We start from the raw sequence: 108,412 nt of genomic DNA, 5'->3' as shown, positions 1-108,412 counted from the left end.
CCCCGCTGTCGGCGATACGTTCGGGCATACTGGTGCTCCGTTCTCTGGTCGCACTTAGAACGGTACGCCGTCCGGCCCCCGCTTGCGGGGGCCGTACTGCTTTGGGCTCCGAGCGCAACTTGCACCTCTGGAGGAACCATGTCGATCGCCGTCACCGCCGCAGACCTCAGGCAGCTCCTCGACTCGCCCGCCGAGTCCCCCGTCCTCTACCTCAAGCATGGCCCCGACGACGAGGGGGGGGAATGGATGCTCGACGTGTGGGCCGGCGCCTACGTCCACGACAGCCGCGTCGTCATCACCCGCAGCGACCTCATCGACGACGTCACCGGCGACAGCCCTGACGACGACGAGATCCGCGACGCCGTCGACACAGTCCAGGGATACGCCGACGAAACCGCCGAGAGCCTGACCTAAGCCGCAGCCCCGGAAACACGAAACCGCCCCCTCCCGAAGGAGGGGGGCAACGCCTACCCGTACAGCCGCCGCAGCGGGTCCAGCCCGACCGCCCGCGGACTCCCGCCCGGATCCCCGCCCGGCGACGGCGCACCATCCCGGCGGCACACCAGCACATCCGGATCGGACGCGGGCGCCTGGAGGGAATACCCGTCCGGGCACGCTGGCCCGGCCGGACCCCGCTCACCCTGAGGGCCCGTCGCACCCTGCTCCCCGCGCTCACCCTGAACACCCTGCGGACCGGCGGGCCCCGTAGCGCCCGCCGCGCCCGGCGTGCCCTCGATCCCCGACACCCCGTCGTCGCCGTCACGGCCGGCCGCACCCGGAGACCCCGACGGACCCGGCGGCCCGGTCGGCCCAGCAACACCCGCCGGACCCTGCACACCCTGCTCGCCCGGCGGTCCCGTCACCGAGGCGCCCGGCTCGCCGCGGCTCCCCGCCGGGCCCGCCACCGGAGTCTCGCCCAACTCCTCCACCTGGCGGGCGAGCGCATCCCGGTCTTCGACTGCGGTATGCAGATCGCGGGACAGCCCCTGCACCCAGAAAGCGATCAGCGCGATCGCGACCAGGCCGGCGCACAGCAGGCCCGCGAACACGAGATCCTTGCGTCGCTGCTGCTGGCGCCAACTCGCGTGCCCGGCCGCCGTCATGACCCCGCCCCCTGGCTCGTCAGGTAGAGCGTCAACAACAGCATGATGACCGGCGCGACGAGCGCCGAGAAGATGAGCCGCCGGTCCGCCGCCCGACGGTCCGCGTCCCTCTGCTCCCGCTCCCGCTTCTCCTGCGCCTCCCGCTCGCGCGCCTCCTCGATCGCCTTCACCCGCTCGCCCATCAGGCGCTCGCGGTCGAGGGCCGCGTCCTTCTCGTACTGGAAGCGCTCGATCGACACCTTGCCGTCGAGCCGCCCGGCCACGTCACGGAAGTCCTCCTTGAGGTCCTGGTGCACGGCCTCCAGGCGGCGGACCACCTCGCCGAGGGTCGGCTCATCCGGCATACGTGCCCCCGATCAGACGCCCTTGACCGGGCTGGACTGCTCCACCCGCAGCACCGGCACCGGGGCCGTCACCTCCCGCCGGATCACCAGCGCGACCGCCGCCTCGACCGCGCCCATCCACAGGGCCTGCTGGTCGGCCGACAGGTGCAGGCCGAACGCGAGGAACAGTGCGAGGACACCCTGCGCGAGGTTCACGATCGCCGCCGCCACCGCCCCCGTCTTCAGGACGATTGCGGTGGTCAACGCGACGAGCAGGGACAGGACCGCCATCACGGCGCCCTGCTGCTCCGCCGACACGTCCAGCCCGTACGCCGACGCCAGCTTCAGCGCGATCGCGACGAACGCCAGGATGTACACGGGCTCTCTGCCGAAGATCTTCATGGGGGTCCTCACTTCTTCCGGAGGCCGTTGGCGACCTCGTACGCGTACTGCCAGGTCTTCGGTCCGGTCAGCCCGTCGGCGGGCCCGAGCGCGGACAGGTAGTGCCGCTGCAACGCCTTGACCTTGTCGAGGTCGAGCTGCGTCATCGTCCGCGACGGCCCGACCTTGTACGCCGGACCCCACCCGCCCTTCGCCAGCCACTTCTGGAGCTGGAGCGCGAAGTCGTTGTGCGCGCCCAGGACGAAGTGCGACCGGCCGGGGAACGGCGGCGCTGCGGGCGTCGATGGCGGCTGGACGGTACCGCCCGGCCGGGGAGCGCCGCGCTGCACCCACGCGTACAGGGGACCGCCGGGGCAGTCGGTGGCGTAGCCGTCGCGGTGCCCCTTGATCTCGGTCCCGGCGCCATGCTCGCGGAGGAGTTCGATGCCGTCGCGTATCGCCCCCAGCATCGCGTCCGTCGGCTCGGTCAGGCCCTCGTCTCCGACCAGGCCGACGATCGCGTAGTGCGCGCGGTTCAGGTCCTGGTCCCCGTTGGCCCCCGTCCGCTTCCCGATCCCCCGCCCCTCCAGCAGGTAGCCGTGAGGGCAGGCCGCGTAGTTGTAGGCGACGTCGGAGTAGTTCTCCTTCTTGTTGTTGAGGTGGCTGACCCGTATCGCCTTCCACTCGGCGATGCACGCGTCGTGGTCGGTGAGCAGGCGCGGGCTCACGTCGGTTCCCTCGTAGTGGACCTTGACGCCCTTCGTGGACGTCTGGGTCGGCGCGGCCGAAGCGGGCCAACCCAGCTGGGCGCGCGTGACGAGCTTCATCGGACTCCTCGGGGCACAGAAAAACCCCGGACCGGACGGTGCGGGGCAGACGGGGTGGGTCAGGTGCAGGAGAGGGAGACCGGCGGGACCCAGACACGGCCGTCACCCGGGGAGCCGGCGCGCGGCGTGTAGTCCAGCGGCGTCACCAGCGTCGGCGCGGCCGTCTCGTTACGGGTGCCGAGCCAGAGGTCGATGATCTGGTACGGGCGGCCGTCCAGGACCGTCACGGTCCTCGGCTGGCCCCCACAGCTGTTGCCGTTGAAGATCCTGCGGCCGTAACTCGGCGCCCCCCAGCCGACGTTACCCGGCGCCGACCAGCCCGAGTACAGCGACGACGAGACCGCGTAGCCGATCGGGGTACCCGAGCAGTAGCCGCACCCCTGATCGGAGTAGGTGAGGACGTAGCGCTCGTGCTCGGCATCCCACCAGCCGCCCGGGCCCTCCGCGAGCGTCACGCCCGCCACGTGGACGACACCCACCCCCGCGTTGCCGCCGCTGCCGCTCCAGTTCAGCTCCTGGATATCCAGCCCCGTACGACCCGGCTCCGTGCACACGATCGCCGGACGGCCGCCGCTGCCGCTCTCGATCATCCCGAAGTCCCCGTTGCCGGGACACCGGTTGAGCGCCGGCTTGTTGAACGAGCCGGACGGCGCACCCGCCGTCGGACCACACGGACCCGTCGGCGAGTTGCAGCCCATCACGTTGTACGCGTTCGCCGCGCCATCGTCCGTGTGCCTGGGCGCGTTGAACCAGAGGATGAACACCCCGTCGTCGTAACCCCAGCCCGTCCGCTGGATCATGCGCGGGTTGAAGCAGCCCCGGCCCGTCCCGCCACAGGTCTGCGCCCACGTACGGCCGGTCGACGGGTCGACGGACGACGGGGAGAACAGGAGGGTCGGCGTGGACCACGGCCCGGCGAGCGACGGCGCCGTGCTCACCCCGAACCCGCACCACGGGGTGTTTGCCACACCCCACTGGAAACCGCACGCGTACATCGACCCGTACATGTAGTACGTGCCGCCGAACTTGCGGATCGTCGTGTCGTGCAGATCCACGCCCTCAATCAGGACCGGGCCGGACGGGGGGTCGTCCGCAGGAGCCGGAGACGCGCTGGCGAGGAGGACGGCGAGAGTGAGGGCGAGCGCGGCCAGAGCGGCACGGAGTCTCGGCACGCCTGACCTCCTTTCGGTCAGGCGGGGTTGACGGTCAGCCGACCTGCGGGGGCTGGGGTTCGGGGGGCGGGGTGGGGATTACGCCGAGGTCGACGAGGGTGTCGACGTCAGCGGCGTGCTCGTCGACACGCGGTTGAGCCGGGCGCACCGGCGGGACTTCGTCAGGCGTAGACACGGGACCCCTCAGAGTTGACGCAGGCGCAGGGACCGGTAGCGGAGGTTCCCGGTGTTGGCGACGGTCCGATGCTGGAGGGCCACGGTCACGGTCTCCCCGACCGCACACGAGATCTCCTGCGTGATCGTCAGCGGGCCCACCGACAGCATGTTCGCCCACACAGTGGCCGCCGCGTCGTTCGGACTGTAGATCGTGCCCGTGACGGTCCCGGACGCCGTGAACGACGAAAGGACGGTGCTGCCGCCGGAGTTGTCGCAGCGCGTCTTGAACTCGACCTCGACCGCTCCCGACTTCGGGCCGACGATCTGGGCGGACAGGAGTCCCGAGCCGTTGACGTACGTGGTTGAGGTGACGGTTCGGTTAGTCGTGTCTTCGACGAACGTCCGCGTGAGCGCGCGCCCGAGGACGACCCACGCCGACCCGTCGTACACCGTGAGCTGGTCGACGTCCGCCAGCCACGCAGTCATCCCCTCAACCGGGGCCGCGAGCGTGGCCGCGCGCGCGGACGCCGACGCGAACCGCATGACGCTGCGGCCGACGAGGGCGTCGATGGACGAGCCGACGGTGGAGATGTTCGGAGCGTCGGCAAGCGCGGGGATGACGATCGTCTGTCCGTAGCTGTCTGTCGCCATGGGTACGTGCCTCTCAGCTCAGCCAGAAGGACATAGGGGAAAGGAAGACGAGGGTGCTGACGCTGGGGCCGCGGTACTCGATGGTGCCGTTGGTCCGGATGATGCCGCGGCACGCGCCAAAGTTCGTGCCGTTGGTGCCGTGGGTCATGCCCATCACGATGTCCATGTCCGTCGTCGGCCGGACCCCGACCGGGAGCGTCGCCCACACATCACCCGACACCAGCGTCGTGCTCTTGGTGGCGCTTCCGCGAAGCTGAACCTCGCGGCCGATCACCCGGTACACGGGAGCGAAGTAGCCGGCCGCCGCCGAGAATCCGCCGGCGAGCGGGAGCGCCGTCCACTCCCCGACCGATGTCGCGAGCCGGTCGAGCGCGAGCCAGTTCCCGCTGGCCGACTGGGAGATGACGATCGTGTCCCCGACCACCGGGTCGATGAACCGAGCGACCCGCCGGATACCGGAGATCCCGGCCGCCGTGAGCGTCCCGTCCGTCGCCACCGCCGACACGACGGCAAGCTGCCAGTTGGATCCCCGTACGGCCGGCGTCCCAGCGCCAGCGTCGACAGCCGACTGCCGCATCGCGTCCGCGAGGTCAACCTGGATGGAGGTCGTGTTCACGTACCCTCCTTCGCCGAGATCGTCTGGATGGTGAAGGAGCCCCCGAGGTCGAGCGGAACCGTGAAGCCGGCGACCTGGTGCAGTTCCTTGGAACCGTCCGGGTAGACGACGCGGAGCACGTCCCCCACCTCCAACGCAGGGTTCGGCAGGGAGCTGATGTCGGCGGACGCGTTCGGTGCCTGAGCGGAGCGGAGCAGCAGCGTGGCCGCGGCCGTGCACGCGCCGACCGTGGTCAGCGTGCTGGACGAGTAGAAGGTGGGACGCCTACCGAACGGCCCAGACCAGTAAGTCGGGCTCCCCGAGTCGTTGTCGACGATCAGCGCGGACACCGGGGCGACGTTGGACTCCGTGTTCTCCCCGCGCGCGAGCACCCCGTTGTTGACCTTGTCGGCGGTCATGCCGCGCGCGGCGGACACGTACGCGCCGCCGTCGCCTGCGGCGATCGTCCACACCGGGGTCGCCGTCGTCAGGTCCGGCAGCTCGGCGACCGTGAACACCCCGTCGGGGTCGCAGAACACCATGGCACCGATCGCCCGCCCCAACTCCACGACAGCCGCCCACGGGTCCGCCTCGACGTCCCACGTGCGCGGGCCGATCGCCGCGTCCGTCGCCGAGTTGATGACGATCGCGTCCGGAATGGACCGCTGGATCAGGGACGTGATCGCGCCCACCGCCGTACCGCTGGCCCGGTACGGCGAGGTGAACTTGTCGTCGGCAATCACGCACTCCAGCGACTTCCCGGCGATCGTGACCGGGCCCTCGTCGACGTCGCCCGACACCTCGTCGACACGGAACACCCCGAGCGGTACCAGCTCGGTGGTGCCGTCGGAGTACTGCACCCCCCGCGAGATCCGCAGGCGCGAGCCGTAGACGCTGATCTTGTCGGCCGGGGTGCGCGGGATCAGGGACGTGTCCGGCGAGGTCACCGAACACGTCCGCCTAACCGCGCTCTTCAGGTCCACCGGCACCGAGCCGCCCGTGTGATCCAGCCGGACGGTACTGCCGTCCGTCCGGAAGAGGACGACCTCGGTGATCGGAGAGTGGGACTCCGTGATCGTCTGGAGGAAGCGAGCCGACACCGAGTACACGCCAGCCTCCTTGCTACTTCGGCTGGTTGAGGAGGACTTTCTCCCACGTCACGAACGCGGACAGCACGTCGGCCCAGGTGTTGTTCTCGGTGAGGATGTCCTGCCAGGTCCGGCCCGCCGACGAGGCGACGCCCACCGACACCGGCTGATCGGCCTGCTTCAGCGGCAGCGTCCACTCCCGCCACAGTTCCGGGGCATATGGCGTCGTCCGAGCCTCCGTGACCGCGCCGACGTTGACGTACGTGTCGTCCACGCCCATCCCCGGCGCCGCCTGCCACAGCAGTACGTTGCCCGAGTCGAGGAGCCAGTGGAGCGCGGCCCGCTCCTCGTCCGATCGCGTCCACACCGCGAGGTCCCCGGCCAGCCCCCCGCGCACATCCGACAGGACCACCGAGTTCCGGCGCCTGCGGACCCGGTATTCGGACTGGGCGATCTCCCGCTGCCAGTCCGGCGCCCGCCGCACCATCACCATCATGTTCCGCTGCGGGTTGCCGGGGTCGCGCAGCCAGGCCACGTTGGGGTCGTCGTGCGGGACTGTGACGGGCCCGGCGAGACGCGTCTGCGTCACCGCCCCGCCCGAGCGGACCTCCGCGTAGTACGACACCGGGATCGTCAGCGGCACCTCGTAGTCCTCGACCACCAGCGTCTCCGCCGTCCACGCCAGCCCGTCGATCAGCCCCGTCGACCCGCGTACGAGCGTCCGCGTCCCGTCCGGGGTGATCCGCCACACCGTGATCGACCCCGCCGTCAGCTCCCGAAACGTCACCAGGACCGACGCCGTCACCGGATTGACCGTGGCCTCCGACAGCGGCACCGACTGCCACAGACCGACCCGGTCCAACCGAAGCACCGACGACGTCGCCGTCGCCGTCAGAATCAGCTCGACCGCCGCCTGAGTCGCACCCGCCGGAGCCGTGAACTGGCTGGCCAGCCACCACCAGCCCGGCGTCGGCGCCACGATCGCGTTCGCCGCCGTACGCCCCAAGTCGGTGTTCGCGGCGTCGTACCAGCGGATCGCCCGGCTGAAATTCCAGGACCCCGCCGAGACCTTCAGCCCGGTCTGTACCGTCCACGACTGCCCGGCCGCCGCCCCGACCGGATACCGGCCGGACTGGATCGTGGTCGTCGTCGCGGTCGCCGACGACACCGACATGCTGTACGAGCCGTCAACGGCGTCCGTACCCCACGGCTCCACCCGCGCCAAAGTCCCTACCCCGGACAAGACCGTCCAGCCAGAGACGGACTGCTCGAAACTCGCGTCCCGGTAGGGGACGACGGACCCCGCGTACACCACCGGGGACGCGAGAATCACCGCGCCGTCCGTGCGCAGCACCTGCCCCGCCGTCGCCGTGCTCAGCCCGAACGCGACCGTCGCGTACACAGCGCCTGCGGGCGCGTAGTCCGACACGCGCTGCCGGTACCAGCCCGTTCCCGGCGCGTTCAGGACGCCCCGAGTCGCCTGGACCTGGGCGAACGCGGCGTTGTAGAACCGCAGCTCGATCCACGCCGCGCTCCCGGACGCGGGCGGGTTGAGGTAGGCGTACGCCAGATACTGCTGGCCCGGCGTCACCGACGGCCAGTCCGTACTGCGGAAATCCGCCGCCCCGTTGGCCGTGACGGTCATCGTCGCAACGTGACCGCCGCCCGAGTAGGCGGCCGCCGCCCAGTTCACCGGAGGCACAGTCCGGCTGACCGAACAGTTTGTTACCGCCAGGTACTCCCAGCTTGCCGCCCGCTCAGACGTCTCCGCATTCGCCGACAGCAGGTTGCCCGTGGTGCGCTGCGGGAGCCCGAAGTAGACGTTGTCGTAGTAGCTGAGCACGGCGCCCGCGGCCGGGGCCGACGACAGGAGCACCTGCGCCTGCGTCGCCCCGTCCGGAGCCCAGTCCGCCACCGCGATCCGATGCCACGTCGCCGACGCCGACGACGTCGTCAGCGACCACGTGACGCCGATCTCCGCCGATGACGCGTTCAGCCAGCGGATGCCGATCCGCTCCGGGACCGTCGCCCCGCTGGCGTCCGCGAACGCCTCGTACTCGGCGCCCTGGATCACCGGGTACGAGGCGACCGTCCGCGCCTGCATCTCCCCCGACGCCACGGAGCGGACGGCCAGACAGCCGTCCGTCACCGTCCCGCCAGTGCCCCTGCTGAGCGTGCAGTTGAGCTTGACCGCCCAGCCCGACGTGTTCGGATCGACCGTCGACGTCGTGTCCGACAGGAAATTCCCGGAGATCCCCACTCAGGTCACCCCTTCCGGCCGGCGCGCAGGGTCGACACGAGCTGACGGTCCCGCTGATCCATCACGCCCCGGACCACGCCGAGGAGTTCACCGCTGTCGAGGTACAGGTCGCCCTCGAACTGCGCGGGGCCAGCGTCCGCGCGCGCGGCAAGCGAGGTGAGCGCGTTGGCCTGAGCCGTCGTGAACACCGGCTCCGGGCGGCCCGTGCCGTTGTAGGCCAGGTTGAGGCCGGGCTGGAGGTAGCCGCCGGCGTCGTACGACCCCGGCTTGAACCCGTACCACGAGGCGAACAGCTTGTCGTTGTAGCCGCGGGCCCTGTTGCCGACGACCACGCCGTCACCACCGCGGCTCTCCACCTTGGTGCCGCCGAGCGTGCCCGCCGTGTGCCCGACCCCGGCCGCCGTGATCCCGACCCGGAACGGGCTGTTGCCGTGATACACCCAGCCGGGAGGCGCCGTCTTCCCGGAGAAGGCGTGCGTGCTCCATCGCCGGTGCGGCTTCTCTCCGCGGAGTACGGACTCGATCGCCGACATGAACCCTGAGCAGTCCCACGACGGGTTCCCGTTACCGCCCCACTGGTACGGCAACCCGTTCTGGGTTTTCGCCCAGCGCAGCGCGGCCTGGATCTTCGGGCCGCCGAGACCGCCCCCGCCCTGCTTGTCCGCCTCCTTGCTGTAGCCGAACAAGGCGTCGATCATCCTGGTCGGGATGCGGCGCGTCATCTGCCCGAGGCCCGTGTCCGCGCCCGGGAAGTTCCGCAGCAGCGGGTCGACGAGGTTCTTCACGCCCGCCCGCGCGGACGATTCGAGCAGGTCGGTCAGCCAGCTCGCGCTCTCCTTGACCTTGTTCCAGGCCGCCGAGCCCGCGCCGAGCACCGCCGACCCGGCCGACTTGATCCAGCCGAAGATCCCGCCGTCCGCGAACCGCAGGGTCCGGTCGACGCCCGTGCGGGGGTTGCCGCCGAGCAGCGGGGCGAGCTGGCGTCGCACACTGTCCGCGCCACCCGACTTCGCCAGCTGGTTGAAGTAGGACACGAAGCCGGGGCCGACCGCGCGCGTGAACTCGGGCCGCATGATGGCCTCGCCGCCGGACATCTCCAGCGCCCCGCCGGTCGGACTGTAGAACTTGTGCGGGTCCCGGCCGGGCGTGTAGCCGGGCAGGACGCCGCCCTGGGCGAACTTGAACGTGTGCAGCTTGGGCGCCCCGAACGCGCCGGCGATCTGGTTCCAGACGCCGACGATGCCCTTGTTGTAGACGGTGTCGACGATGAACTGGACCGGTTCCCGCGCGATCTGCTTGATCTTGTCCCAGGCGGTCTTGATCCCTGCCCGTGCGGCATCCCATGCGGCGACCGTCTTGCTCCGCAGGGTGTCCGCCCAGCCCGGGATGGTCTTGGTGAAGAACGTCCCGATCGGGGAGAACACGTTCGTCTTGATCCACGTCCACGCGTTCCCGATGCCGTTCTTGATACCGGTCCACGCGGTGATGATCTTGTCGCGTAGGTTGGTCATCGCCGGAGCGAGCCGGGACACCACCCACGTGATCAGGCCGGAGATCGCGGTGACGAGACCCGTCACCCAGCCGATCACCGTCGTGAGTGCCTTCGCCATCCCGCCGATCAGGAACTTCGCCAGGGACAGCAGAGGCGGAAGCAGGAAGTTCAGAACGCGGACCGCCAGTTCCACCACCAGGCCCACCAGTTGGGCGATCGGGGGCAGCAGCGGCACCACCGCCACCAGCAGTTCCACACACGCCTGTACCAGCTCCACCAGCGACGGCAGCAGCTGCACGATCAGCCCGACCGACACTTTCAGGACCAGGCCGATCAGGTTGCCGAGCATCGGCAGGATCGGCACAACCGTGAGCACGAGCTTCAGGAACGCGTCCGCCAGCGGCGGGATCGCCGCAGCCAACGCGCCCGCGAGGACGCCCGCGAGATCGGCGATGACAGGCAGGAGATCCGTCACGACGGGCAGGAGCTGCCGGGCCAGCCCGGCGTACGCCTGCCCGAGGGGACCGAGCATCGACATGAACGCCTTCACGATCACGCCGATCGCGTCACCCAGCATGGGCAGGATCGGCGCGAGCGCGGCGAACACCTCGTTGACCAGCCGCATCCCGATCGGGATGAGCGGCTTCAGTGCAGTCATGAGCTGCCCGAGTGCGGCGGCGAACACCTTGGCGATCAGTCCGGCGAGCTGCCCGACCAAGCTGATCAGCGGGGTGAGGACCGGCATCAGCGCCTGGAACGCCTGCGCAATGATCTGCCCGATCTGCACCAGCGCGGGCGTGAGCGTCTTGACGATCTGAGCGAGCGGCCCCACCAGGACACCGACAAGCTGCTGAACGACCGCGATGATTGGCGTCAGCGCGGGGGCGAGCGCAAGGACGACCCCGGCGATCAGGTCCGCAATCGGCTGCAAGAGCGGCACGATCGCGCGCACGATCTCCACGATTGCCGTGCCGACCTGCACCAGCACCGGCATCACCGCCCGGATGACCGGCATCAGGGCGGCGCCCAGGACGGTGACGAGCTGAGTGAGAACCGGGCCGAGGACGACGGCGAGCTCGGCGATCGGCTGCACCAACGCGGCGATGAGCGGCACGACGGCCTGAACGATCGCCCCGATGACGGGCACGAGCGCGCCGACGACCTGGGCGACCGACGCGAACAACTGCCGCAACGTGGCCTGCATCTCCGGCGCCGCAAGGATTTTCTTGATCTCGCCGAAGACGTTCCCGAGCACGCCGACGATCTGGCCGCCCGCGTCGCCGGCGGCCTTGAAGATCTGCGAGACGACGCCGAGGACGTTCCCGAGGAGCGTCCCGAACCCGGAAAGGATCTTGAAAGCGGTGTCGATCGCCTGCTGGAGGCCGCCCGACGCGAAGCTCTTCGCGATCCCGTCCGTGAAGCTCTTGATGGCTCCGGCGAACTGGGTGAGAAGCCGGTTGAACGCGGGCTGCGCCGCCACCGAAAGCTGACCGAACGCACCGATGATCTGCTTCGGGGTGTCCTTGAAGACCGCGAGGTTCTGCTTCGCCCCGGCGAGGATCTTGTCGAGGATGCCCGAGCCGGCCATCTCCTGCACACCGGACGCGGCGCTCTTCGCGATCTCGTTCCAGACGCCCGAGATCCCGGTGAGGCCCCGCTTCAGGATCGGGATCGTCGTACGGCCGAGCTGCGTGACCGTGGAGTCCAGGCCCGCGAAGAGCGCGTTCTGCACCGACAGGCGCATGTCGGTCCAGGCGGGAGCCAGCCCCTTCACCGCAGAAACGAAGGACCGCGCGTTGGGGGCGAGTTTCGACATCGCATCGTCGAGCTTCGACGTCTGCGCCGCCGCAGCAGCCTGAGCGTCCGCGACCGCCGCCGCGGCGTCCGACACGGCACGCTGGGCGTCGGCGATCTGCCGGGCGCCGTCCGCGCGCGCTTCAGTCACGCCCCGCTGGGCGTCCGCGAGTGCGCGCTCCTTGTCGGCGACCGTCGCGTTCGCGTCGGAGATCTTCTTCTTCGCGGCGACGACCTGCGTACTGCCGTCGACGCCGGCCTTGTCCGCGGCCTTCGTGTCGTCGGCGAGCCGCTTCGTCTCGGTGCGCTGCTCCCGCAGGTTCAGCGACGCCTTGTCGTAGGCGAGCTGAAGCTTGGCGAGCTGCTCGGGCGTCACGCCCGGGTTCGCGCGCGCGGCGTCGAGTTCCTTCTGAGCTTCGGTCAGCCGCAGCACGGCGTCCCGCTCATCGAGCCGGGACTGCTCCAGGCGGAGGTTCATGTCCTCCAGCGCCCGGGCCGCCTCCTTGCGGGCGGAGTTGAGGTCCGCCTGGACGTCACGCGCTTCACGCTGGGCGTCGGCGAGGTCCCGCTCGGCGTCCACGACACCGCGCTGAGCGTCCTGCACGCGCTTCGCCGCCTGCACGCGCGCGTCCGCGAGAGCGCGTTGCGCGTTCGCCAGCCCGCGCTGCGCGCCCTCGACAGCCTTCGTCGCCGACGCCGCGGCGTTCGCGTCAGCCGACCCGTCCGCGAACGCCGCCTTGAATGCATCCCCCACCCCGGACAAGCCGAGCTTGAGGGCGCCCGCCGCAGCGCCGGCCGTAGCCAGGGCCGGGGCGAGCACTGCGGCACCTGCGGCGGCAGCGTTCAGATTGGCGGCGATCGCCACGCCCGCGAGCGCGCCGATCCCCTTGAGGCCGGCGCTGACGCCGGCGCCGAACGCCTTCGAGAAGGCGCCCGCCCCGCTGCGGCCCGCGTTGGAGGCGCGGGCGTTGACGGAGCGGGACCAGTCCCCCTCGAACTCCGGACGGATCGAGACGTATCCGCGTCCGACGAGAACACCACCGGGACCGGCCACCGCGCACCCCCTGTTACTGGTTCGCGGCGGGCCTTCCGAAGACCTGCGCCAGGTGTGCTGCTCCGGAGCCGTGGCGGCCACCGAAACGGATCACGTTGCTCTTCTTGCTCTCCACGCCGGGGCGCGGGATAGGGTCCGGCGGCCTCAGGCGTCTGGTCGCCTTCGGGTCGCCCCCGAGCTTGACCGTGATGAACGTGTTCTCGCGGATCGCATCAACCGCCGACGCGAGGAGCTGCCGGTCGAGCGTCCACGCCTCTTCCTCCGGCGTGCCCCCGCGCACCGCACGCGCGGTCGCGGAGTCGGGCGGGAGATACCTCAGGAAGACGCGCAGCTCACGCCACGACATCTCCCCCCGGTACAACTCCAGCAGGGACCGGCCAGGCCAGTACCGGGCCACATCCCACTCGACGGCCTCCCCGTACTCCGTCAGGAATCGGCGGAGGCCGGAGATTCCCCCGGCCCGACCCCGGAATGCTTCTGCCACTCCTCGCCGATCACCTCGATGTCCAGGAACGTGAACCCGGCGTCGTACATTCGCTGCACGGTGTCGGCGCCGAGGACGTCCTTCAGGACACCGGGGATGTCGTCGAGGTTGCCGACGCGCTCCTGCAACTCGAACGGCAGCGCACGCATCGGCGGGAGCGTGAACTCCACGCCGTGCAGCTCGAAGGTGGTCGGCTCCGGAAGCGCGTCCTTCTTCTGGCCGACGAGCGCGTCCAGGGAAACGACCGGCCGTCCGGCCGGCTTCTTGGTAGGCATTGGTTCTCCTCGCGGGTTCAGCGGGTTGAACCCCGGCAGGCGCGACCCGCATCGCACACCTGCCGGGGAGTGAGGGGGTTAGGCCGCGGCCCAGGCGGGGTCGCTGGACAGCCACACGGCGATCTCCGGCGCAGTGTCCGCGTACGCGGACACCGTCATCGGCAGGCCGACCGCGTCCGAGCGGGCCAGGGTGATGCTGTCGCGGTTGGTGACCTCGCCACGGGCGATGACCAGCCGGTTCTTGATCGTGCCGTCCAGCCACTCCAGGCCGATCGCCCGCTCGTCCGGTGACGGTGCCGCCGGGATCGCCAGCTTGTGCACGCCCGGCGAGACGTCCGTCATCGTCGACGACGGGAAGTACAGCGTGATCGTGGTGGTCTTCAGCTCGATGCAGGTGAACTCCAGCGTCATGTCGACGCCCGTCAGCACCTTCCGCACCGGGGACAGGGACTGCCAGGCGTTGATGTCCTGCGTGTCCGTCGAGTACGACATCACGACCCCGTCATCGGACAGGTAGCCGAGGTCCACCCAGCCCACCCCCCACGCCGTGTCCAGATCGGTCGGGGCGGTCGTGCCCTTCGGGGCGATGTACACGGAGCCGTTGAGGCCCACTCGCACGTTGTCGGCGTCGTTCGCCATCGGGTTGCCTCCAGGCATAGCGAGGACCCGCACGGCCAGACGCCGACGGGTGAAATGGTCAGTTGGGGTGCGGGTTGGTCGGGCTACGCGGGGCGGACCACCATGCTCATCACGAGCACATACCGTGGGATCGGGTCCGTCTCGGCGGACGGCTCGTAGGGCAGCCAGATCACGGACGTCTCGCTGACGTCGTAGATGCGCGCCCCGGACTGCGCCGTCCCGGCCGTAGCGATGAGCCGCGCCGAGACCTCTGCGGCCAGATCCCGGGCCTGCTTCTTCGTCGCGGCCAGCACGTCGACGTCGATCGTCCGGTCTGCGGTGATGCCGCGCTGACGCGACCCTCCGCCGCCTAGCGTCGCCGAGACGACCCCTGTCGCGAGACGGGCATCCAGATCGGCCGGCCACTCGGTGCCCACCGTCGTAGCGACCGCCAGCACGCCTCGCAGGTAGTCGACGACGACCTGCTCCACGTCGGGCATAGCCGCCATCGGCAGCGGGCTCACCGCCGCCTGCGCGCCGGCTCAGGAGAAACCGCCGCCTGCCTCTCGGGCTCGGCGGGCGGCGCGGCAGGCTGATCCGCGAGAACCCCCGCGACCAAACCGTCCCGCGTCAACGCCTTCACGGTCGCCTCGTCGACGTCGAGGACCTCGCCGGGCGCGCGGTCGCCGTACCAGGCCGCCAGTCTGATGCGCATCAGGTACTCCTCAAGCTGTCCAGGGCACGCCCGAGCGTGCGCGTCTTCGGCGAGTGACCGCCCTGCGGGCGTTGCCGGACAGACCGGAAACGACCCCGCCGGTCACGTCTGCGCTCCCGAGTGAAGCCAGTTCCGAACTCGACCTGGAGCGTCCATGGCGCGGTCGCGCCGAACTCGGCCCGCCAGCCGTTCGGCCGCAGCGTTACCGCCGAGTAGACGCTCGCCGCATACTCCCCGTGCCGCTGAACCGACGGGTCGTATGTCGGACCCGAGTACCGAGGCGCCGTCGACCGGGTAACTGCGGCACCCCGCTCGGCGGGCTGCGCAAGGAGATCTCTCACTCCCGGACTGCGGGCCATCTCGCGGAACAGGTTCGGGTTCGGGACATACCGGAACGAGGCGCTCGCCATCAGGCCACCTCCCGAAGGTCCGCCTCGATGTGGTGTACTCCGCCGCCTGGGGCGGGCCAGCGGGCCACCTTTCCGGCGACCTGCATCGTCGTCCCCCACGCCTCGACCCTGTCGGTCTCCCGCAGGTCGAGGTCCATCCCGCGGGGGGTGTACAGGCGCCAGCCTGTGACCGTGACCTGCTTGTCGTCGGTGTCCTCCGTCGCCCCGCCGTTCGGCTGGACGTTCACCCCGGACACTGGCATGCGGGCCGCGCCGGCGCCCCAGTCCGGCTTCTCGTTGCCGTACTCGTCGACCGCCGTCCCCGGGCGGACGATCAGGATGTCCTGGAGGTACAGCATCAGCCGCCCCTCAACCGCACCGAGCCCGCCGTACGCCGGTATCGGTCCAGCACCCTCTGCTCCGTACGGGACAGCAGGACGCCCAGGTACTCGCCGACCGCCGGGATCAGATAGGTGACCGACTCTCCCCCGACCGTCTCCGAGCGAATCCCGCTGGGGTTGACGATCACCCGGTTCGCGGCCTGCGCCACGATCGCCTGGATGTCCCCGGGGACCGGGTCCCAGCCGTGCGTGTACGTGACCGTCACCTGGGGCGGGCGGTGCGCGGCGGGCGGCTGGTTCCACGACCACGCCCGCAGCAGCAGGTCGTTGCCGTCCTGCCACCAGTCCGCCGTCGCCACACCGTCGACCGCCACCGCCTCGACCGACTCCACGGGCCGCTGCGGCAACGTCACCACCCCCGCGCACCCGTGCCGGAGCGGGTCCGAGCGACGCATCGTGAACACGTTCGTCGTCGTCGCCCGGGTGATGTCCTGCCGAACGTACGCCCGGACGATGCTCGACGCCTGATCCAGCAGCGCCTGAGCCTGCAACTCCTGCTCCGGCGTGAACGACCTGCCGAGCAGAACGGCGAGATCGGCCACCGTCGCCAGCGAAGGAAGCACAGCCACGGTAGCCTCCCCGCCTATTCGTCGCCGGTCTCGGCCTGCGTCCGCTTCAGGACCCCGGCGACGGTGTACGACTCGTCGTCCGCGTCGTCGACGCGGTCCCCGACGTAGCCGACCGCCCAGCCGCCCCGCTCGTGGACCTCGTCGACGAACGCCGGAACCTCGCCGACCTGTTCACCCTCGACCGGTTCGGGCTTCTTCGCCGCCGCCTTGCGTGCGGTCGCCATGTCAGCCCCTCGCCCTCTGCTCGACCCGCGTGAACGTGTTCGTGATCCGGTCCGGCGTGGCCGTACCGGCATTCGCCGCGGCCACGGTGTACGTCTCGGACTCCGCGTCCGTCTCCGGCGACCAGCCGGTGAACCCGTACGCCTGCGGCTGCGCCCGCCCCAGCACCACCGACGGGGAGCCCGACGCCGTGGCCGCTGCGGACAGCGTCGCCGCGGTGTCCGACGCGACCGACGCGATCGTCGCCCCCGCCGGAATCCCAGTTCCCGTGATGGCCCGGCCGGCGTCCTCCTCCTGGAAGGTGCCGGCCGCCGCGGTGAGAGCGGTCGTCGAGTTGGTGGTGACGGTGACCGTGCGCGCCTCGTTCGTACGCCCAACTGCCATGACGGCTCCTTACGGCAGGTCGAGGCGGGCCACGGGGTACCGGGACGCCTCGGTCGGCTGGTCGTTGTTGATGGTGTTCGCGACCTGCCAGCCCACCCGGAACGTGAGCCGCACCGCGGTCATGTCCTGCTGGGCGAGGTTGTAGATGATCGCGCCGGTGTTGTCCTGGATGACGGCCTCGGTCAGCACCTTCATCGTGATGTCCTGTCGGACACCGACGACGAACTGCGACCAGTCACCCATGAAGAGCTGCGGGGAACCGGACGCGGTCGGCCACAGGCCCCGCATCGGGTAGGAGATCGGCAGGCCGTCGAGCGACAGCAGGTTCCCGGCGACCCGGGACTCGTCGAGCTTGCGCCCCTGGCTGTCCCTGCTCTTGCGGAGCTTCGACTTGACCGAGGTCGCCGCAACGAACCCGGACACCTCGTAGCCGTCGGCCTCGACGAGCCCGTAACCGTTGTCGATGTCGCCGAAGAACGCGCCCGCCGTCGCCGCCGAGTTCGCGGTCACAGAGTTGCCTGCGGCGGTCGCGGCAGCGGCGATGTTCGTCGGCCACGAGCCCGGGGCGTTCGTGCCGAAGTACACGGCGGTGTCCAGGGTGCGCCCCATGGCCTCCGTCATGAGCGGCATGGCCTCGTCCCAGACGTTCGCGTCAACGTCGGCCAGGACGTTGTCCGGGACCGGCATGATGACGGCGATCTCCTCGATGTTGAGGAACTTGTTCGTCCAGTTGACCTCGGTCGTCTGCTTCAGACCGGTGTCGCCCGTGACGAAGTACGCCGTCGGCAGCGCCGACAGGACCGGGAACCGGACCTGGTTGCGACCCACCGGAACCCGCTTGAACAGGCTCAGCACGGCGGACTGCTCGATCGCCTTCCCGAGCATCTCGTTCGAGACTTCCTCGGGGATGAGGGCCTGCGCGTCGGTGCGCGACGTGATGTTGTTGTACGGCACGGCTCAGTGCCTCCGTTTCGGATGGGTCCGGCCGGAACGAGCCGCGCCGGGGGTGGATCAGCCCAGGCCCGCCTGTCGGCGGATCAGGGCGTTCATGTCGGTAGGGGCGGCAGCCGACTTCCGGACGCCGCCGTCGTAACTCGGCGCCTGCCGCTGCTGCTGCGCACCGAGTGCTTCCAGGAGCTGGTCGGCGTCCGCTTCCAACTCCTCGACGGTCGCGCCCTGGAGGCGGGCCGCCCACTCGGCGGGGAGCTTCTTCTTTGCGGCGACCTCGTACCGCAACAACTTCGCCGTCGCCGATGCCGCCGTCGTTTCTGCGGCGGTGGCCCGATCGGTCAGCTTGTCGAGGTCGGTCTTCTTCGCGTCCTCGTACTGCTGGAGCTTCGTGTTGAGATCGTCGATCTGCTTCTGCTGCGTCCTCGTGGCGCGCTCGGCAGCGACAGCCCGCTTCCGTTCGGCGGCGAGCGCCTTCTGCCCGGCCTCGCCGAGACCGGGGATGTCGTCGTGCTGTCCGGTGTCCGTCGCGGACCCCGTGTCGTCGACGTTGTCGGTCGTGCTGGTGTTGTCGTCAGCCATCGCGGCCGACTCCTTCCGTACGCCCCGCCCTCGCGGCAGGGACACTCAAAATCGGCTACACGATGTAGCCGTACCGGCGCAGCAACCGCAGCTCTTCAGCGCGATCGTCCGCAATCCGGAAAATCTCCTCCGGCATCAGCCGAGGGGTCGTCGCACGCGCGTAACGCTGGCCGGGAACCCGGGCGAACTCGCCGCCCGCACGCCGCAGTCGACGCCCGTAGACGCCGCGCCGCGTCGTCCCCTCCGTAGTGGCCTGCACGTCCCGACCGAAGACGTGAGCCGTCGACATGCCCCGCCGCGCATTCACGACCTGGCCCACATCCGCGCCGTCGCCGATCGCACGAGCCCCCGCCACCGTGAACACCCGACGCTGCTCACGCTCCGACATCCGGCCGACCAACTGCCGCGGCGTCGGAACCCCAGGCCACTCACGCTCGCGCAGAGGCAGCGTCTGGCAGTCGCAGTTCGGATGCCGAAGGAAACCCTCGCTCCGGCTGTACATCTGGCCGGACAGGACGATGCATCGCGCGCAGGCGGGTAGCTGCACCACCCGCACGTAGGCCACACACGACGGATTCGCGGCCATCGCGACCTGATCCGCAGACCGGGCCGCATCCGCGACCGCTGTCGACGCGTACCGGGCCATGTCGGCGAGACCGCCGAGCATCGCCTCATCCGGCGTCAGACCGGCCGCCAGACGCTGCCGTACGCCGATCGCGGGCAGGTACAGCAGTGTCTCCAGCGGGCCGCCGTCCGGGGCGATCCCCGCGAACGCGGCGGCGACCAGCGATGCCTCCGCGAACGCCGAACCGCCCTGAGCGGCCATCTGTGCGGCGATGTACGCCTGCGCCGCAGCCGCCACCGTGAGCTGACCCTCAGCGACCGCGGTCACGATCCCCGCGCCCGCGTCACCGAGCAGGTCCTCCTCGACACCCGCCGCCGAGAGGCCCCGCCAGATCTGCTGAATCCGCTCGACGATCGCCCGGATCGTGGAGGTGACCTGGCTGTAGCGGGCGCGCCCCAGCTCAGTCGGCGTTGCCACCGGCCGCACCCGTCACGTCCGGCTTCGGGCCGAACAGGCTCGCAGGGTCCCCGCCTAGGACGCGAGCGGCCTGCTGATCCGCCCACTCACGCCACTGCGCGATTTCCGTCTGCGAGGCTCCCCAGCGCTCCCACAGTGCCTCCCGCGGCACGCCCAGTGTGCTCATCTTCACGAGCGCGTCCACGAGTTCGCCTTCGGTGCGGAACTCCGGGTTGTGCCAGATCGTCTCGATCCGGGACCTGTCCCGGGTGTCGCCCGCCGCGCGCAGCGCCAGCCGGGCGACCTCCTCCTGCCCCTCGCCGAGTGGTCGCTGCCTCTGTCGGATCTTCGCCACGAGCCCCGACTCGGTCGCCTTCAGCGTCTCCCCGTTGACGTTCGACAGCTTGCCCAGCAGGTACTGCGCCGGCGTCCTGCTCCGCGCGGCCATGTGCTGCACGTCGGCCTCCACGGAATCGAGGTACGGCCGCAGGTCGGTCGCCTGGAACTCGCCGATCTTGACGTTCTCGTCCTCGATCACCCACAGTCGGTCCACCGCCGCCTTGAACGGCTCGATCGGCTGCCCGTTCTCGTCCGTGGGGACCTCGTAGCCGGTCATCCACCGCTGCCGGAACGCCGAAAACTCCTGCGCCATCAGCCGGTCGATCAGCGTCTTGTTGATCCGGTCCTGAATGTCGAGGAGGTCCTCGATCTCCGAATGCGCCTCGCCCAGCAGGTCGGGCCGGTTCGGAATCTCCACCAGCGGCACCACCTGCAACGGATTCGGCGCCGGCCACGCCTCGCCCGCCGCCTCGCGCGGCACCCAACGGGGCGGACCGGTCATCCCGGACTTAGAGGCGGGGGCCCGGTACTTGTAGAGCAGGCCGTCAACGAACAACGTCGCCATCAGGTCGCCGGTCCAGTCGTCGGTGAACGTCTTCAGCCCCGCCCGCCGCTGACGGCGACTCCCTGACTCGTAGGCAACAACCGCCTGCGTCGCATCCTCCGCCGTGATCAGCGGCGTGGCCGCATCCCCCGGGTTCGGTGCCACCAGCGCGAACGCCCGACCCACCTTCACCGCCTCGGCGAGCTGGAGATCGGAGTCGGCGTCCATGTTGTTGGCCTGCCAGATCCGCCAGATCTCCGAGTCCCCGACCTCGGCGTCCCCCATCCGGAACCCGTCGATCTGAAGGCGCTCCGCGGTGGCGTCGACGACCAGCCCGGCGTAGTTCGAGCGGGCCTGCTTCAACAGCCGCTGGAACGCCGGACGGGCCTTGTCCTGGATCATCGGCAGAGGATGGTCGCCCGAGTAGTACTGGCGCATCGTGTCGGCGTACTTCCGCCGCTCAACGAGCTCCTTCCACAACCGGTCCACCCACCACAACGGCTCACCCGGCTGGGGGGTCTGCGCGAGGGCCACGAGCACCCCCTCGTCAGAATCCGACCGCCACCCGGCTCTTCGCCTTCGGCCGCCGCAGGTATCCGTCCAGGCCCATCACCGTCGCCGCAACCCCGTCGATCCGGGCCTGCGACTTCTTCCGGTCCGGCTTCGTGGGCCGGTAGTTGTCGTTGCCGTCCGCGATCGTCTCCACGCAGCCCGCCATCCAGCGGAGCACCGGGTGCCCGCCGTGCAGGAACCCGCGCTCCAGCAGCAGCCGATCCAGTTCCTTCGAAGCAGGACTAAGCCCGAGGAAGGTCTGTGCGATCGGGGTGACCTTGACGCCACGTTTCGTCTCCCGGTCCACGTTCTGCACGAGCTGCCCGGCGAACATGCGGTCGTAGCCGATCCACTGCACGTCATAGCGCTTACAGTCGGCGAGAACCTGCTTCTCGATCGTGTCGTAGTCGATCGCATCGCCCTCGGTCAGCCTCAGGAAACCCTCACTGACCCACTGCTCCAGCGGCACCTGAAGCTGACGCTGCAAGTCCTCCAGCCGATCCGCTGGCAGCCAGAACCGGGACACCAACTCCAGCTCGACGCCAGGCTGTTTCGACTCCACCGCCAGCACCCACGCGCTGAGGTCGGAAACCGCCGACAGGTCGAGACCGCCCCACGCCCGACGGCCCTTCAGCGCCTGCTCGTCGACCATGCCGGCCACCCGGTCCCACGAGCGGATGTCGATCCATCGCGTGGATGCCTTCTCCCGGATGTTCAGCGACAGCCGCAGGAACGTCGGGAAGTACGACGGCGTGGCCTGTGCCTTGTTCGCCTCGCGCCGCAGGTACGTCAGCGTCGGAGACGTGCCCAGGCCCGGGTTCGCGCGGCGCCACGTTGTCTCGGCGAACGGGTCATCCCTCTCGTCAGCGGCCCAGATCACCCCGTAGTGCGCGGGGTCCTGCACGATGTTCTCGGCGACCTTGCGCGTGTACGAGTGTTTCTCGTCGTAGATCGAGCCCTCTTGCGCGTCGTCCGCCGTCGTGATGAACACGATCAGCGGCTGATCGCGCGCGCCTGTACCCGTCTCGATCGCGTCGATCAGATCCCGGCTCTTGTGGACGTGGACCTCGTCGACCACCGCGCCGGACACGTTCAGGCCGTGCGCCGTCTCCGCGATCCGTGACAGCGCGCGGAAGACGCCTCCCGTACGCGGCACCCGGATCACCGAGGTCAGCACCTCGGCGCGGCCCTTCACAGCCTTCGACGTCTGCGCCATGCGCTTCGCGTCGTCGAACACGCGCTTCGCCTGCTCCAGCGAGCCGGCCGCCGCGTACACCTCGGCGCCGATCTCCCGGTCCGCCAACAGCAGTGCCAGGCCGATCCCCGAGGAGAGCGTCGACTTGCCGTTCTTGCGAGGCACCTCAATCCACACCGCGCGGACCACGCGGACGTCCCGCTCCAGCTCCGGGTCATGCCACAGCCAGCCGAAGACCGGCAGGATCACCCACAGCTTCTGCCACGGCGCCAGCCGCAGGAACGTCCCGCCCCACCGGCCCTTGGTGTGCTTGAACGACTCGATCGCCCTCAACGCCCGCCGGGCCGCCTCCACATCGAACCAGGCGCCATCCTGCTCCGGCATCTGGAACGCGCACACCAACGGCCGGGACAGGACCGCGTCCGCGATCTCCTCGTCGTCCATACCCAGCTCGTGCAACGCCGCCCGCGGAACCGGCAGACCCTCCGAGCAGTCCTCCAGCGAGAGCTGTTCAGTCGAAGGGATCGTCGTCGTCGCCATCGTCGCCACCCTCCGGCGGCGTCAACCGGCCCCGCGCACTCGGCGACAACCCCAACTCCCCGATGTACGCCTTCAACTGCGTCCGGTACTGGGTCGCGACCGTCGTCAACGGATTCCGGCACGGCCCACGCTGCCCCATCGTCACCAGACCCTCGATGCTGAGCTGCCGCTCACACCACTCCAGTCGGGCCACGCACACGCAGTAGTCCACCACCGTCGACCGGTCCACCGACGTCAGCCCGGCCATCATCTGAAGCACCGGAACGACCCCCGACCACTCCCGGCCGGCGACCCCACGACCGAACTCGGCAGCCTCAATCGCCAACTTCAGCCGCTGCCAGATCGCGACCTCGTGCCGGTACTCCTTCAGCTCCTCGTCATCCGCACCCCGCGGCGCGCGCGGTTTCTCCGGCAGGCACTGACCTGGGAAGAACGTTTCCCAATCCGGCTCGACGAGGTCGGCTGGCGGAAGCTTCACGCCCTCCCGGACCGGCCGGCGGCCCGGGTTCCCCTCGCGTACCACCTGGAGCGGGGGCTTCGGCTTGCGGCCGGGTACGGCCATGCAAGATCACCCCCAAGATCAAAAGGCTCCGGATTGCGCCACCACAGAAATGCCTCCCCGGCGGTCTCCCGTGCGCGGGCGCGGGGGTGCGCCCCCACCCGCCCCGGGGGCGCGGGCTCGGGCCGGCCGCCCGGAGCGGCCTCCGGCGAGATCGTCCGGGCGGCCTGGCGCCGGGTCTGCGGCTCGCGTTGCCGGTTCTGCCGTTCGCCGAGGCCCTGATCGGGCCGTCTTCGTATCGGTTAGGCGCCCGACGTTGCTCTGGTGAGCCGTTGCGGATGCTGTTGTCGGTGCCTGGAGCGTTGATCAGCTGTCTACTGCTGCTGTTCGGCTGCCCATCCGCCTGGTTGATGTTGCGCGGTCTCGCTGCTGTGGCATGGCCTGCACAGTCCGCGTCCGTATTGCGGATCGTCGGCGTCGAGCCCTTGGCGTTCGAGCTGTTGGCGCGAGCGTGGCCAGTGGTCGGCTTCTGTCGCTGGTGATCGACGGCAGAGGACGCATACGGGTTGGGCATCGAGTACGCCGCGCCTGAAGCGGTCGCGATGTCGCGCGCCGTATCCGCGTTGGTTGGGGTTGCCTCGGGTGCGGGTGTCGCGGCCGTGCTCGGTGCACGGCTTGGTCTGGTCGCATCCGGGTCGTGAGCATGGAGGCGGGAGCCGTGAGGGCATGGCTGGAACCTCCCGTGCTGGGGTAGCGTCCACCCCTTCAGGAGCCAGGGGGGTTCCAGGAAGAGGGGGGTCTGAAAATGGCGGGTGGGTGTCGTGATTGCACGACGTGTACGAAGCCGGGTCTGGTTCGGATGATGCAGAACTGGGCTGCTGGGTTCTTGCACTTCTGCACGGCGGGGATCAGCTTCGTGGTGAAGCGGGGCGGGATGAGGCACTGTCCGCAGTGCAAGCACCTGCTGTCGAATCACCAGCGCCGCCGCGACGGCTCGTTTCGGGACTAGGTCTGCGTCTCGGCGTTGGGGTCGTCTTTCTGGCCGGGGCGCCAGTCCTTGAGGAGTTCGAGGGTGAGCGTGCAGTCGGCGGTGTCGTATCCGGTGATGCGGTAGACGACTTGGTCGGCGATGACGATGTCCCCGTTTTCAACCCGCAGGTACATGCCTGACGCGAGGGCGTCGACGTGCATCTTGGCCCGCTGCGCGGCGGCCTCGACCTTGAGCCCGATGCCCAGGTGTCGACTGATCTGGATGTCGCCGCACTCGGAGTCGGCCATCAGGGGGTCGCCTCAACTTCGACGCGTACCACGCTGAGGACGTTGAGCCTGGGGACGAGCGCGACGTGTTGGCCCCGGCCATCGCTGAAGATGTACTGCTCGCCGTCGGCGTCGTAGAAGCAGTCGACTGCGGCGATGCGCTGTTCGTGGCTGCTGTCGAAGGTGATGGCGTAGCTGGCCATGCGGGTTCCTCTGCGGGTTGAGGCGGCGTCAGATGCGGATGACTTGCACGGTCAGTTCGGCGTTGTCGGCGTTGACGGCGAGGCTGGTGCCGTAGTCGGTGGGCGGGAACGGCCCGAAGACCTGCGTCTCTCCGGCGGGGATGGTCTCGGCGCGGGAGGTGACGGCCTGTCCGTCGACGGTCTTCGTGAACGCGAACGTGACCGTGCGCGCGACCGCAGAGGCGTTGGTGTTCTTCACGATGAGGATGACGCGTCCGTCGTTGGCAACGCCGTTGCCGTTGGCGACGTCTCCGGCGACGGCTGCGGGGAGGACGGTTCCGGCGCGGGTGGCCTGGATGGGGGTGAGGGCGGTGCGGGGCATGTCGGCCTCCTAGGGGGTGGTCTGGTCGTCGATGAGGCCGACCGCGTCGAGCGCGGCGAGGAGGCCGGTGAGGGCGGTTCCGTCGGTGCGGGAGCCGTTGACGGTCTGCCGGGTGACGGAGGCGACGCCGTAGAAGCCGAGCCTGTTGCCTGCGGCGTCGAGGTCGTGGACGACGTCGTAGGGGTTGGTGCCGATCTGGACGCGGCCGATGAGGTGGGGTCCGGCGGGTTCCCAGCGCATCATCGGGGTCTGGGTGCCGGTGAAGTCGGGGTTCTGCCAGAGGCTGACGATGACGTCCATGCCGGCGATCTCGTAGTCGAGTCCGCCGCCGGCGACGCGCATCCGGTAGGCGCCGGTCTCGTCGTCGCGCTGGACGGTGAGGTTGGCGCCGCGCAGGAGGACGTCGCCGGTGAAGGTGGCTCCGTCGAGGTCGGCCTTGTTCGGCATCTCGTCTTCGAGGGCCTGGACGCGTGCCATGTCGGCCGGCGTTCCGGGTGCTCCTTGGGGTCCGGTGTCTCCGGTGTCGCCCTTGGAGCCGGCCGCTCCTGTCGTTCCCTGCGGGCCGGTCGCTCCGGTGGCGCCAGCGGCTCCGGTTGCGCCCGTCGCTCCGGTCGGCCCAGTAGCGCCTTGGGGTCCGATGAGGGAGGCGAGCCACTGTGTGACGGTGCCGGTGTAGCCCTCGGCGACGGCGACTTCGTAGGCGCTCTTGCCGGGGGTTCCGCTGGTTCCGCCGCCGGGTGCTTGTGTGGGGACGAGCGTGTCGAGGTGGATGGTGTCGCCGTTGGTGCCGTGGATGTCGGCCCAGAACGCGACGCGCCTGCCGCGTGCGGGTTGAATGTCGACGTACCAGCGCCATCCTGCCGGAGCGATCCCGGCAGCGTTGTTGGGGATGAGCTGGACGCTGAACGCGCCGTCGACGATGTCGGTCTTTCCTCCGCCGGGGTAGATGGCGTGGCGTGTGGGGTCGGTGAGGATCGCGGAGGGGGTGCAGACGATCTGCCCGCCGTATCCGGTTCCCGCGACAGCGGAGGGGAGGGTGCCGGTCAGAGTGACGACGGGGGTTCCGCTGGGGAAGGCCACGGTCACCTCCCGAGGCGTCAGGCGGCTTTGGGTGCCCGTTGGGGTGTGGGCCGGTAGGTGAGGGCGCGCTCGGCGATCTCGGGGAGGGCGTACATGACCTTGTAGCCGTGCCCTTGGCCGGCGGGTCGTCCGTCGCCGGGGAAGCGCTGGATTTTGTTGCGTCTGGCCCACTGCCGGATGACGGGTCCGGGGACGCCGGTGGCGGCGGTGGCCTCGTGCTCGAAGACGAGGTCTTCGGGGTACAGCTCGGCGGGCTTCACGATCACCCCCGGACATGCGGAGAGCCCCCGGCGTGGGCTGGGGGCTCGATGAGTCTGCGGGCGCACGTGTGCCCGTTGAGGGCACTGTGACATACGGCCGTGGACCTGCGCAACTACGTGCCGTGGTCAGGCTGCCGCGCGCATAGCGAGGGGGAGGCTGAGGGCTTCGCTGTGCCCGTACTGCGCGGAGCATCCTCGGCAGCGGACGCCGGGGGTGGAGATGGTGACGCCGAGGAGGTTGCCGCAGGGGCAGACGACGTGCACGGGGCGCTCCTTCCGCTCCCCGGTGATCGCCAGCTCGCATTCCCGGACGGCCTTGGTGACCTCATGGAGGAACTCGTCGTACGCGGGATGGCTGCTCGCCGCCCAGTCGAGGTTGGTCCGGAGCGCGCGGACGACGTCGTCGAGCTGCTGCTGGAGTCCGCCTTCCCAGCGGGGGTGGAGCCAGCCGAGCCGATCGTGCCAGTCGACGAGCCACGTCTGGAGGATGGTGACGACTCCTCCGCGTGCGGCGAGCGACAGGGGTTCCAGCCGGACGGGGAGGGGCGCCGTACGCGATCCGGAGACGGGGGCGAGGGACCCGCCGCGTCCGGGCGTGATGACGGTCCCGAGGCGCGCGTACAGGCCGTTGGGCCCGGGGAGTTGCCGGAGGGCGTGGTCGGCGCGGTCTTGGCAGGGTCGGCAGGCGTAGCGGCCGGCCTCGTCGGCGTGGAGGTGGCGGGGGCAGGCGATACAGGTGGGGGCGTCGTCAGCGTGGGCGGTGTGCATGGCGCAGCTCCTGGGCGGTGTGGCGTGATCTGATCGTACGAACCCGCGCAACTCGCTCCTGGTGGCCGTCTCCCGCACGAACTGCACCGAAGCCGCTCCGGCGTCACCCCGCTCCCGTCAGACTGCCGTGCATGGACGAGACGGTGTACATGGTGCGCGCGAAGAGCCGGGAGACGTGCCAGGACGCCCTGGACCGCCTGTGCGCGGCGTTGGGGGCGCGGCCGACGTTGCTGCCGTCGGATGTCGTGGGGCCGGGCTGGGTGGCCCGCGCGGTCGCCGTACCCGCACCGCGCGCCCCGGGCATGCAGTAGGCCCGCCGCATCGGGGGGGATGTGCGGCGGGCCTGTAGGCAGTGTGTCAGGGGTGGTGCGGTCAGTCGATCGGGAGCCACCTGGTCACGGTGACCTGCCGCTCCTCGACCTCGGTCCCCTCGATCTCGTCCTCGTGCGACCAGGGGTCGGTGTCCTCCTGGTCTTCGGTGAGGCCCTGCTCGTAGACGAGGCAGTACGCCTTGCCGTCGTCCGGGGCGCGGAACACCACGTCGTGGACCGACACCCAGTCGCGGGCGGAGGTCTGCTCGCGGTGGAGGATCTCCGGGGAGCCGTAGATCCCGGCGTCGGGGAGGTTCCAGTCGTCGAGCTGGGCGCGGGTGAAGGTGCGGGTGGGCATGGTGCTCCGTTTCGTGGCGGTCGGACGGGACGGTATCGGTCGGGGCTGACAGCGGCTCAGAGGTCGGCGATGAGGACGGTGGCGTTGTCGGCGTACGGGCCGCAGTGCTCGATCGCCGCCTCGGCGAAGCTGTGGGCCGCCTCGCCGGGGTCGCCGGTGAGGAAGGCGGTGAGGTCGCGGCAGGAGTCCTCCAGCGGCTCGTAGGCGCCGTCGGATGCGAGGAGGAGACGGTGTGTGCCGGCGCCGAGGGGGATGGTGGCGGCCTCGATGGCGGGGTGCCCGTGCCAGTTCATCACCTGGTCGTCCGTGTCGGCGGCGCCGAGGCACGTCGTGATGGCGTTGCGGTCGCCGCCGATGGTGCGTCGCCGGTTGTGGTCGTCGGTGAGGCGGCGGATGGTGGCGCCGGTGAGGAGGTAGGCGCGGGAGTCTCCGGACCAGGCGATGGTGAGGGGGTGTCCGGGGGCGGTGACGGCGACGACCGCGGCGGCGTGGGGGAGGTCGTCGCTTGCCCAGGGTTCGCTGCGGGCGGGTTCGGCGGCGTACCGCTCGTACTCGGCGCGTAGGCCGGCTTCGGCGTCGCCGAGGCGGGCGGCGGTCCGAGCGAGGCGGCGGGCGGCGATCCGGGTCCAGTCGTGGACCTCGTCGGTGGAGCCGATGCCGTCGAGGAGGACGTATGCCTGGGCGCCGGAGGAGTCGTCCTTGGCGTAGGCGGTGGCGTCGCACTGGTGGGTGCGGTCGCCGATGAGCTGGGCGGTGGCGTAGGTGCGCATGAGGTGGTTCTCCATCGGGTTATCGGCCCCAGCAGTTGCCGAGGGCGAGGGCGAGCAGGATGAGGAGAGCGATGGGCCACCCTGCGGGAAGGATGCCGTCTCCGCGACCGTCGGCGTGAACGCGCTGGACCCCGTCGCCTGCGGCTGGCGCGAGTCCCCCGTGGGCGGTCTGGCGGTGTTCGGCCATCTCGGTTTCGGCGTCGGCACGGTGGTCGTGGCGGTGGGGCGAGGCAACGTCGCAGGCGCGGCATTCGTACAGCCACGGCATCAGCGGTCCCCTCTCGCAAGGAGGGCGCGGAGGCGGGAGAGGGGCGTAGCTACGCTCTTCTCCGTGTTTGCTACATCGCAGGTCAGGGCTGTAGCTACACGGGGGCTACGGGGTTCGGGAGGGGTGCGCGGCGCGGTCGGGGAGCGGGCGTCTTCCCATGCCTGGAGGTCGTCTCGGTGAACCCCCGTGTTGATCTTTTTGCGGGCGTCCCGGACGGAGGGCCGGACGGGGATTCCGAGGGTGGCCAGGCGGGCGGTCACGGCGGCCTTGTCGAGGGGGGCGGGGGATGTTTCCTGAAGGCACGCAGTGAGGGTCTTCAGGTGCACCCCGGGGGCATCGGCGATGAGCCTCCACAGGAGTGCGACGAGCGGCTCCGGAGCGGTCTCCGCGGGGGGCTCGTCGTCGACGTCCGGAGTCCCTGCGGTGGCTCGGTTCTCGATGCGGTCGGCGAGGTGGTCGAGGTAGTCGCGGGGGATGAACAGGGCGACCGCGGTCAGCCATCCGGTGATGATCACGACGGCGGTCCAGCCGCCGTAGTAGACGATCCCCCAGCCCGCGCCGACGTGGACGGCGAGTGACGTGCCGGGGCCGAAGCGGGCGGACAGCCACAGGGCCGGGCCCCTGATGCCGACGAGAACCGGGCCGTACGGTCTGGCCGCGGGCGGCTCTTCGTCGGCCTGGTCCTCGGCGGACGTCTCTGCTTCCTCTCCTTCGTCCAGCTCCGGCTCGGGCTCGCGTTTGCGCAGGTTGAAGTAGGTCATGAGAGGTTCGCCGCCGTGTTCGCGATGGCGTCGGAGACGTAGGACCAGGAGCCGCCCGCGCCTGCGGCGACGTACCAGAAGATGATGCCGAGGGGGCCGACCTGCCGGGTGGTGAGCTTCTTGAACAGGATGAAGATCGCCAGGGATAGGGCGAGCGCGGGCATCGTGAGGCCGGGGACGACTCCTCTGGCGGTGCCGATGATGCTGCCGACGAAGTCGGGGACGATCCCGAAGGGGCCGCCGGCTGCCTTGTAGGCGGAGCCCGCGAGCATCGACAGGATGAGGGTGGGCCACCAGCCGAGGGCCTTGAGCTGGCCGCCGCCGGGGATGCCGAACACGAGCAGCACGGTGAGGACGACGGCGAGGCCGACGGGGCCGAGGTTCACGGTGGGTTCCTAGTGGTAGCCGGTGCCGTAGAGGAGGACACCGAGGGTGATGGACGAGGCGGGTACGGCGGCGGCCCATGCGACGGCCGGCATCCAGTGGCGGGAGCGCCGGTAGAGGGCGATGACGCCGACGCCGAGGCCGTAGAGGACCCACGCGGACAGGTCGGTCCAGTGGCCTGCGGCGTACCAGGCGGCGGTGTCGGTGGCCCACGTAACCCAGCCGAGGGGCCATCCGGCTGCGGCGGCGGTCGTGTGGTAGGCGAGCCACTTCAGTCGGTGGGGGGTGTTGTCCCAGGCGTCGGCGAGGGACTGGCGGGGGGATGCCGGGCGGCTGTCCCAGGCGGTGCGGGGCGCTCCCCGGCGTGGGCGCTTGCGCTTCTTCGGCTTCTTCTTGCGGGGGGTCTTCAGCTTGCGGGGCTCGGGCGCCGGTTCCTTGGACGCCTTCGCGGGGGCCGGTTTGGGGGTGGGCTGCTTCGTCTCCGGCTTCGGCACCTCGGGTGTGGGGTCGCTGTCGAGGATGTCGTCGAGCCAGTCCCTGGGCCGGGTGGTGGGTTTGGGCGGGGCGGCGTCGGGGCCGACCTCGCGCGCGAGGAGGAGGCCGCGGATGCGTTGCTCGTCCGCGCCGGGGGTATCGCTCACGCGTAGCCGCCCCCGCCCTGCCCGATGCCGCTGTCCGGAGCGGGGAGCTTCTTCAGCTCGCGGTCGAAGGTGCGCCGGACGGTGTCCGGATTGGTGTCCGGGCCGAGGAGGTCGCAGGTGATCCCGACGGCGGTGGCCTTGTCCCTGATGCCCTTCTTGAGGAGCACACGGACGGCGTCGGCGATGTTGTCAGGACGCTGTCCGGACAGCTTGTCCGTGCCGGTCAGAGGGCTGGGAGCGGGTTCGGTGAGCGCGTCGTCCGGGTCTGTCCGGACAGTGTCCGAGCGCTCCAGGGTGTGCTCGGCGGGGCGCCGGTGGAGGACGAGGGCGACCTGGACGGGGTCGACGTTGACGCCGTAGGTGCGCAGCAGGGCGGAAAGTTCAGCGGGGGGCAGGCCGGGCTGGGACCGGTGGCCGATGTGGATGGCGTCGGCGGGGTCCATGTCGGCGAAGTGGTCGCGGAGGGCTGCGCTGGCTGTCCGGTCTTTGTCCGGGCGCTGTCCGGACATGCTGCCGCTGTGGGTGATGTGGGCGATGGCGCGGTCCTTGACGGCCCGGCCGGCGCGGTCGGGGGCGAGGAGCCACGCCCAGCCGCCGAACTGGGGGAGCCGGTAGGGGCGTTCCCCGTGGCTGGCGCGGGCCTTGGCGCGGGGTCCGGCCCAGGACATTTCGGAGACGGCAAGGAGGCCGATGGTGGGGACGGCGAAGAGGGCTGCCGCGGGGGTGCCGCCGCCGATGAGGCCGGCGTGGGTGATGTTGAGGTAGACGGACACGGCGGCCATGAACACGGCGGTGGCGCGGGCACCGAATGCGGAGCGGCCTTCGGCGGCGGCGTCGGAGGCGAGGGCGAGGCACATGTAGGCGATGCCGTCGAACACGGCGACTGCGGCTCCGGCGATGCCTTTGGGGGTGTCGTAGTGGCGGGCGACGGTGTACAGCGACCAGCCGGTGGTGAGGAGCGCGGCGAGGGACACGATGGTCATCGCGACGCGGCGGGCGTTGGTGTTCACGGAGCTGCTCCGGGCGGGATGGAGGCCGGCTCGCACGTTGGGGGTGGGACGCGCGGGCCGGCGGTCTGGTGGGTTCAGCGGGCGGGCCGGTACCAGGGGCCTTTGCGGTCCTGGGCGCGGTCGCGGTCTTCCCATGCCTGGCCTTCGCGGGCGGCTTTGCGGGCGCCGGTGGTCTTGGCGCGGCGGAAGCGGTCGGCGTCTCCGGTGACGGGGGTGCCCCAGTAGTCGACGGTGGTCTGCTCGCGGCGCCGGAACAGGCCCATCACCGGCCGCCGAGGGAGAGGGTGACGCAGACGGTGGTGAGGAGGATGCCGATGCAGAGCCAGGTCCAGTACGGGGTGCGGCTGGGCGGTCGGCTCATCGGGCGATCGCCTGCCGTGCGGCCTGGGGGGCGTCGGTGAGGGGGCGCCAGCGGGTGTCGTGCCGGTGGTCGCGCTGGTAGTTGGTGGGGGTGCGGTGTTGGAGGTGGGCGATGCGGGTGGCGGCGTGGTGGCGGGCCCAGGTGGTCAGGTCGTCGGTGAGGCGGGGGAGGTCGCCGTGGTGTCCGTCGCGCCAGTCGATGCTGATCCATTCGCCGCGCTGGCGGGGGTGGGCGAGGCCGGGGGCGTACTCGATGGGGGCGGCCTGCCGGAAGGCGTAGATGCTGTAGGGGCGGTCGCCGTGGGGGTGGCGGACGGTGAGGAGGATGACGGAGCGGACGCGCGCGACGTCGAGGAGCTGGACGTCGGTCATGCGGCGGTCGGCGAGGATGCGGTGGCCGATGGACTCGCGGAGGGCCTGCATCCTCGCGGCGGCGGGCGTCTGCGGGGTGGGCTGGGTCTGGGTGTTGCCGTTACCGTGTTCCACGGCTGTTTCTCCTGGTGGTTCAGGTGAAGTGGCTGGCCCCGACCGGCAGTGTGAGAGCTCCGGCCGGGGCCGTTCTTGTTGGGTAGCGCGGGCTCACACCCGGCCATGTAAGGTGACCTTACACTGGTTGCCGTTGGGTCACCATACGCACCTGAGTGAGGCCCGCCGTTTCGAGGAAGGCGCGGGCGTGACGGACGACGAGGAGGTACAGCGCGTGTTCGATGCCATCGAGGACGTAGAGCGCATCGCTGACCCGGAAGCGCGCTCTCGCGCTCGGGCGCGGATCACCGCGAAGACCAGAGAGCTGAGCGCCGGATGGAACGCGGAGCGCGCCGAACTGGCTCAGCAGATGCAGGCTGACGGCGAGTCGGTCCGGGGGATCGCCAAGCGCCTGGGGATCAAGCCGGGAACGGTGCAGGACCTGCTGCGCGGCTACAAGGGCTCGGGGCAGAACCGCCCCCCGGCGGCTGAGCGAACGGAGACCTGACCGTGGATCTTGTGGAGTTCCTGCGGGCGCGGCTCGACGAGGACGCCGAGCTGGCGCGGTCCGGGGAAACTTGGACAGCGTTCGACGAGTCCCCGAGCGCAGAGACGCGCAGGGTGGACGTGGACCACTCCTTCGAGCGCGTCGTTGCGTGCACTCGCTCCTGGCGGGCGCTGCACATCGCCGCGCACGATCCGGCGCGTGTCCTGCTGGAGGTCGACGCCAAGCGGCGGCTGCTCGCGCGGGGCGGCCCGGTCTGCACTAGCAACTGCGACGAGCCGGGGAACGAGCCATCGAATCCCGACACCAACTGGACGACGCCGCTGGAGCATCACTTCGACTGCGCGGCCTACGAGGCGGCGCAACTGCTCGCCCTGCCGTACGCCGACCATCTGGACTACCGTGAGGAGTGGCGGCCGTAGCCCCGCTGTACGCGACGGCCCCGACCATCGGTCGGGGCCGTCGTGCTGTCCGCACAGCGAGTAGCGGTCGCGTACCGCCGGAGCTGGATGGCACGCGACTGGGGCCATCCAGGCACGGGTGTCAAGCGGGGATGCGCGCCCGGCTATGGGCCGACTGGTTCTCGGGTGCCCGGGTTTCCCGCGAGCAGACGGGCGCGCGGGTTCAGGATGCCACGGGCCGGGGCTCGGTCATCGGTTCTTCGTTCGGCTGGCTCGGGCGAGTGCTCGCCGCGTGGCCCTGTTGGGCGGCGCGGGGTCGGGCGCGTCGTCGTCAATGACGGTCTCGGTGCGAACGATCCGGGTCTCCCAGGTGGCGCCCGGCCGGGGCGTGCGCTCGGGCCGGGGGGCTGACGACGGTCCGGTCACGGCTTGCCCGTTCCGGTCTGGAACGTCCACCAGCCGTCGTATCCGGCTGGCGTGCTGGGGTGGTTGGCGAGCATCGGGCGCAGCACGGCGAGGTGCTCTTGCTGGACCTCGGGAATCTCGCTCCCCCAATAGCCAGAGCCGTCCCATCGGCCGTCGGGGTTGCCCCCGTATCGGCTGTCGAGATCGTTCCCGAGCATGGCCTGCGGCGAGGACAGATCAGGCTCTTCCCGCAGCCAATGAGCCCACAGCTTCAGTGTCCCGATACATGCCCGGGTGACGCCGTCCTTGCGGCGGTACCAGACGGCCTGACACGTGCCGGAGAGCCAGTAGATGCCGTCGCGTTCGGTGGCTTCGAGGGTGACGGTGGCGAGGTTGATGGCGAACGGCTTGCGGCTGATGAGGAAGCGGTTCTCGCGGATCACTGCTGCTCCTGGTCGAGGTCGGTGCGTGATGCGATGAGTGCCCACTGGGCTGCCTCGTAGGAGGTGAGTGGGGGCCCGTCGCGTTGGGGGTCGGGGTAGAGGACGGCGTCGCGTCGGGCTTGCTCGTGGCGAGCAAGTAGCGCCCGGTGGTCGCGGTGGTAGTCGTGGCCGGCGATCCACAGGAGGATGCCGCTGGCGGCTCCGGCGACGGCGAGGCCGGGCTGGTACATGGCGGCGTAGATGCCGAGGGCGAGGAAGACGACGGCGGCGGCGCGGCAGGCCCAGGCGCGGCGGAGAGCGGGGGTCATCGGCGCCCGCCGTCGGCTCGGTCCGCCCAGTCGGTGAGCTGCTCGGCGAGGTAGCGGGCGGTGGCGGGGTCGAGGATGACGTCGGCGTCGTCGATGGACAGGCGGAGCCACGGCCAGGGGGCGTCGTCTTCGGGCTGGTCGTCGCGGCCGTCGCGGGTGATGTGGGAGGGGATCTCGGCGAGCTGGACGTCTCCCTCGCGGGGGTCGTCGCCGGAGGGCAGGATGTGCGATCCCTGGTAGCGGTGGGGGCGTCCGGGGCTGTCGGGGTGGCTGGCGGGGTCGAGGGTGGCGATGGTGGCGTAGATGCTCATACGGTTCTCCGTGGGCGGGTGCTGGGCCGGGGCTCGGGGTGAGCCCCGGCGGGGCAGTCAGGGGGTGAGGTCGGCGGCGGGTGTGATGGTGATGCGGGTCCAGCCGAGGCGCCCTCGGCATGACCGGTCGGCCAGCTCGCGGGCAAGCTCGTCCGCACGTTCTTTCGCCGACGGACGTCCCGCCTCGTCGTGGACGGTCCGGGTGTAGTCGGGCCTCTTGAGGTGGTAGTCCCGTTCGCTCCTGTAGGCGGCGACGGTGTAGGCGGTCGGGGTGGTCACGCGTCCTCCATGGCGGCCGGAATCCCTGTACGCCTCTCTGGCGCGCCGCAGGCCCGCGCCCGGTCGCGGAGTGCCCCGTGCGCCCGTACGGCCGCGAGAGCCCCGCGCAGCCCCCTCCATGCGGCACCCACGCCCCACCCGGCAACCCCCGCCACGGCGAGTACGGCGACGGTCGCGGCGGCGGACAGGACGACCAGCCACACCAGCGCCGCCCAGCCGAGGGTGATCAGCGTGTCGACGGCCTCGGCTATCACGACGGGGCCTCCGCCCGGATCGTGGCGTCCGACGGCCACCACGTGCTGCGGTTCTCCGGGTTGTCCGGGCCGGGCTGGCGGCTGAAGTCGGCGGTGGCGTCGACGCGGTACTCGTAGCTGCCGTCGTGCAGCGGGCCGACGACTTCGCGGACGGTGGCGGTGCCCTTGCGGGCGGCGGGCCACTGCTGGCCGTAGTGCCGGACCCGGGCGCCGACGGACAGCGGGTGCTCAGCCACAGTCGGCCTCCCCGCAGTCGTGGTCCTCGGAGTCGAAGGGTTGTCCGTGCTCGTCGTGGAGGACGAGTCCGTCGTCCTCGTCGTACCAGCCGTCACCGGACGCGCCGCAGGCTCCGCACTCCCACCGACCCGCCAGGCTGATGCCGGTGAAACCCCCGCCGGTGCTCTGCTTGCTCATGACGGCCTCGGCGCGGTCTCGACGGTGTACGTGGTCGTCTCCCGCACCAAGCGCCGCTGGACGGGCGTGCCGTCGCTGAACGTAGAGTGCCGCTCGCTGGCCAGCTGGAGCTGCGTCACGGCCTGCTCGCGTTCCTCGTGGCGGCGGGTGGTGGGCATCCACTCGCCACCGTCGAGGAGTTCGACTTGCCAGCGGTGTTGCGGCGGGTGCGCCTCGTTGTCCTGCGTGTCGGTGGCGCGCGCCTCGGCGGCCATGCGGCGCAGCACGTCCTCAACGTTCCGGGCGCCGCGCCCCATATCGGTCTCGCCGAAGCGGAACTGGGCCTCGGCATTGCGCTTCGCCACGTCGGCGGCCTCGTCCAGTACGGCGGCCCGGTCGGCGGGCTCGGGCAGTACGGCCAGCACCACGTCGGCCCGGCTGTACGCGTTGGCGCGCACCGTCTCGGAGCGGCGCATCGCCGCGTACGCGGGGCTGTTGTTGCCGTCGGCCCACTGCATCAGCGCCTCGGCGATGCGGTCGCGGAGGGTGGCCCGGTCGGCGGGCGGGGTCTGGGCAGTCATCGCGTCGAGTCCGGCGTGGACGGCCCGCCAGATCATCGCGTTCCGGTGCACCGGCTCGGCAGGCAAGGCGTCACCGAGGCCCCGGATGAACGCAAACACCGCGTCGTACGCGGGCTGCCTCGGTCCGGCGGGCGCAAGCGCGGCGGCCTCGGCGTCGGGCTGGCGGCTGGCCGGGTCGTCTTTGCGGCGATCAGTCATGGTCATCTCCAGGTCGGTGTGATGGGGTTGGCGGTACCGGCCGCCCGCGGCTCCAACGCGGGCGGCCGGCGTGCTGCTCAGGACTGGCGGTCGGCGGCGAGCTTCCGGCACAGGACGGTTCCGGCGAGGTGCCATCCCATGGCGGGGTTGAGGCGGTGTCCGTGGTCGGGGCATTCCGGGTCGGGGATGATCCCGCCGCACGTCTGCTCGGTGCAGGTGCAGTCGTCCGGGGTGGCGTACGGCATGGCGTGCGGGATCTCCGAGAGGCCGCCGGTGGCGAGGAGTGTGCGGACGCGGGCGGCGATCTCGGCGGGCGTGGCGGCGTTGAGGGGCCGCGGGTTGGGGACGTGGGCGCCGTCGCTGCTGATTCCCCAGTCGACGCCCGCTCGCTCGGTCCAGCCGATGACGAGGGTGTCGTCGTCGGCGGCGTCGAGGACGTGCCGGTTGTCGGGGGTGAGGGTGATGACGATGGCGGACTCGTGGGCGTCGGCGACGGTGTGGCCGAGCGCGGTGATGGCGGCGGTGGTCTCGCGGACCCAGGTGTCGGGCATTTCGTCGGCGATGTGCTGCATCAGAGGCTCCAGAGGGTGGGTTGGTGGTCGGTGAGGGGGAGTTCGGTCTGGCCGTCCATCGGCTCGGTGCCGGGGTTCGGCCGGGGGATGCTGACGCGAGGCTCTGTGCGGCCCGCGAGGCGCCTGCGGCAGACGGGACCTAGCCCGGCTGCCCGCGACACCGGATCGGCCAGCAGACGGCCGCACACGCACCGCACGGGGGCGGCGACAGTCACTCGACGGGTCCGAGCGCACATTCGAGATGCACCGTGTCGATGAGGCTGGCGCCTTTCTCGATGGCCCGCTCGACGATCGCGTGGACATCGGCCCAGCGGGCGCGCTCCGCGTCCAATTCGGCGACAAGGGCCGCGAGACGGCGGACCTCGGCGACGAGGGCGGGGACATCAACGGCGGCGAGGGTGTGGCCTTCGCCGAGCTGCTCGGCGTGCTTCGCCTCCCCGTCGGCGCGGGCTTCGATCTCGGCGAGCTGCTGCTCGGTGAGCGGGCTAGTCATCGGAATCCTTCCGGTCGCGCAACCTCGGCAGTAACCGGGGCCGCAGCGGCTTGTTGTCGGGCGTCGTGGCTGTCGACGGGTATCCGCCGGCCCCGCGGGCTGGTGCAGCGGGTGTTGGGCGGGGCGTGACACCACGGGCAGGTCACGGACCACTCCGGGGGGTGCGGGCGGGCGGTCACGGCTGGTCCTGCCGTCCGCAGCGGCACAGGGCATGGCCGTCACGTGCGGCGAGTTGCCGCCAGCGGTGGAACGGGCACGGCTCCACGAGGGCGGCCCCGGTGGGGTGCTGGATGATCGCGTACCGCGAGTTGTACGGGCCGCCCATCGCCCGCAGCGGCTGGTGGTCCCCGCAGGCGAGGCAGCGGCCCACACGGCCGCCGGGAAGTTCCTCGTAGAGGCTGCTGCGGGAGGCCGGGCAGTTCTTCGGCGGGTCGATCCAGCGGGGCGTGAACACCAGCAGGCGGCCGGTCGGGCTGCTGTCCTGCCCGGCTCCGGCGGCCCGGCCCTCGCAGGTCCCGCACACCGGCTCGCCGACGGGCGGTTCGTCGGCGGCCAGGAAGCTTCCGGCGCGCTCGCTTCCGCCGACGTTGTAGCCGCACCAGCAGCCGTAGGTGGTCCGGTCACGGTCGGTGAAGCGGATACCGGAGCGGGGCCGGTGCCAGCGGGACATGCCGCGGGTACGCACGAACCGCGGGCCCTCGACGAGGGGTTCCATGCCGGCAAGGAACTGGCTGGGCGCCGAGGAGACGGGCGGCAGGAGGGAGGTCATGCGGTCTCCTCGATGATCTCGGCGTCGGGGATGTCGTCGTGCTGGCGGTTGAGGCGGGCGGTCGGGCGCGGGTTGCCTTCGATCTCCGGCGGCCGAAAGCCAGGCAGCCGGTAGCCGACGTGACGGGCGAGGAGCCGGGCGGCGTCCATGAGGAGTTGCTCCTCGGCGGGGCGGGCGACGGCGAGGACGGCGTGCCACTCCCGGACGAGCGAGGCGGCCGGGTGCACGTCCGGCCGGCGGACGGCGTGGGCGATCAGGTTGAGGGTTTGCAAGCCGCGCCGCAGGGCCACGCCGACGAGGCGGGTGCAGTCCGGGCAGAGCGGCGTTCCGTCGGCGTCGACGAGGTGGACGACGTCGGGGACCGCCGTCTCCTCGCAGCGGTGGCACCCGGTGACGCGGGCGACGCTGCGGATGGAGGCCCGGACGGGGTCGAAGGGGCCGCGGTAATCGGCGGGTTCGCTGTGAGTGGGCGGCGGGATGAGGCGGGTCACGAGACGCTCCGGAGGGTGCGGCGGAGGTCGGGGCCGTCGAAGCCGACGATGGTCGCGGTCTGCGCGAGGCGAGAGGCCAGCCGGTCGCCGAGGCGGGTCACGAGGTCGGGTGCGGGTGCGCCGGTCTTGATGGGCAGGTTGGTGGTGATGAGCAGCGGGAGGGACTCGTTGTAGCGGTGGTTGACGATCCGGTAGGTGGCTTCTTCGGTGAACTCGGAGAGCTTCTCGGTGCCGAGGTCGTCGAGGAGCAGCAGCGGGATCTGCATGAGGCGCTTGAGTTCGTGCTCGCTGCCTTTGTCGGAGCCGCCGGGGCGGAGGAGGCCGTAGAGGTCGGGGGCGGTGGTGGCGACCATCTGGAAGTTGCGGGGGCCGGCTTCGGCGATGCGGCGGAGGGCGCCGTATGCCTGGTGGGTTTTGCCGGTGCCGATGCTGCCGTGGAGGACGAGGATTCCGGCGTCGCGGATGTCGGCGGCTGCACGGTCGGCCCACGCCTGGACGGTGGGGTGGTCGGCGGTGGCGTCGCGGTAGCGGTAGGGGGCTGCGGTCTGCCAGCGGGAGAGGGCGAATTCGGCTCGTTGGCGGCGGTGGTATTCGGGGTGGCCGGGTTCGTCGGGGGTGGGGGTGTTGTCGATCGGGCCGCCGGTGATGTCGGGGGCGTGTTCGGCGATTCCGGCCATGAGGCGGGCGAGTGCGGAGGGCCGGTTCTCGGAGAGGCTTTCGGGTTCGGGCATGGGGGCTCCTAGAAGTGGCCGAGGTCGGCGGCTCGTTCTTCGGGGGTGGGCTGGCGGTAGGGCTGCCAGCCGCCGGACACGGCGCGCAGCGGGGGGCGCTCGCCGGGTGCGGGCTGGGGGTCGGGTTCGTCGTCGTAGCAGCCCTTGTTGAGCCAGGTGGCGGGGTGCTTCGTGTACTTGGGGTCCTCACCGGCTCGCTCACGGGCGTACGCCTGGGAGCCGTCGACCATGCGCTGGGGGTCTGCGCCGCGTTCGAGGGCGGCGATCCACGCCTTCTTGGCTTCTTCGCGATCGCGCTTCTTGGGGTAGTTGATCCAGAAGGCGCCGAAGGCTTCGAGGTGGTGGTCTGCGGGGGGCTCGGTCTCGTCGCTCTGAGCCGCAGGCGAAGAAGAGTCTTTAGGTAGTTGTTCATCTTGAGGTTCGTCTTTTGGTTCGGCGGACGTCCACGTCCCCCCGCTGTGACGTCCACGTCCCCCCGCTGTGACGTCCACGTCCCCCCGGACGTCCACGTCCCCCCGGACGTCCACGTCTCCCCGATTCGGGTCTGCATCCTGTTCTGACCTGGCCTTGTTCGCGCGGCGCGTTTCCGTGCCTCGCGCACGGGAGGACGCCAGCGTCCGGGCGGACGTCCACGTCCCCTCGTCGTCCCCCGCGCGCCCCTTCGGCACGCGGTTCTCAACGGCAAGGTCGTAGACGGTCGGCCGCTTGTCGGCTGCAATGTGGGCGGCCTTGTTCTGGTCGCCACGCCGGATCAGCTTCAGGTTCTCCAGGTCGCGCAGATCGCGGCGTACGGAGCGCTCCGCCTTGCAGGTGTATGCGGCGAGCCGGGCGAGCGACGGGAACGACCCGCGCCCTTTCGTGTCCGCGTGGTAGGCCAGCCCGGTGAGGGTGGCGACCAGTTGGGAAGGCATGGGTGGGGCGTACTCGACCGCCCACTTCATGGCCTCAGTGCTCACGTGCTCTTCTCTCGCCGTCGTTGCTGTTGGTGGCCCGTTTTCCGGCAGGGCTCATGGCGGCTTCAGAGGGGCGGGATTCGCCCTTCCTGCGGCTCTAACCTTACTCCAGGTGCCCCTACACCGCATGGGCACCTGAGGGTGAGTCGCGAGGCGGTGGTGCCCATCGCGTGTCCGGTCAGCTACGCTGTCGACATGACGACGAAGGGGACTCCCGGTCGCGTGATCCGCGTCGACAACGAGACGTGGACCGCATACGAGCAGGCGTGCAAAGACCTCGGCACGACGCGAGCGGACGACCTTCGACGGCACATCCACCGACAGATCACGGCGTGGCGAAAGCGCCAGCGCGACATCGCCGCCGCGACGAACATCGCCGAGTCCTGACACCCCTCCTCCTTCCGGCCCCGCCGCGTGCGGGGCTGTGTGCTGTGCGGCTAGTTGCGGCTGGGTTCGAGGGCGGTGCAGCGGGCCCAGACGGCGGGGTGGGGCCGGCAGTCGCCGGTGCATCCGGGCGGGCAGACGGCGACGGACCTGGGGTGGGCGTCCAGGGCTTTGAGGACGAGGGCCGGGTTGGTGGCGATCTCGTCCGCGTGGCAGGCGACGAGGGTGAGCACCCGGAGCAGGGCGCGGCGCTGGTCGGTGTACGCGTCGAGGAGTGCGTCGATGGACTGCTGACTGGTCACGGTCGTTCTCCGGCGTAGGGCTGTGTCGTGTGGTCAGGTGCCCGTCGTGAAGCTGGTCGTGCGCCACCCGCCGGGCCGCCGGAGTCGTACGCCGGCTTCGAGGAGGAGGGTTCGCGTGGTCCCGTACGACAGGCCGAGCTGGTGGCGCACGGAGTGGATGGTCGCTCCCGCCACGTACAGGTCGGCGGCACGGGTACGGAGGCGGATGCGCGCCTCGCCAGTGATGGGACGGCCGGTCATCGGCGTCTCCCTTCTGCTGATCGGCGGGTCCCCGGGAGCCCGTCGGGGAAGGTGCGGGCTCCCGGGGTGGCGGCCATGGGGGACGGCCGCCGGGAGGAGTGGCTAGAGGGCGGTTTCCGAGGTGCTGCCGTCGGCGTTCCGTCGGAGCGTGGCCACGGGCAGGCGGCCGAGGATGCGCCAGATGACGCCGCTGGCCGCGTCCTGGATGCCGTCGGCGAGTTCACGGCGGGCGTCGGTGTCGATGCGGGTGCTGGTGGCGATGTGGACGGCGGCCTCGTACGGTCCCGAGGCGAGGCGGTAGGCGAACGCCGGGCCCGGCTCAAGGCCAGCGGCAGCCAGGGACATTGCCCATTCGTCGGCGGTGAGCGACTTCAGCTCGGGGGCCGGGGCGCGTCGGGCCCCGCAGTCCGTGCAGTTCCGCATTCCGCAGTCGCGGCCGGCCTGGTGCTCGACGGACTGGGCCCAGGCGTAGCCGTGGTGGAGGACGACGGCGTAGGCGACGGGGGTGTGGGGGTGGCCGTCGTAGCCGCCGCAGAGGGCCGCGTTCTGCTCGCCCGCCGTGACGAGGGCGGTGATCAGGTCGGGCTGCGGGAGGACGTCGTCCATACCGCTGACCCACACCGCCCACTCCTGGTCTTCGTAGCCGAGGAGCTGCCGGTCGGGGCCGAAAAGCTTGATCATGTGGTCTCCTGGGATGAGGCCCCGCCGAATTCACCTCGGCGGGGCTGTGGTTCAGGTGGTGTGGTGGACGGCGGCCTGCGCGGCCCGGTAGGCGGCGGAGCTGGAGCGCCGTTTCCCGCTGGCGATGGCGCGTTGGTCGTGGATTCGGGAGTCGGAGATCGGCGACGGGGTCACCCAGGCGGCGGCCGGCATGCCGGGTCCCGGCTCGGGCTCCGGGCGGCCGGCGAGCGCGGACGGGGTGTGCGCAGGGCAGACGGTGCTGTTCACGTACCGGCGTACGCCGTCCGTCGCCCCGCAGTACCGGCGCTCGGCGCCGACCCAGTGCCCGCAGGAGGCCGTCACGCGGCGACCTTCGAAGTGCCGGTGCGGCGGAGGCGGTTGTCGGCGTCCGCGTTCGCGCGACGGCACGCCGAGCACGGCTCGGTGCCATATCTGAGGTGCCATCGGTAGCCGGTGCGGCTGCCGCACAGCGCGCCTGTCCTGCGGAGGACGTTGTCAACGAGGTGGTCGGCGCGGAAGCACTTCTCGTCGCACGTGCGCGCGATCCGCCCCTCGGGCTGCCGTCCGTGGCCGAGTTCGAAGGCGACCTGAAGTACCTGGTAATGGACCTTCTGGAAGCAGATGCGCTTGTCCCCGTACCAGAGGAGGTGGCCGTCTTCCGTGGGCGCGGTGCGCCCCGTGAACGCTTCAGCCAAGGTCGTCGGCGGGCGTCCGGTTGGCGTCCGCTCCGCGCGCGGCCTGGGCGGCTTGGGGCGGCTCAGCGGGGCAGGCCGCCTGGCGGCGATCTTGCGGCGTTCACCGGGCTCCAGCCCGCCGCGGATGCCGTGCTCGTTGTCGCCGGTGTCGAGGGCATCGAGGAGGCAGGCGGTGACGACGGGGCAGCGGGCGCAGATCCGCTTCGCAGCCTGGATCTCGACCGCGTTACTGGTGGGGAACATGGCGTCCGGGTCGGTACAGCAGGCGGCCCCGGCGGTCCAGTTGCCCTTACGGGTCAGCGTGTCCGGGATGGTGGCGACATAGGTGATGCGGGTCATGACGGGGCCCCCTGTTCCTGCTGCGCTTTGACGACCCGCCACACAGTGCGCGGGTGGCAGCCGACGTGTTCGGCGATCTCCTCGGGGGTCATGCCGCCGCGCTCAATGAGGCGCAGAATCTGCTCCCGCCGTTCCGCCGACCGCAGAGCGGTGCGGTCCTGGCTCCGCCGGTGGACACGCCGGCCACCCCACATGCCGCGCACGAGGTGTCCGGAGTCCTCCTCCAGGCGGCCGACGTGCGCGGTGCACGCCTCGCGGACGGGACAGGCCGCGCAGATCCTGGCGGCCGGTCCGTAGCCGGAGCCGGTCTCGGGGTGCCACAGGCCGGGGTCGGTCTGCGCGCAGAGCGCGTCGTCCATCCAGTCGTAGGCGCTCACCGGGCCACCCCCTCGACCACGGCAGTGTTGAGGCATCCACAGCTGCGGCAGATGTGTTCGCCGTGGACGCGGAGGATCGCGTGCCGGGTGGTGTGGCGGCAGGACCGGCAATGCGCGTCGACCTGCACCAGGGCCTCCACCGGGGCGACGGCGCCCGCGCGGTGGCGGCCGGCGGGTTCCGGGCTGACCCACCAGCGGGCCAGCCACGTGGCGCCGATCAGGGCGGCCATCAGGAAGGCGGCGCCGACCGTGATCTGGGGGATCACGACGCGCTCCCGCAGGTGCAGCGGAGGTTCGCGGTCGTCACCTCGGCGAGCCGCTGGCCCAGCGCGCGGGCGTGGTTGCGGGCCTGCCGGAGCTCGGCGTCCACGGTGCGCGGCGTGCTGGTTCCGCCGTCGATGGGGCGGCGGGACTCGCGGCCCGCGGCGAGTTCGCCGGACAGGGTGACGACGTCGGCCTGCGCACGGGCGAGCCGGGTCTTGAGGTCGTCGACCTCGGCCAGCAGCTTCGCGTCGGCGTCGAGGTTGTCGGCGGTCTTGGCCGGCGCCTCGGCGAGCGCCTTGGCCAGGCGCCGCCGCTCCCTTTCGGTTTCTTCGTGACGGCCCTTGACTTCCAGGATGCGCTGGCGGAGGGCGGCGATCTCGGTGTCGTGCTGGCGGCGGGATACGAAGGGGAGCTTCATCGGGCGCCTCCGCCCATGACGGCGTCGTACACGTCGCGGGCCCAGCGGGCGTCACCGAGCGCGGTGTGCGCGACACCATCGGCGGGCGGCTCGACGCCGACGGCGCGGGACAGCTTGCGCGACGACCACGGCAGGGGCCCGGCGGACTCGATGCCGACCTTCGCGGCGGCGAGCTGGACGATGTCGTACGGCCGGTAGTGCCACTGAGCGCTCCCAGGACCGAGCAGGCGCCGCAGGAAACGGTCGTCGAAGCCGGGGTTGGAGCCGACCAGGATCGCGCCCTGGAGGACATCGAGGATCGCGGCGACGACTTTCGCGCGGGCCATCGGGAGGACCGGGCCGCTCTCGTAGCCGGTCCATGCCGCTTCAGCGTGCGGGGGGACGGCGAACCGTTCCAGGTAGCGGCTGATGCGCAGGGCCTCGGGGTCGGCTGTGGCCAGGTTGGGGCGGATCTGCCACACGTACTCGGTGTCGGTGGGCGTGTTGTCGTCGAAATCGCGGAGGATGATGGCCACTTCCCATGCGGCCCCGATCTCGGCGTCCAGGTGGGTGGTCTCGGTGTCGACGAACGCGATGACGGTCACGGGTACTCCTGCCAGGGATTGGTGTGGTGTGCTGGGACCGGCCGCTCCCGCCTGTTTCGGGCGGGCGGGAGCCCGGTGCGGGGAAGGGCTACTGCTGGGCGCCCTTGAGGGCGGTGCCGCGTTCCTTGATGTAGGCGCCGAGGCTGGTCGGCTGCCCGGTCTGCGGGTGCAGGAGCGGGGTTGCGAGGGCGCCGTGCGACTCGGCGTCGTGGTACGTCGCCAGCAGGCTGTCCGTGGTCGCGTCCGGGGCCGTTGCGGCATCGACCCACGCGGTGGCGTCGACGCCTTGGGCGCCGTCGTTGAGCCAGTCCAGGAGCGGCTTCGCGACGTCGAGGTTGCCGTTCGGCTCGTTGATGACCTTGCGGTGGAGGTCGGGGCAGCGGGACTTGAGGACGGTGAGTGTGTTGTCGATGTCCATGGAGCAGACGAGCCCGAACTCGTACTCCACGCCCTTGCGCTGCTCGGCCCGCATCCCCATCGCGACCGGCTCCTTGCGCCCGCGGTCGTTCTCCTGGAGCACCCACTCGGTGTGGGAGCGCATCGTGACGACGACGTGTCCGGGGTAGGCGAGGAGGGCGTCGATCATGTCGTTCTGCATGGGGGTGCCCTCCTTCCATCCGGCGAAGGAGTTCCCGCCGTAGCGGGACTTGGCCTTGTCGACCTGCTGGAGGGTGCCGTCGGTGCCCTTCCAGAAGTGGGAGAGGCTGTCGACCATGACGACCGGGTAGCTCTGCTGGGGTGCGGCGGCGAGGGCTTTGATGAGGTCGCGGGGGTCGTAGCGGTTCATCTGGAGGACGTCGAACTGGATGCCTCCGATGCCGACGTACAGGGAGGCGGCGCCGCGCTCGGTGTCGATGACGGCGAACCGTCCGCTTTCGGCGAGGCCGTGGGCGATGGACAGACCGGTCCACGTCTTGCCGGAGCCCGAGACGCCCTGGACGGCGACGCGGGCCTTGGCCTTGTCCTTGGTGGCCGGCCGGAACACGAACGCGCCGTCGTCGTACTCGTCGGTCTGCGGTGCCTGCCGTCCGGCGCGGACGGGCTGGCCGAGGGGCTGGTTCATGCGCTGGTCTCCTAGGCGTACTGGCGCTCGACCCACGGGGGGAGCGAGATCATCGGGTTGGGGAGGTAGCCGGGCCATTCGCCGGTCTCGCGGCAGATGGCATAGGCGTTGAGGGCGACCGTGTTGAGGTGGCGGCCGATCTCGCGGGCCATCGGGTCGCACGTGGTGACGACCACGAGGTACGGCGGGTCTTTCTCCTGGAGCACGAACTGCATCGGCCGCTCGGGGTCGAGGAGGCCGAGGGTGGTGCCGCCGTCCTCGTACCAGTCCTGTTGCTGGTGGTAGCCGTGTTCGTGGAATGCCTTCTCCAGGTCGTCGCGGCGGCAGGAGCGGGCCGATTTGTAGTCGACCGCCTGGCCGTCGTTGCGGAGCCAGTCGAAGCGGCACCTGCGCCACACGCCGTGGTCGTTCCAGAACGCGGACTGCTCGGCGACCCCGGAGCCGGGCTCCAGGAGACGGGCCGCATCCGGGTGCTTGCGGAGTTCGGCGGCCATCGCCTGCACCTGCTCCAGCTCGGGCCGCTTGAGGGGAACGCTCCCGGCGGCGCGGATCGCGGCGACCTCAGCCTTGATGGCGTTGGTGTCCCAGCGGGCGGCGTCGACGAGGACGAGTTCGGGTCCGTCGTCGAGGACGAGGCGGTGGGCGGCGGTGCCGAGGTCGAGGGCCTTCTTGGGCGGCTCGGGGTGGTCGAGCTGCCACTTGAAGACGGCCGGGCACCTCTTGGCGAGGGTGCGGGCGCCGGTCGACGACAGGCTGCCGCCGGGGATGGGGTCGGCGTGGTAGGCGTCGGCGTCGATGTCGTACAGGCCGGGCTCGATGTCGGCCGTGTCTTCGGGGCCGGCGCCCGGGACCGTGGTCCCGGGCTGCACGGTGACGGTCACTTACTCTCCTCGCCCGGGGCGTGGTGGGGGTCGGCGGCGTTGCGGCAGCGGGTGGAGCAGTAGGCGCCGTCGCCGTCCATCGGCTCACCGCACTCGGCGCACGTCCGGGGCTCGGTGGTGGTGGTGAACGCGGCGCCGTACTGCGTCTCGTGGCGGGCGGCGATCTCGCGGGCGGCAGCCGGGCCGCACCGCACCTCGCCGCGCTCGATCTGCCCGAGGACCCGCTCCGCGTCCGTCGACGGGGTGACGGCCTTCATCCGAAGCTGTCCTTGATGTCGTAGTCCTCGTTCACCGACGGCACTCCGGCCGCGCCGATCCACGCCTCGGCCTCGCTGCGCGCCTGCTGCACGTTCAGGGAACGGGCGGGGACCGACAGGGCGGTTGCGGCGGCGAGGGCGAGGGTGGCGTGGACCTGCGCCTCGGCGATCGTGCGGTCCGCCTCGGGGTTCTCCCCCGCGTACGTGGTCTCGCTACTGTCCGCCGCGACGGCGAGGAGGCGCTCGGCCTCGTGGTAGTGCTCGGGCCCGGTCATTCAGCACCGTCCTCGTCCCACGCGGCGACGGCGGCCTTCACGGTGTCGGCGCCGTCCCAGTCGGGGGCCGGGTCCTCGGGCAGCAGGTCGCCGGTCATGAGCGCCCGCACGACCGCGACCACCGTGGTCGGGTCGGCGTACTGGCCCAGCGGCAGGAACTCCGGCTCGTACTCCAGGTGCCCCTCCTTCGCGCGGGGCGCCCACATCCACTCCTCCGCCGGCCCCTCCCAGATGAGGGCGATGCCGTGCTCGTGCGCGGGCGACGCGGTCCAGTCGATGTAGGCGTCGAGCATCGTCGTGCAGCCGGTGTCGGGGCCGGTGTCGTACCGGTCGGTCTCGGTGTCCGAGGTCCGGTGGTCGTCGGGCGCGATCCCGTCGGCGGTGAGGGCGTCGATGACGGCCTCGATGTACGGGTCGTGCGGCAGGGGCTTCGCAGCGCTCACGGCATGTCCTTCCAGGTGGGGATGTAGTGCTTGTTGTTGGGGGTGTCGACGAGCGCGAGGTGCCCGGCGCGGTGGAGGAGGGCGAGGTCGCGGCGGGCGGTGCCGCGCTGGCTGGCGCCGGGGTCGGTGACCGTGTAGAGGGCGCGGGCTCGGGCGGTCGTCCACTGGCCGCCGTAGGTGCGGACCGCGTTGAGGAGCCGGAGCTGCCGGGCGTTCACGCGGCACCCCCGACCGGGCCGACGTAGCGGGCCTCGACGAGCGTGCCGTCCTCGGTCAGCGACGTGCGGGACTCGTAGGCTCCGGCGGGCCGGTACCAGCGGCCGATCGCGCCCGGCTTGTTGACGAACGCGGTCCGGATGTAGCGGGCCACGCCGTCGGCGGAGATCGAGTTGCGGTACTCGCCGACCGGCAGCCACACGCCGGGCTGGGCGCGGAGCCGGGAGGCGACCGACCGGTGGTCGACCGGCGACTGGTGCCTCACTCCGCCACCTCCCCCGTGACGTCCGCCCAGTCGCCGTCCCACTCGGAGGCGGTGTAGGCGTACGTCGTCCACGGGCTGCTGCGAACCCGCAGCCAGCCGATCGCCGCCCGCTCCCCCGTGTTGGGGTCGGTGGAGACGGTGTCGCAGCGGAACTGCCAGTCGTCGGCGAGGGCGTAGACGTGGCCGGGCTGGAAGAACGGCGTGGCGTCCTGCTGGCCGCTGGTCTTCCGCGCTTCGGTCTCGTACAGGGCGTGCGCGGCGAGACGGCGGCGAACCTCCGGGAGGTCTTCCCTCCGCAGCGCCGCGACCCGCAGCCCGACCACCAGTGCGCGCAGCCGCCCCAGCTCACCGGGGTACGCCTCGTCGTCGGGCTGCTGGTAGTCGACGATGTCCACCAGCGCGTCGATGCAGTCTTTCCAACCCTGCCCGTACCAGACCGGTCCGGTCAGCGCCGTGCACTCCAGCGGCACCGCCCGCAGACGCCCGACCGCCTTCGCGAGCACCTCGGCCCGGTAGGCGTCGAGGCCGGTGGTGGCCTCGTCTGCGGGGACGGGCGCACCCCCCGTCAGCCGCTCGTACAACCACTCGCGGGCGGTCATGCGGCCACCTGCTTCCGGGCCGCGTCCCACAGGTCGATGCCGCGACGGATCGCGTGGCAGCAGTGCAGGAAGCCCGGCGTGTAGTCGCTGAAGTCCCACTCGCTGATGTCGCCGAAGCTCCAGTCCTCGTAGCGGAACGACTCCAACTCCTCGCGGGCGCCAGCCTCATGGCTGATGTCGCCCCACGCGAAGATGTCGCGGGTGACCTCGGCGCCAATGCCGCGCGGTGCGTCGCCCTCGCGGATGGCCCGGACGACGTGCTCCTTTACCTGCCGCTCGAACAGCTCCGGGTCGAAGCCCTCAATCTCGTCACGTCCAGCTCGGACCTTCTCCGACCAGTAGCCCGGGTTGATCTCGCCGCTGAAGGCGGTATTCCGGAACAGGTCGAACATGTCCGGGGTGGCGTTGATGTCGAAGTGGAACGTCCAGCCCGCCTTGACGACGAGGTTGTACGGCCAGGTGATCAGCTCGAACGGGGTGTGCCCGTCGGCTGCCGGGTTGGTGAACCGCAGATGCCGGTACAGGCCGTCGTCGTGCAGGACGATCAGCCGGTGGTTGGCCGTGTCGCGCGCGAACCGCGCCGCGATCTCCGGGTACTCGGTCACGCCGTCCTCCGGTCCTTCTGCTTCGGCAGCGGGCGGGCCTTGAAGTGCTTGCGGGTCGCGGCGTGGGAGGGGTGCCGGATGACCCGCGCACCCCACGGCCGTCCGGTGTCGGCGTACGACACCTCGTCGGCGATGTCCTGCTCGTCGCCCTCGTCGGGCTCGCGGTCGTAGACGGCCATCACAGGCCCCCGTCCTGGTCGTGGCGGTCGGCGGCGTTGCGGCAGCGGGTCGAGCAGTACGTCATCCCCGGGTACGTCAGCGGCTCACGGCACTCGGCGCAGCGCGGCGTCCGGTCCTCCACCACCCACCGGCCGTCATCCGCCAGCACTACGCACGGGCCGGGGCGGGCCGGGTTGATGCCGTCGTAGACGTGCGGCCCGATGTACGCCGGACCCTGATCACGGGACGCGGTGATCGCGATACCGCGCCCGGACAGCTCCGTCAGCACGTCGGCGGCGAGCTGCCACAGCACCTCGACCGGGACGCCCGACAGCGTCAGGTCGACGGCACGGACCTCGCGGCCCGTCCGCCCCCAGGCGGCCGGCCGCTCGAGGTGCCGGTGCATCAGCAGCCAGATCCCCGGCCGGTCGGACTGCTCCCACCGGTACGTCCACTCGCCCGCCTGCGCGAGGCGCTCCTCGATGGCCAGGGCCTCTGCCTGCGCCGCCTCCAGACTGAGGCGGGCGCCGGGCCACCACGACCCGCACGTGATCACGTAGACGGTCGTCATCAGACGGCCTCCACCCACGCGCGGGTCAGCTCCAGAGCGCTGCTCAGAGCGGAGACGAGCGGGAGCCGCTGCTCCTCCGGCACCACCATCGAGTAGTCACGGAGGTTGCCCTGGGCGTACAGGGCGTACACGAGGCGCATCCCGTCGCCCTCGGGCCTGACCGTCAGTCCCTCGCCCGTACCCGGCGTGGTCCATGCGGTGCGGTCGGTGAGCCCGGCGACCAGGCCGGGCACGTCGTCCGGCCGCATCAGGTACGAGCGGCCGGACGGAACGCGCTGGATGTGGGCCGACGGGCAGATCTGCACCTCGACGTAGAGGTCGAGGTCGCCCGACTCCAGGAGGTAGCCGTCCGGGACGACGCGGAGCCGCGTCCCGTCGGACGTCCACCAGTCCCACGGCACGGGAACGGTGTGGCCGTCAATGCTGTTGAGAGGCTTCATCGGGTACCCCCGTGGATGCGGTCGACGATGAGGTGCGCCGTGCGGGCGCACAGGTCGGGGACGTCGATCACGCAGTACGCGAAGACGACGGCGTACACGAGGGCGAAGGTGAGGAGCCATTCCATGGCGTTCACTCGTCGGCCTCCTCGTCGTACGAAGCGGCGATCTCCAGGGCGGTGACGACGTAGCCGGTGGTGGACTCCTCGTTCTGACCCGCGACGACCACCAGCTCGGCGATGCCGTCCTCCTCGTCCTCGATCCAGTCGAAGGAGAGGGTGGTTCCGGTCAGCCACGAGCGGCGCTCTTCGGTCTCGCAGTGCTTTCTGGCCTCGGCCGCCGTGGTGTACAGGCCCATGACGACCGAGTCGTGCGACGCCCGGTACACCGTCAGCGCGGGGATGTCCTCGGTCTGGGGGGCCTGCGTCGGGGCGGCCAGACGGTCGATCCCGTCCGGCTCGTCGTCGTACCCGGCGACCGTCCACCGCTCGGCGGCCCGGTCCCACACCACCGACCACATGCGGTGATCCGTCAGCGTCCCGTCCAGGTCGATACCGACCGGCATCCCCGCGGCGTGCGCAGCGTTCAGCGCGTCGGCGATCGCCACCCAGCACGACCGCTCCGTCCGAGGCGCGAGCACCTCGGGCGCGGCGGCCTCCACCTCGGCATCGACGACCCGTCGGAACGCGCCAGCGGCGAACTCAACAAGGTCGCCCCACTCGGTGCCGGTGCTGCGGCCGGGCGCCATCGCCAACTCGTCACGCTCGTCGGCACGGCCAGTCTCCAGCTCGGCGGCGCGTGCCGCGTGCCGCTGGCACTCCTCCGTCACCGACATGATGTGCCGCTCGGTGTCGCGCGCGTCCGACACCAGCGTCTCCCGCTGCGCCCGCAGATCGGCCGCCTCCGCCTCCAACTCGGCAATCCGGTCCCGGCCCGCGGCGAGCGCCTCGCACGCCTCCGACAAGACCTCGTTCGTGCCGTGCCGCTCCCGGGCCGCCCGGCCCAGATCACACCGCAGACGCTCCAACGCCGTCGACATCGCGACGAACTGCCGCCGCGCACCAGCCGCCGTCGGCATCGGCAGCGCGTCCGCCTGCCCGGCGATCCCGATCTCCGCGAGCTCCGACTCCGTGACCATCACGTACTGCGGGCAGACACAGACCTCCGCCGGCGCGTACAGGGCACGCCCGTCACGCAGCGACCCGCGCCGCGTCCACACCGTGCCGTCAGTGGTGTTCACCACCAGCGGGGCGCTCATCGGGCCACCGCCTCAACGTCGGCCACCAGCGCCGCGTCACAACCCATCGACAGGTACAGATCGACGTCCCGCCACCGGGCGTTGAGGATCGTCGAGAACGTCTCCTCGCCCGGCTCGTCCTCCTTCGCCGGCTGCCGCATCTCGAACGGCGTACCACCGACCACGGCGACAAACTCCGCCATCGCCGCACGCGCATCGAAGTCGTTGTACTTCGAGCCGCACCACCAGCCAGACGGCGAGACCGACCAGTGCAGAGACGGCAAGCTCGGGTACTCCGCCAGGAGCTGGGCCAGGGCGAGCGCCGCACTCTGCGGCGTATTCGACTGCGTCATGCCGCACCGCCGAGGTCGAAGAGGCCGGGGAACTTGTGCGCGTAGTGCCGCGCCCACACCAGCTCGAACACCGGCCGGTGCCGCTCCGTCCACGCCTTCGTCGACCGCACCTGCCCGGACGGCAACTCCGACTGCCGCTCCTGCGGCAACTCGATCCCCAACTCCGTGCAGATCGAGGACGCGTACCGGCCGAACCACGACTGCGCGGACTCCACGTCCTTGCGCTTCAGGCCGGCCGCCTTCAGGAAGTCGGGGACGTACAGCGGCACGTCGAGCGGGTCGACCTCCGGCTCCTCGCCGAGCGCCTTCGCGGCGACCAAGCGGGCCTTCGTCTCGAGCCACACCGGCGAGACGATCCCGCCGGCCGCCTTCAGCACCCGCATGCGGGCCTCGGCGACCGCGAGCTGCTGGAGCGCCTCGGACTTCTGCTCGGGGCTGGCCTGCTCCTCGACCTCCAGCAGGTAGGTACGCACCTGCTTCGCGATCAGCGACTCGGCGAGCAACTGGCCCACGTTCAGGATCGTCCGGCGGGTGAAGACCGACAGGCTCCGGATCTTCGCGGCACCGTTTGCGGAGGACAGGTTGTCCCCCACAAACTCGCGGAGCTCATCCCCGCGCAGCGTCCGAAGACCGTTCTCCGCGAGTTCCTCGCGGTGGCGCTGGACGACCTTCTTGATGACGTCGTCGTGGACCTCGTAGTACGAGGCGACCCCATCGGCGGTCGCGTGCATCCCGTCGGGGAGCAGGGCGAGCGCCTTGACCTTGTCGAGGACGTCGACACGGTCGGCGGTCTGAGCCCGCATCGTGCGGGACTCCGTCAACACCAGCTCACTCGGCTGGTCGGGCATGATAGGAGCCACGGAGGCTCCTCCTTTCAGTGGTGGTTGAGCACCGAGTCGAGGGCTGCTCAGGCCGGCACAGTCGGAGCGGCCCTTCGGCGTGAGTGGGATCAGGCGGCGGCCGGCTTGCGGCTGCGGCGCGCGCGGGTCGGCTCCGGGGGCCGGTGCTCGGCGGCGGTGCTGCGGTGGGAGAGGCGGTCGTCGGCCATTCCGGCGGCCTCGAACTCCTCCACGGCGGCGAGGGGGAACAGCACCTTCACGCCACGCTTGAACGCGGCCGGCGCCTTGCCCCTGTGTCGGGCGATGTAGATGGCGGTCGGCGTGGTCTTCCAGCGCGTTGCCAGCTCGGCCACGGTGAGGTGGGGGGAGTCGTCACCCCGCGGGCTGGTCGTCATCACTCTCCTCGTCTTCGTTCTCGGTGATTTCGCGGATTGCGGCCCGTACGTCGCGCAGGCTGCCGAGGTGCTCGGCGATGCGCCGGACGATGTCGGGGCTGGGGTTGGCCTGGTCTCTTTCGATCCGGGACAGGTACGAGGTGGAGATCCCGATGCGCTGGGCGAACTCCGTCAGGCCGCAGCCCGACTCCTCGCGACTGCGCCGGATGGTCTGTCCTCGCGCCTTCACAGTGGAAACAATAGGAAAGAAGCGGCAACGACGCAAGCGTCAGAGTGGAAATAACTGGAAAGGAGAGGAAGTTGCAGGTCGGAGGCGGGATCTCGCCTGTCGCCGCCAGGTGACCCGTTGGTAAGTTGTTTCCTGTCGTTGCCTCTTGTTGCATGCGGATCGGGCGGAGAGTCAGATGAACCACGACCCTGAGCGGTGGGCTGCGCTCGGTCGCGCCATCCGCGACGACCGCGAGCGCCAGGGGCTCGGGCGCGATCAGCTCGTCGAGCGCATCCGGGAGCGCGGCGCCCGAGTGACGGCCCGCACCATCGGCAGCATCGAAAGGGGAGTTGTCCCCAAGTCGAAGGACAAGCCGCCGTCGCTCGAGCCAGTCGTGGCCGCGCTGGGCTGGCAGATCGGATGGACCGACCGCATCCTCGCCGGCGAGGACCCCGCCCTGGTCCTGGGAGTCGGGGCCACAGAGGCGCCGGCCGTAGATCCGCCTCGCGCCCGCCTGCTGGAGCTCGTTCCGTTCGTCTACGAGTTCAGCCGCACGGCAGTGGCGCTGGGGGCGGCACCCGGGCTGCGCGACGAATTCGACAGCCTCGTCCAGCGGCTCACGGACGCGGTGGGCGCTGGCCCGCCGAGGCGCCCCGCCTTCGCGCTGGCTGCGTACCGGCCGCACGGCGCGGCCGAAGGGGTGCCGGCGGATGACGCCGCCCGAATCCGAGACGCGCTCAACTCGGATTCGTGATGCGTGCAACCTTTCGCTTGCCGTGAGGGTCTAACACCTCACCGCGTCGCAGTGCCAGGTATGCGCCGGGGTTGTTTCGTGCTGCCCTGATTTGCTGTAGTGCGGAGATGACCGAAGGATTTCTTACCTTTTCCTTCCGTTTCCCGTGACAGATCGTGTAGACATGAACACCCGGCGCGCTTCCCACCCGTCCGAACCCGTGGGGGGCGCATGTCCGTAACACCGCTGCTATCCGCCGGTCTGCACTACGCGCCAGCCGCGATCCTCGACGAGCTGGGCGTCCCTGTCGTACGGACCTGGCTCAGGGACACGTGGGGGGCCTGGTGCCGGGAGCACGGCAGCATCGTCATCGCCTCCGGCCTCAGCGACGTACAGGAACGATGCGTCCTCGCCCACGAGTTGGAACACGTCTACGCCGACGATGCGGACTGCACCAGCCCGCTTGCGAGAATCCGGCAGGAACGCCACGCCGACCTTCAGGCCGCCCGCAAACTGATAGCCATCTCGGACCTCGCCGAAGTCGCCCAGTGGGCGCCCGACATCCATGTCGCCGCCGCTGAACTCCGCGTGACGGAACGGCTCCTGGAGGTCCGCCTCAACGACCTGCGAGGGGAGGGCTGGCCGTGGCGTCATCAGGATGGATCGAGGATCGGTGGCTGAAGAAGCGCAAGGACCCCGTCACCGGCAAGCGTGAACGCACGGAACTCTACGGAACGAACACCAAGCGATACCGGGTATGTGGAATTCCCGGCGTGAGAAAACGAAGCTTCGGGACCCTCGACGAGGCGAAGAACTGGAAAATTAAAGCTATCGCGTCGACGAAGAAGAAGGAGTTCGTCGACGACCGAGACGGAGAAATCCTCCTCGGCGACTACGTCCGGGACGAATGGTGGCCAAAGCGGACCGACCCCGCGAACACCGTGCACCCGATGAAATCGAAGATCTTCAACCACATCGTCGATACACAGCTCGGCCGGACCCAGATGTACGTCATCGGCGACGACCACCTCGTCGAGTGGAAGCGCGAGCTGACCGGGCGCGGCCTGGCCGCGTCCACGATCGAGGTGATCTGGAACCACCTGTCCAGCATCTTCAAGTCAGCAGCGGGCAAGCGGATCGCGAAGAACCCGTGCACCGAGGCCGCCAAGGGAGTGCGCCCGGCCGGTCCGGGAGAGACGAAGGCGCGAGCCTGGAGCAAAGCGGAGGCGGCGGCGATCCGCGCGGCAATGCCCGAGCGGTACCGGATCATTGCCGATCTCGGCATGCGCGCCGGCATGCGCCAGGGGGAGACCTTCGGGTTCAGCCCGGACGACATCGACCGCGACCTGATGGTGCTGCGCCTGCGTCGTCAGCTGCTGTGGGAGAACGGCGCGCGCCCGTACCTCAAGCTGCCCAAGGGCGACAAGGAGCGAGACGTCCCTCTGTCGCCCGGCCTGCTCAAGCTCCTCGACGAGTACGGCGAGGAGTTCCCGCCGGCGATGGTGACGCTGCCGTGGAAGGGCCCGGGCAACAACGGCCGGCCCCAGGCCGCGGTGCGACTGCTCTCCACGACCGGGCGCGGGAACCGTATCCAGCCGTCGACTTTCAACAAGGGCGTGATGAAGCCGGCGCTCGCCGCGGCCGGTCTCATCGCGCGGCGAGAGGAGGGGGAGGGTCGAGGATGGGAGCCGTCGCGGGAGATGATGCATCACCGCTGGCGGCACACCTACGCCAGCGTGCAGCTCGGCTCTGGCGAGGACGTCATCTCCGTGTCGCACTGGATGGGCCACGCGTCACCGGACATCACGCTGAAGATCTACGCGCACTTCATGCCGGACCGAGGGATGCGTGGGCGCACCGCCGTCGACAGCTGGCTGGAGGCCGGCACAGGGCTTGCCCCGCGTCCGCCGGCTCCGGACCTGTGGGCGGTCGATCCGCTCACGTTCACGGAGTCGACGCCGCTCGCGCTCCCGGGGCGGCGAGAGCAGTCGACCGAGGTGTATGTGCAGGGTGCCCGGTATGCGTGCGGTCCCTGGGGTGTGGGCGCGATGCTCACGGCGGCGGGGGCGCCCGTCGGCGAGATCCGTACCGCGCCGGGCGATGACCCTGACTGCGCGCTGGCCTCGGCACTGGCATGGGTGAAGGAGTACGCTGCGGTACATGGCATGGCAGTGAGGCGAGCGGAGAACCTGAACGATCAGGTAGCCGATCCCCTCAGGCCGTATCAGGCACTCGGGCGGTTCCTGCTCGTGCCTCGCGAGGGAGTGGCGTGACCTCCCGCTGAAACCCCCTCAGAACCCCCTCGGCTACGCAACGATCACTGGGGCCCGCCGTCCAGATCATCGACGGCGGGCCCCAGTTGTACTGCCGGGGTCATCCCGGGCGAGGCGTTTTCGCAGTTCAGCCGTAGGTGTAGAAGCCCGCCCCGGACTTCCGGCCCAGCCGGCCCGCGTCGACCATGCGCGCGAGCAGCGGGGGAGCGGCGTACAGGGGCTCCTTGTACTCCTCGTACATGGAGTGCGCGACCGACGCGACCGTGTCCAGGCCGATCAGGTCCGACAGCTTCAGCGGGCCCATCGGGTGGGCGCAGCCCAGCTCCATGCCGTTGTCGATGTCCTCGCGGCTCGCGATGCCCGTCTCGAACATCCGGATCGCCGAGAGGAGGTAGGGGATGAGCAGCGCGTTGACGACGAAGCCGGAGCGGTCCTGGGCGCGGATCGCGTGCTTGCCGAGGAGCTTCTCCGCGAAGAGCTGGGCGCGGGAGAGGGTGCCCTCGGAGGTGGTGAGCGCCGGGATCAGCTCGACGAGCTTCTGCACCGGGGCCGGGTTGAAGAAGTGGACGCCGATCACGTGGTCCGGGCGGGAGGTGGCGACCGCGAGCTTGACCAGCGGGATCGAGGAGGTGTTGGAGGCGAGGATCGCGTCCGGGCGGGTCACGACCTGGTCCAGGACCTGGAAGATCTCCGTCTTCACCTGCTCGTTCTCCACGACCGCCTCGATGACGAGGTCCCGGTCGGCGAACTCGCCGAGGTCCGTGGTGAAGCTGAGGCGCGCGAGCGTCGCGTCCCGCTCCTCCTCGGAGATCTTGCCGCGCTCGGCGGCCTTCGACAGCGAGGTGAGCAGCCGGGTACGGCCGAACTCCAGGGCCTCACCGGTCGTCTCGGCGACCTTGACGTCGAGTCCGGCGCGGGCGCAGACCTCTGCGATACCGGCGCCCATCTGGCCGCAGCCGACCACTCCGACGCGTTCGATGTCGGTCACATCGCTCCTCTCACGGTGCTGATCCTGCTCCGAACGTGCACGTTACTAGCAAGTATCGATGATCGATCGCCGGGGTCGGGCATGCTGTGCCCCGAGACAATCCGCACACCGAGTTTCAAAGGGGTTCTGCTATGGGGCGACTGACCCGGCGGGCGTTCACTCTCGCGGCGTTCTCGGTGGTCGCGGGGACGACGGCGACGGCCTCGGCGGCGGAGCGGAAGGCGGCGGAGTCGAAGGCGAGTCCTTACGGGGCGGCCGGGGTCCGCGAGATGCGGGGCGTCTGGCTCGCGACCGTCGCCAACCGGGACTTCCCCTCCAGGGCCGGGCTCACCGCGAAACAGCAGCGCGCCGAGCTGATCGGCTGGCTCGACCTCGCCGCCCGCTCCCGGCTCAACACCGTGATCCTCCAGGTCCGGCCCACCGCCGACGCCCTGTGGCCCTCCCCGTACGAGCCCTGGTCCGCCGTCCTCACCGGGACGCAGGGCAAGGACCCGGGGTGGGACCCGCTGGGCACGGCCGTCCGGGAGGCGCGGGCCCGGGGGCTCGAACTGCACGCCTGGTTCAACCCGTTCCGGATCGCCAACCACACGGACCCGAAGAAGCTCGCCGAGAACCACCCCGCCCGCCTCCACCCCGACTGGGTCGTCACCTTCGGCGGGCGCATGTACTACAACCCCGGGCTGCCGGCGGTCCGTACGTTCGTCCGGACGGCGATCCTCGACGCCGTCCGCCGCTACCCGCTCGACGCCGTCCACTTCGACGACTACTTCTACCCCTACCCGGTCGCGGGGCAGACCTTTGACGACGACGCGGCCTACGTGAAGTACGGCGCCGCCTTCCCCGACCGGGCGAGCTGGCGGCGGCACAACATCGACAGCTTCGTCCACGACATGGCCGTCCGGATCAAGAAGACGCGGGCCGCGACCCGGTTCGGTGTGAGCCCCTTCGGGGTGTGGCGCAACAAGTCCACCGACCCGCTCGGCTCCGACACGCGGGCCGCGCAGTCGTACGACGACAACTTCGCGGACACCCGGAAGTGGGTGCGGGAGGGGTGGATCGACTACATCGTCCCGCAGGTGTACTGGAACATCGGCTTCCCCGCCGCCGACTACGCGAAGCTGGTGCCCTGGTGGGCGGCCGTCGCCAAGGGCAGCCGTACACAGCTCTGCATCGGCGAGGCGCTGTACAAGGCGGGCGACCCGGCCCAGTCGGCGGCCTGGCAGAACGCCGCCGAACTCTCCCGGCACCTCACGCTGGCCGACAGGTACCCCGAGGTGAAGGGGCACGTGTACTTCGCGGCCCGTGAGGTGAAGGGGGACCCGATCGGGGCGTTCTCGAAGGTCGTCGCGGATCACTACAAGAAGTAGCCGATCGCCTCGGGAAGCAGGGGTCAGCCGCGGGCCCGCTGCGTGACGGCGATGCACACGAGGACGGCCAGCGCGGTGAGCGGGGCCGCCGGGGTGAGGTGCTCGCCGAGGAGCAGCACCGACCAGACCAGGGTGAGCAGCGGCTGGGCGAGCTGGAGCTGACTGGCCCGGGGGATGCCGATCGCGGCCATGCCCCGGTACCAGACGACCAGCCCGAGGAACTGGGACCCGACCGCGACCCACAACACCCCGGCGATCCCTCGCGCGTTCAGCTCGACGCTCTCGTGCGACAGGGCCAGCGCCCCGGCGGCCACGGCGAGCGGCAGGCACAGCACCAGCGCCCACGCGATCACCTGCCACCCCGGCATGACCCGCGCGAGCCGCCCGCCCTCGGTGTACCCGGCGGCGCACACGAGCAGCGCCCCGAACAGGTACGCGTCCGCCCCGGTGAGCGCCCCGCCGCTCTGCGCCACGGTGAACCCGGCGACCGCGACGGCTCCCGCCCCGGCCGCCGCCCAGAACGTCCGCGAGGGCCGGATGCCCATGCGCAGCGCGGAGAACAGGGCCGTCGTCAGCGGCAGCAGGCCGACCACGACGGCCGCGTGTGCGGTGGACGACGTCCGGAGCGCGAGGGTCGTCAGCAGCGGGAACCCGACCACCACGCCCAGCGCGACGACCCCGATGCCCGCCCAGTGCCGCCGCTCCGGGACCGGCACCCGCAGCGCGATCAGACACCCGCCCGCGACGACCGCCGCGAGCACACAGCGCACGGCGACGAGCGACCAGGGCCCGAAGCTCTTCAGCCCCCAGGCGGTGGCGGGGAAGGTGAGGGAGAAGGCGACGACACCGAGGGCGGCCTGGAGTGTCCCGAAGCCCGGGCGGACGTGTCCGTCGACGGGCTCCCCACCGGCCACCGCTATCCGACTCCGCGCGATAGCGCTATTCTCTGTCTTCATGTATGAGCGTAGCAGCGTCACCGACCTCGCCGCCAAGCTGCGAACCGAACTCGACCGCTACTCTCCAGGTGGAAAGCTCCCGTCCAGCCGGGCCCTCGTCGAGCGGTTCAAGGTCAGCCCCGTCACGGTCTCCCGGGCGATCGGCCAACTCGTCGCCGAGGGCCTGGTCGTGACCCGCCCCGGCGCGGGCGCCTTCCGCGCGGCCGAGCGGCGTACGGCACCGGCGCCGGCCGGCGACACCTCGTGGCAGGAGGTCGCGCTGAGCGCGGACGGCGCCGAGGGCCTCGTCCCCCGCTCGGTCGACGCGACCGGCGTCACCGTCTCGCTGGCCGTCCCCCCGCCCGGCGTCATCGAGTTCAACGGCGGCTATCTGCACCCCTCCCTCCAGCCGGAGCGCGCGATGTCGGAGGCGCTGGCGCGGGCGGGCCGCAGGCCGGGCGCCTGGGGGCGGCCCCCGCTGGAGGGGCTGCCGGAGCTGCGGGAGTGGTTCGCGCGGACCGTCGGCGGCACGGTCACCGCCGCCGAAGTACTGATCGGCGCGGGCGGCCAGGCCGGGCTCACGACAGCCCTGCGCGCCCTCGCCCCGCCGGGCGCCCCGGTGCTGGTCGAGTCACCGACGTACCCGGGGATGCTGGCGATCGCCCGCTCGGCGGGCCTGCGCCCGGTCCCCGTCCCCGTCGACCCGGGCGGGGTCCGCCCCGAACTCCTCGCCGACGCGTTCCGGGCGACCGGCGCCCGCGTGTTCGTCTGCCAGCCCCTCTTCCAGAACCCCACCGGCGCCGTCCTCGCCCCGGACCGCCGCGCGGAGGTCCTGCGCATCGCCCGCGAGGCCGGCGCGTTCGTCGTCGAGGACGACTACGTACGGCGCCTCGCGCACGCCGACGCGGGCCCCCTCCCGCGCCCCCTGATCGCGGACGACCAGGACGGCGTCGTCGTCCACGTCAGCTCGCTCACCAAGGCGACCTCGCCGAGTTTCCGGGTGAGCGCGCTGATCGCCCGGGGTCCGGCCCTCAGCCGGCTGCGGGCCATCCAGATCGTCGACGCGTTCTTCGTCCCCCGGCCCCTCCAGGAAGCGGCGCTCGAACTGGTCGGCTCCCCGTCCTGGCCCCGCCATCTGCGCACCCTGGCCACGGAGTTGAAGACGAGACGCGACACGCTCACGGCGGCCGTGCGCACGCACCTCCCCGACCTGGCCCTCCCGCACATCCCCTCCGGCGGCTACCACCTCTGGCTGCGGCTGCCGGACGCGGCGGACGAGTCCGTCCTGACCGCCGCCGCCCTGCGCGCCGGTGTCGCCCTCACGCCCGGCCACCCCTACTTCAGCGCCGAACCCCCGGGCCCCCACCTCCGGTTGAGCTTCGCGGCGGTCGCCGGGACCGAGGAGCTCACCGAGGGGGTGCGCCGGCTGCGCACGGCCTGCGACGAGGCGTTCGCGTAGCGCCGGAACTCGTTCGACGCCCCCGCCGCGACCTGCGACGCTCCTCCCATGAACGGTACTTTCCCCCTCGCCGAGGGCTACGAGATCTCCTCCGACACCGCCCGCATCGACGCCGGGCGCGTCCACCGATGGCTGTCGGAGGACGCCTACTGGGCGCTCGGGAGGGCGCGGGAGAAGCAGGACGAGGCGATCGCCGGATCGCTCAACTTCGGGGTGTACGAGGAGGGTTCGGGGGAGCAGGTGGCGTACGCGCGGGTGGTGACGGACCGGGCGACGTTCGCGTGGCTGTGCGACGTGTACGTCGATCCGGGGGTGCGGGGGAAGGGCATCGGGACCTCGCTGGTGGCGGCCGTCCGCGATCACCTGGAGGGGTACGGCGTCCGGCGGATCTTGCTCGCCACGCACGACGCGCACGGCGTGTACGCGAAGCTCGGGTTCGCGCCGCTGGAGCAGCCGGACCGGTGGATGGCCCTGTACTTCGCGTGAGTCCGGGGCCGGTTCAGCGGGCGCGGGCGTAACGCGTCGTGAGGACGAGGTCCTTGGCGGGTCCGCCGACCCGCCAGACCGTGTGCCAGTGGTCCGCGTCCAGGACGCAGAACTCGCCCCGGTAGAGGTCGGCCGCGCAGGGGTGCTCGGCGAGGTGGTGGCCGGTGGTGAGGTCGAGGCCGTGGAAGGGGCGGCCGTCGGAGAAGCGGACGTCGGCGGTGCCCGGCACCGGCCCCGGCAGGAAGAGCAGGGTGCGGGAGGCGGGCCGGGCGACGCCCCGCCAGGTGAACGACCCGGACTCCAGGTGCAGCAGCCCGGCCCCCTCCTCCCGCGGCCGGAACACGGTCGTCCCCGTGAACCCGCCCTCCTCCCCACTGCCCAGATCCCGCACGCCCCGCTCGGCCTCCCACTCCCCGGCGAGGTACTCCAGCACGTCCGCCACCGGCCGGAACCCGCCCATCAGCCCTCCCTTTCGACACTTTCGATACCGCGCGACTCATTGACGCCCAAGCGTCCCCTCCCTATCTTGCCGTTCGAAGTGCTGACCATTGTCCGATATTTCGCACATCGAGCCGCGGAGCCCCCATGTCACGCACCCGCCTGAGACTGAGTCTCGGCGCCACCGCCCTCCTCCTGGCCACGGCCGCACTCCCCGCCACCGCGCAAGCCGCCCCCACCGACTACGCGATCACCGTCGACCCCGCCGCCAAGGGCGCGAAGATCGACGACACGATGTACGGCGTCTTCTTCGAGGACATCAACCGGGCCGCGGACGGCGGCCTGTACGCCGAACTCGTCCAGAACCGTTCCTTCGAGTACTCGACCGTCGACAACCGCTCCTACACCCCGCTGACGTCCTGGACGGTCACCGGCTCCGCGAACGTCGTGAACGACGCGGGCCGCCTGAACGACCGCAACCGCAACTACCTTTCCCTGGCCGCCGGTTCAGCGGTCACGAACTCCGGCTACAACACCGGCATCCACGTCGACCAGGGCAAGAGGTACGACTTCTCCGTCTGGGCCCGCGCCGAGTCCGGCACCGCGCTGACGGTCACCCTCCAGGACGCGGACGGCACCCTCGCGACCGCCCGCCAGATCGCCGTCCGGGCGGGCGGCTGGCGGCAGTACAAGGTGACGCTGACGGCGACCCGTACGAGCAGCGTCGGCCGGCTGAGCGTCGCCTCCAGCGAGGCCGCCGCCCTCGACATGGTCTCGCTGTTCCCCCGCGACACCTACAAGGGCGAACCCAACGGCCTGCGCAAGGACTTGGCCGAGAAGGTCGCCGCCCTGAAGCCCGGGTTCGTGCGCTTCCCCGGCGGCTGCCTCGTCAACACCGGCTCCATGCAGGACTACAGCGAGGCGTCGAACTGGCAGCGCGCCCGCTCGTACCAGTGGAAGGACACCGTCGGCCCGGTCGAGACCCGTGCCGTGAACTCCAACTTCTGGGGCTACAACCAGAGTTACGGCCTCGGCTACTACGAGTACTTCCGCTTCTCCGAGGACATCGGCGCGATGCCGCTGCCCGTCGTCCCGGCCCTCGTCACCGGCTGCGGCCAGAACAAGGCCGTCGACGACCCGGCGCTCCTCCAGCGGCACATCCAGGACACCCTGGACCTCATCGAGTTCGCCAACGGGCCCGTCACCTCCAAGTGGGGCAAGGTCCGCGCCCAGATGGGCCACCCGAAGTCGTTCCACCTCACCCACATCGAGGTCGGCAACGAGGAGAACCTCCCCGTCGAGTTCTTCGACCGCTTCAAGCAGTTCCGGGCGGCGATCGAGGCCAAGTACCCGTACATCACGGTCATCTCCAACTCCGGCCCCGACGACTCCGGTTCGACCTTCGACACGGCCTGGCAGCTCAACAAGGACGCCAAGGTCGACATGGTCGACGAGCACTACTACAACAGCCCCCAGTGGTTCCTCCAGAACAACGACCGCTACGACACGTACGACCGCACCGGCCCGAAGGTCTTCCTCGGCGAATACGCCTCCCAGGGCAACGCGTTCAAGAACGGCCTGAGCGAGGCCGCCTTCATGACGGGTCTTGAGCGCAACGCGGACGTCGTCAAACTCGCCTCGTACGCACCGCTGTTCGCGAACGAGGACTACGTCCAGTGGCGCCCCGACCTGGTCTGGTTCAACAACCACGCCTCCTGGAACTCCGCCAACTACGAGGTCCAGAAACTCTTCATGACCAACGTCGGCGACCGCGTCGTCCCCTCGACCGCCACCGGCACCCCCTCCCTCCAAGGCCCGATCACGGGCGCGGTCGGCCTCTCCACGTGGGCGACCAGCGCCGCCTACGACGACGTCAAAGTCACCGGCGCCGACGGAACGGCCCTGCTGAGCGACGACTTCTCCGGCGACGCCTCGAAGTGGACCCACACGGGCGGCGGCAGCTGGAGCGTCCAGGACGGGCAGTACGTCCAGAGCGACACGGCCGCCGAGAACACCATGGTCAGCGCGGGCGACCCGAGCTGGCACGACTACGACCTGCACGTGAAGGCCACCAAGAAGTCCGGCAAGGAAGGCTTCCTCGTCGCGTTCGGCGTCAAGGACACCGGGAACTTCTACTGGTTCAACATCGGCGGCTGGAACAACACCCAGACCGCCGTCGAACAGGCCGTGGACGGCGGCAAGTCCACGCTGATCTCCAAGGCGGGCAGCGTCGAGACCGGCCGCGCCTACGACGTCGACGTCAAGGTCCGGGGCCGCCAGGTCACCCTCTCCCTCGACGGCAAGGAGTGGGGCAGCTTCACCGACGACAAGCCGGCCGAGCCGTTCCGCCAGGTCGTCACGCGCGACGCGAAGACCGGCGAGCTGATCGTCAAGGTCGTCAACGCGCAGGCGGCGGAGGCCCGTACGGAGATCGACCTCGGGACGTCCCGGGTCGCGTCCAAGGCCCGGGTGACCACGCTGGCCGCCGCCCCGGACGCCGTGAACACGGAGACGGCCACCCCGGTCGCGCCCGTGACGTCCACGTTCGACGGGGTCGCCAGGAAGTTCACGTACACCTTCCCGGCGAACTCGGTGACGTTCCTGCGGATCAGGCAGAGGTAGCCGGTCCGGCGAGCAGGCCGCGCTCCTCGAAGACCTTCTTCGCGACGAACGTCGCGTTGAGGGCCTTCGGGAAGCCGCAGTACCCGGCCGCGTGCAGCAGCGCCTCGGTGATCTGGGCCGGTGTGAGGCCGACGTTCAGCGCGGCGTTGAGGTGCACCTCCAGCTGCGGTTCGCAGCCGCCGAGCGCGGTGAGCATCCCGATCGTCACCAACTGGCGGTCGCGGGGCGCAAGGCCGGGGCGGGCGTAGATCTCGCCGAAACCCCAGGCCACGATCTGGTGGGCCATCTCGGGGTGGATGTCGGCCAGCGAGTCGATGACCCGCTGGCCGGCCTCTCCGTCGACCGCGCGCAGGACGTCGAGGCCGTGGGCGAAACGCTCGTCACGCGTGGTGCCCGCGTTCCCGTTCCGGTTCTCGTTCTGGTTCCCGTTCTGGTTCCCGTTCTGGTTCGTCATGGGAGAGAACGTAGGAGCTGGAGCGCGCTCCAGCGCAAGTGTGAACTCGCGTGTCAGACGCCGAAGTACTTCTGCGCCGCCCGCACGCCCGCCACCAGCGCGTCGACCTCGGCCTCCGTGTTGTACACGTAGAAGCTCGCCCGGGTCGTCGCCGGAATCCCGTACCGCTTCACGATCGGGCGGGCGCAGTGGTGGCCGACGCGGACGGCGACGCCGCGCTCGTCGAGGATCTGGCCGACGTCGTGCGGGTGGACGCCCTCGACCGTGAAGGAGAGCGTCGCGCCCCGGTCGGCGAGGTCGGTGGGGCCGACGATCCGGACGCCGGTGACCTGCTGGAGCTCCTGGAGGGCGTACGCCGTCAGCCGGTCCTCGTGGGCGGCGACCTCGCGCATGTCCAGGGCCGTGAGGTAGTCGATCGCCGCCGCGAGGGCCACCGCCTGGGACGTCATCGGGACGCCCGCCTCGAAGCGCTGGGGCGGCGGGAGGAACGTCGAGCGGTCCATCTCGACGATCTCGATCATCGAGCCGCCGGTGAGGAACGGCGGGAGTTCCGCGAGGAGTTCGGCCTTGCCCCACAGCACGCCGATGCCGTTGGGCGCGAGCATCTTGTGCCCGGAGAAGGCGAGGAAGTCGGCGCCCAGCCGCCGTACGTCGACCGGGCGGTGGGGGACCGACTGGGCGCCGTCCACGACGACGACCGTGCCGAACCGGTGCGCGCGGTCCGCGAGTTCACGGACCGGGTTGACCGTGCCGAGGACGTTCGACTGGTGGGTGAGGGCGAGGACCTTCGTGCGCTCGTCGAGGAGTTCGTCGATCCGGCTCAGGTCGAGGCGGCCGTCGTCCGTGAGGCCGAACCAGTCCAGGGTGGCGCCCGTCCGCTGGGCGAGCTGCTGCCAGGGGACCAGGTTCGCGTGGTGCTCCATCTCCGTGACGACGATCCGGTCGCCGGGGCCGAGGCGGCCCGCGTTGCCGAGGGAGTACGCGACGAGGTTGATGCCCTCGGTGGTGTTCTTCGTGAACACGATCTCGTCGTCCTCGGCGCCGATGAACCCCGCGACCGCGTGCCGCGCGTCCTCGTACCCCTCGGTCGCCTCCACCGACAGCTGGTGCGCGCCCCGGTGCGGGGCGGCGTTGCGGGTCAGGTAGAACTCCCGTTCCGCGTCCAGGACTCGCAGCGGCTTCTGGGTGGTCGCGCCGGAGTCGAGGTAGACCAGCGGGGCGCCGGAGTCCAGGGTCCGGCGCAGGATCGGGAAGTCCTCGCGCACCACGTCCACGTCGAAGCCCACGGTCGGCCACCTCTCACGGTTTCTGCGTTGGTTCTCCGTGAGAATACGTGCTGTCGGCACCCCCTCGCGCTCGTCAGCGGCGTCGGCGGAACCAGCCCCGCCGCGCCCGCGGCGCCGGTGGTCCCGGGAACTCCGGCAGCGACGTGAACGCCTCGTCCAGCGTCACCGTCGGCGTCAGCCGCCGCAGCGCCGTCCGCACCCGGGTCAGCGGATGGTCCGGGAAGTCGGCGTCCCAGCGCTCCAGGTCGCCCACGTGGGAGGGCAGGCCGCCGAAATCGCCGTACGGATGTGGCCGGAAGTAGTCGTCCGGGCCGACCCGGGCCAGGATCGCCGCCTCCCGTACGCCGGTCAGGGGGCCCTCGGCGGCCTGGGTCTTCAGGACCAGGCTGCACCGGTCCCTCGGGACGGTCCAGGACGCCAGGAACGCCTGGCCGGGGCGGGCGCCCAGCGGCGTCTTCACGAGCTGCCACACCGCCGGGAGCCCGCCGACCCTCCCCGGCTCGGCCTCGATCAGCCCGCCCCCGCTCTCCGCGACGGCCCGCGCGACGCCGGAGCGCAGCGGCGCCAGGTCGTGCGGCGGGGCCGGGAGATCGGGGACGAGGGGGAAGAAGTGCGCGGACAGGAGCAGGCCCGAGCCGTCCCGCCACAGACCGGGCTCGACCTCGGTGAAACCGGTGAGGTCGAGCCCGGTGACCGGCGTGTTCGCTATGTTCACGCCGGCCATCCTCGCAGGCCGTGGGGTTACAGATACGGCCTGGTCAGCAGCTCGATCGCGTGGCCCGCCGGGTCCTTGAAGTAGACGCCCCGGCCGCCGTGCCCGGTGTTCGTCTCACCGGGACGCTGCATCTGCGGGTCGGCCCAGTGGGTGATCCCGGCGTCGCACAGCCGCCGGTACGCGCGGTCGAAGAGGTCGTCGTCGACCAGGAACGCGTAGTGCTGCATCTGGATCTCGACGGGCGGCTCCGCGAACTGGAGCAGCGTGCCGTCGGCGAGCTGGATGTTGGTGAACGGGCCCCAGGAGGGGGCCTCGCCGACTTCGAGGAGGTCCCGGAAGAACCGGGCGGACTCCTCGCGGTCCTTGGACGCGATGATGGTGTGGTTGAACGAGGCAGGCATACGGTGTCGGCCTTCTTGGCTCGGAACGGAAACAGCGGAACGCGTCTACGTCTCCGAGCTGACGGCGGGGCCCTGCCCCACCCGGGGGTCAGCCGCCCACCGGGTCGCCCGTCCGTGAATGGCGCCTGCGCGCCGGTCCGGTGATCACACCGACGACCCTAGCCAAGGGGAACGGCGGTCGACAAGCCGGTTAACCTTCCGGGACGTCCGCAACCCCCGGACCGACGCCACCCTCTGAGCCTGCGTGGAAACGACCGCCCGCACGCGCCGGGCCGCCTCGGGGCTCGCCGCGCTCGTCACGCTCGCCGTGTTCTGCGCGGCCGACGCCATCGCCCGCAGCTTCCCGTTCGGCCCGCGCACCCGCGCCGTCAACGACCTGGGCAACCAGTACCTGCCCTACCACGCGCACCTCTGGGACCTCCTGCACGGCCGCGCCGACGGCGGGCTCCTCATGAACTGGCAGTCCGGGTTCGGCGCGAGCTTCCTGCCCGACTTCGCGACCTACGTCAGCAGCCCGTTCGCCCTCCTCGTCGGCGTCTTCCCGCGCGACGAGATCGACCTCGCCGTCTACGTCGTCACCGCGCTGAAGACGGCGAGCGCGGCGGCGGCCATGTCCTGGCTGCTGCTCACCCTGCGCCCCGGCCCGCGCTGGGCCGCCGTCCTGCTCGGCACGTCGTACGCGCTGTGCGGGTGGAGCCTCGCCGACGCCTCCTACAACCTGATGTGGCTCGACGGACTGATCGCGCTGCCGATGCTGTGCCTGGTCGGGGAGTGGCTGCTCGCCGGGCGCCGCCGGGTCGTCGGCGTGCTCCTCGTCGCGCTCGCCTGGATGGCCAACTTCTACACCGCGTACATGGCGACCCTCGGCGCCGCCCTGGTCCTCGCCGTGCGCCTCGTCCTCCTCGCCCCGCCGCGCCGCGAGACCCTCGCCGTACTGGGCCGGGCCGCCCTCACCGCCGCCCTCGGCATCGGCCTCGCCGCGCCGCTCGTCACCGTCGTCTACTTCGGCAGCGAGCACGCCTCGCCGGGCCACTTCAGCGGCTTCGTCCCCTCCGGCGCGCCGGACGTCCTGGCCCGGCTGATGCCGACGACGTACGGCTTCGGCACGCCCGGTCTGTACGTCGGGACGACCGCGCTGCTCCTCGCGCTCGCCCTGCCGTGGCACCGGGCGGTCCCGGCACGGGTGCGGTGGGCGTGGTGCGCGCTGGTCGTCGTCATGTTCGCGTCGATGCAGTGGGGGCCGACGCAGCTCGCCTGGCACGGGTTCACGACCCCGCAGGGCTCGGGGTACCGGGAGGCGTTCGTGCTGTGCGCGTTCCTGGTGCTGGCGGCCTGGTACGGGGTGTCGTACGGGCTGCCGGACGTGCGGGCGCTGGGGGTCGCGGCCGGGGTGCTCGTGGGGATGGCAGCGGTGGCGAGCGGGAGCCGGCTCGTGCGGCCCTTCGTCCTGCCGGTCCTCGCGGTGGTCGCCGTCGGTGTCCTCGGCGCGCTGCTGCTGCTCCTGAAAGGGAAGGGGCGCGCGGGGCTCGCCGTCGCGCTGCTGGTGGCCGTCCAGCTCGGCGAGGTCACCGGCACCTCCGCCGTCACCACCCGGCTGCGGCTGGCCCACTTCGACAACTACGCGCCCTGGGGCGACCGGCAGCGGGCGCAGGCGGACGCCGTCGCGTCGGCCGACGGCTGGCCCGCCTTCCGCACCGACCCCGGACGCGAACAGACCGTCGGGAACGACCCGTTGATCGTCGGCGGACAGGGCGCGCAGTACTACAGCAGCCACACCTCGGACGTCCTCTACCGCACGCTCACCGCGCTCGGCGACGGCTGGACCTCCGGCGGGCGCAGCCTCCAGAGCCTCGACAACGCCGTCACCGACACCGTGTTCTCGGTCGGCGCGCGCGTGCACTCCCCGCCGGACCCGCACCAGGACTGGTTCCCGCAGGACGGCACCGGCGAGACGGTGACCCGGCAGGACGTGCCGCCGCTGGTGACGGTACGGCCCGCCGGACCGCGCCCCGGGTGGGGGCCGTCGCCGTACCGGAACCAGGAGCTGCTGCTCGGGACGCGCGTCTACACGATCCCCCGGACCACCCTGCGCGGCACGAGCCTCACGGCCCGGTGCCCGGCGGGCAGCGAGGCGTACCTCTACGCCCCGCTCTTCGCGGGCACCGCCCGGCTGGAGGGCGGCACGCTCATCGGGCGGTTCCGGGCCGACGCGCACAAGAAGATCGCCGCGATGGCGAGGCTGGGCCAGGTCCCCGCCTCCGGGCAGGTCAGGGTCGCGCTCGTCCCGAAGCGGGCGGTCCGGATGCCGGGGCAGGGGTCCGTGGGCTGCCTCGACACCGGGCGGCTGCGGGCCGCCGCCGACCGGCTCCGGGCGACCGGCGCGACGAAGGTGACCGTCTCCGACGGCACGATCCGCGCCGAGCTCCCGAAGGGCAGCCGGGGCCTCGCCGTCGTCGCCGCCCCGCGCATCGCGGGCTGGCGCTGCGCGATCGGCGACGCCCCCGCCGTACCCGCGCAGCAGTTCCACGGCCTCATCGCCGTCCCCCTCAACCCCACCTCGACCGCCCTGACCTGCACCTTCCACCCCCCGGGCCTCCGTCTCGGCCTCGGCGTCGGGGGCCTCGCCCTGGCAGGCACCCTGCTCCTCGCCGCCTGGCAGGCACTGCGCCGGCGTACGCGGACGACGGTCCCGGCCTCGTCGAGCGAGCGGTTCGCGCCGGTCTCCTGAGGGCGGGCGCCGGGTGCGCCGGTGTGTCGACCCCGTTGCGCCCGGTTGCCTCCGGCGAGAGGTAGGCCACGGTTTTCCGCCTCCGGGGCGGGGGAGGGATCATCCGGGCTGCCGTGTGACCGTATGCGATCGATTGCATAAACGTGCAGCGAGACGTATAGTCATGCCATTCGGAGGAGGAGTTCATGGTGGTACGTGCGGCAGTCGCCGGAGCGAGCGGGTATGCGGGCGGTGAGGTGCTGCGCCTGCTCCTCGGCCACCCCGAGGTCGAGATCGGCACGCTCACCGGGAACTCCAACGCCGGACAGCGCCTCGGCTCGCTCCAGCCGCATCTGCTGCCGCTGGCCGACCGGGTCCTCGCCGAGACTACGCCCGACGCCCTCGCCGGGCACGACGTCGTCTTCCTCGCCCTCCCGCACGGCCAGTCCGCCGCCGTCGCCGAACAGCTCGGCCCGGACGTCCTGGTCGTCGACATGGGCGCCGACTTCCGGCTCAAGGAGGCCGGCGACTGGGAGAAGTTCTACGGCTCCCCGCACGCCGGCACCTGGCCCTACGGGCTGCCCGAACTGCCGGGAGGCCGCGCCGCGCTGGAGGGGTCCAAGCGCATCGCGGTCCCCGGCTGCTACCCCACCGCCGTCTCCCTCGCCCTCTTCCCGGCCTACGCCGCCGGGCTCGCCGAGAACCAGGCGATCGTCGTCGCCGCCTCCGGCACCTCCGGCGCGGGCAAGGCCCCCAAGACCAACCTCCTCGGCAGCGAGGTCATGGGCTCCATGTCCCCGTACGGCGTCGGCGGCGGCCACCGCCACACCCCCGAGATGATCCAGAACCTCAGCGCGGCGGCGGGCGAGCCGGTCACCGTCTCGTTCACGCCGACCCTCGCGCCCATGTCCCGGGGCATCCTCGCCACGTGCAGCGTCCAGGCCAGGCCCGGCGTCACCGCCGAGACCGTCCGCGCCGCCTACGAGAAGGCCCTCGCCGACGAGCCGTTCGTCCACCTCCTCCCCGAGGGGCAGTGGCCCGCGACGGCGTCCGTCCAGGGTTCCAACGCCGTGCAGATCCAAGTCGCCTACGACGAGGCCGTGGACCGGATCATCGTGATCAGCGCCATCGACAACCTCACCAAGGGCACCGCCGGCGGTGCCGTCCAGAGCATGAACATCGCCCTCGGTCTCCCCGAGGAGCTGGGTCTTTCCACGATCGGAGTCGCACCGTGAGCGTGACGGCAGCAAAGGGATTCACGGCGGCGGGCATCGCCGCCGGGATCAAGGAGAGCGGCAACCCGGACCTGGCCCTCGTGGTCAACACCGGTCCGCGCCGCGCCGCCGCCGGTGTCTTCACCTCCAACCGCGTGAAGGCCGCGCCGGTGCTGTGGTCCCAGCAGGTGCTGACGACCGGTGAGTTGACGGCCGTCGTCCTCAACTCCGGGGGCGCCAACGCCTGTACGGGCCCGAAGGGGTTCCAGGACACGCACGCGACCGCCGAGAAGGTCGCCGAGGCCCTGAACGTCGGCGCGGGCGAAGTGGCCGTCTGCTCCACGGGACTCATCGGTGTCCTGCTCCCGATGGACAAGCTCCTCCCGGGAGTCGAGGCGGCGGCTGCCCAACTGTCCGAGCACGGCGGCGAGAAGGCCGCCATCGCCATCAAGACCACCGACACCGTCCACAAGACGTCCGTCGTCACGAAGGACGGCTGGACCGTCGGCGGCATGGCCAAGGGCGCGGGCATGCTCGCACCGGGCCTCGCCACCATGCTGGTCGTCGTCACCACCGACGCGGACGTCCCGAGCGACCTGCTGGACAAGGCGCTGCGCGACGCGACCCGGACCACCTTCGACCGCGTCGACTCCGACGGCTGCATGTCGACCAACGACACCGTCCTCCTCCTCGCCTCCGGCGCCTCCGAAGTCACCCCGGAGTACGCCGAGTTCGCGGAAGCCGTCCGCCAGGTCTGCGACGACCTCGGCCAGCAGCTCATCCGGGACGCCGAGGGCGCCAGCAAGGACATCAAGATCGAGGTCGTCAACGCGGCGACCGAGGACGACGCCGTCGAGGTCGGCCGCTCCATCGCCCGCAACAACCTCCTCAAGTGCGCCATCCACGGCGAGGACCCCAACTGGGGCCGCGTCCTGTCCGCCATCGGCACCACGCGAGCCGCCTTCGAGGCCGACGAGTTGAACGTCGCCATCAACGGCGTCTGGGTCTGCAAGAACGGCGGCGTCGGCGAGGACCGCGAGAAGGTCGACATGCGCTACCGCGAGGTGCACATCGTCGCCGACCTCTCCGCCGGCACCGAGACCGCGACGATCTGGACCAACGACCTCACCGCCGACTACGTACACGAGAACAGCGCGTACTCCTCATGAGCGAGACACGGAAGCACAAGGCGCTGCCGAAGGCGCAGATCCTCATCGAGGCGCTGCCCTGGCTCACCCGGCACAACGGCAAGACGGTCGTCATCAAGTTCGGCGGGAACGCCATGGTCGACGAGGGGTTGAAGGCCGCGTTCGCACAGGACGTCGTCTTCCTCCACCACGCCGGCCTCAAACCGGTCGTCGTGCACGGCGGCGGACCGCAGATCAACGCCGCCTTCGAGAAGCACGGCATCGTCAGCGAGTTCAAGGCCGGCCTGCGCGTCACCACCGAGGACGCCATGGACGTCGTCCGCATGGTCCTCGCCGGACAGGTCCAGCGCGAACTCGTCGGCCTCCTCAACCAACACGGGCCGCTCGCCGTCGGGTTGACCGGCGAGGACGCCCACACCATCACCGCGACCAAGCACCGCCCCGAGATCGACGGCGAACTGGTCGACATCGGCCGGGTCGGTGAGATCACCGCGATCGACACCGGCGCCATCGAGGCGCTGCTCGCCGACGGCCGTATCCCGGTCGTCTCCTCGATCGCCCGCAGCGAGGACGACGGACATGTCTACAACGTCAATGCTGATACGGCGGCTGCGGCACTCGCTGCGGCACTGGGCGCCGAAACCCTCGTCGTCCTCACCGACGTCGAGGGACTCTACGAGGACTGGCCGAACTCCGACGAGGTGATCAGCCGCCTCACGGCCTCCCAACTGGAGAAGCTGCTGCCGGAGTTGAGCTCCGGCATGGTCCCCAAGATGGAGGGCTGCCTGCACGCGGTGCGCGGCGGCGTGCAGACCGCGCGCGTCATCGACGGCCGCGTCCAGCACTCCATCCTGCTGGAGATCTTCACGGATGACGGGATCGGCACGATGGTCGTGCCCGACGAAGCCGTATCCGACGAGGCTGTATCCGACGAACAGAAGGGGGACTCGGAATGACCGGCAACCAGGAGCTGACCGCCCGCTGGCAGGGCTCGCTCATGAACAACTACGGCACCCCCCGGCTGCCCCTCGTGCGCGGCGCCGGCGCCCAGGTGTGGGACGCCGACGGCAACGAGTACCTCGACCTCGTCGGCGGCATCGCCGTCAACGCGCTCGGCCACGCCCACCCGGCGATCGTCGAGGCCGTCTCCACGCAGATCGCGTCCCTCGGGCACGTCTCCAACCTCTTCGTCGCCGAACCGCCCGTCGCCCTCGCCGAACGCCTCCTCGCCCGCTTCGGGCGCGACGGCAAGGTGTTCTTCTGCAACTCCGGCGCCGAGGCCAACGAGGGCGCGTTCAAGATCGGCCGGCTCACCGGCCGTACGCACATGGTCGCCACGACCGGCGGGTTCCACGGGCGCACGATGGGCGCCCTCGCGCTGACCGGGCAGCCCGGCAAGCAGGACGGGTTCCACCCGCTGCCCGGCGACGTCACGCACGTTCCCTACGGCGACGCGCAGGCGCTGGCCGCCGCCGTCACCGACGAGACCGCGCTCGTCATCATCGAGCCGGTGCAGGGGGAGAACGGGGTCGTCGTACCGCCCGCCGGGTACCTGAAGGCGGCGCGCGCGATCACCGCCGCGACCGGGGCGCTGCTGGTCCTCGACGAGGTGCAGACCGGGATCGGGCGGACCGGGCACTGGTTCGAGTACCAGGCCCACGAAGGCGTCCTGCCGGACGTCGTGACACTGGCCAAGGGGCTCGGGGGCGGGCTGCCGCTCGGCGCGACCGTCGCCTTCGGGCGCGCGGCCGACCTGCTCCAGCCCGGTCACCACGGGACCACCTTCGGCGGGAACCCCGTCGCCTGCGCCGCCGGGATCGCCGTTCTCGACACGATCGAGAACGACGGGTTGCTGGAGAACGTCAAGGCGCAGAGCGAGAGGTTGCGGGACGGGATCGAGGGTCTCGGGCATCCGTTGATCGATTATGTCCGGGGAGCGGGCCTTCTCCTCGGTATCGTGCTCACCGGGCCGTACGCCGCGCAGGTGCAGCAGGCGGCCCAGGATGCCGGGTTCCTGGTCAACGCGCCGGCCGCCGACGTCGTACGGCTCATGCCGCCGCTGAATCTGCGGGACGACGAGGTGACCGCGTTCCTCCAGGGGCTGCCGGGCATCCTCGACACAGTGCACGGGGACGTACGCGGAGAATGAGACGACGATGAGTGATGCCGCCGCTGGGCCGGCCGTTCCCCAGACGCGCACCGCGCGTCACCGGAGGATCGTGGACATTCTCAACCGGGAGCCGGTGCGGTCGCAGAGCCAACTGGCGAAGCTGCTGTCCGACGACGGGTTGAGTGTCACGCAGGCGACCCTCTCGCGGGACCTTGACGAACTCAACGCCGTCAAGATCCGCAACACCGATGGGGACTTGATCTACGCCGTGCCCAGCGAGGGGGGGTTCCGTACGCCGCGCGCTCCGCTGGGGGAGTCCGCGAAGGAGGAGCGGATGCGGAGGCTCTCCTCCGAGCTGCTGATCTCCGCGGAGGCGTCCGCGAATCTGGTGGTGCTGCGTACGCCGCCTGGGGCCGCGCAGTTCTTGGCGTCCGCCATCGATCAGGCTGAGCTGCATGACATCTTGGGGACCATCGCCGGGGACGACACGTTGCTGTTGATCAGCCGGGAGCCGAGTGGGGGGCAGGCGTTGGCGGATCATTTGCTGCGGTTGGCTCAGAGCGGCAGTTGAAGAGGGGGGAACTGTGGTGGGCCGACTGCGGGTTGGATGTGGCTGGTCGCGCCCGCGTTGCATCAGCCGAGCCGTGCTGCCAAGCCCCCTGTGCATCTGACCTCGTCGCCCGCCGTGATCAGTAACGCCTCCACGTCCGGCAGGCTCTCCAGCCACGCCAGGCCCTCCCTGGAACCCATCGCGAAGGCCGCCGTCGCCCAGCAGTCCGCCCAGGTGAGGGTGGGGGCCACAACGGTCACCGCCACCAGGTCCGTCACCGCCGAGTGGCCCGTTTTCGGGTCGACTATGTGGGCGCCCCGTTCGGCTGTGCCGGAGGTCGCCACCGCCAACTCCGGGGCGCCCGCCGCCGATACGACCGCGGCGAGGCCGCCGGGGCGCAGGGGGTCGGACACGCCTACGCGCCAGGGGCGTTCGGGGCCGGGGGTGCCCAGGAGCTGTACGTCGCCGCCTCCGTTGAGGCTGACGCCGGTGGGGTCGGCCGCCGCGAGCATGCGGGCCGCGCGCTCCGTGGACCAGCCCTTGACGATGCCGGTGGGGTCGAGGCGGCCCTCGTAGCGCATGCTGAACCAGCCGTCGCTCAACCGCTCGGCCTCGGCGCCCAGTTCGAGGACCTCGGTGACCTCGGGGGAGCAGTCGGCGAGGGTGAGTTCGCCCCGGGCGAGGCGCGAGATCTCACTGTCCTCGCGATAGGTGCTGAACACCGCGTCGACCCGGTGCAGGAACGCCACCGCCTCGTCGAGGGCCGCACGGACCGGCGCGGGGTCCCCGCCGCGGACGTCGAAGGAGAAGACAGTCCCCATGACTTCTTCCACATGACGTACCGCGGCGGGAGCTTCGGAGGGTTCCGGCACCGGGGTCAGATCCCGGCCTGGTCCAGGGCCGACTGCAACGACTTCTTGTAGCCCTCGGAGGTGGAGGTCGCGCCGGAGACGGTGTCGACGTTCGCGGACTGCTTCGTGACGGCCTCGGAGTTGAGCTTCGGCACGGACTGCTCGGTCTTCTGCGTCGACGTGCCACCCGAAGGCGCCTTCACGGCCTCCGCCTTGGTGACCTTGCCGCCCGCGACGGTGATCCGGACCTGCACGTCACCGAACTGCGTCTGCGCCACCTCGCCCGTGAAGGTACCGGAGGCTTGCTGCTGCTGGCCGCTGCCCGACTGCTGGCCGCCCCCCGACTGGTTGCCGGAAGACTGCGAACCCCCCTGCGCCGACCCGGCGTTGGCCTTGTCGATCGCCGACTGCAATGACTTCTTGTAGCCCTCGGACGTGGAGGTCGCGCCCGACACCGTGTCGACGTTCGCGGACTGCTTCGCGACGACCTCGGAGTTCAGCTTCGGCACCGACTGCTCGGTCTTCTGCGTCGAGGTACCGCCCGACGGCGCCTTGACCGCCTCCGCCTTGGTGATCTTCCCGTTCGCGACGGTGATCTGCACCTGGACGTCACCGAACTGCGTCTGCACCGCGTCCCCGGTGAAGCTGCCGGACGCCTGCGCCTGACCGCCGCCCGACTGCGAACCACCCTGCGCGCCACCCGAGTTGGCCTTGTCGATGGCCGACTGGAGGGACTTCTTGTACCCCTCGGAGGTGTACGTCGCCCCCGAGACCGTGTCGATGTTCGGGGACTGCTTGGCGACGACGTCCGCGTTGAGCTTGGGGACGGCGTCCGCGGTCTTCTGCGTCGACGTCCCGCCCGACGGCGCCTGCACGGCCTCCGCCTTGGTGATCCGGTTGTTGTCGATCGTCAGCTTGACCTGGACGTTCCCGAACTGCGTCTGGACGGCGTCCCCGGTGACCGTGCCCGTGACCGGCGCGCCGGCACCGCCCTGGGCCGCCTCCTGCGCCGACGCGCCCGTACCGGCGGCCTGCGCCGAGGACGAACCGGGGTCGGAGGACGGCTTGAGCGTCAGCAGCAGCACGATCCCGGACACGGTGGCGGCACTGGCCAGCACGACACGCCGAAGCGGGTGGCTCTTCCTCATCTGTTTCTGGGCTCCTGATATCCGTGGAAGGAGAGGTCAAGTGGGGGGTGGCGTGCCGCAGTCGGACCCGATGGTCACATCTCGAACGACTCGTGGTGGATACGGCGGGCCGGGACCCCGGCGCCGCGCAGCGACTCGTACACCGACTGCGCGAACCCGCCCGGACCGCACATGAAGACGTCGTGCTCGGCGATGTCCGGGATCTTCCGCTCCAGGGACTCGGCGGAGATGTCGGGGCGTTCGCCGTCGGGGCTGTTCACGGCGTACATGAGCCGTGCGCCGCGCTCGTCGGCGATCTTCGCGAGCTCGTCCCAGAGCGCGAGGTCCTGGGTGCTGTTGGCCCGGTAGAGCAGGGTCAGGTCACCGGGGGCGCCCGGCAGCGTCTCGAACAGCGCGCGCATCGGCGTGATGCCGACACCGCCGGCCACCAGCAGCACCTTGCCCCGGCTGCGGCGCGACGCGGTCATCGCGCCGTACGGGCCCTCGGCCCACACCTTCGTGCCGGGCGTGAGACCGCGCAGGGCCATGCTGTGGTCGCCGTTCGCCTTCACCGTGATCCGCAGCATGCCGGGTCGCGGCGCGGCGGACAGCGAGTACGGGTGCGAGCTGAACCGCATGCCGGGGGCGAGGAACCGCCAGCGGAAGAACTGGCCGGCCTCCGCGCCCATCCGGTGCAGCTTGCGCCCGCCGATCAGCACGGACACCACGCCGGGTGCCTCCTCGACGACCGCCTCGACGTACATGCGGTGACGCAGGTTCAGCCGGATCGGCGTCAGGACGCGGTACCAGACCACCAGCGCGGTGACGGCGCCGTACAGGCCGTACCAGACCGTCTTCGCGGTCGAGTTGACGACGAACTCGTTGCCCGTGGTGAGCTGGTGCCAGAACGTCAGGAACACGGCCGCGTACGTCATGAGGTGGATGTGGTACCAGGTGTCGTACGGCATCCGCTTGCGGACCCCGCCGACCGAGACCACGCCGATCAGGACCAGCAGGCCCGTGCCGATGGCCGCCTTGCCCATGTCCGGGAGCTGGTTGACGATGTCCAGGGTCTGCTGGACGAAGTCGCCGAAGGTCTTGCCCGCCTGGAGCGCGTACCCCCACACGATCAGGATGACGTGCGCGAACGTCAGGCACAGCGTGTACCGGCCGCTCATCGCGTGCCAGCGCGCCACCCGGTCCGAGCCGACCCACCGTTCGAGGACGGGGACCCGAGCCATCTGGAGCACCACGAGCGCCATCAGATATCCGGCCAACAGGCCCGTGATCCGGCCCGCGTTGAGAATCATGCTGTCGGTGTCGGCGACGTTCGGCGTATTGTCCCACCACAGCCACAGCACACCCACAGCACCCGCCCAGACGGCGAGCAGGAGAGGGACGGCCGGGGACCGGCGCGGGCGGATGCGGCGCATCGTCTGGCGGCGGGCGGCACGTCCGCCTGCGATCGTGGTGGTCACGGTTCCTCCGTGGGACTTGACCCTTGGCCCACAAGTACGTGACGAATGCGGAGAGCGTTCAGCCGGTTGGAGAGTATCGGCGCGGAGTTTTCTATGGATCTTTCTACGGATCTTTTTACGGAGCTTCCTGTGCGCCTCTTGTGAGGCCCCTCATGAGGCGCAGGCCGCCACCGGGGTCACCGACAGCACCTGAGCTGCCGGAAGCAACGTCTCCCCGGCGCCCTTCACCTTGATCCGTACGCCGTCCCGGCCCGCGCCGAGGAGTTCACCGCAGCGGTCGCCGACGGTCGTGCCGACCCGCACCAGATGGCTCGGGGCCGCCTCCCCTTCCGTCGTCGCCCATACGACGGTCACGGCTGCCGCCGCCAGGGTGATTCCGGCCAGACAGCAGAAGGTCGCGTAGCGGATGTACCGGGTGGCGCGGGTGATTTCGCTCCGCGTCCAGGTGCGGAGCGCCTGGCCCGCCAGCAGCATCCGGCTGTCCGGGGTGCCGTGCGCGGCGCGTACGGCGAGAATCGAGCCGGTCAGCAGGAGGGCGAACGCGGTGACGACGAGGGTGCCGGCGGTGTAGCGGGACCAGGTCGGGACCTTGCTCAGGTCGTCCCCGCCCTTGAGCGTGACCAGGATCGCGAGCAGGGCCGTCAGCCCTGTGAGCCCCGAACGCCAGCCTTCCGCCTGCCTGCGCAGCTCCGGAAGCTGCGTGAACTCCAGCTCCCTGGCCAGCTCGGCCCAACGCCGGTTGCGTCTGTCGACCGGGCTTGTCATCAGGGGGTTCCTGCCTGGAGGTCGGTCACGGTCCAGCTGGCGCCGCAGCCCACGAAGCCGACGTCCGCCGGGAGTTGGGGGTGGGGGTGGCCGCACTCGCAGTAGTGGGTTTCCTGGAGGAGGACGGATTCGAGGGTGGTCGCCGGGGTGGGGGCGGGGGTGGCGGCTCGGCGGCTGAAGATGCCCTTCGTGCCGGTGCCGGGGAGGCCGTAGGCGTGCGGGGACGCGGTGGGGCCCTGGCAGCGGGGGCAGATGCCTTGGACGGTGACCGTCTCGCCGTCGGGGGAGGTGTGGTGGGTGAAGGGGGTGGCTGTCTCGCCTACATGCGTCTCGACGTAGGGAGTGCCGTGGTCGTGGGTGCTCATGTCTTCTGGTCCAAGGTCAGGCTGAACATGCCGGCGTACTGGGAGAGGCGGTCCCTGACCCAGGGTTCGGTCATGCCGGTCGCTTCCGCGGCTCGGGTGATGTGGTCCTGGGTGACCTGGCCTTCCAGGGCGGGGAGCAGGCCGTCGAGGTGGCGGCTGAGGATGGCCAGGTCTTGCCAGAGGGGGATGAGGTCGGGGGGGTCGGGGAGGGGGGTGGGGGTTTCGGTGAGGGGGAGGTAGGGGGTGATGCGGGCGGCTGTGCGGGGGAGGGGTTCGCCCAGGCGGGCGGCGATGCTCAGGAGGTCGAGGGGGGTGTGGGGGGAGGTGGGTGGGGTTACTCGGTGGGAGTCGGAGAGGGCCAGGAGGTCGTGTTGGGTGGGGACTTGGGTGGGGAGGGCGGCGAGTTGGGTGGGGGTGAGGTTGGGGATGAGGGCGCCGAGTTCGCGGAGGGGGAGGAGTTCTGCGTGGGCTGTGGCGGGGGTGGTCGCTCGTCGGCGTGCGTAGGTTGCCAGATCGTGGGGGCGTAGGGGCTTCCATACCGGGGTGCCGAGTGTCTGGTTCGGGTTGTCGAGGTGGTCCAGCAGGGCTGTCGTCATGTGTCCGGTCGGGTGACAGTCGCCGAGGGACGCGGGGAGATGAGGCAGCGTGAATTCGAAGCGTTCGGTGTACGTGTCTGCTGTCGCCCAAACGTCCGACAGCGTCTCATTGAGGCGGTTCGCGGCGTTGAACAGGACGGCAGAAGTCACGGCGTAGGCGGGGTAGTCATTCTCGATCAGGGAGGCTTCCTTGCCGGACAGGATGTAGCGGTCGTGAAGAGGCAAAGTGTCCCATTCGAGGACGATCGCGATGTTGTCCGGGAGCCTGACGCCGACACTTCGTAGATCGTCCACGGCGAGATCCAGATCCACGATGTCTGAATCCTCGTCGCAGGCCAGGTGAAGGGACTCGGCGGTCACTCCATCCTCCAAGAGGACACCCAGGGAGGCCAGTTGCCGAACCAGGATGGCCGCGTCCGTCGAGGGCCGCGCATCGGTCGCAGAGGTGCACCGGCGTTCGTGGAGTAGGCCGAGATCCGTGGCTGCCTGCGCGAGTTGTTCCTCCGCCGTGTACAGGTCAGTGCCCAGGGTGTCGGCGAAGTCCACCGTCGCCGCCCAGGGCAGCAGATCCTCCCGGACGAAAATCCCCACCACGTCCCGGAGATCCTCATCGAGGGAGGGCCAGCGACGCACTACCTCGGTCAGCGGCACCGTCCAGCCCAGCCAGGAGAACTCGGCGAGCGCGTGGTGCACTTCCGGCACGCTCGCGCCGGTGTTTTGGGCGACCTGTTCCAGGCCCATGAGTGTGGTGGGTAGAGCCCAGCCGGACCGACCGGAACGGAGGAAGATCCGCTGGAGGTCGCTGTCCGTGCAGACGCGGTCCTGGAGGTGCTCCGGGACCACGGGCAACGGCGAGGGCAGAAGGGGCTGGAAGGGCGTGAGCTGCCGCACCAGTTCGCCGAGGGGGAGGGCCGAGCGGACTGAGAGCGCGAGCAGGGAGCCCCAGTGAAGGGTGCCGTCGCCGCCGGCTACTTGGGTCATCGTGCCGCTGCTGGGATCGAAGAGCCGGAAGAGAGCGTAGCTCTCCGACGCCTGGGGCACCGTCTCCCCCCGGTGCGGCAGGGGAGCGTAGTGTACGTGCGCGATCCGCAACTCCCTTAGTCGACGCTGCACTTGTTCCGGGTGCGCCTCCTGTGCGGTTGCTCGGTGCAGTACCCGATGCCAGGAAACTGGGGCGTTCTGAACGAGCTCCGCGTCTCCCGGAAGGGGAACCGGATACCCGTCGAGGCTGGCCGGTGCTGCCATGTCCTGGAATTGCCGTGACATCCCGAAGACCTTGACGCGCCAGGGCAGGTACGTATCGTGCCCCGTCGACAAGTTCGAGTTCGTGATGAGGGCGTCGTCCCGATGGAACCAGCCAACCTGGTCCAAGGACCTCGGCTTCCGCCCCGGCACATCGACCTGTACTCCCTCCCCCCGCCACTCCGAGCCAAGCACCCTCGCCAGCGCAGGACTCCGCTGATCCAACCGCCATATCCACCGCAGCGACAGCAACGCCGACCCGGGCAACACCCCCGCCCCCCTCCGCCACAGCTCCTTCACCCACCCGGCGTCATACCCCTGCAACTCCTTCCGGTTGACGCTGAGTTTCCCGGCCCGAGCCCCACTCAGATTCACCACATACCCGAACGGCTCCTGATCGGTCGCGATCCCGTCGCAGAGAATCGCCCCACCCCCATCCACCCACCACAGCTCCCCAGGAACCGCCTCCAAAGAAGGAAGCGCCCCCGCCTGCAAAACCCCCGGACTCCACACATTCTCCACCCCACCCAAATCCCGCGCCTCGACCCGGAATTCACTCACCCACACCAGCTCCTGCAACACCCGCACACACGACAGATCCCGAATCCGCTCATCCTCCCGCAGGTAAAGCCGAACCCGAGTACCCCCCTCAGCCACCCCGTCATCAGCCCCGTCATGCCGCTGCACCCGGAACAGACTCCCACTGCTCGGAATATCCACCCGCAGCGCATGCTCCGCAGGAATCCCCTTCGGACTCACCTGCCGAGTGACGATGCTCATCTCATCGGCGAGCATGAAATAGCTGAACACCCCGATCCCGAAACGGCTGTTGGGATACAGCCGCAACGACGGATCATGCCGCAACCACTTCGACTGCTCGCGCCGAAAAGAGGACGACCGCTCGAACCGGCTCCCCGCCCGCGTGAACGTCTGCTTGAGCTGCTCCCGGCTCATCCCCACACCATTGTCCCGGCACTCCACATACCGCCCCCGCTCGTCCTCCCCCTGAGAGAAGACGATCCGCCCGTTCCATTCGACGGGATGAGCCCCCGAACTCTCCAGATACCGCCACCGCATGCCCCGATACCGGCAGGCGTCCATCGCGTTCTGGTACAGCTCACGAAGGGCCAACTCGGGCTCGCCGCCATAGAGTTGCTCGCCCATCAACAACTCCCGCACCTCGGTCTGCGCGAGATGGAACCGCAGCAACGGCACCTCGTACGACTCCCGCCCCCCGACCCGGGAGGGCCGCAGCTCCCGATCGGTCACCCGCCCCGGCACCTCCGCGAGCAGCACCCCGCCCCCGGAGATCCGCCCGGCGACCCGGTCCGCCTCCTCGACCACCTCCGCGAGAGCGGCATGCACAGCCTGATGCGGACACAACGCGTCGAGATGCAGCGCGCTCCCTTCCCGATGCCAGCTCAACTCCCGCGCGACCCCCACCACTTGCTGGGGCAACACCGCATCGGAGACGGCGAGATGATCGGCGACGACATCGGGCAGCACCCGCACATCCACGGCCAGCAGCGAGGCAAGCCGCAACAACGCCCCCAACTCACCCACCCGCAACTCCTGATGCCCCTTCCCCGGCACCAGCACCCGCCGCGGCCCCCACCCCTCGACCGTCTCCTCGGCCCCCACCCCCGAGGCCACCGCCCGCAACGACTCCCCGAGATCCTGCGCCCGATCCGCCACCAACCCCAACCGCTCCGCGAGCCCCACGGCCGGCCCCACCGGTACGACCTCGTCGTCCGTCTCGAACCGGTCCGCGATCCACCGATGTACCAGCCACATGGTCAGCGCGGCGACGTCCTCGACCCGCCCCCGAGCCCGGCAGTCCGCCAACTTCCGCGCGATCCGCCCGTGTTGCTCGACGACCTGCTCGTAGTGCAGCCGATGCGCGCTCCCACCCCGCCGCTCCACGTCGTACGGCCCCACCTCGACGGCCTGACTCACCCGTTCCGCCCACGCGACCTCGTGCAGGAACGGCGCGGCGACCAGCGCGACCACCTCGACGGCGGACAACGCGAGCCCAGGGGGCAGCAGTTCCGGCAGGCGGTCCCGCAACACCCGTACGGGGAAGGCGTCGTCGACCCACGGATCGGCCTCCTCCCACCGCTCCTGGGCGCGATGCACGACCCGGGCGCTGTCCTCCGCGAACTCCTCCAACACCCCGACGAGAACGTCCCGTTCACCCGCAGGGACGTGCTCCCACAACGGCGTCTCCCGCACCGCCCCCTGCCACGCCTCCAGCAGCGCGCGCCCCTCGCAGATCTCCGTCTTCCTGGTCCGGTCCTCCTCGTACGTCCCGTACCGGAACCAGGGGGTCTGCTGCACCCTGTGCCGCCGCGCGGACTTGATGGTCGCCGCGCGGGCGGCGGCGAGGACGTCCTCGACGGTCCGGGCCGGCGTCATGGGACCGAGCGCCTCGGCCAGCCCCTTCGTGAAGAAACTCCCCTCGCCCGTGTAACCGCTGTACTCCCCGGCGGAACACCCCGCCATCACGGCGAACCCGCCCTGCGGCGGCCCGCTGTCGGCCTGGTTGGCGAACTGGACGCCGTCGCCTTCGAGTTCGGTACGGCAGGCGTCGACGAACCAGAGAACGGTGCCGGCCTCGCAACTCCGCAGCAGGGGGCTGATGTTGGCCGGCAGCAGGGTGTCGAGGTGCAGCTCGCTCCACACTCCGTCGGAGGGGGCGATGGCGTCGGCGGGGACGAGGTAGTCGATGCCGTCGACCCGTAGACCGTGCCCGCTGAAGTACAGCAACAGCGTTCCGTCGGCGGGTACTTGGCGGGCCGTCCCGTCGATCGCCAGCCTGATCTGGTTGCGCCCCGCGTCGGGCAGTACCTCGACCTCGTACCCCGACGCCCGCAACGTCGCCTCAAGCAGCCGCAGATCCGAACCGACCGGCTCCTCCAGCGGCTCCAGCACCCCGGCCGTCTCGGGCGCTCGCCCGACCCCGATGAGCAAAGCCCTGCGCGCCGCCTGTGCCATGTCCCCGTCCCCTCCCCGAACAGAGGAACATGATGGCACCGGGCGGCGCGCGGTCACTCATCGAACACATCCGCACACAACCACAACGGTCACCACGGGAACGCGTGCCGGCGCACACACCCTCGCCGCCAACACCTCGGCCCCACGACCCACTTACCCCCGAACACGGCAGCAGCCGCCCCGGCCGGCGTTTCCTCGGGGCGGCCACTGCGTCCTGTCACGTCACTGGTTGACCGTGCAGGGCGCCAGCGCGTCAAGGCCGACCGGCTTGGCGGCGGTGCGGCCGATGGCCGTCGCGATGCGGTTGATCGTGGCGACGCGCTTGTCCTTCAGCGGGCCGACGATCGCGTTCTGGACGAAGTTCGGGCCGCCCTGGCCGACGGTGTTGACCAGGCGGGTGTTGGCTTCCTGGATCTGCGTCTGGAGGAGCTGGAGGTTGCGGGTGACCTCGGCCTGCGCGGTCGCGGGGATCGCGGGGAGCTGCGAGGCGACGTCCGGGCACGAGATCGTGCCGACACCGGCCGCGTTACCGGCGTTCCCGTTGTTGTTGCCCGCGTTGCCGTTGTTGTTACCGGCGTTGTTGTTGCCCGTGTTCCCGGTGTTGCCCGTGTTCCCGGCATTACCGGTGTTCCCCGTGTTACCGGCGTTCCCCGTGTTCCCGCCCGCGTTCGTCCCCGCGTTGCCCACGCTGCACGGCGCCAGCGCGTCAAGGCCGACCGGCTTGGCGGCGGTGCGGCCGATGGCCGTCGCGATGCGGTTGATCGTGGCGACACGCTTGTCCTTCAGCGGGCCGACGATCGCGTTCTGGACGAAGTTGGGGCCGCCCTGGCCGACCGTGTTGACCAGGCGGGTGTTGGCTTCCTGGATCTGCGTCTGGAGGAGCTGGAGGTTGCGGGTGACCTCGGCCTGGGCGGACGCGGGGATCGCGGGGAGCTGCGAGGCGACGTCCGGGCAGCTGATCGTGCCGGGGCTCGCCGCGAGGGTCTTGGCGTTCGTGGTGGTGTTGTCGGACGAGTCCTGCCCGGCGAGGGCGGTGCCGGCGATGACGGCGCCGGACAGCACGACCGCGGCGGCGCCACCGATGAGGCCGACGCGACGCTTGTTGTACTTGGGGAGAGCCCTGGACATGGAGATGCCTCACTTGGGTCAGGAAGTGGGTGTTCAACGCGGCGCCTGCGTTCGACGGGAAGTACGAGCAAGCGGTTGCTGTTGTTCAACGCCTCCTCAAACGTGGCTCAAGAGATCTTCACAACCCGATCAGGTGAGTGAACGCCGGACGCCGCCCGCTCCCGCCCCCGCTCCCACCCCCGAACCCCCGGATTGACGAATCATGCAGAGTGCTGCATACTCATGCATGTCAGCGAATGCACTGTGAGGAGAAACCCGTGACCGAGCGCGTCGTACTCGCCTACTCAGGCGGATTGGACACCTCCGTCGCCATCGGCTGGATCGCCGAGGAGACGGGCGCCGAGGTCATCGCCGTTGCGGTCGACGTCGGCCAGGGTGGCGAGGACCTGGACGTCATCCGCAAGCGCGCCCTCGCGTGCGGCGCCGTCGAGGCCGAAGTGGCCGACGCGAAGGACGAGTTCGCCGAGGAGTACTGCCTCCCCGCGATCAAGGCCAACGCCCTCTACATGGACCGCTACCCGCTGGTCTCCGCGCTCTCGCGGCCGACGATCGTCAAGCACCTCGTCGCCGCCGCCCAGAAGCACGGCGCCACGACCGTCGCCCACGGCTGCACCGGCAAGGGCAACGACCAGGTCCGCTTCGAGGCCGGCATCGTCGCCCTCGCCCCCGACCTCAAGTGCATCGCCCCGGTCCGCGACTACGCGATGACCCGTGACAAGGCGATCGCGTTCTGCGAGGAGAAGAACCTCCCGATCGCGACCACCAAGAAGTCCCCCTACTCCATCGACCAGAACGTCTTCGGGCGCGCGGTCGAGACGGGCTTCCTGGAGGACATCTGGAACGCCCCGATCGAGGACATCTACGAGTACACCCAGAACCCGGCCGTCGCCCGCGACGCCGACGAGGTGGTCATCTCGTTCAAGGCGGGCGTCCCGGTCGCCATCGACGGCAAGCCCGTCACCGTCCTCCAGGCCATCCAGCAGCTCAACGAGCGCGCCGGCGCCCAGGGCATCGGCCGGATCGACATGGTCGAGGACCGTCTCGTCGGCATCAAGTCCCGCGAGGTGTACGAGGCTCCGGGCGCGATCGCCCTCATCACGGCCCACCAGGAGCTGGAGAACGTCACCGTCGAGCGTGAACTCGCCCGCTACAAGCGGCAGGTCGAGCAGCGCTGGGGCGAACTGGTCTACGACGGCCAGTGGTTCTCCCCGCTCAAGCGCGCCCTGGACGGTTTCATCGACGAGGCCAGCCAGCACGTCAACGGCGACATCCGGATGACCCTCCACGGCGGTCGCGCGGTCGTCACGGGCCGGCGCTCCGACACGTCGCTCTACGACTTCAACCTGGCGACGTACGACACCGGCGACTCGTTCGACCAGGCCGCCGCCAAGGGCTTCATCGACATCTACAGCCTGTCGTCGAAGATCGCCGCGCGCCGTGACCTTACAGGCGGAGCCTGATGTGGACCTCGCGTAACCGATAGCGTGACAGCGACCGCCTCCCCGACCGGTGTCCGGTGGGGGAGGCGGTCGTACATCCGGACTTCTGAGGAGCAAGTGCAGTGAGCAGCAACAGCGGTGACGTACGGCTCTGGGGCGGCCGTTTCGCCGACGGTCCCGCCGAGGCCCTGGCGAAGCTGTCCGCGTCCGTCCACTTCGACTGGCGGCTCGCGCCCTACGACATCGCGGGCTCCCGCGCCCACGCGCGCGTCCTGCACAAGGCGGGCCTGCTCACGGCCGACGAACTCACGCGCATGATCGCCGGGTTGGACCAGCTCGAAGCGGATGTCGCCGACGGCTCCTTCGTCGGCACGATCGCGGACGAGGACGTCCACACCGCCCTGGAGCGCGGCCTGCTGGAGCGTCTCGGCCCCGACCTCGGCGGCAAGCTCCGCGCGGGCCGCTCCCGCAACGACCAGGTCGCGACCCTCTTCCGGATGTACCTGCGCGACCACGCCCGGATCATCGGCGGCCTCATCGCCGACCTCCAGGACGCGCTGATCGGTCTCGCGGAGGCCCACCCGGACGTCGCGATGCCCGGCCGCACGCACCTCCAGCACGCCCAACCGGTCCTGTTCGCCCACCACTTGCTGGCCCACGTCCAGCCGCTGTCCCGCGACGCCGAGCGCCTGCGGCAGTGGGACGACCGTACGGCCGTCTCCCCGTACGGCTCCGGCGCGCTCGCCGGCAGCAGCCTCGGGCTCGACCCCGAGTCGGTCGCGGCGGACCTCGGGTTCGAGGGCGGCAGCGTCGGCAACTCCATCGACGGCACGGCGTCCCGTGACTTCGTCGCCGAGTTCGCCTTCGTCACGGCGATGATCGGGATCAACCTCTCCCGGATCGCCGAGGAGATCATCATCTGGAACACGAAGGAGTTCTCCTTCGTCACCCTCCACGACGCGTTCTCCACGGGCTCGTCGATCATGCCCCAGAAGAAGAACCCGGACATCGCGGAGCTGGCGCGCGGCAAGTCGGGCCGCCTGATCGGCAACCTCACGGGCCTCCTCGCCACCCTGAAGGCGCTCCCCCTCGCCTACAACCGCGACCTCCAGGAGGACAAGGAGCCCGTCTTCGACTCCTGCGACCAGCTCGAAGTCCTCCTCCCGGCCTTCACCGGCATGATCGCCACCCTGACGATCCACCGCGACCGCATGGAAGAACTCGCCCCGGCAGGCTTCTCGTTGGCCACGGACATCGCGGAATGGCTCGTCAAACAGGGCGTCCCCTTCCGCGTGGCCCACGAGGTCGCCGGCGAGTGCGTCAAGGAGGCGGAGTCCCAGTCCAAGGAACTCAACGACCTCACCGACACCGAATTCGCCAAGATCTCCCCCCACCTCACCCCCGACGTCCGCACCGTCCTCAACGTCCCCGGCGCCCTCGCCTCCCGCAACGGCCGGGGCGGCACGGCCCCGAGCGCGGTGGCGATCCAACTGACGGAACTGAAGTCGAACGTGGCCGAACAACACAAGTGGTCAGAGGCCAAGAACAAGTAATCCCCACCAGGAACCAAACCCGCCCCCGAACCGGGCGGGGGAGGGGGGGAGGGCCGAAGGCCCCTTCCCCCCCTCCAGGGGCGCGGGGAACTGCGCGCTCAACCCAAAACCACCCGCACTCGCCCACAAACAAGGCCCCCACCCCCTTGGGCGAAGGGGGTGGAAGGGGCACAGCCCCTTCAGGACGGGACGGGTAGGGGCGGCGGGGGCGAACCAAACCCCACAGAGCCACGTCGGCGGAGGCGCTGGACGCCCGAGACGGCTCCGGCGGCCTGCGTGTCCACGCCCACGGCCGCCCGGCCCCCGCCGAGAAGACCGCGTTCATCGCCGACACCCGCACCGAGATCATCGAAGTGGGCATCACCCTCCGCAGCCTCACCGGCCTCTTCGTCTCCCGCCCCGAACACGACTTCACCGACCCCGTACGCCAGTTGCTCCGCCGAGGCGTGCACATCACCTACCTCGTCGCCGACCCCGACTCCCCACTCCTCGCCGCGTACGCGGACAGTCTCGGTGACTCCGGAATCCCCGCCCGAGCCGCCGAGGCGGCACGCCAACTCTCCCGGGTCGCGGCGGACTTCGCGGCGGAGGGACACCCGGGACGGATGGCGGTCCGCTACACCCGGCAGCTCCCCACGGGATACCTCTCGCTGGTCGACCCCGACGGCACGACAGGCCGCTGCCGTACCTCCCCCTACCTCCCCGGCGTCCGCCGAGCCGACTCCCCGGTGCTGGACATCACCCGCGCCGCCCGCCCGGAGGTCTTCGCGAGGTACGTGACGTACGCCCGCAAAGCCCTGGAGGACAGCCGGGAGGTCACCCCGTGAGCGGCCGGGTTACGTTGACGGGGTAAAGCGAGCCTCTGCGAACAGGACCCCCACATGCGTCTGACCACCCTTCCCACCCCCCGCCTGGGCCTGGGCCTGGCCGCGGTGGGCCGCCCCGGTTATATCAACCTCGGCCGGGACCGCGACCTGGGAGAGGACCGGAGTGTCGAGGCCCTGCGAGCCCGCAGCCACGACCTCCTCACCGCCGCCCACACCGCCGGCATCCGCTACCTCGACGCCGCCCGCTCGTACGGCAGGTCGGAAGAGTTCCTCGCGGACTGGCTCCGAGAGAACCCGGCGATCGACGACGTGGCCGTAGGCAGCAAATGGGGCTACACGTACACGGCGGACTGGACGACGGACGCCGAGAAGCACGAGGTCAAGGACCACACGCTCACGACGTACGACCGTCAGCGCGCCGAGACGGACGCCCTGCTCGGCGAGCGGCTGGACCTGTACCAGATCCACTCGGTCACCCCGGACAGCCCGGCCCTGACGGACAAGGCCCTGCACGCGAGGCTCGCGGAGTCCGGCACCCCCGTCGGCTTCTCGACCAGCGGCCCCGCCCAGGCGGACACGATCAGGGCGGCCCTGGACATCACGGTCGACGGGAAACCCCTGTTCAGCACGGTCCAGTCGACGTACAACGCCCTGGAGACCTCCGCGGCCCAGGCCCTCGCCGAGGCGCACGCCGCCGGCCTCACGGTGATCGTCAAGGAGGGCATGGCCAACGGCCGCCTCGCGGGCGCGGCAGCCCCCGAAGCCGTAAGGAAGCTCGCCGAGGAGACCGGCGTCGGCCCCGACGCGATCGCCCTGGCCTGGGTCCTGGCCCAGCCCTGGACAGGCTTCGCCCTCTCCGGCGCCGCGACGACCGCCCAGCTCACGGCCAACCTGAAGGCCGAGACGATCACCCTGGACGACACCCAGAAGGCCGCCCTGTCCACGCTCGCGGAGCCCCCGGCCGCCTACTGGACGACCCGCGCCTCCCTCCCCTGGCACTAGCCACCACACCCTCTCCGAACAGGGAGTTCTGAGACGGCCATGCCCTCGATGAGACAAAGATGTCTCACATGGGCTATGGTCGTCTCATGGCCGTCGACCGTGACCACGTGCTGCGCACCGCCGCAGCCCTGCTGACCCGCAAAGCCACCGCCACGATGGACGAGGTGGCGAAAGCGGCGGGCATCAGCCGCGCGACCCTGCACCGCCACTTCGCGGGCCGGGACGCCCTGATCCGCGCCCTGGAGGCGCACGGCATCGCGGAGTGCGAGACCGCGCTCGACGCGGCCCGGCTCGACGAGGGGACGGCACAGGACGCCGTCCGCCGCCTGGTCCGCGAACTCGAACCCGCCGCCGCGCTGATCGCCTTCCTCTACACGGAGAACCAGCTCTTCGAGGGCGAGGGCCTCAACGAGGGCTGGGCGCGGCTCGACGAACGGCTCGCGGCGCTCTTCAGACGCGGCCAGCTGGCCGGCGAGTTCAGGATCGATCTGACCCCGGTCTGGCTCACCGAGGCCCTCTACGGCCTGCTCGCGTCCGCCGCCTGGCTCGTCCAGTGCGGAAAGGGCGCCCCCAAGGACTTCCACCACATGACCGTCGAGCTGTTGCTCGGCGGTGCGCTAAGGAGAGAGGAATCATGACCAGCACCGTGCAGACGACGGGTACGACCGAGGTGGTGAAGCGTCCGGGCCGCTGGCTCGCGCTCTCCGTCCTCGTGCTCGCCGTGCTGCTGGTGGCCGTGGACGCCACCGTCCTCGGCCTCGCGACCCCGTACATCAGCGAGGATCTCAAGCCGTCCGGCACGCAGCTGCTGTGGATCGGCGACGTCTACTCGTTCGTCATCGCCGGCCTCCTCGTCTCGATGGGCAGCCTCGGCGACCGGATCGGCCGCAAGCGCATCCTGCTCGTCGGCGCGTCGGCGTTCGGCCTGATATCGGTCCTCAACGCCTATGCCACGACACCGGAGTTGATGATCGCGGCCCGCGCGCTCCTCGGCGTGGCCGGCGCGACCCTCATGCCGGCGACCCTCGCGCTGATCCGCAACCTCTTCCCCGACCCCCGTGAGCGCAGCCTCGCGGTCGGCATCTGGGGGGCGACGGCCTCCGCCGGTACGGCGATCGGCCCGATCGTCGGCGGCTTCCTGCTCGAACACTTCTGGTGGGGCTCGGTCTTCCTCATCAACCTCCCGGTGATGGCGGCCCTCGTCGTGATCGGCGCGAAGCTCCTCCCGGAGTCCCGCAACCCGAACCCCGGCCCCTGGGACCTCCCGAGCGTCCTGCTCTCCCTCGTCGGCATGATCGCGGTCGTGTACGGCGTGAAGGAGGCCGCGTCCCACGGCGTCACGCCGCTCGCCCTGACGGTCGGCGTCCTCGGCGCCGTCGCGCTCTACGGCTTCGTACGCCGCCAACTCGCGCTGCCCGTCCCCCTGCTGGACATGCACCTGTTCCGCAACCGGGGTTTCAGCGGCGCGGTCCTGGCCGACCTCCTGACCATCCTCGGCCTCTCCGGCCTGGTCTTCTTCCTCTCCCAGTACCTCCAACTCGTCCAGGGACGCCGCCCGTTGGAAGCGGGCCTCGCCGAACTCCCGGCGGCGATCGGCGCGGTGGCAGCAGGTCTCCTCGCCGGCCGCGCGGCCCGCCGCTACTCGGTACGCGTCGTCGTCTCCGGCGGCCTCGCCGCGATCGGCATAGCCCTGGCCGCCCTCACCCAACTCCACACGTCGACGGGCTACCCCCTCCTAGGCGCGTCCCTCCTGGTCGTCGGCCTCGGCGCGGGCTTCTCCTTCACCGTGACAGCCGACGTCATCCTGTCCTCCGTCCCGAAGGAACAGGCAGGTTCGGCCTCGGCGGTCTCGGAAACGGCGTACGAACTGGGCGCCGCCCTCGGTATCGCCGCCCTGGGCTCGATAGTGACGGGCGTCTACCGAGGCTTCGACTCCCCGGCGGGCACCCCGGCCGCGGCCCACGAATCCCTGGGCGGCGCGGTCGAATCAGCGGCAACTCTCCCGGAACACACGGCGGAGGCGCTGCTGACCTCGGCGAGAGAAGCGTTCATCGACGGCTTGTCGCTGGCGGCAGGGGTGGGCGCGGCGGTGCTGCTGGCAGCGTCAGTGGCGGCATGGTTCTTGCTCCGGGGACGCAAGTTGGCCTAAAGGGGCTCGGGGAACTGCGCGATCAACCACGACGCACCAGTTCCCCGCCCCACAGCAGAACCCCTACGGCGATCAGGCTGCCTTCGCCTTGGTCGCGTACATATCCACATACTCCTGCCCCGACAACCGCATGACCTCAGCCATCACCGAATCCGTCACCGCCCGCAGCACATACCGGTCCCGCCCCATCCCGTCGTACCGGGAGAACTCCATCGCCTCCCCGAACCGCACGGTCACCTTCCCCGGCCGAGGAACCCCCGCACCCCCCGGCTGCAACTTGTCCGTCCCGATCATCGCGAACGGCACCACCGGCGCCCCGGTCATCAGCGTCAGCCGCGCGATCCCGGTCCGCCCCCGGTACAGACGGCCGTCGGGCGACCGCGTCCCCTCGGGGTAGATCCCGAACACCTTGCCCTCTTCAAGGACCCGGCGTCCGGTCATCAGCGCGGCGACACCCCCACGCCCCCCGTCCCGGTCGACGGGGATCATCCCGACCCCCGTGAAGAACCACGCCATGAGCCGCCCCTTGAGCGACGTCCCCGTGACGTACTCGTCCTTCCCGATGAAGAACACCTGCCGGTCGCACACCAGCGGCAGGATCATCGAGTCGATGAACGTGAGATGGTTGCCCGCGAGGATGACAGGCCCGTCCCCCGGAATGTTCTCGATCCCCTCCACCTGCGGCCGGAACCACAGCCGCATGACCGGTCCGAGGACTGTCTTGAGGAGTGCGAAGCGGGACAACGGGCCCTCCGATGTCAAGGGATTGTGTATAAGTCCGTGCAGGTAGGCACGTTACTCTCGGCTACCCGGGTGACGCACATCGGGCACCGAGGTCTTACGTACTGTTGACACGGGTTTACCTGCGAGACGGCCGCGAAACCCGTTCGTGTTCTCCCGGTAGCCATGTTCACGCCCCTACGATCAGCGCGCACGCACGAGCCGACGACGAATGGGGAGAGTCCATGGCGACGCAGGACGAGGGCACGCGGGGCACCGCACGGCGCGCACTGCTGGGCGCGGCGGTACTGGGCGCGACCGGGACGGTCGTAGGCATCCCGGGTACGGCGAGCGCGGCGAGCCGTACGCAGGGGCACGGCGGCGGTCTGAAGAGCCTGCCCGTCCCGACGATCATCGGCCACCGGGGTGCCAGCGGCTACCGCCCGGAGCACACCTTCGGCTCCTACCAACTCGCCCTCGACATGGGCGCGGACATCATCGAGGCGGGCGACCTGGTCCCCACCAAGGACGGGCACATCGTCTGCCGGCACGAACCGGAGATCGGCGGCACGACGGACGTCGCCTCGCACGCCGAGTTCAAGGACCGCAAGCGCACGAAGGTCCTGGACGGCGTCTCCGTCACCGGCTGGTTCACGGAGGACTTCACGCTCGCGGAGCTGAAGCGGCTGCGCGCGATCGAGCGCATTCCGGCCAACCGCCCGCACAACACGCTGTACGACGGCCGCTGGGAGATCCCCACCTTCGAGGAGGTCCTCAAGTGGCAGGACGAGCAGACCCGCAGGCGTGGCAAGCAGGTGTGGATCTACCCCGAGACCAAGCACCCCACCTACTTCCGCAAGCAGGGCCTCGGCCTTGAGGAGCGGGTGGCCAAGCTGCTGCGCAAGTACGGCAAGGACAAGGCGGACTCGCCCGTCATCCTCCAGTCCTTCGAGCCGACCAGCATCCAGCGGCTGAACAAGCTCGTCGGCAACCCCCTCGTCGTCCTCCTCGACGCGGCCGGCACCCGCCCCTACGACTTCGTCGAGTCCGGCGACCCGCGCACGGTCGACGACCTGATCACCCCGAAGGGCCTCAAGGAGATCGCCGGGTACGCGCAGGGCATCGGCCCGACCCTCAACCTGATCATCCCGAGGGACGCGGACGGCAGGCTGACGAAGCCGACGACGCTGGTGCGCGACGCGCACAAGGCCGGCCTGATCCTGCACCCCTACACGATGCGCAACGAGAACCCCTTCCTGCCGGCCGAGTACCGCAAGGGCACGGACGCGGACGGCTACGGGGACCCGTTCGGGGCGTTCCGTACGTACTTCGCCACCGGGATCGACGGGGTCTTCACCGACAACCCGGACACCGGCCTGCTCGCGCGTGCGGATTTCCGCAACGCCTGACCTGAAACCTGCTGACGTTGGGTATGTCACAGGACCACTGAGTGTCCGGGAGGTTGCGGCCCGGCGAGCGCGGGGATAGGAGTGGAGAACTACCGACGATCAGATGAGCGGGAGGCGTGCGCACATGGGCATGAGCGTGACCATCTCGGGTGCCACCGAGCAGGATGCCGAGCAGATCTTCAGGCTTCAGTACCTGTGTTTCCAGAGTGAGGCCGCCCTGTACGGCAACTACCGGATCGACCCGCTCGTCCAGTCGCTGGACTCCGTCCGCGAGGAGCTGACCACCGACTGCGTCTTCGTCGCCCGCCTCGGCGAAGAGGTGGTCGGCTCCGTCCGCGGCCACATCACGGACGACGGCGCCGCCTCCATCGGCAAACTCTGCGTCCACCCCCGCCTCCAGGGCCACGGCATCGGCGCGAGGCTCCTGCGAGCGGCCGAGGCGGCGTTGGCGGAGGAACGCGGAGCCAAACGCTTCCGCCTCCACACGGGCCACCGCAGCGAGGGCAACCTGAGGCTGTACAGGAAGGTGGGCTACGAGACGGTAGGCACGTCGGAGGGCACGGACGGCGTACCGATGATCGTGCTGGAGAAACCGGCAGGGGAATACGCCAAAACGGCGTAGCCGTTTTTGTTCAGGGGCGCGGGGAACTGCGCGACCAGCCACGACGGCGCAGAGGTCGCGATCGAACCTCAGACACCCTTCTGGGCAGGCGCTTTCCGCAACCAGTACAGCGCGGACAGCGGAAGCAGGACCGGGATGAACACGTACCCCATCCCGTAGTCCGACCACACGGTCGAATCCGGGAACGCGGCCTGATCCAGAAGCGTCCACGTCCCCACGATCAACACGCCCGCAAGTTCGGCGGCGCAGCACACCTGCGCCGCCTTGCGCGCCGCCTCCCCGCCCCGGACGAGCGAGTACGTGATGAACCCGTACACGACCCCGGCGACCGCGGACAGCGAGTACGCGAGCGGCGCCCGGTCGAACTCCGTGGCGATCTGGTAGACGGACCGCGACACGGCCCCGACGACCATCACCCCGTAGAACCAGACGAGCAGCATCCCCGGCCCGCCGATGAGCCGGCGCCCCGCGTCCGCGCCCACCTCAGCCTCCCCAGATGTCATAGAGCCGCACCTCCAGCACCGCCAGCACGACGCCACTCGCCGCGACCGTCACCGACCCCCACCGCGTCCGCTCGGCCAGCGACATGAACGCCGCGGCCGGCACACAGGCGAAGGCCCCCAGCAGATAGGCGACGAAGATCGTCGTCCCCTGATCCGGCTTGTCACCCCGCGCGAGCTGCACGATCCCGACGACGAGCTGGACGACGGCCAGCACCGTCACCACGGCCATCCCGATGAAGTGCCAGTCCTTGGTCGGCTGGTCACGGTAGGCCGCCCAACCGCACCACGCGGCGAGCAGCAGCGCGGCGACGGACGTCACCACGGTCAGGGCAACAAGCATGCGCCGACCCTATTACGCCGGTATCAGCCCCCTGAGCCGGGGTCGTGGCGTTGACCACAGCTTGACGACGGCGAGCAGCGCCGTACGACCACAAGAACCGGCATAACCCCAGGTTAACCGGCATAAATGCACCCCGCGCCGGCCTGTCCATGCCTGTCCAGCATGCGGACTGAGCACTCCCTGTCAGGACCATACGTCTGCTTTACTGATCGCATGACCACGACGAGCAGCCGCACCCTTGCGACCGAGGCGACCATGACGCCCGGTGCTCGTTGTCTGTGTCGAATGCGCGCCTTCTAGAGGGCCCCCGCACCATCCCCCTGCGCTCGCGCCCCTGAAGCGAGCCGCGCCGCCGCGCCCCGCCCCCGTACGGAATCAGCCGTACGCGACCGAGCGCGCCCGCCCCCCTCTCGTACCGGGGCACACCCACGCCCCGTACTCGACAGTGACGGAACCCCAGTGATCACCACATCGGGCCTGACCAAGGTCTACCGCACCCGAGGCCGCGAGGTCCTCGCCCTCGACGGCGTCGATCTGCACGTCCGCGAGGGCGAGGTGTACGGCGTCATCGGCCAGTCCGGCGCCGGAAAGTCCTCGCTGATCCGCTGCGTCAACCTCCTGGAGCGCCCCACCGCCGGGACGGTCACCGTGGCCGGGCAGGACCTCACCGCGCTGGCGGGCCGCGGTCCCCGCGCCGGCAAGGAGCTGCGCCGGGCGCGCAGCCGGATCGGCATGGTGTTCCAGCACTTCAACCTGCTCTCCTCGCGGACCGTCCAGGACAACGTGGAACTCCCGCTGGAGATCCTCGGTGTGAACGGCAGGGCGCGCGCCACGAAGGCCCTCGAACTCCTCGACCTGGTCGGCCTCGCCGACAAGGCGAAGGCGTACCCCGCCCAGCTCTCCGGCGGCCAGAAGCAGCGCGTCGGCATCGCCCGCGCCCTCGCCGGCGACCCCAAGGTCCTCCTCTCCGACGAGGCGACCAGCGCCCTCGACCCGGAGACGACCCGCTCGATCCTCCAGCTCCTGCGCGACCTGAACCGCCAGCTCGGCCTGACGGTCCTGCTCATCACGCACGAGATGGACGTCGTGAAGTCGATCTGCGACTCCGCCGCCCTCATGGAGAACGGCCGGATCGTCGAGTCCGGCACGGTCAGCGAACTCCTCGCGACGCCGGGCTCGGAGCTGGCGTCGGCACTGTTCCCGGTGAGCGGCGAGCGGACCGGCGACGACCGGACCGTCGTCGACGTCACCTTCCAGGGCGAGGCCGCCACCCAGCCGGTCATCTCGCAGCTCTCGCGGACCTACAACATCGACATCTCGATCCTCGGCGCCGCCATCGACACCGTCGGCGGCCTCCAGGTCGGCCGGATGCGCATCGAACTGCCCGGCCGGTACGAGGACAACGTGGTGCCCATCGGGTTCCTGCGCGAGCAGGGCCTCCAGATCGACGTGGTGGGCGACGAGCCCGTACTGGTGAAGGACGGTGCCCAGTGACCTGGTCCGAGATGCAGCCCCTGCTGTCGCAGGCGTGTTGGGACACCCTCTACATGGTCGGCTGGTCCACCGCCATCGCCGTCGTCGGCGGCCTCCCGCTCGGCATCCTGCTCGTCCTCACCGACCGGGGCGGCCTCCTCCAGAACGTCGTCGCGAACAAGGTCATCGGCCAGATCGTGAACGTCGCCCGCTCGATGCCGTTCATCATCCTGATGGTCGCGCTGATGAACTTCACCCGGACCATCACCGGTACGACGATCGGCCGCGAGGCCGCGATCGTGCCCCTGGCCATCGGCGCCATCCCGTTCTTCGCCCGCCTCGTCGAGACGGCCGTCCGCGAGGTGGACGGCGGGCTCGTGGAGGCCGTGCAGTCGATGGGCGGCAACACCTGGACGATCGTCCGTAAGGTCCTCGTCCCCGAGTCGCTGCCCTCGCTGATCGCCTCCACGACGACCACGATCGTCGCGCTCATCGGGTACTCGGCGATGGCCGGGACGGTCGGCGCGGGCGGGCTCGGCGACATCGCCATCCGCTACGGCTACCAGCGCTTCGAGACCGAGATGATGTGGATCACCGTCCTCATCCTCGCGGTCGTCATCTCCCTCATCCAGTTCGCCGGCGACTACGCGGCCCGCTCGCTGCACCGCCGGGGCGGACGCTCCGGCCCGGCGCCGAAGCTGCGACTGCTCAAGACGAAGGAGACGGCGACGGTCGGCAAGGCCGCCTGACACGCCCTGGAGCACCCCCCCAATTTTCCCCGCACCACCCTTCGCGGGGTCGTCACACCCTCAGGAAAGGCACTTTTCGTGCGTAACACCGCCAAAATCACCACCGCCGTCCTCGCCGCCGGAGCGCTCACCTTCGCGCTCAGCGCCTGCGGTTCCGACAAGGACAACGCCTCCTCGTCCAAGGACTACAGCGGCCCGCTCGTCGTCGCCGCGAGCCCCGTTCCCCACGCCGAGATCCTCGACTTCGTGAAGGACAACCTCGCGAAGAAGGCCGGACTCGACCTGGAGGTCAAGGAGTTCCAGGACTACATCGTCCCGAACACCGCGACCGAGGACGGCTCCGTCGGCGCCAACTACTTCCAGAACCAGCCGTACCTCGACGACTTCAACAAGAAGCGCGGCACCCACATCGTGCCCGTCGTCACGGTCCACCTGGAGCCGCTCGGCCTCTACTCCAAGAACGTCAAGAAGGCCGACGAGCTGAAGAGCGGTGCGACGATCGCCGTCCCCAACGACGCGGTCAACGAGGCGCGTGCCCTGAAGCTGCTCGCCGCCAACGGGCTCATCACCCTCAAGGACGGCGCCGGCAGCGAGGCGACCCCGCAGGACATCACCAAGAACCCCAAGAACCTCAAGTTCAAGGAGGTCGAGGCGGCCCAGACCGCGCGCTCCCTGGACGACGTCGACGCCGCCGTCATCAACGGCAACTACGCCATCGCGGCCGACCTCAAGCCCGCCACCGACGCGATCGTCCTGGAGTCCGCCAAGGACAGCCCGTACGGCAACTTCCTCGCGGTGAAGGAGGGCAACGAGAAGGACCCGCGCGTCGAGAAGCTCGCCAAGCTCCTCACCTCGCCCGAGGTCAAGAAGTTCATCGAGGACAAGTACAAGGGTTCCGTCATCCCGTCCTTCTGACCTTTCGCACAGCCCGACCGGGGGAGAACAGACATGCTGCGCAAGGCAGTCGTGACGGTGGCGGCACTGGCCCTCGGGCTGACGGCGTGCGGTTCCGGCGGTGACAGCGCCGAGAAGGACGACGGCACGCTCGTCGTCGGCGCCACCGCCGTACCCGCCGGGGAAGTCCTCGCCTACATCAAGGACAACCTCGCCGCCAAGGCCGGACTCAAGCTGGAGATCCGGGAGTTCACGGACTACGTCCTGCCGAACACCGCGCTCCAGGAAGGCTCGCTGGACGCCAACCTCTACCAGAACCAGCCGTTCCTCGACGAGTTCAACAAGTCGAAGGGCACCGACCTGGTCTCCGTCGTCAAGGCGTACCTGCCGCCCATGGGCGTCTACTCGAAGAAGATCAAGGACCTCTCCAAGCTCGCCGACGGAGCCACCGTCGCCGTCCCCAACGAGACCACCAACGAGGGCCGCGCCCTCAAACTCCTCGCCTCGGCAGGGCTGATCACCCTCAAGGCGGGGGCGGGGGCGACGGCCTCCCCGGCCGACATCACCGCCAACCCGAAGAAGCTCGTCATCAAGGAACTGGAACCCGCCCAACTGCCCCGCTCCCTCGACGACGTGACCATCGCCGTCATCAACAACAACTACGCCCAGGACGCGGGCCTCAGCCCCGCCAAGGACGCGATCCACCTGGAGTCGGCGAAGGACAACCCGTACGCCAACCTCCTCGCCGTCAAACGCGGCAACGAGAACGACGCACGCGTACGCAAGCTCGCCGAACTCCTCACCTCACCCGAGGTGCACACGTTCCTCAAGGACAAGTACCAGGGCTCGGTCCTGCCGGTGACCACCGGCTGACCCGGTGGTGTGCCGCCCGGCCCGCATACTGCATGCTGGGCAGTTCAGCAGAGGGCCCACAAGGCTCTCGACGAAGGTTACGGAGCGGCGCAATGACGAGCACCTTCCCCACCATCTCCATCAACACGGAGCGGTTGGTGCTGCGCCCCCTCGACGAGGACGACGTCCCGGCGCTGACCGCGATGGCAGGCGACGAACAAGTCACCGCCTGGACGTCCGTCCCCCACCCCTTCACCGAGGCCGACGCCCTCCACTGGATCACGGAGGGCGCCCCCGCGAAACGCGCCGCAGGGCACGGCCTCGACCTGGCGATCACGGAATTCCTCACCCAACGCCTGGTGGGCGTGCTCCGGCTGACCGGAACCGACTGGCACGTCCGCTCCACCGAGATGTCCTACATCACCGCCCCCTGGGCCCGAGGCGAGGGCTACGCCTCCGAAGCCGCCCTCGCCGCCGCCCAATGGCTCTTCACCGCCCAGGGCATGCAACGCATCGAACTCCGCACGGCGGCCGACAACACGGCCGCCCAGCAGGTGACCCAGAAGATCGGCTGCATCAGCGAGGGCGTCCTGCGGAACGCCTCGATAGTCAGAGTCCGCGCCGAGGACGGCACCTGGACCGAGGCCCGCACCGACCACATCGTCTGGAGCCTCCTCCCCGAGGACCTCGACGGCGCGGGCGACTCCCTCGCGGAGAGCGGCGGCTACACCTCGTACGCCGACTGGAACTGATCCCGCGGAGCACCCCGCACGGCATGACCAGGTACCCTCACGGGACCCGCTGCCTGCGTGAACACCCGGGAGACTGACGAAGATGGCCGACCGCGTCACGGTGATCGGCTGGGACGGCTCGCCCCTGAACGCCGCGGCCCGCTCCGCCCTCGCGGGCGCCACCCTCGTCGCCGGCGCTGCCCACCACCTCGCGCTCCCCGAGATCCCGCCCGGCGCGGAACGCATCCGCCTCGGCAGCGTCGCCCTCGCCGCCCGCCGCATCGCCGGCCACCACCGCGGCACCGCCGTCGTCCTCGCCGACGGCGACCCCGGCTTCTTCGGCGTCGTACGGACCCTGCGCGCACCCGAGTTCGGCCTGGAGGTCGAGGTCGTCCCCGGGGTCTCCTCGGTCGCCGCCGCCTTCGCCCGCGCGGGCATGCCGTGGGACGACGCCCAGGTCGTCGTCGCCCACCGCCGCACCCTGCGCCGCGCGGTGAACGTCTGCCGCGCCCACACCAAGGTCGCCGTCCTCACCTCACCGGGCGCCGGACCCGCCGAACTCGGCCTGCTCCTGGAGGGCGTGCACCGCACGTTCGTCGTCTGCGAGGAACTGGGCACCGAGCGCGAGCGCGTGAGCGTCCTGTCGTCCGACAAGGCCGCCGACCGCAGCTGGCGCGACCCCAACGTCGTCATCGTCATCGGCGGACCCGTCACCGCGGGCGGGCAGGGCGAGTGGATCGCGGGCCGCGACCCGGCCACCGGTCCGCGCGGCCACGCCCACGCGGACGGCCGGGGCGAGGGCGAGTCCCAGCTCCTGCGGACGGCCCAACTCGCCCGCCTGGGACCGCGTACGGGCGATCTCGTCTGGGACATCGGCTGCGGCACCGGCGCCTTCGCGACGGAGGCCGCCCGCACCGGAGCGGCCGTCCTCGCCGTCGACCAGGACATCGACGCCTGCGCCCGCACCGACGCGACGGCCCGTAACCTCCGCGTCCAGCTCCAGATCGTCCGCGGCACCGCCCCTCACGTCCTGGAGAACCTCCCCGAACCCGACGTCGTCCGCGTCGGCGGGGGCGGCCCCGCCGTCGTCACCGCCGTCGCCGACCGCCGGCCCGAACGCATCGTCACCCACGCCCTCACCCGAGACGCCGCCGAACGCGTCGGCCGCGACCTCACCGAGCACGGCTACCACGTCGAATGCGCCCTCCTCCAGTCCGTCCAACTCGACACCCGCGCCTGGACGGAGCGCCGCCGCAGCGTGGTCTTCCTGCTCAGCGGGGTGCTTCCGGATCGCGGGCTGTGATCCTGTTGTCGTACTGCGCGCGGTAGGCTGGCCGATCGTCGTACCGCTTTCCGGGCCCCGGCAGTTCATCAGCCAATGTCCGGAAAAGCGCGTCCGCTTTGGACACGTGCGGTACGACACGAACCGGAGGGCCGCGCAACGTGGCGCAGTCCACAGCGGAGCGCCGCGGGGCAACCTGTCGCGGCGCGACCATGACCGGGACAATGCCACTGAATGGCTTTGTCGCTTTTTCGGGCGGGTCGTTCGTGCCGCTGGGCGCGGAGGCTCGTTCTTCACTGCGGGCGGTCGGTGCGCCGCTCCGGTGAGCAGGTCGTAGGAGCACTAACCGATGGGCGAGGGGTACGCATGACCGACACCGGCCAGATCCCGGGCGAGGGGCTGCCGGAGAACGCAGGCACGGTGGAGCAGCCGGGCGTTCCCACACCCGCCGCGTACGCCTACCTCTCCGAGACCCCCGCCGAGGACGAAGACCTCCTCCTCCTGCCCGGCGCCCAGAGCGCCTGGGGCAACGAGATCGCCCCGCCCGCACCGGAACCGGTGGTCGAGACCGTCCACGCTGGCTACCCCGGGGTTCAGGACGCGGGGGTTCCTGAAAACTGGCCCTACGCCCAGGACACACAGACAGACGCACGAGGAACGGGTGTTCAGGCAGTGGGGGGATCGGCCGTGGGTACACAGGGGTTGACCGGGGCAGGCGTTCCCGAAGACGCCGCGTACGGTGTTCAGGGGGCGGGGGCCGAGGGCACCGGCGAGCAGGTGCACGGAGTGCCGGGCGGTACGGAACAGGCGTTCGCGGCACCGGTCTTCACGGAGCCGGTTCTTGTGGAACCGGCCCTTGCGCAGTCGGTCCCCGCTGAGCAGATCCCTGCCGTGCCGGTCTCTGTCGAGGCGGGCGGTGTCGTAGGGGTTGGTGTTGGGGCGACCGGTGTTGAAACGGCCGACGCGGAGGCGGTTGGTGCTGGGGTGGGCGGTGTTGAGGCGGCTCATGTCGGAGCGGCCGGTGCTGGAGCGGGCGGTGTTGAGGCTGCCCATGTCGAAGCGGCCGGTGCTGAAGCGATCAGTGCTGGTGCGATCAGTGCTGGAGCGACCGGTGTCGAAGCGGGCGGTGGGCAGCAGTCCGGTCCGCATGAGCCCGGACCGCACGAGACCGGGGGGCGGGACACCGGTTCCGTCGATCTCGGTGCCGTACGCCGGCCCGCGATGAGCCGTCCCCGCAGGACCGCTCCGACCACCCCCATCCCGCCGATCACCCCCCGCCGGCCGCTGCACCTCGGCCCGCCCATCCCCGACGCCTCCGCCAGCCCCGTCCGCTCCCTCGCGGACCGCGGCCCGGCGGACGCGCCGCTCCGCCAGGCGGGCCCCGCGCCGACGGGACCCGAGTACTTCGACGCGCAGCCCTTGCAGGAGGCAGCCCCTCAGGGGGCGAGCCCGTGGGGGGCGGGCCCTCAACTCGTTGCTCCTGCGCAGGTGGTGTCCGAGACGACGACTTCGGAGCCGGCTGCCCAGCCGGAGGCGCCGCTGGAGGCTTCGGCCCAGGCAGTTGTCGAGCCTGAGGTGCAGGTGGTTGCCGAGGGTGGGGGAGCGGGGCAGGTCGCGGGTGCGGTGTTGGCTGAGGGTGCCGTTCTGGCTGAGGGGGTTGCTCAGGCCGAGGGTGCGGTTTTGACCGAAGGTGCGGCTTTGGCCGAGGGCGAGGCTCCGGTTGGGGGTGCTGCTCTGGTCGAAGGTGCGGCTGCAGCTGAGGGTGCGGTTTTGGTCGGGGGTGCGGTTCCGGCTGGGGATGCGGCGCTGGTCGAGGGTGTGGCTGCGGCTGAGGGTGTTGCCCCGGTCGGGGATGCGGCTTCGGGCGAGGGTGCGGCTGCGGTTGAAGGTGCGGCTCCGGTCGAGAGCGCGGTTCCGGCTGAGGGCGCGGCTCTGGTCGACAGTGTGGCTCCGGCCGGGAGTGCTGCTCCGGCCGAAGGTGTCGTACTGGCCGAGGGTGTCGTGGCAGAGGGCTTGGTGAGGCAGGTCGAGGTTCCGGCTCAGCCTGAGCACCCGGCCCAGCCCGAGGTACCGGCTCACGCCGAGGCTCTGGCCCAGCCTGAGGTCCCCGCTCATGCCGAAGCTCCGGTCCAGCCTGACGTCCCGGCTCACGCAGAGGCTCCGGCTCACCCCGAGGCCCCGGCTCAGCCCGAGCCTGTCGGTGCCCAGCCCGCCGCTCCGGCGGACGCCGAGCCCACGACGCAGGACGCGACCGCCGATCCGACCCCGCTGGGTGCCGAGGCCGGAGTCCCGGTCCAGGGCGAGGCTCCCGCGCACGAGCAGGTGGCGGCGCAGACCGAGGTGTCGGCTGAGGGTGAAGTCTCCACGGCCGGGCAGTCGGAGGTGTCGGGCGAGGCGGAGGTCTTGGCCGCAGGGCAGTCCGAAGTTCCGGTGCAGTCTGAGGAGTTGGGTCAGGCCGAGGTCCCCGCGTCCGAGGCGGCGCAGCCCGGCGTGCCGGGGGAGGCCGAGGTTCTGGCGGCCGGGCAGTCTGAAGTGCCGGTTCAGCCTGGCGAGTTGGGTCAGGCCGAGGTCCCCGCGCCTGAGGCGACGCAGCCCGGCGTGCCGGGGGAGACCGAGGTTCTGGCGGCCGGGCAGTCCGAAGTGCCGGTTCAGCCGGGCGAGTTGAGCCAGGCCGAGGCCCCCGCGCCGGAGGTGGTGCAGCCGGAGACGCCGGTCGGGACGGAAGCCTTGGCTGCCGAGCAGTCCGAAGCGCCGGTCCAGTCGGTGGAGTTGGGTCAGGCCGAGGTCCCCGCACCCGAGGCGGTGCAACCGGGGATGCCGGGCGAGCCCGAAGCGCCCGTCCAGCACGGAGAGTTGGGCCAGGCCGAGGTCTCCGCCGCTGGCCAACCCGAAGTCCCGGTCGCCTCAGAGGAGCCGGGCGAGCCCGAGGTCCCCGTCGCAGGACACCCCGAAGCACCGGGACACTCCGAAGTGCCGGTTCAGCCCGAGGCACCGGGGGAGTCCCAGGCCCCCTCCGCCGGTCAGCCCGAGCCGCAGCCTGGCGTACCGGTGCAGCCGAACACTCCCGTCCACGAGCAGCCGGAGGCGCAGTCCGCTACACCGGTCCAGCCCGAGGCTTCCACCGACGGACAGCCCGAAACCCAGCCCGGCGACCCCGCACCCCTGGCCCAGACCTCCCCCCTCGCGGAGCCCGAGGCCACCCCCCTTGAGCAGCCCACGGCACCGGCCGAACCGGAGATCCCCGCCGCAGCCCAGCCCGAGGCGGCCACGCCGCCCCACGCCGAGGCACCGGCAGCCCCCGAACAGCCCGAGCCCCCGCTCGACCCCGATACCTCCGCCGAGGCCACCACCCCGGAAGCCGAGGCACCCACCCCCGAACACCCCGCCCCTCACCCCACCGCTCCGGCCCAGCCCGAGGCGCAGCCGACGGCCACCACCCCCGAAGCCCAGTCCGCCTCCCCGGCCGAGCCCACCCCCGAACAGCCCCAGGCCCGCCCCACCGGCAGGCGAGCCCGCGCCCGCGCCGCGGTGAAGACCGAGCCCCCGGCCCAGCCCGAAACCCCGGCCCACACCGAGCCGGCCCCCAAGGCGCAGCTTGCCGAAGCCACCGTCGTATCCCCCCACCTGATGGACGACCCCACCCCCTCCCCTGCGGAAACGGTTGTCCCCACCCCCCTCCCCGACGTCCCCCCCACCGCCGAGGAACCCCACACACCCCCGACCCGAGAAGCCGCGCACGTGCCCGCAGACGCCCAGGCCCCCGACCCCCACCCCACCCCCGAACAGCCCCCCACCGTGGGCGAGTTCGTGGCGGTCGAGGGACACGTGCCGACGCCCGCCCACCTCGCCCCGACCCCGCCGGTGACCCTCCCGGCACAGCGGGAGGGCGACGACCAGGACGGCGTCGTACAGAGCGCGGAGGACCTGGCGACGACGGAGGAGTACGCGGGCCCGGCGGCCCCCGGCTACGACGACGCCGAACGCGAGGCCGTGCTCAAGGTCATGCGCGAACGCCGGGACATCCGCAACGGCTTCCGCCCCGACCCCATCCCGCACGAGGTCCTGCTGAGGGTCCTGGAGGCCGCGCACACCGCCCCGTCGGTGGGCCACTCGCAGCCGTGGGACTTCGTCGTCATCAGGTCGCAGGAGACCCGCCAGACGATGCACGACCTGGCGACGCGCCAGCGCGACGCGTACGCGCAGTCCCTCCCGAAGGGCCGCGCCAAGCAGTTCAAGGAACTGAAGATCGAGGCCATCCTCGAAACCCCGGTGAACATCGTCGTCACCGCCGACCCCACGCGCGGCGGCCGGCACACCCTCGGCCGGCACACCCAGCCGCAGATGGCCCCGTACTCCTCCGCCCTCGCGGTCGAGAACCTGTGGCTCGCGGCCCGCGCGGAGGGCCTCGGCGTCGGCTGGGTCAGCTTCTTCGACGAGCGCGAGATGGTCCGCGCCCTCGGCCTGCCCGAGCACCTGGAGGTCGTCGCCTACCTCTGCGTCGGCTACGTCGACGAGTTCCCGCCCGAGCCGGAGCTCCTCCAGGCGGGCTGGGCCAAGCGCCGCCCCCTGTCGTGGGTCGTCCACGAGGAGACGTACGGCCGCCGGGCCCTCCCCGGCGAGGACCCGCACGACCTCCTCTCCGAGACCGTCGCCGGTATCCGCCCGCTGGACGCGAAGGCGCTCGGCGAGGCGTGGGAGCGGCAGAAGCGGATGACGAAGCCGGCGGGCGCACTCGGCATGCTGGAGATCATCTCCGCCCAGCTCTCCGGCCTGTCCCGGCAGTGCCCGCCGCCCATCCCGGAGCCCGCGGCGGTCGCGATCTTCGCGGGCGACCACGGCGTCCACGCGCAGGGCGTCACCCCCTGGCCCCAGGAGGTGACCGCCCAGATGGTCGCCAACTTCCTCGGCGGCGGCGCGGTCTGCAACGCGTTCGCGAACCAGGTGGGCGCCGAGGTCTGCGTCATCGACGTCGGCGTCGCGACGGACCTCCCCGCCACCCCGGGCCTGCTGCCCCGCAAGGTCCGCGCGGGCACGTCCGACATGACGACCGGCCCCGCGATGACCCGCGAGGAGGCCAAGCAGGCCATCGAGGTCGGCATCGAGACGGCCCGCGACCTGGTCGCGGCCGGCAACAAGGCGCTCCTGACGGGCGAGATGGGCATCGCCAACACCACGGCGTCCGCCGCCCTGATCTCCGCGTTCACCGGCGCCGACCCCGCCGAGGTCACCGGCCGGGGCACCGGCATCAACGACGAGACGCTGGCCCGCAAGACCGAGGTCGTCCGCCGCGCCCTGGACCTCCACCAGCCCGACCCCGCCGACCCCATCGGCGTCCTCGCGGCCCTCGGCGGCTTCGAACACGCGGCCATGGTCGGCCTCCTCCTCGGCGGCGCCTCCCTCCGCACCCCGGTCATCCTCGACGGCGTCAGCGCCGGCGCGGCAGCCCTGGTAGCCCGCGCCATCGCCCCCGAAGTCCTCGCCGCCTGCATCGCCGGCCACCGCAGCGCCGAACCCGGCCACGTGGCAGCCCTCAACAAACTGGGCCTACGCCCGCTGGTAGACCTGGACCTGAGGCTCGGCGAGGGCACCGGCGCCCTCCTGGCCCTCCCACTGGTCCAGAGCACGGCGAGGGCGATGCACGAGGTGGCGACGTTCGACTCGGCGGGCGTGACGGAGAAGTAGAGGGAAGAGGAGAGAAAGGGGGCTTGCTAAAACGCGGGCCCCCTTTCCCAACCTCTAGGGCGTGTCTTCAATTGATCTTGCTTGGTGGATCATGGTGGGGTGATTCGTCGTCATGAGCTGTCCGATGCGGAGTGGGAGTTCGTCCGGCC

At 70.7% G+C, this 108,412-nt stretch carries 134 protein-coding genes (1 of these 134 cut by a window edge); 33 read left to right on the top strand and 101 right to left on the bottom strand.

Going from position 1 to position 108,412, the window contains the following annotated elements:
- Positions 1-28: the start of a helix-turn-helix transcriptional regulator gene (locus tag ABZX85_RS23485; protein ID WP_355871849.1), read on the bottom strand. Its footprint begins 1,205 nt before the window's first position; 28 of the gene's 1,233 nt are visible here — the first part of the coding sequence; its start codon is at positions 26-28; the stop codon falls past the left edge of the window.
- 110 nt (positions 29-138) lie between these two features.
- On the opposite strand from ABZX85_RS23485, the gene ABZX85_RS23480 reads away from it, so the two are divergent.
- On the top strand, positions 139-414 hold the full coding sequence (locus ABZX85_RS23480) for a hypothetical protein (protein WP_355871846.1): 276 nt from the start codon (positions 139-141) through the stop codon (positions 412-414).
- 53 nt (positions 415-467) lie between these two features.
- Here the strand turns inward: ABZX85_RS23480 and ABZX85_RS23475 are convergent, their stop codons facing one another.
- The 32 genes from ABZX85_RS23475 to ABZX85_RS23320 all read right to left on the bottom strand — a co-directional run bounded on the left by ABZX85_RS23475 (position 468) and on the right by ABZX85_RS23320 (position 27,102).
- Entirely contained in the window at positions 468-1,103 is a 636-nt protein-coding gene (locus ABZX85_RS23475; RefSeq protein WP_355871843.1) for a collagen-like protein, read from the bottom strand.
- A complete protein-coding gene (locus tag ABZX85_RS23470) occupies positions 1,100-1,447 on the bottom strand; it encodes a hypothetical protein (RefSeq protein ID WP_355871840.1) in 348 nt (115 codons plus the stop codon). Before ABZX85_RS23470 ends, ABZX85_RS23475 begins: the two co-directional genes overlap by 4 nt.
- 12 nt (positions 1,448-1,459) lie before the next feature.
- Positions 1,460-1,828: a hypothetical protein gene (locus ABZX85_RS23465; protein WP_355871837.1), complete on the bottom strand. Its 369-nt coding sequence runs from the start codon at positions 1,826-1,828 to the stop codon at positions 1,460-1,462.
- An 8-nt stretch (positions 1,829-1,836) separates the two neighbouring features.
- On the bottom strand, positions 1,837-2,634 hold the full coding sequence (locus ABZX85_RS23460; protein WP_355871834.1) for an N-acetylmuramoyl-L-alanine amidase: 798 nt from the start codon (positions 2,632-2,634) through the stop codon (positions 1,837-1,839).
- A 59-nt stretch (positions 2,635-2,693) separates the two neighbouring features.
- Positions 2,694-3,806: a hypothetical protein gene (locus ABZX85_RS23455; RefSeq protein ID WP_355871832.1), complete on the bottom strand. Its 1,113-nt coding sequence runs from the start codon at positions 3,804-3,806 to the stop codon at positions 2,694-2,696.
- 34 nt (positions 3,807-3,840) lie between these two features.
- Positions 3,841-3,981 (bottom strand): hypothetical protein, encoded by a 141-nt coding sequence (locus ABZX85_RS23450; protein WP_355871829.1) that lies wholly within the window; start codon positions 3,979-3,981, stop codon positions 3,841-3,843.
- An 8-nt stretch (positions 3,982-3,989) separates the two neighbouring features.
- Positions 3,990-4,613, bottom strand: a complete 624-nt coding sequence (locus ABZX85_RS23445; protein ID WP_355871826.1) for a hypothetical protein — start codon at positions 4,611-4,613, stop codon at positions 3,990-3,992.
- Positions 4,614-4,626: 13 nt separating this feature from the next.
- Positions 4,627-5,229, bottom strand: coding sequence for a hypothetical protein (locus tag ABZX85_RS23440; RefSeq protein WP_355871823.1), 603 nt, complete (start codon positions 5,227-5,229; stop codon positions 4,627-4,629).
- Positions 5,226-6,317 carry a DUF5047 domain-containing protein gene (locus ABZX85_RS23435; RefSeq protein ID WP_355871820.1) on the bottom strand — a complete coding sequence of 364 codons (1,092 nt, stop codon included), beginning with the start codon at positions 6,315-6,317 and terminating at the stop codon, positions 5,226-5,228. The genes ABZX85_RS23440 and ABZX85_RS23435 overlap by 4 nt, the downstream gene beginning before the upstream one ends.
- A gap of 13 nt (positions 6,318-6,330) precedes the next feature.
- Complete coding sequence (locus ABZX85_RS23430) at positions 6,331-8,556, bottom strand: hypothetical protein (protein WP_355871817.1); 2,226 nt, start codon at positions 8,554-8,556, stop codon at positions 6,331-6,333.
- Between the two features lie 5 nt (positions 8,557-8,561).
- Entirely contained in the window at positions 8,562-12,896 is a 4,335-nt protein-coding gene (locus ABZX85_RS23425; protein WP_355871814.1) for a hypothetical protein, read from the bottom strand.
- A 13-nt stretch (positions 12,897-12,909) separates the two neighbouring features.
- Positions 12,910-13,242 carry a hypothetical protein gene (locus ABZX85_RS23420; protein WP_355871811.1) on the bottom strand — a complete coding sequence of 111 codons (333 nt, stop codon included), beginning with the start codon at positions 13,240-13,242 and terminating at the stop codon, positions 12,910-12,912.
- Between the two features lie 80 nt (positions 13,243-13,322).
- Complete coding sequence (locus ABZX85_RS23415) at positions 13,323-13,655, bottom strand: hypothetical protein (RefSeq protein WP_355871808.1); 333 nt, start codon at positions 13,653-13,655, stop codon at positions 13,323-13,325.
- A 78-nt stretch (positions 13,656-13,733) separates the two neighbouring features.
- The gene (locus tag ABZX85_RS23410) at positions 13,734-14,294 is read right to left on the bottom strand and encodes a hypothetical protein (RefSeq protein ID WP_355871805.1); all 561 of its coding nucleotides are present in this window, start codon (positions 14,292-14,294) and stop codon (positions 13,734-13,736) included.
- An 83-nt stretch (positions 14,295-14,377) separates the two neighbouring features.
- Positions 14,378-14,782, bottom strand: coding sequence for a hypothetical protein (locus tag ABZX85_RS23405; RefSeq protein WP_355871802.1), 405 nt, complete (start codon positions 14,780-14,782; stop codon positions 14,378-14,380).
- 11 nt (positions 14,783-14,793) lie between these two features.
- The gene (locus tag ABZX85_RS23400) at positions 14,794-14,988 is read right to left on the bottom strand and encodes a hypothetical protein (RefSeq protein WP_355871799.1); all 195 of its coding nucleotides are present in this window, start codon (positions 14,986-14,988) and stop codon (positions 14,794-14,796) included.
- Positions 14,989-15,397: 409 nt separating this feature from the next.
- Complete coding sequence (locus ABZX85_RS23395) at positions 15,398-15,736, bottom strand: hypothetical protein (protein WP_355871796.1); 339 nt, start codon at positions 15,734-15,736, stop codon at positions 15,398-15,400.
- Positions 15,736-16,347 (bottom strand): hypothetical protein, encoded by a 612-nt coding sequence (locus tag ABZX85_RS23390; protein ID WP_355871794.1) that lies wholly within the window; start codon positions 16,345-16,347, stop codon positions 15,736-15,738. The genes ABZX85_RS23395 and ABZX85_RS23390 overlap by 1 nt, the downstream gene beginning before the upstream one ends.
- A 14-nt stretch (positions 16,348-16,361) precedes the next feature.
- A complete protein-coding gene (locus ABZX85_RS23385) occupies positions 16,362-16,571 on the bottom strand; it encodes a hypothetical protein (RefSeq protein ID WP_355871791.1) in 210 nt (69 codons plus the stop codon).
- Position 16,572: 1 nt separating this feature from the next.
- A complete protein-coding gene (locus ABZX85_RS23380) occupies positions 16,573-16,953 on the bottom strand; it encodes a hypothetical protein (protein WP_355871788.1) in 381 nt (126 codons plus the stop codon).
- Positions 16,954-16,962: 9 nt separating this feature from the next.
- On the bottom strand, positions 16,963-17,907 hold the full coding sequence (locus ABZX85_RS23375) for a phage major capsid protein (protein ID WP_355871785.1): 945 nt from the start codon (positions 17,905-17,907) through the stop codon (positions 16,963-16,965).
- Between the two features lie 57 nt (positions 17,908-17,964).
- On the bottom strand, positions 17,965-18,483 hold the full coding sequence (locus ABZX85_RS23370; protein ID WP_355871782.1) for a hypothetical protein: 519 nt from the start codon (positions 18,481-18,483) through the stop codon (positions 17,965-17,967).
- A gap of 55 nt (positions 18,484-18,538) precedes the next feature.
- Positions 18,539-19,525, bottom strand: a complete 987-nt coding sequence (locus ABZX85_RS23365; RefSeq protein ID WP_355871779.1) for a hypothetical protein — start codon at positions 19,523-19,525, stop codon at positions 18,539-18,541.
- On the bottom strand, positions 19,509-20,921 hold the full coding sequence (locus ABZX85_RS23360; RefSeq protein ID WP_355871776.1) for a phage portal protein: 1,413 nt from the start codon (positions 20,919-20,921) through the stop codon (positions 19,509-19,511). The genes ABZX85_RS23365 and ABZX85_RS23360 overlap by 17 nt, the downstream gene beginning before the upstream one ends.
- Positions 20,922-20,934: 13 nt before the next feature.
- Positions 20,935-22,674: a terminase TerL endonuclease subunit gene (locus ABZX85_RS23355; protein ID WP_355871773.1), complete on the bottom strand. Its 1,740-nt coding sequence runs from the start codon at positions 22,672-22,674 to the stop codon at positions 20,935-20,937.
- Positions 22,646-23,236, bottom strand: a complete 591-nt coding sequence (locus tag ABZX85_RS23350) for a phage terminase small subunit P27 family (protein WP_355871770.1) — start codon at positions 23,234-23,236, stop codon at positions 22,646-22,648. The genes ABZX85_RS23355 and ABZX85_RS23350 overlap by 29 nt, the downstream gene beginning before the upstream one ends.
- 942 nt (positions 23,237-24,178) lie before the next feature.
- A complete protein-coding gene (locus tag ABZX85_RS23345) occupies positions 24,179-24,451 on the bottom strand; it encodes a hypothetical protein (protein ID WP_355871767.1) in 273 nt (90 codons plus the stop codon).
- Positions 24,451-24,633 carry a hypothetical protein gene (locus tag ABZX85_RS23340; protein ID WP_355871764.1) on the bottom strand — a complete coding sequence of 61 codons (183 nt, stop codon included), beginning with the start codon at positions 24,631-24,633 and terminating at the stop codon, positions 24,451-24,453. Before ABZX85_RS23340 ends, ABZX85_RS23345 begins: the two co-directional genes overlap by 1 nt.
- Before the next feature lie 28 nt (positions 24,634-24,661).
- Positions 24,662-24,994 carry a hypothetical protein gene (locus tag ABZX85_RS23335; protein WP_355871761.1) on the bottom strand — a complete coding sequence of 111 codons (333 nt, stop codon included), beginning with the start codon at positions 24,992-24,994 and terminating at the stop codon, positions 24,662-24,664.
- Between the two features lie 9 nt (positions 24,995-25,003).
- Positions 25,004-26,074, bottom strand: a complete 1,071-nt coding sequence (locus tag ABZX85_RS23330; RefSeq protein ID WP_355871758.1) for a hypothetical protein — start codon at positions 26,072-26,074, stop codon at positions 25,004-25,006.
- Positions 26,075-26,091: 17 nt separating this feature from the next.
- Complete coding sequence (locus ABZX85_RS23325; protein WP_355871755.1) at positions 26,092-26,334, bottom strand: hypothetical protein; 243 nt, start codon at positions 26,332-26,334, stop codon at positions 26,092-26,094.
- Positions 26,335-26,460: 126 nt separating this feature from the next.
- Positions 26,461-27,102: a hypothetical protein gene (locus ABZX85_RS23320; RefSeq protein WP_355871753.1), complete on the bottom strand. Its 642-nt coding sequence runs from the start codon at positions 27,100-27,102 to the stop codon at positions 26,461-26,463.
- 131 nt (positions 27,103-27,233) lie between these two features.
- On the opposite strand from ABZX85_RS23320, the gene ABZX85_RS23315 reads away from it, so the two are divergent.
- On the top strand, positions 27,234-27,413 hold the full coding sequence (locus ABZX85_RS23315) for a hypothetical protein (RefSeq protein ID WP_355871751.1): 180 nt from the start codon (positions 27,234-27,236) through the stop codon (positions 27,411-27,413).
- A gap of 61 nt (positions 27,414-27,474) precedes the next feature.
- On the opposite strand, the gene ABZX85_RS23310 is transcribed toward ABZX85_RS23315, so the two are convergent.
- From ABZX85_RS23310 to ABZX85_RS23275, 8 genes are all read right to left on the bottom strand, one after another.
- Positions 27,475-27,771 carry a hypothetical protein gene (locus tag ABZX85_RS23310; protein ID WP_355871748.1) on the bottom strand — a complete coding sequence of 99 codons (297 nt, stop codon included), beginning with the start codon at positions 27,769-27,771 and terminating at the stop codon, positions 27,475-27,477.
- Between the two features lie 56 nt (positions 27,772-27,827).
- Positions 27,828-28,541, bottom strand: a complete 714-nt coding sequence (locus ABZX85_RS23305; protein WP_355871745.1) for a mucin-2 — start codon at positions 28,539-28,541, stop codon at positions 27,828-27,830.
- A 267-nt stretch (positions 28,542-28,808) separates the two neighbouring features.
- Positions 28,809-29,570: a hypothetical protein gene (locus ABZX85_RS23300; protein ID WP_355871742.1), complete on the bottom strand. Its 762-nt coding sequence runs from the start codon at positions 29,568-29,570 to the stop codon at positions 28,809-28,811.
- Positions 29,567-29,956, bottom strand: coding sequence for a hypothetical protein (locus tag ABZX85_RS23295; RefSeq protein WP_355871739.1), 390 nt, complete (start codon positions 29,954-29,956; stop codon positions 29,567-29,569). Before ABZX85_RS23295 ends, ABZX85_RS23300 begins: the two co-directional genes overlap by 4 nt.
- A gap of 9 nt (positions 29,957-29,965) precedes the next feature.
- Positions 29,966-30,595 (bottom strand): hypothetical protein, encoded by a 630-nt coding sequence (locus ABZX85_RS23290; RefSeq protein WP_355871736.1) that lies wholly within the window; start codon positions 30,593-30,595, stop codon positions 29,966-29,968.
- Positions 30,592-31,605 carry a hypothetical protein gene (locus tag ABZX85_RS23285; RefSeq protein ID WP_355871733.1) on the bottom strand — a complete coding sequence of 338 codons (1,014 nt, stop codon included), beginning with the start codon at positions 31,603-31,605 and terminating at the stop codon, positions 30,592-30,594. The genes ABZX85_RS23290 and ABZX85_RS23285 overlap by 4 nt, the downstream gene beginning before the upstream one ends.
- A 74-nt stretch (positions 31,606-31,679) precedes the next feature.
- On the bottom strand, positions 31,680-31,868 hold the full coding sequence (locus tag ABZX85_RS23280; RefSeq protein ID WP_355871730.1) for a hypothetical protein: 189 nt from the start codon (positions 31,866-31,868) through the stop codon (positions 31,680-31,682).
- Between the two features lie 94 nt (positions 31,869-31,962).
- A complete protein-coding gene (locus ABZX85_RS23275; RefSeq protein ID WP_355871727.1) occupies positions 31,963-32,451 on the bottom strand; it encodes a hypothetical protein in 489 nt (162 codons plus the stop codon).
- Positions 32,452-32,638: 187 nt separating this feature from the next.
- On the opposite strand from ABZX85_RS23275, the gene ABZX85_RS23270 reads away from it, so the two are divergent.
- Both ABZX85_RS23270 and ABZX85_RS23265 read left to right on the top strand, forming a co-directional pair.
- Positions 32,639-32,938, top strand: coding sequence for a helix-turn-helix domain-containing protein (locus ABZX85_RS23270; protein WP_355871724.1), 300 nt, complete (start codon positions 32,639-32,641; stop codon positions 32,936-32,938).
- Positions 32,939-32,940: 2 nt separating this feature from the next.
- The gene (locus tag ABZX85_RS23265; RefSeq protein ID WP_355871721.1) at positions 32,941-33,357 is read left to right on the top strand and encodes a DUF6221 family protein; all 417 of its coding nucleotides are present in this window, start codon (positions 32,941-32,943) and stop codon (positions 33,355-33,357) included.
- 401 nt (positions 33,358-33,758) lie between these two features.
- Here ABZX85_RS23265 and ABZX85_RS23260 read toward each other — a convergent pair whose 3' ends face one another.
- The 15 genes from ABZX85_RS23260 to ABZX85_RS23190 all read right to left on the bottom strand — a co-directional run bounded on the left by ABZX85_RS23260 (position 33,759) and on the right by ABZX85_RS23190 (position 40,520).
- Positions 33,759-34,184 carry a hypothetical protein gene (locus ABZX85_RS23260; RefSeq protein WP_355871718.1) on the bottom strand — a complete coding sequence of 142 codons (426 nt, stop codon included), beginning with the start codon at positions 34,182-34,184 and terminating at the stop codon, positions 33,759-33,761.
- Positions 34,181-34,492 carry a hypothetical protein gene (locus tag ABZX85_RS23255; RefSeq protein WP_355871716.1) on the bottom strand — a complete coding sequence of 104 codons (312 nt, stop codon included), beginning with the start codon at positions 34,490-34,492 and terminating at the stop codon, positions 34,181-34,183. Before ABZX85_RS23255 ends, ABZX85_RS23260 begins: the two co-directional genes overlap by 4 nt.
- Positions 34,489-34,803 (bottom strand): hypothetical protein, encoded by a 315-nt coding sequence (locus ABZX85_RS23250; protein WP_355871713.1) that lies wholly within the window; start codon positions 34,801-34,803, stop codon positions 34,489-34,491. Before ABZX85_RS23250 ends, ABZX85_RS23255 begins: the two co-directional genes overlap by 4 nt.
- A 57-nt stretch (positions 34,804-34,860) precedes the next feature.
- Positions 34,861-35,082, bottom strand: a complete 222-nt coding sequence (locus tag ABZX85_RS23245) for a hypothetical protein (RefSeq protein WP_355871710.1) — start codon at positions 35,080-35,082, stop codon at positions 34,861-34,863.
- The gene (locus ABZX85_RS23240; protein WP_355871707.1) at positions 35,079-35,336 is read right to left on the bottom strand and encodes a hypothetical protein; all 258 of its coding nucleotides are present in this window, start codon (positions 35,334-35,336) and stop codon (positions 35,079-35,081) included. The genes ABZX85_RS23245 and ABZX85_RS23240 overlap by 4 nt, the downstream gene beginning before the upstream one ends.
- On the bottom strand, positions 35,333-35,572 hold the full coding sequence (locus ABZX85_RS23235; RefSeq protein ID WP_355871704.1) for a hypothetical protein: 240 nt from the start codon (positions 35,570-35,572) through the stop codon (positions 35,333-35,335). Before ABZX85_RS23235 ends, ABZX85_RS23240 begins: the two co-directional genes overlap by 4 nt.
- Positions 35,565-35,750, bottom strand: coding sequence for a hypothetical protein (locus tag ABZX85_RS23230; RefSeq protein ID WP_355871702.1), 186 nt, complete (start codon positions 35,748-35,750; stop codon positions 35,565-35,567). The genes ABZX85_RS23235 and ABZX85_RS23230 overlap by 8 nt, the downstream gene beginning before the upstream one ends.
- Positions 35,747-36,508: a hypothetical protein gene (locus ABZX85_RS23225; protein ID WP_355871699.1), complete on the bottom strand. Its 762-nt coding sequence runs from the start codon at positions 36,506-36,508 to the stop codon at positions 35,747-35,749. Before ABZX85_RS23225 ends, ABZX85_RS23230 begins: the two co-directional genes overlap by 4 nt.
- A gap of 77 nt (positions 36,509-36,585) precedes the next feature.
- Positions 36,586-37,080, bottom strand: a complete 495-nt coding sequence (locus tag ABZX85_RS23220; RefSeq protein WP_355871697.1) for a hypothetical protein — start codon at positions 37,078-37,080, stop codon at positions 36,586-36,588.
- On the bottom strand, positions 37,080-37,295 hold the full coding sequence (locus ABZX85_RS23215; protein ID WP_355871695.1) for a DUF6011 domain-containing protein: 216 nt from the start codon (positions 37,293-37,295) through the stop codon (positions 37,080-37,082). The genes ABZX85_RS23220 and ABZX85_RS23215 overlap by 1 nt, the downstream gene beginning before the upstream one ends.
- Positions 37,292-37,573: a hypothetical protein gene (locus ABZX85_RS23210; protein ID WP_355871692.1), complete on the bottom strand. Its 282-nt coding sequence runs from the start codon at positions 37,571-37,573 to the stop codon at positions 37,292-37,294. Before ABZX85_RS23210 ends, ABZX85_RS23215 begins: the two co-directional genes overlap by 4 nt.
- Positions 37,574-37,748: 175 nt before the next feature.
- Positions 37,749-38,342, bottom strand: coding sequence for a hypothetical protein (locus ABZX85_RS23205; protein WP_355871690.1), 594 nt, complete (start codon positions 38,340-38,342; stop codon positions 37,749-37,751).
- Entirely contained in the window at positions 38,339-38,833 is a 495-nt protein-coding gene (locus ABZX85_RS23200) for a hypothetical protein (RefSeq protein ID WP_355871687.1), read from the bottom strand. Before ABZX85_RS23200 ends, ABZX85_RS23205 begins: the two co-directional genes overlap by 4 nt.
- On the bottom strand, positions 38,830-39,564 hold the full coding sequence (locus tag ABZX85_RS23195; RefSeq protein ID WP_355871684.1) for an ATP-binding protein: 735 nt from the start codon (positions 39,562-39,564) through the stop codon (positions 38,830-38,832). Before ABZX85_RS23195 ends, ABZX85_RS23200 begins: the two co-directional genes overlap by 4 nt.
- Positions 39,565-39,572: 8 nt before the next feature.
- Positions 39,573-40,520 (bottom strand): helix-turn-helix domain-containing protein, encoded by a 948-nt coding sequence (locus ABZX85_RS23190; RefSeq protein WP_355871681.1) that lies wholly within the window; start codon positions 40,518-40,520, stop codon positions 39,573-39,575.
- Between the two features lie 192 nt (positions 40,521-40,712).
- On the opposite strand from ABZX85_RS23190, the gene ABZX85_RS23185 reads away from it, so the two are divergent.
- Positions 40,713-40,904, top strand: coding sequence for a hypothetical protein (locus ABZX85_RS23185; RefSeq protein WP_355871678.1), 192 nt, complete (start codon positions 40,713-40,715; stop codon positions 40,902-40,904).
- A 50-nt stretch (positions 40,905-40,954) separates the two neighbouring features.
- Here ABZX85_RS23185 and ABZX85_RS23180 read toward each other — a convergent pair whose 3' ends face one another.
- From ABZX85_RS23180 to ABZX85_RS23050, 27 genes are all read right to left on the bottom strand, one after another.
- Positions 40,955-41,203 (bottom strand): hypothetical protein, encoded by a 249-nt coding sequence (locus tag ABZX85_RS23180; RefSeq protein WP_355871675.1) that lies wholly within the window; start codon positions 41,201-41,203, stop codon positions 40,955-40,957.
- A 33-nt stretch (positions 41,204-41,236) separates the two neighbouring features.
- Positions 41,237-41,443, bottom strand: coding sequence for a helix-turn-helix domain-containing protein (locus tag ABZX85_RS23175; RefSeq protein ID WP_355871672.1), 207 nt, complete (start codon positions 41,441-41,443; stop codon positions 41,237-41,239).
- 102 nt (positions 41,444-41,545) lie between these two features.
- Positions 41,546-42,124 carry a hypothetical protein gene (locus tag ABZX85_RS23170; RefSeq protein WP_355871669.1) on the bottom strand — a complete coding sequence of 193 codons (579 nt, stop codon included), beginning with the start codon at positions 42,122-42,124 and terminating at the stop codon, positions 41,546-41,548.
- 51 nt (positions 42,125-42,175) lie between these two features.
- The gene (locus ABZX85_RS23165) at positions 42,176-42,466 is read right to left on the bottom strand and encodes a hypothetical protein (protein ID WP_355871666.1); all 291 of its coding nucleotides are present in this window, start codon (positions 42,464-42,466) and stop codon (positions 42,176-42,178) included.
- Positions 42,463-43,158, bottom strand: a complete 696-nt coding sequence (locus tag ABZX85_RS23160; protein ID WP_355871664.1) for a WhiB family transcriptional regulator — start codon at positions 43,156-43,158, stop codon at positions 42,463-42,465. The genes ABZX85_RS23165 and ABZX85_RS23160 overlap by 4 nt, the downstream gene beginning before the upstream one ends.
- The gene (locus ABZX85_RS23155; RefSeq protein ID WP_355871661.1) at positions 43,155-43,535 is read right to left on the bottom strand and encodes a helix-turn-helix domain-containing protein; all 381 of its coding nucleotides are present in this window, start codon (positions 43,533-43,535) and stop codon (positions 43,155-43,157) included. The genes ABZX85_RS23160 and ABZX85_RS23155 overlap by 4 nt, the downstream gene beginning before the upstream one ends.
- Positions 43,532-43,801, bottom strand: a complete 270-nt coding sequence (locus tag ABZX85_RS23150; RefSeq protein ID WP_355871659.1) for a hypothetical protein — start codon at positions 43,799-43,801, stop codon at positions 43,532-43,534. The genes ABZX85_RS23155 and ABZX85_RS23150 overlap by 4 nt, the downstream gene beginning before the upstream one ends.
- Positions 43,798-44,217, bottom strand: a complete 420-nt coding sequence (locus ABZX85_RS23145; protein ID WP_355871656.1) for a hypothetical protein — start codon at positions 44,215-44,217, stop codon at positions 43,798-43,800. The genes ABZX85_RS23150 and ABZX85_RS23145 overlap by 4 nt, the downstream gene beginning before the upstream one ends.
- Entirely contained in the window at positions 44,214-44,801 is a 588-nt protein-coding gene (locus tag ABZX85_RS23140) for a hypothetical protein (protein ID WP_355871653.1), read from the bottom strand. Before ABZX85_RS23140 ends, ABZX85_RS23145 begins: the two co-directional genes overlap by 4 nt.
- 88 nt (positions 44,802-44,889) lie before the next feature.
- The gene (locus ABZX85_RS23135; RefSeq protein WP_355871650.1) at positions 44,890-45,864 is read right to left on the bottom strand and encodes an ATP-binding protein; all 975 of its coding nucleotides are present in this window, start codon (positions 45,862-45,864) and stop codon (positions 44,890-44,892) included.
- 11 nt (positions 45,865-45,875) lie between these two features.
- Positions 45,876-46,745, bottom strand: coding sequence for a PD-(D/E)XK nuclease-like domain-containing protein (locus ABZX85_RS23130; RefSeq protein ID WP_355871647.1), 870 nt, complete (start codon positions 46,743-46,745; stop codon positions 45,876-45,878).
- The gene (locus tag ABZX85_RS23125; RefSeq protein WP_355871644.1) at positions 46,742-47,002 is read right to left on the bottom strand and encodes a hypothetical protein; all 261 of its coding nucleotides are present in this window, start codon (positions 47,000-47,002) and stop codon (positions 46,742-46,744) included. Before ABZX85_RS23125 ends, ABZX85_RS23130 begins: the two co-directional genes overlap by 4 nt.
- A complete protein-coding gene (locus tag ABZX85_RS23120) occupies positions 46,999-47,277 on the bottom strand; it encodes a hypothetical protein (RefSeq protein WP_355871641.1) in 279 nt (92 codons plus the stop codon). The genes ABZX85_RS23125 and ABZX85_RS23120 overlap by 4 nt, the downstream gene beginning before the upstream one ends.
- Positions 47,274-47,720, bottom strand: coding sequence for a hypothetical protein (locus ABZX85_RS23115; RefSeq protein ID WP_355871638.1), 447 nt, complete (start codon positions 47,718-47,720; stop codon positions 47,274-47,276). The genes ABZX85_RS23120 and ABZX85_RS23115 overlap by 4 nt, the downstream gene beginning before the upstream one ends.
- A complete protein-coding gene (locus ABZX85_RS23110) occupies positions 47,717-47,938 on the bottom strand; it encodes a hypothetical protein (protein WP_355871635.1) in 222 nt (73 codons plus the stop codon). Before ABZX85_RS23110 ends, ABZX85_RS23115 begins: the two co-directional genes overlap by 4 nt.
- Positions 47,935-48,201 carry a hypothetical protein gene (locus ABZX85_RS23105; RefSeq protein WP_355871632.1) on the bottom strand — a complete coding sequence of 89 codons (267 nt, stop codon included), beginning with the start codon at positions 48,199-48,201 and terminating at the stop codon, positions 47,935-47,937. Before ABZX85_RS23105 ends, ABZX85_RS23110 begins: the two co-directional genes overlap by 4 nt.
- Positions 48,198-48,800: a hypothetical protein gene (locus ABZX85_RS23100; protein ID WP_355871629.1), complete on the bottom strand. Its 603-nt coding sequence runs from the start codon at positions 48,798-48,800 to the stop codon at positions 48,198-48,200. The genes ABZX85_RS23105 and ABZX85_RS23100 overlap by 4 nt, the downstream gene beginning before the upstream one ends.
- The gene (locus tag ABZX85_RS23095) at positions 48,797-49,405 is read right to left on the bottom strand and encodes a hypothetical protein (protein ID WP_355871626.1); all 609 of its coding nucleotides are present in this window, start codon (positions 49,403-49,405) and stop codon (positions 48,797-48,799) included. The genes ABZX85_RS23100 and ABZX85_RS23095 overlap by 4 nt, the downstream gene beginning before the upstream one ends.
- Positions 49,402-49,584: a hypothetical protein gene (locus ABZX85_RS23090; protein WP_355871623.1), complete on the bottom strand. Its 183-nt coding sequence runs from the start codon at positions 49,582-49,584 to the stop codon at positions 49,402-49,404. The genes ABZX85_RS23095 and ABZX85_RS23090 overlap by 4 nt, the downstream gene beginning before the upstream one ends.
- Positions 49,584-50,135, bottom strand: coding sequence for a hypothetical protein (locus ABZX85_RS23085; RefSeq protein WP_355871620.1), 552 nt, complete (start codon positions 50,133-50,135; stop codon positions 49,584-49,586). Before ABZX85_RS23085 ends, ABZX85_RS23090 begins: the two co-directional genes overlap by 1 nt.
- Entirely contained in the window at positions 50,135-50,575 is a 441-nt protein-coding gene (locus ABZX85_RS23080; RefSeq protein ID WP_355871617.1) for a hypothetical protein, read from the bottom strand. The genes ABZX85_RS23085 and ABZX85_RS23080 overlap by 1 nt, the downstream gene beginning before the upstream one ends.
- Positions 50,572-50,709 carry a hypothetical protein gene (locus tag ABZX85_RS23075; RefSeq protein ID WP_355871614.1) on the bottom strand — a complete coding sequence of 46 codons (138 nt, stop codon included), beginning with the start codon at positions 50,707-50,709 and terminating at the stop codon, positions 50,572-50,574. The genes ABZX85_RS23080 and ABZX85_RS23075 overlap by 4 nt, the downstream gene beginning before the upstream one ends.
- Entirely contained in the window at positions 50,706-51,830 is a 1,125-nt protein-coding gene (locus tag ABZX85_RS23070) for a hypothetical protein (protein ID WP_355871611.1), read from the bottom strand. Before ABZX85_RS23070 ends, ABZX85_RS23075 begins: the two co-directional genes overlap by 4 nt.
- Positions 51,827-52,162 (bottom strand): hypothetical protein, encoded by a 336-nt coding sequence (locus ABZX85_RS23065; protein ID WP_355871608.1) that lies wholly within the window; start codon positions 52,160-52,162, stop codon positions 51,827-51,829. Before ABZX85_RS23065 ends, ABZX85_RS23070 begins: the two co-directional genes overlap by 4 nt.
- Positions 52,159-53,022, bottom strand: coding sequence for a hypothetical protein (locus ABZX85_RS23060; RefSeq protein ID WP_355871605.1), 864 nt, complete (start codon positions 53,020-53,022; stop codon positions 52,159-52,161). The genes ABZX85_RS23065 and ABZX85_RS23060 overlap by 4 nt, the downstream gene beginning before the upstream one ends.
- 89 nt (positions 53,023-53,111) lie before the next feature.
- On the bottom strand, positions 53,112-53,396 hold the full coding sequence (locus ABZX85_RS23055; RefSeq protein ID WP_355871602.1) for a helix-turn-helix domain-containing protein: 285 nt from the start codon (positions 53,394-53,396) through the stop codon (positions 53,112-53,114).
- The gene (locus ABZX85_RS23050) at positions 53,374-53,625 is read right to left on the bottom strand and encodes a helix-turn-helix transcriptional regulator (RefSeq protein ID WP_355871599.1); all 252 of its coding nucleotides are present in this window, start codon (positions 53,623-53,625) and stop codon (positions 53,374-53,376) included. Before ABZX85_RS23050 ends, ABZX85_RS23055 begins: the two co-directional genes overlap by 23 nt.
- A gap of 175 nt (positions 53,626-53,800) precedes the next feature.
- On the opposite strand from ABZX85_RS23050, the gene ABZX85_RS23045 reads away from it, so the two are divergent.
- The 3 genes from ABZX85_RS23045 to ABZX85_RS23035 all read left to right on the top strand — a co-directional run bounded on the left by ABZX85_RS23045 (position 53,801) and on the right by ABZX85_RS23035 (position 56,610).
- Positions 53,801-54,358, top strand: coding sequence for a hypothetical protein (locus ABZX85_RS23045; protein ID WP_355871596.1), 558 nt, complete (start codon positions 53,801-53,803; stop codon positions 54,356-54,358).
- A 210-nt stretch (positions 54,359-54,568) separates the two neighbouring features.
- Positions 54,569-55,018, top strand: coding sequence for an ImmA/IrrE family metallo-endopeptidase (locus tag ABZX85_RS23040; protein WP_355871593.1), 450 nt, complete (start codon positions 54,569-54,571; stop codon positions 55,016-55,018).
- Positions 54,982-56,610 (top strand): tyrosine-type recombinase/integrase, encoded by a 1,629-nt coding sequence (locus tag ABZX85_RS23035; RefSeq protein ID WP_355871590.1) that lies wholly within the window; start codon positions 54,982-54,984, stop codon positions 56,608-56,610. Before ABZX85_RS23040 ends, ABZX85_RS23035 begins: the two co-directional genes overlap by 37 nt.
- A 127-nt stretch (positions 56,611-56,737) precedes the next feature.
- On the opposite strand, the gene ABZX85_RS23030 is transcribed toward ABZX85_RS23035, so the two are convergent.
- The gene (locus ABZX85_RS23030) at positions 56,738-57,598 is read right to left on the bottom strand and encodes a 3-hydroxybutyryl-CoA dehydrogenase (protein ID WP_355871587.1); all 861 of its coding nucleotides are present in this window, start codon (positions 57,596-57,598) and stop codon (positions 56,738-56,740) included.
- Between the two features lie 131 nt (positions 57,599-57,729).
- On the opposite strand from ABZX85_RS23030, the gene ABZX85_RS23025 reads away from it, so the two are divergent.
- Positions 57,730-58,965: a family 10 glycosylhydrolase gene (locus ABZX85_RS23025; protein ID WP_355871584.1), complete on the top strand. Its 1,236-nt coding sequence runs from the start codon at positions 57,730-57,732 to the stop codon at positions 58,963-58,965.
- Positions 58,966-58,988: 23 nt separating this feature from the next.
- On the opposite strand, the gene ABZX85_RS23020 is transcribed toward ABZX85_RS23025, so the two are convergent.
- Positions 58,989-59,921 (bottom strand): DMT family transporter, encoded by a 933-nt coding sequence (locus tag ABZX85_RS23020; protein ID WP_355871582.1) that lies wholly within the window; start codon positions 59,919-59,921, stop codon positions 58,989-58,991.
- Here ABZX85_RS23020 and ABZX85_RS23015 point away from each other — a divergent pair.
- The gene (locus ABZX85_RS23015) at positions 59,920-61,359 is read left to right on the top strand and encodes a PLP-dependent aminotransferase family protein (RefSeq protein WP_355871579.1); all 1,440 of its coding nucleotides are present in this window, start codon (positions 59,920-59,922) and stop codon (positions 61,357-61,359) included. The genes ABZX85_RS23020 and ABZX85_RS23015 overlap by 2 nt on opposite strands.
- 48 nt (positions 61,360-61,407) lie before the next feature.
- Positions 61,408-61,845, top strand: coding sequence for a GNAT family N-acetyltransferase (locus ABZX85_RS23010; protein ID WP_355871576.1), 438 nt, complete (start codon positions 61,408-61,410; stop codon positions 61,843-61,845).
- A 13-nt stretch (positions 61,846-61,858) separates the two neighbouring features.
- On the opposite strand, the gene ABZX85_RS23005 is transcribed toward ABZX85_RS23010, so the two are convergent.
- Positions 61,859-62,305, bottom strand: coding sequence for a DUF6314 family protein (locus tag ABZX85_RS23005; RefSeq protein ID WP_355871573.1), 447 nt, complete (start codon positions 62,303-62,305; stop codon positions 61,859-61,861).
- A gap of 125 nt (positions 62,306-62,430) precedes the next feature.
- Between ABZX85_RS23005 and ABZX85_RS23000 the strand changes: the two genes are divergently transcribed.
- Complete coding sequence (locus ABZX85_RS23000) at positions 62,431-64,905, top strand: alpha-L-arabinofuranosidase C-terminal domain-containing protein (protein ID WP_355871570.1); 2,475 nt, start codon at positions 62,431-62,433, stop codon at positions 64,903-64,905.
- Here the strand turns inward: ABZX85_RS23000 and ABZX85_RS22995 are convergent.
- From ABZX85_RS22995 to ABZX85_RS22980, 4 genes are all read right to left on the bottom strand, one after another.
- Positions 64,892-65,359, bottom strand: a complete 468-nt coding sequence (locus ABZX85_RS22995; protein WP_355871567.1) for a carboxymuconolactone decarboxylase family protein — start codon at positions 65,357-65,359, stop codon at positions 64,892-64,894. The two genes, ABZX85_RS23000 and ABZX85_RS22995, sit on opposite strands and share 14 nt — an antisense overlap.
- Positions 65,360-65,412: 53 nt before the next feature.
- Positions 65,413-66,645 carry a cysteine desulfurase gene (locus ABZX85_RS22990; RefSeq protein WP_355871564.1) on the bottom strand — a complete coding sequence of 411 codons (1,233 nt, stop codon included), beginning with the start codon at positions 66,643-66,645 and terminating at the stop codon, positions 65,413-65,415.
- 73 nt (positions 66,646-66,718) lie between these two features.
- Positions 66,719-67,360, bottom strand: a complete 642-nt coding sequence (locus ABZX85_RS22985) for a hypothetical protein (RefSeq protein WP_355871561.1) — start codon at positions 67,358-67,360, stop codon at positions 66,719-66,721.
- A gap of 26 nt (positions 67,361-67,386) precedes the next feature.
- Positions 67,387-67,761: a VOC family protein gene (locus tag ABZX85_RS22980; RefSeq protein WP_355871558.1), complete on the bottom strand. Its 375-nt coding sequence runs from the start codon at positions 67,759-67,761 to the stop codon at positions 67,387-67,389.
- Between the two features lie 244 nt (positions 67,762-68,005).
- On the opposite strand from ABZX85_RS22980, the gene ABZX85_RS22975 reads away from it, so the two are divergent.
- The 6 genes from ABZX85_RS22975 (at position 68,006) to ABZX85_RS22950 (ending at position 75,511) form a co-directional block, all read left to right on the top strand.
- Positions 68,006-70,489: a YfhO family protein gene (locus tag ABZX85_RS22975; RefSeq protein WP_355871555.1), complete on the top strand. Its 2,484-nt coding sequence runs from the start codon at positions 68,006-68,008 to the stop codon at positions 70,487-70,489.
- A 185-nt stretch (positions 70,490-70,674) separates the two neighbouring features.
- Positions 70,675-71,703, top strand: coding sequence for an N-acetyl-gamma-glutamyl-phosphate reductase (gene argC / locus ABZX85_RS22970; RefSeq protein ID WP_355871552.1), 1,029 nt, complete (start codon positions 70,675-70,677; stop codon positions 71,701-71,703).
- Positions 71,700-72,851 (top strand): bifunctional glutamate N-acetyltransferase/amino-acid acetyltransferase ArgJ, encoded by a 1,152-nt coding sequence (gene argJ, locus ABZX85_RS22965; RefSeq protein WP_355871549.1) that lies wholly within the window; start codon positions 71,700-71,702, stop codon positions 72,849-72,851. Before argC ends, argJ begins: the two co-directional genes overlap by 4 nt.
- On the top strand, positions 72,848-73,786 hold the full coding sequence (argB, locus tag ABZX85_RS22960; RefSeq protein ID WP_355871546.1) for an acetylglutamate kinase: 939 nt from the start codon (positions 72,848-72,850) through the stop codon (positions 73,784-73,786). Before argJ ends, argB begins: the two co-directional genes overlap by 4 nt.
- Positions 73,783-74,979, top strand: coding sequence for an acetylornithine transaminase (locus ABZX85_RS22955; RefSeq protein ID WP_355871543.1), 1,197 nt, complete (start codon positions 73,783-73,785; stop codon positions 74,977-74,979). The genes argB and ABZX85_RS22955 overlap by 4 nt, the downstream gene beginning before the upstream one ends.
- 7 nt (positions 74,980-74,986) lie before the next feature.
- The gene (locus ABZX85_RS22950; RefSeq protein WP_355871540.1) at positions 74,987-75,511 is read left to right on the top strand and encodes an arginine repressor; all 525 of its coding nucleotides are present in this window, start codon (positions 74,987-74,989) and stop codon (positions 75,509-75,511) included.
- A 62-nt stretch (positions 75,512-75,573) separates the two neighbouring features.
- Here ABZX85_RS22950 and ABZX85_RS22945 read toward each other — a convergent pair whose 3' ends face one another.
- The 7 genes from ABZX85_RS22945 to ABZX85_RS22915 all read right to left on the bottom strand — a co-directional run bounded on the left by ABZX85_RS22945 (position 75,574) and on the right by ABZX85_RS22915 (position 86,036).
- Entirely contained in the window at positions 75,574-76,311 is a 738-nt protein-coding gene (locus tag ABZX85_RS22945; protein ID WP_355871537.1) for an FAD:protein FMN transferase, read from the bottom strand.
- Positions 76,312-76,367: 56 nt separating this feature from the next.
- The gene (locus tag ABZX85_RS22940) at positions 76,368-77,489 is read right to left on the bottom strand and encodes an FMN-binding protein (protein ID WP_355871534.1); all 1,122 of its coding nucleotides are present in this window, start codon (positions 77,487-77,489) and stop codon (positions 76,368-76,370) included.
- Between the two features lie 74 nt (positions 77,490-77,563).
- Positions 77,564-78,946, bottom strand: a complete 1,383-nt coding sequence (locus ABZX85_RS22935; protein WP_355871531.1) for a ferredoxin reductase family protein — start codon at positions 78,944-78,946, stop codon at positions 77,564-77,566.
- Between the two features lie 150 nt (positions 78,947-79,096).
- Entirely contained in the window at positions 79,097-79,711 is a 615-nt protein-coding gene (locus tag ABZX85_RS22930; RefSeq protein WP_355871528.1) for a hypothetical protein, read from the bottom strand.
- Complete coding sequence (locus tag ABZX85_RS22925) at positions 79,711-80,076, bottom strand: hypothetical protein (RefSeq protein ID WP_355871525.1); 366 nt, start codon at positions 80,074-80,076, stop codon at positions 79,711-79,713. Before ABZX85_RS22925 ends, ABZX85_RS22930 begins: the two co-directional genes overlap by 1 nt.
- Positions 80,073-84,908 carry a caspase family protein gene (locus ABZX85_RS22920; RefSeq protein ID WP_355871522.1) on the bottom strand — a complete coding sequence of 1,612 codons (4,836 nt, stop codon included), beginning with the start codon at positions 84,906-84,908 and terminating at the stop codon, positions 80,073-80,075. Before ABZX85_RS22920 ends, ABZX85_RS22925 begins: the two co-directional genes overlap by 4 nt.
- A 222-nt stretch (positions 84,909-85,130) precedes the next feature.
- Positions 85,131-86,036: a hypothetical protein gene (locus tag ABZX85_RS22915; protein WP_355871519.1), complete on the bottom strand. Its 906-nt coding sequence runs from the start codon at positions 86,034-86,036 to the stop codon at positions 85,131-85,133.
- Positions 86,037-86,293: 257 nt separating this feature from the next.
- Between ABZX85_RS22915 and ABZX85_RS22910 the strand changes: the two genes are divergently transcribed.
- From ABZX85_RS22910 to ABZX85_RS22885, 6 genes are all read left to right on the top strand, one after another.
- Positions 86,294-87,496: an argininosuccinate synthase gene (locus tag ABZX85_RS22910; RefSeq protein WP_355871516.1), complete on the top strand. Its 1,203-nt coding sequence runs from the start codon at positions 86,294-86,296 to the stop codon at positions 87,494-87,496.
- A 101-nt stretch (positions 87,497-87,597) separates the two neighbouring features.
- Positions 87,598-89,028, top strand: coding sequence for an argininosuccinate lyase (argH, locus tag ABZX85_RS22905; RefSeq protein ID WP_355871513.1), 1,431 nt, complete (start codon positions 87,598-87,600; stop codon positions 89,026-89,028).
- Between the two features lie 353 nt (positions 89,029-89,381).
- A complete protein-coding gene (locus tag ABZX85_RS22900; RefSeq protein WP_355871511.1) occupies positions 89,382-89,855 on the top strand; it encodes a hypothetical protein in 474 nt (157 codons plus the stop codon).
- 54 nt (positions 89,856-89,909) lie between these two features.
- Positions 89,910-90,857 carry an aldo/keto reductase gene (locus ABZX85_RS22895; RefSeq protein WP_355871508.1) on the top strand — a complete coding sequence of 316 codons (948 nt, stop codon included), beginning with the start codon at positions 89,910-89,912 and terminating at the stop codon, positions 90,855-90,857.
- Positions 90,858-90,943: 86 nt separating this feature from the next.
- A complete protein-coding gene (locus ABZX85_RS22890; protein ID WP_355871505.1) occupies positions 90,944-91,495 on the top strand; it encodes a helix-turn-helix domain-containing protein in 552 nt (183 codons plus the stop codon).
- The gene (locus tag ABZX85_RS22885) at positions 91,492-93,006 is read left to right on the top strand and encodes an MFS transporter (RefSeq protein WP_355871502.1); all 1,515 of its coding nucleotides are present in this window, start codon (positions 91,492-91,494) and stop codon (positions 93,004-93,006) included. Before ABZX85_RS22890 ends, ABZX85_RS22885 begins: the two co-directional genes overlap by 4 nt.
- 72 nt (positions 93,007-93,078) lie before the next feature.
- On the opposite strand, the gene ABZX85_RS22880 is transcribed toward ABZX85_RS22885, so the two are convergent.
- Complete coding sequence (locus ABZX85_RS22880; protein WP_355871499.1) at positions 93,079-93,750, bottom strand: lysophospholipid acyltransferase family protein; 672 nt, start codon at positions 93,748-93,750, stop codon at positions 93,079-93,081.
- Between the two features lie 221 nt (positions 93,751-93,971).
- Here ABZX85_RS22880 and ABZX85_RS22875 point away from each other — a divergent pair, with 221 nt between their 5' ends.
- Positions 93,972-95,135, top strand: a complete 1,164-nt coding sequence (locus ABZX85_RS22875; RefSeq protein ID WP_355871496.1) for a glycerophosphodiester phosphodiesterase — start codon at positions 93,972-93,974, stop codon at positions 95,133-95,135.
- A 124-nt stretch (positions 95,136-95,259) separates the two neighbouring features.
- Positions 95,260-95,757, top strand: a complete 498-nt coding sequence (locus ABZX85_RS22870; protein ID WP_355872311.1) for a GNAT family N-acetyltransferase — start codon at positions 95,260-95,262, stop codon at positions 95,755-95,757.
- A gap of 68 nt (positions 95,758-95,825) precedes the next feature.
- Here the strand turns inward: ABZX85_RS22870 and ABZX85_RS22865 are convergent, their stop codons facing one another.
- A complete protein-coding gene (locus ABZX85_RS22865; protein ID WP_355871493.1) occupies positions 95,826-96,260 on the bottom strand; it encodes a hypothetical protein in 435 nt (144 codons plus the stop codon).
- Positions 96,241-96,600, bottom strand: coding sequence for a hypothetical protein (locus tag ABZX85_RS22860; RefSeq protein ID WP_112472430.1), 360 nt, complete (start codon positions 96,598-96,600; stop codon positions 96,241-96,243). Before ABZX85_RS22860 ends, ABZX85_RS22865 begins: the two co-directional genes overlap by 20 nt.
- 459 nt (positions 96,601-97,059) lie before the next feature.
- Here ABZX85_RS22860 and ABZX85_RS22855 point away from each other — a divergent pair, with 459 nt between their 5' ends.
- The 6 genes from ABZX85_RS22855 (at position 97,060) to cbiE (ending at position 102,602) form a co-directional block, all read left to right on the top strand.
- Complete coding sequence (locus ABZX85_RS22855; RefSeq protein ID WP_355871490.1) at positions 97,060-98,094, top strand: ATP-binding cassette domain-containing protein; 1,035 nt, start codon at positions 97,060-97,062, stop codon at positions 98,092-98,094.
- A complete protein-coding gene (locus ABZX85_RS22850; protein WP_355871487.1) occupies positions 98,091-98,822 on the top strand; it encodes a methionine ABC transporter permease in 732 nt (243 codons plus the stop codon). Before ABZX85_RS22855 ends, ABZX85_RS22850 begins: the two co-directional genes overlap by 4 nt.
- Positions 98,823-98,900: 78 nt before the next feature.
- A complete protein-coding gene (locus ABZX85_RS22845; protein ID WP_355871484.1) occupies positions 98,901-99,737 on the top strand; it encodes a MetQ/NlpA family ABC transporter substrate-binding protein in 837 nt (278 codons plus the stop codon).
- Between the two features lie 36 nt (positions 99,738-99,773).
- Complete coding sequence (locus tag ABZX85_RS22840; RefSeq protein ID WP_355872308.1) at positions 99,774-100,589, top strand: MetQ/NlpA family ABC transporter substrate-binding protein; 816 nt, start codon at positions 99,774-99,776, stop codon at positions 100,587-100,589.
- 92 nt (positions 100,590-100,681) lie between these two features.
- Positions 100,682-101,320: a GNAT family N-acetyltransferase gene (locus ABZX85_RS22835; RefSeq protein WP_355871482.1), complete on the top strand. Its 639-nt coding sequence runs from the start codon at positions 100,682-100,684 to the stop codon at positions 101,318-101,320.
- An 82-nt stretch (positions 101,321-101,402) separates the two neighbouring features.
- Entirely contained in the window at positions 101,403-102,602 is a 1,200-nt protein-coding gene (gene cbiE / locus ABZX85_RS22830; protein WP_355871479.1) for a precorrin-6y C5,15-methyltransferase (decarboxylating) subunit CbiE, read from the top strand.
- 321 nt (positions 102,603-102,923) lie between these two features.
- Here cbiE and ABZX85_RS22825 read toward each other — a convergent pair whose 3' ends face one another.
- Positions 102,924-103,730, bottom strand: a complete 807-nt coding sequence (locus tag ABZX85_RS22825) for a hypothetical protein (protein WP_355871476.1) — start codon at positions 103,728-103,730, stop codon at positions 102,924-102,926.
- Positions 103,731-103,802: 72 nt separating this feature from the next.
- Here ABZX85_RS22825 and cobT point away from each other — a divergent pair, with 72 nt between their 5' ends.
- On the top strand, positions 103,803-108,263 hold the full coding sequence (gene cobT / locus ABZX85_RS22820; protein WP_355871473.1) for a nicotinate-nucleotide--dimethylbenzimidazole phosphoribosyltransferase: 4,461 nt from the start codon (positions 103,803-103,805) through the stop codon (positions 108,261-108,263).
- Positions 108,264-108,412 lie beyond the last annotated feature (149 nt).

The organism is Streptomyces sp. NPDC004539 (assembly GCF_040610055.1).
Classification (GTDB): domain Bacteria; phylum Actinomycetota; class Actinomycetes; order Streptomycetales; family Streptomycetaceae; genus Streptomyces.
Note: the sequence above shows the minus strand (reverse complement) of the source record. Positions and strands in the feature narration are given on the sequence as shown.

Coding starts and splice junctions, on each gene's coding strand:
- ABZX85_RS23055 (WP_355871602.1), bottom strand. CDS start 53,396: ATGACGACCAGCCCGCGGGGTGACGACTCCCCCCACCTCACCGTGGCC.
- ABZX85_RS23065 (WP_355871608.1), bottom strand. CDS start 52,162: ATGACGCAGTCGAATACGCCGCAGAGTGCGGCGCTCGCCCTGGCCCAG.
- ABZX85_RS22895 (WP_355871508.1), top strand. CDS start 89,910: ATGCGTCTGACCACCCTTCCCACCCCCCGCCTGGGCCTGGGCCTGGCC.
- ABZX85_RS23465 (WP_355871837.1), bottom strand. CDS start 1,828: ATGAAGATCTTCGGCAGAGAGCCCGTGTACATCCTGGCGTTCGTCGCG.
- ABZX85_RS23395 (WP_355871796.1), bottom strand. CDS start 15,736: ATGCTGTACCTCCAGGACATCCTGATCGTCCGCCCGGGGACGGCGGTC.
- ABZX85_RS23415 (WP_355871808.1), bottom strand. CDS start 13,655: ATGCCTACCAAGAAGCCGGCCGGACGGCCGGTCGTTTCCCTGGACGCG.
- ABZX85_RS22890 (WP_355871505.1), top strand. CDS start 90,944: ATGGCCGTCGACCGTGACCACGTGCTGCGCACCGCCGCAGCCCTGCTG.
- ABZX85_RS23345 (WP_355871767.1), bottom strand. CDS start 24,451: ATGGCCGACTCCGAGTGCGGCGACATCCAGATCAGTCGACACCTGGGC.
- ABZX85_RS22930 (WP_355871528.1), bottom strand. CDS start 79,711: ATGACAAGCCCGGTCGACAGACGCAACCGGCGTTGGGCCGAGCTGGCC.
- cbiE (WP_355871479.1), top strand. CDS start 101,403: ATGGCCGACCGCGTCACGGTGATCGGCTGGGACGGCTCGCCCCTGAAC.
- ABZX85_RS23400 (WP_355871799.1), bottom strand. CDS start 14,988: ATGCGCATCAGACTGGCGGCCTGGTACGGCGACCGCGCGCCCGGCGAG.
- ABZX85_RS23000 (WP_355871570.1), top strand. CDS start 62,431: ATGTCACGCACCCGCCTGAGACTGAGTCTCGGCGCCACCGCCCTCCTC.
- ABZX85_RS23460 (WP_355871834.1), bottom strand. CDS start 2,634: ATGAAGCTCGTCACGCGCGCCCAGCTGGGTTGGCCCGCTTCGGCCGCG.
- ABZX85_RS23475 (WP_355871843.1), bottom strand. CDS start 1,103: ATGACGGCGGCCGGGCACGCGAGTTGGCGCCAGCAGCAGCGACGCAAG.
- ABZX85_RS22825 (WP_355871476.1), bottom strand. CDS start 103,730: ATGCGGACCGGACTGCTGCCCACCGCCCGCTTCGACACCGGTCGCTCC.
- ABZX85_RS23185 (WP_355871678.1), top strand. CDS start 40,713: ATGACGACGAAGGGGACTCCCGGTCGCGTGATCCGCGTCGACAACGAG.
- ABZX85_RS22835 (WP_355871482.1), top strand. CDS start 100,682: ATGACGAGCACCTTCCCCACCATCTCCATCAACACGGAGCGGTTGGTG.
- ABZX85_RS22860 (WP_112472430.1), bottom strand. CDS start 96,600: ATGCTTGTTGCCCTGACCGTGGTGACGTCCGTCGCCGCGCTGCTGCTC.
- ABZX85_RS22870 (WP_355872311.1), top strand. CDS start 95,260: ATGGGCATGAGCGTGACCATCTCGGGTGCCACCGAGCAGGATGCCGAG.
- ABZX85_RS23175 (WP_355871672.1), bottom strand. CDS start 41,443: ATGACCGGCCGTCCCATCACTGGCGAGGCGCGCATCCGCCTCCGTACC.
- ABZX85_RS23170 (WP_355871669.1), bottom strand. CDS start 42,124: ATGATCAAGCTTTTCGGCCCCGACCGGCAGCTCCTCGGCTACGAAGAC.
- ABZX85_RS23005 (WP_355871573.1), bottom strand. CDS start 62,305: ATGGGCGGGTTCCGGCCGGTGGCGGACGTGCTGGAGTACCTCGCCGGG.
- ABZX85_RS22955 (WP_355871543.1), top strand. CDS start 73,783: ATGACCGGCAACCAGGAGCTGACCGCCCGCTGGCAGGGCTCGCTCATG.
- ABZX85_RS23250 (WP_355871713.1), bottom strand. CDS start 34,803: ATGAGCATCTACGCCACCATCGCCACCCTCGACCCCGCCAGCCACCCC.
- ABZX85_RS22940 (WP_355871534.1), bottom strand. CDS start 77,489: ATGAGGAAGAGCCACCCGCTTCGGCGTGTCGTGCTGGCCAGTGCCGCC.
- ABZX85_RS23080 (WP_355871617.1), bottom strand. CDS start 50,575: ATGAAGCCTCTCAACAGCATTGACGGCCACACCGTTCCCGTGCCGTGG.
- ABZX85_RS23380 (WP_355871788.1), bottom strand. CDS start 16,953: ATGGCAGTTGGGCGTACGAACGAGGCGCGCACGGTCACCGTCACCACC.
- ABZX85_RS22865 (WP_355871493.1), bottom strand. CDS start 96,260: ATGACATCTGGGGAGGCTGAGGTGGGCGCGGACGCGGGGCGCCGGCTC.
- ABZX85_RS23205 (WP_355871690.1), bottom strand. CDS start 38,342: ATGACCTCCCTCCTGCCGCCCGTCTCCTCGGCGCCCAGCCAGTTCCTT.
- ABZX85_RS22945 (WP_355871537.1), bottom strand. CDS start 76,311: ATGGGGACTGTCTTCTCCTTCGACGTCCGCGGCGGGGACCCCGCGCCG.
- ABZX85_RS23220 (WP_355871697.1), bottom strand. CDS start 37,080: ATGCAGCACATCGCCGACGAAATGCCCGACACCTGGGTCCGCGAGACC.
- ABZX85_RS23340 (WP_355871764.1), bottom strand. CDS start 24,633: ATGGCCAGCTACGCCATCACCTTCGACAGCAGCCACGAACAGCGCATC.
- ABZX85_RS23225 (WP_355871699.1), bottom strand. CDS start 36,508: ATGACTGATCGCCGCAAAGACGACCCGGCCAGCCGCCAGCCCGACGCC.
- ABZX85_RS23040 (WP_355871593.1), top strand. CDS start 54,569: ATGTCCGTAACACCGCTGCTATCCGCCGGTCTGCACTACGCGCCAGCC.
- ABZX85_RS23305 (WP_355871745.1), bottom strand. CDS start 28,541: ATGCGCACCTACGCCACCGCCCAGCTCATCGGCGACCGCACCCACCAG.
- ABZX85_RS23385 (WP_355871791.1), bottom strand. CDS start 16,571: ATGGCGACCGCACGCAAGGCGGCGGCGAAGAAGCCCGAACCGGTCGAG.
- ABZX85_RS23125 (WP_355871644.1), bottom strand. CDS start 47,002: ATGAAGGCCGTCACCCCGTCGACGGACGCGGAGCGGGTCCTCGGGCAG.
- ABZX85_RS22875 (WP_355871496.1), top strand. CDS start 93,972: ATGGCGACGCAGGACGAGGGCACGCGGGGCACCGCACGGCGCGCACTG.
- ABZX85_RS23445 (WP_355871826.1), bottom strand. CDS start 4,613: ATGGCGACAGACAGCTACGGACAGACGATCGTCATCCCCGCGCTTGCC.
- ABZX85_RS23320 (WP_355871753.1), bottom strand. CDS start 27,102: ATGCACACCGCCCACGCTGACGACGCCCCCACCTGTATCGCCTGCCCC.
- ABZX85_RS22925 (WP_355871525.1), bottom strand. CDS start 80,076: ATGAGCACCCACGACCACGGCACTCCCTACGTCGAGACGCATGTAGGC.
- ABZX85_RS23025 (WP_355871584.1), top strand. CDS start 57,730: ATGGGGCGACTGACCCGGCGGGCGTTCACTCTCGCGGCGTTCTCGGTG.
- ABZX85_RS23230 (WP_355871702.1), bottom strand. CDS start 35,750: ATGAGCAAGCAGAGCACCGGCGGGGGTTTCACCGGCATCAGCCTGGCG.
- ABZX85_RS23405 (WP_355871802.1), bottom strand. CDS start 14,782: ATGGCGGCTATGCCCGACGTGGAGCAGGTCGTCGTCGACTACCTGCGA.
- ABZX85_RS23210 (WP_355871692.1), bottom strand. CDS start 37,573: ATGACTAGCCCGCTCACCGAGCAGCAGCTCGCCGAGATCGAAGCCCGC.
- ABZX85_RS23010 (WP_355871576.1), top strand. CDS start 61,408: ATGAACGGTACTTTCCCCCTCGCCGAGGGCTACGAGATCTCCTCCGAC.
- argB (WP_355871546.1), top strand. CDS start 72,848: ATGAGCGAGACACGGAAGCACAAGGCGCTGCCGAAGGCGCAGATCCTC.
- ABZX85_RS23310 (WP_355871748.1), bottom strand. CDS start 27,771: ATGCCCACCCGCACCTTCACCCGCGCCCAGCTCGACGACTGGAACCTC.
- ABZX85_RS23045 (WP_355871596.1), top strand. CDS start 53,801: ATGAACCACGACCCTGAGCGGTGGGCTGCGCTCGGTCGCGCCATCCGC.
- ABZX85_RS23100 (WP_355871629.1), bottom strand. CDS start 48,800: ATGACCGCCCGCGAGTGGTTGTACGAGCGGCTGACGGGGGGTGCGCCC.
- ABZX85_RS23195 (WP_355871684.1), bottom strand. CDS start 39,564: ATGCCCGAACCCGAAAGCCTCTCCGAGAACCGGCCCTCCGCACTCGCC.
- ABZX85_RS23300 (WP_355871742.1), bottom strand. CDS start 29,570: ATGACCTACTTCAACCTGCGCAAACGCGAGCCCGAGCCGGAGCTGGAC.
- ABZX85_RS23070 (WP_355871611.1), bottom strand. CDS start 51,830: ATGAGCGCCCCGCTGGTGGTGAACACCACTGACGGCACGGTGTGGACG.
- ABZX85_RS23315 (WP_355871751.1), top strand. CDS start 27,234: ATGGACGAGACGGTGTACATGGTGCGCGCGAAGAGCCGGGAGACGTGC.
- ABZX85_RS23160 (WP_355871664.1), bottom strand. CDS start 43,158: ATGACCCGCATCACCTATGTCGCCACCATCCCGGACACGCTGACCCGT.
- ABZX85_RS22995 (WP_355871567.1), bottom strand. CDS start 65,359: ATGACGAACCAGAACGGGAACCAGAACGGGAACCAGAACGAGAACCGG.
- ABZX85_RS22920 (WP_355871522.1), bottom strand. CDS start 84,908: ATGGCACAGGCGGCGCGCAGGGCTTTGCTCATCGGGGTCGGGCGAGCG.
- ABZX85_RS23410 (WP_355871805.1), bottom strand. CDS start 14,294: ATGGCGAACGACGCCGACAACGTGCGAGTGGGCCTCAACGGCTCCGTG.
- ABZX85_RS23470 (WP_355871840.1), bottom strand. CDS start 1,447: ATGCCGGATGAGCCGACCCTCGGCGAGGTGGTCCGCCGCCTGGAGGCC.
- ABZX85_RS23085 (WP_355871620.1), bottom strand. CDS start 50,135: ATGACGACCGTCTACGTGATCACGTGCGGGTCGTGGTGGCCCGGCGCC.
- ABZX85_RS22915 (WP_355871519.1), bottom strand. CDS start 86,036: ATGTCCAGGGCTCTCCCCAAGTACAACAAGCGTCGCGTCGGCCTCATC.
- ABZX85_RS23015 (WP_355871579.1), top strand. CDS start 59,920: ATGTATGAGCGTAGCAGCGTCACCGACCTCGCCGCCAAGCTGCGAACC.
- ABZX85_RS23350 (WP_355871770.1), bottom strand. CDS start 23,236: ATGGCCGTACCCGGCCGCAAGCCGAAGCCCCCGCTCCAGGTGGTACGC.
- ABZX85_RS23145 (WP_355871656.1), bottom strand. CDS start 44,217: ATGAAGCTCCCCTTCGTATCCCGCCGCCAGCACGACACCGAGATCGCC.
- ABZX85_RS23135 (WP_355871650.1), bottom strand. CDS start 45,864: ATGAACCAGCCCCTCGGCCAGCCCGTCCGCGCCGGACGGCAGGCACCG.
- ABZX85_RS23335 (WP_355871761.1), bottom strand. CDS start 24,994: ATGCCCCGCACCGCCCTCACCCCCATCCAGGCCACCCGCGCCGGAACC.
- ABZX85_RS23480 (WP_355871846.1), top strand. CDS start 139: ATGTCGATCGCCGTCACCGCCGCAGACCTCAGGCAGCTCCTCGACTCG.
- argC (WP_355871552.1), top strand. CDS start 70,675: ATGGTGGTACGTGCGGCAGTCGCCGGAGCGAGCGGGTATGCGGGCGGT.
- ABZX85_RS23090 (WP_355871623.1), bottom strand. CDS start 49,584: ATGGCCGTCTACGACCGCGAGCCCGACGAGGGCGACGAGCAGGACATC.
- ABZX85_RS23420 (WP_355871811.1), bottom strand. CDS start 13,242: ATGTCGTGGCGTGAGCTGCGCGTCTTCCTGAGGTATCTCCCGCCCGAC.
- ABZX85_RS22980 (WP_355871558.1), bottom strand. CDS start 67,761: ATGCCTGCCTCGTTCAACCACACCATCATCGCGTCCAAGGACCGCGAG.
- ABZX85_RS23370 (WP_355871782.1), bottom strand. CDS start 18,483: ATGGCTGACGACAACACCAGCACGACCGACAACGTCGACGACACGGGG.
- ABZX85_RS23255 (WP_355871716.1), bottom strand. CDS start 34,492: ATGACCCCCGCTCTCCGCCGCGCCTGGGCCTGCCGCGCCGCCGCCGTC.
- ABZX85_RS23355 (WP_355871773.1), bottom strand. CDS start 22,674: ATGGCGACGACGACGATCCCTTCGACTGAACAGCTCTCGCTGGAGGAC.
- ABZX85_RS22950 (WP_355871540.1), top strand. CDS start 74,987: ATGAGTGATGCCGCCGCTGGGCCGGCCGTTCCCCAGACGCGCACCGCG.
- ABZX85_RS23020 (WP_355871582.1), bottom strand. CDS start 59,921: ATGAAGACAGAGAATAGCGCTATCGCGCGGAGTCGGATAGCGGTGGCC.
- ABZX85_RS23120 (WP_355871641.1), bottom strand. CDS start 47,277: ATGACCGGGCCCGAGCACTACCACGAGGCCGAGCGCCTCCTCGCCGTC.
- ABZX85_RS23280 (WP_355871730.1), bottom strand. CDS start 31,868: ATGGGCCTGTTCCGGCGCCGCGAGCAGACCACCGTCGACTACTGGGGC.
- ABZX85_RS22885 (WP_355871502.1), top strand. CDS start 91,492: ATGACCAGCACCGTGCAGACGACGGGTACGACCGAGGTGGTGAAGCGT.
- cobT (WP_355871473.1), top strand. CDS start 103,803: ATGAGCCGTCCCCGCAGGACCGCTCCGACCACCCCCATCCCGCCGATC.